Source organism: Bacteroides sp. CACC 737 (assembly GCF_013874375.1).
Taxonomy (GTDB): domain Bacteria; phylum Bacteroidota; class Bacteroidia; order Bacteroidales; family Bacteroidaceae; genus Bacteroides; species Bacteroides uniformis.
Map to the genome: position 1 here is coordinate 3,746,032 of NZ_CP059408.1, position 115,343 is coordinate 3,861,374.

The 115,343-nt window shown below is 48.0% G+C and carries 69 protein-coding genes and 1 pseudogene (2 of these 70 only partly in view); 31 read left to right on the forward strand and 39 right to left on the reverse strand.

From position 1 onward, the window contains the following. Positions 1 to 729, forward strand: partial view of a DNA/RNA non-specific endonuclease gene (locus H1A11_RS15725; RefSeq protein ID WP_008662282.1) — the 3' portion only. Its footprint begins 111 nt before the window's first position; the window shows 729 of its 840 coding nt (coding positions 112-840); its start codon lies off the left edge, out of view; its stop codon occupies positions 727 to 729. A gap of 5 nt (positions 730 to 734) precedes the next feature. On the opposite strand, the gene H1A11_RS15730 is transcribed toward H1A11_RS15725, so the two are convergent. Together H1A11_RS15730 and H1A11_RS15735 are read right to left on the reverse strand one after the other, a co-directional pair. Beyond that, positions 735 to 1,244, reverse strand: coding sequence for a flavin reductase family protein (locus tag H1A11_RS15730; protein WP_009037517.1), 510 nt, complete (start codon positions 1,242 to 1,244; stop codon positions 735 to 737). A 10-nt stretch (positions 1,245 to 1,254) separates the two neighbouring features. Then, positions 1,255 to 2,028, reverse strand: a complete 774-nt coding sequence (locus tag H1A11_RS15735; RefSeq protein ID WP_117599931.1) for a radical SAM protein — start codon at positions 2,026 to 2,028, stop codon at positions 1,255 to 1,257. Positions 2,029 to 2,278: 250 nt separating this feature from the next. On the opposite strand from H1A11_RS15735, the gene H1A11_RS15740 reads away from it, so the two are divergent. Further along, positions 2,279 to 2,722: a hypothetical protein gene (locus H1A11_RS15740; protein ID WP_117588639.1), complete on the forward strand. Its 444-nt coding sequence runs from the start codon at positions 2,279 to 2,281 to the stop codon at positions 2,720 to 2,722. Then, on the forward strand, positions 2,715 to 2,918 hold the full coding sequence (locus tag H1A11_RS15745; RefSeq protein ID WP_008662275.1) for a helix-turn-helix transcriptional regulator: 204 nt from the start codon (positions 2,715 to 2,717) through the stop codon (positions 2,916 to 2,918). The genes H1A11_RS15740 and H1A11_RS15745 overlap by 8 nt, the downstream gene beginning before the upstream one ends. Before the next feature lie 80 nt (positions 2,919 to 2,998). Here H1A11_RS15745 and H1A11_RS15750 read toward each other — a convergent pair whose 3' ends face one another. Then, complete coding sequence (locus tag H1A11_RS15750; RefSeq protein WP_181757431.1) at positions 2,999 to 5,044, reverse strand: helix-hairpin-helix domain-containing protein; 2,046 nt, start codon at positions 5,042 to 5,044, stop codon at positions 2,999 to 3,001. 97 nt (positions 5,045 to 5,141) lie between these two features. On the opposite strand from H1A11_RS15750, the gene H1A11_RS15755 reads away from it, so the two are divergent. After that, positions 5,142 to 5,774, forward strand: coding sequence for a DUF4294 domain-containing protein (locus H1A11_RS15755; protein ID WP_005833968.1), 633 nt, complete (start codon positions 5,142 to 5,144; stop codon positions 5,772 to 5,774). On the opposite strand, the gene H1A11_RS15760 is transcribed toward H1A11_RS15755, so the two are convergent. The 3 genes from H1A11_RS15760 to H1A11_RS15770 all read right to left on the reverse strand — a co-directional run bounded on the left by H1A11_RS15760 (position 5,769) and on the right by H1A11_RS15770 (position 8,386). Further along, a complete protein-coding gene (locus H1A11_RS15760; RefSeq protein ID WP_009037514.1) occupies positions 5,769 to 6,509 on the reverse strand; it encodes a DUF5131 family protein in 741 nt (246 codons plus the stop codon). The genes H1A11_RS15755 and H1A11_RS15760 overlap by 6 nt on opposite strands. 129 nt (positions 6,510 to 6,638) lie before the next feature. Beyond that, positions 6,639 to 7,601 carry a YitT family protein gene (locus H1A11_RS15765; RefSeq protein WP_005825206.1) on the reverse strand — a complete coding sequence of 321 codons (963 nt, stop codon included), beginning with the start codon at positions 7,599 to 7,601 and terminating at the stop codon, positions 6,639 to 6,641. 257 nt (positions 7,602 to 7,858) lie between these two features. Beyond that, a complete protein-coding gene (locus H1A11_RS15770; protein WP_117688942.1) occupies positions 7,859 to 8,386 on the reverse strand; it encodes an RNA methyltransferase in 528 nt (175 codons plus the stop codon). A gap of 464 nt (positions 8,387 to 8,850) precedes the next feature. Between H1A11_RS15770 and nadA the strand changes: the two genes are divergently transcribed. Next, entirely contained in the window at positions 8,851 to 9,789 is a 939-nt protein-coding gene (nadA, locus tag H1A11_RS15775; RefSeq protein ID WP_005825202.1) for a quinolinate synthase NadA, read from the forward strand. Between the two features lie 85 nt (positions 9,790 to 9,874). Here nadA and H1A11_RS15780 read toward each other — a convergent pair whose 3' ends face one another. The 3 genes from H1A11_RS15780 to leuS are packed head-to-tail and all read right to left on the reverse strand — an operon-like array spanning position 9,875 to position 14,236. Then, entirely contained in the window at positions 9,875 to 10,453 is a 579-nt protein-coding gene (locus H1A11_RS15780) for a non-canonical purine NTP diphosphatase (RefSeq protein WP_181757432.1), read from the reverse strand. A gap of 37 nt (positions 10,454 to 10,490) precedes the next feature. Next, a complete protein-coding gene (locus H1A11_RS15785) occupies positions 10,491 to 11,393 on the reverse strand; it encodes a YitT family protein (protein ID WP_117599927.1) in 903 nt (300 codons plus the stop codon). 5 nt (positions 11,394 to 11,398) lie between these two features. After that, positions 11,399 to 14,236, reverse strand: coding sequence for a leucine--tRNA ligase (gene leuS / locus H1A11_RS15790; RefSeq protein WP_181757433.1), 2,838 nt, complete (start codon positions 14,234 to 14,236; stop codon positions 11,399 to 11,401). A gap of 351 nt (positions 14,237 to 14,587) precedes the next feature. Here leuS and H1A11_RS15795 point away from each other — a divergent pair, with 351 nt between their 5' ends. The 5 genes and pseudogenes from H1A11_RS15795 (at position 14,588) to H1A11_RS19255 (ending at position 17,977) form a co-directional block, all read left to right on the forward strand. Further along, a complete protein-coding gene (locus H1A11_RS15795; RefSeq protein WP_138346291.1) occupies positions 14,588 to 15,466 on the forward strand; it encodes a DMT family transporter in 879 nt (292 codons plus the stop codon). A 57-nt stretch (positions 15,467 to 15,523) separates the two neighbouring features. Further along, positions 15,524 to 15,598: pseudogene (locus H1A11_RS19770) on the forward strand (DNA-binding response regulator); the annotation flags it as partial. Positions 15,599 to 15,706: 108 nt separating this feature from the next. Then, positions 15,707 to 16,573 (forward strand): hypothetical protein, encoded by an 867-nt coding sequence (locus tag H1A11_RS15800; RefSeq protein WP_138346293.1) that lies wholly within the window; start codon positions 15,707 to 15,709, stop codon positions 16,571 to 16,573. A gap of 153 nt (positions 16,574 to 16,726) precedes the next feature. Then, on the forward strand, positions 16,727 to 17,782 hold the full coding sequence (locus tag H1A11_RS15805) for an alkaline phosphatase family protein (RefSeq protein ID WP_255461465.1): 1,056 nt from the start codon (positions 16,727 to 16,729) through the stop codon (positions 17,780 to 17,782). Next, positions 17,783 to 17,977, forward strand: coding sequence for a hypothetical protein (locus H1A11_RS19255; protein WP_226791283.1), 195 nt, complete (start codon positions 17,783 to 17,785; stop codon positions 17,975 to 17,977). A gap of 116 nt (positions 17,978 to 18,093) precedes the next feature. Here the strand turns inward: H1A11_RS19255 and H1A11_RS15810 are convergent, their stop codons facing one another. The 11 genes from H1A11_RS15810 to H1A11_RS15860 form a co-directional block, all read right to left on the reverse strand. Further along, entirely contained in the window at positions 18,094 to 18,426 is a 333-nt protein-coding gene (locus tag H1A11_RS15810; protein WP_138346295.1) for a hypothetical protein, read from the reverse strand. 213 nt (positions 18,427 to 18,639) lie between these two features. Beyond that, positions 18,640 to 19,209, reverse strand: a complete 570-nt coding sequence (locus tag H1A11_RS15815; RefSeq protein WP_181757434.1) for a 6-bladed beta-propeller — start codon at positions 19,207 to 19,209, stop codon at positions 18,640 to 18,642. A 49-nt stretch (positions 19,210 to 19,258) separates the two neighbouring features. Then, positions 19,259 to 21,607, reverse strand: coding sequence for a GH92 family glycosyl hydrolase (locus H1A11_RS15820; RefSeq protein WP_138346299.1), 2,349 nt, complete (start codon positions 21,605 to 21,607; stop codon positions 19,259 to 19,261). A 23-nt stretch (positions 21,608 to 21,630) separates the two neighbouring features. Further along, a complete protein-coding gene (locus H1A11_RS15825) occupies positions 21,631 to 22,422 on the reverse strand; it encodes a basic secretory protein-like protein (protein WP_138346302.1) in 792 nt (263 codons plus the stop codon). A 69-nt stretch (positions 22,423 to 22,491) separates the two neighbouring features. After that, a complete protein-coding gene (locus tag H1A11_RS15830) occupies positions 22,492 to 24,831 on the reverse strand; it encodes a GH92 family glycosyl hydrolase (protein WP_138346305.1) in 2,340 nt (779 codons plus the stop codon). A 39-nt stretch (positions 24,832 to 24,870) separates the two neighbouring features. Next, on the reverse strand, positions 24,871 to 27,150 hold the full coding sequence (locus H1A11_RS15835) for a GH92 family glycosyl hydrolase (RefSeq protein ID WP_138346308.1): 2,280 nt from the start codon (positions 27,148 to 27,150) through the stop codon (positions 24,871 to 24,873). 107 nt (positions 27,151 to 27,257) lie between these two features. Beyond that, the gene (locus H1A11_RS15840) at positions 27,258 to 28,478 is read right to left on the reverse strand and encodes a hypothetical protein (protein ID WP_138346311.1); all 1,221 of its coding nucleotides are present in this window, start codon (positions 28,476 to 28,478) and stop codon (positions 27,258 to 27,260) included. A gap of 38 nt (positions 28,479 to 28,516) precedes the next feature. Continuing rightward, complete coding sequence (locus H1A11_RS15845; protein ID WP_138346314.1) at positions 28,517 to 30,100, reverse strand: C2 family cysteine protease; 1,584 nt, start codon at positions 30,098 to 30,100, stop codon at positions 28,517 to 28,519. Positions 30,101 to 30,132: 32 nt separating this feature from the next. Then, positions 30,133 to 32,127, reverse strand: coding sequence for a RagB/SusD family nutrient uptake outer membrane protein (locus H1A11_RS15850; RefSeq protein ID WP_181757435.1), 1,995 nt, complete (start codon positions 32,125 to 32,127; stop codon positions 30,133 to 30,135). Between the two features lie 29 nt (positions 32,128 to 32,156). Then, positions 32,157 to 35,333 carry a TonB-dependent receptor gene (locus H1A11_RS15855; RefSeq protein ID WP_138346320.1) on the reverse strand — a complete coding sequence of 1,059 codons (3,177 nt, stop codon included), beginning with the start codon at positions 35,331 to 35,333 and terminating at the stop codon, positions 32,157 to 32,159. 656 nt (positions 35,334 to 35,989) lie between these two features. Next, entirely contained in the window at positions 35,990 to 39,949 is a 3,960-nt protein-coding gene (locus H1A11_RS15860; RefSeq protein WP_252195231.1) for a helix-turn-helix domain-containing protein, read from the reverse strand. 307 nt (positions 39,950 to 40,256) lie between these two features. Between H1A11_RS15860 and H1A11_RS15865 the strand changes: the two genes are divergently transcribed. From H1A11_RS15865 to mutS, 3 genes are all read left to right on the forward strand, one after another. Continuing rightward, the gene (locus tag H1A11_RS15865; protein ID WP_138346326.1) at positions 40,257 to 40,613 is read left to right on the forward strand and encodes a cupin domain-containing protein; all 357 of its coding nucleotides are present in this window, start codon (positions 40,257 to 40,259) and stop codon (positions 40,611 to 40,613) included. A gap of 657 nt (positions 40,614 to 41,270) precedes the next feature. Beyond that, on the forward strand, positions 41,271 to 42,083 hold the full coding sequence (locus tag H1A11_RS15875) for an SPFH domain-containing protein (RefSeq protein ID WP_005824816.1): 813 nt from the start codon (positions 41,271 to 41,273) through the stop codon (positions 42,081 to 42,083). A gap of 708 nt (positions 42,084 to 42,791) precedes the next feature. Next, positions 42,792 to 45,407, forward strand: a complete 2,616-nt coding sequence (mutS, locus tag H1A11_RS15880) for a DNA mismatch repair protein MutS (RefSeq protein WP_005833942.1) — start codon at positions 42,792 to 42,794, stop codon at positions 45,405 to 45,407. 94 nt (positions 45,408 to 45,501) lie between these two features. Here mutS and H1A11_RS15885 read toward each other — a convergent pair whose 3' ends face one another. From H1A11_RS15885 to H1A11_RS15895, 3 genes are all read right to left on the reverse strand, one after another. Then, entirely contained in the window at positions 45,502 to 49,758 is a 4,257-nt protein-coding gene (locus tag H1A11_RS15885) for a glycoside hydrolase family 2 TIM barrel-domain containing protein (RefSeq protein ID WP_181757436.1), read from the reverse strand. A gap of 22 nt (positions 49,759 to 49,780) precedes the next feature. After that, positions 49,781 to 53,848: a hybrid sensor histidine kinase/response regulator transcription factor gene (locus H1A11_RS15890; protein ID WP_181757437.1), complete on the reverse strand. Its 4,068-nt coding sequence runs from the start codon at positions 53,846 to 53,848 to the stop codon at positions 49,781 to 49,783. Between the two features lie 160 nt (positions 53,849 to 54,008). Next, positions 54,009 to 55,958: a glycoside hydrolase family 97 protein gene (locus H1A11_RS15895; RefSeq protein ID WP_098031903.1), complete on the reverse strand. Its 1,950-nt coding sequence runs from the start codon at positions 55,956 to 55,958 to the stop codon at positions 54,009 to 54,011. Positions 55,959 to 56,289: 331 nt separating this feature from the next. Here H1A11_RS15895 and H1A11_RS15900 point away from each other — a divergent pair, with 331 nt between their 5' ends. From H1A11_RS15900 to H1A11_RS15945, 10 genes are all read left to right on the forward strand, one after another. Further along, a complete protein-coding gene (locus H1A11_RS15900; protein ID WP_181757438.1) occupies positions 56,290 to 59,919 on the forward strand; it encodes a glycoside hydrolase family 38 C-terminal domain-containing protein in 3,630 nt (1,209 codons plus the stop codon). A 147-nt stretch (positions 59,920 to 60,066) separates the two neighbouring features. Continuing rightward, entirely contained in the window at positions 60,067 to 62,133 is a 2,067-nt protein-coding gene (locus H1A11_RS15905; RefSeq protein ID WP_005824835.1) for a beta-L-arabinofuranosidase domain-containing protein, read from the forward strand. A gap of 225 nt (positions 62,134 to 62,358) precedes the next feature. Then, a complete protein-coding gene (locus H1A11_RS15910) occupies positions 62,359 to 63,588 on the forward strand; it encodes a glycoside hydrolase family 76 protein (protein WP_119962009.1) in 1,230 nt (409 codons plus the stop codon). 19 nt (positions 63,589 to 63,607) lie between these two features. Next, complete coding sequence (locus tag H1A11_RS15915) at positions 63,608 to 65,071, forward strand: glycoside hydrolase family 125 protein (protein ID WP_005824841.1); 1,464 nt, start codon at positions 63,608 to 63,610, stop codon at positions 65,069 to 65,071. A 142-nt stretch (positions 65,072 to 65,213) separates the two neighbouring features. Next, positions 65,214 to 68,390 carry a TonB-dependent receptor gene (locus H1A11_RS15920; RefSeq protein WP_117964347.1) on the forward strand — a complete coding sequence of 1,059 codons (3,177 nt, stop codon included), beginning with the start codon at positions 65,214 to 65,216 and terminating at the stop codon, positions 68,388 to 68,390. 15 nt (positions 68,391 to 68,405) lie between these two features. Beyond that, positions 68,406 to 70,016 carry a RagB/SusD family nutrient uptake outer membrane protein gene (locus tag H1A11_RS15925; protein ID WP_117964346.1) on the forward strand — a complete coding sequence of 537 codons (1,611 nt, stop codon included), beginning with the start codon at positions 68,406 to 68,408 and terminating at the stop codon, positions 70,014 to 70,016. 33 nt (positions 70,017 to 70,049) lie between these two features. After that, the gene (locus H1A11_RS15930; RefSeq protein ID WP_005833935.1) at positions 70,050 to 71,198 is read left to right on the forward strand and encodes a SusE domain-containing protein; all 1,149 of its coding nucleotides are present in this window, start codon (positions 70,050 to 70,052) and stop codon (positions 71,196 to 71,198) included. A gap of 14 nt (positions 71,199 to 71,212) precedes the next feature. Then, positions 71,213 to 72,346 (forward strand): glycoside hydrolase family 76 protein, encoded by a 1,134-nt coding sequence (locus H1A11_RS15935; RefSeq protein ID WP_005824849.1) that lies wholly within the window; start codon positions 71,213 to 71,215, stop codon positions 72,344 to 72,346. Positions 72,347 to 72,487: 141 nt separating this feature from the next. Further along, positions 72,488 to 74,638 carry a GH92 family glycosyl hydrolase gene (locus tag H1A11_RS15940; RefSeq protein ID WP_117964345.1) on the forward strand — a complete coding sequence of 717 codons (2,151 nt, stop codon included), beginning with the start codon at positions 72,488 to 72,490 and terminating at the stop codon, positions 74,636 to 74,638. Between the two features lie 15 nt (positions 74,639 to 74,653). Continuing rightward, a complete protein-coding gene (locus H1A11_RS15945; protein ID WP_131225663.1) occupies positions 74,654 to 77,281 on the forward strand; it encodes a glycoside hydrolase family 78 protein in 2,628 nt (875 codons plus the stop codon). 111 nt (positions 77,282 to 77,392) lie between these two features. Here H1A11_RS15945 and H1A11_RS15950 read toward each other — a convergent pair whose 3' ends face one another. The 6 genes from H1A11_RS15950 to ychF all read right to left on the reverse strand — a co-directional run bounded on the left by H1A11_RS15950 (position 77,393) and on the right by ychF (position 86,049). Beyond that, positions 77,393 to 79,570, reverse strand: a complete 2,178-nt coding sequence (locus H1A11_RS15950; protein ID WP_181757439.1) for a glycoside hydrolase family 3 C-terminal domain-containing protein — start codon at positions 79,568 to 79,570, stop codon at positions 77,393 to 77,395. Between the two features lie 123 nt (positions 79,571 to 79,693). Next, positions 79,694 to 82,030: an alpha-xylosidase gene (locus H1A11_RS15955; protein WP_181757440.1), complete on the reverse strand. Its 2,337-nt coding sequence runs from the start codon at positions 82,028 to 82,030 to the stop codon at positions 79,694 to 79,696. A 101-nt stretch (positions 82,031 to 82,131) separates the two neighbouring features. Further along, entirely contained in the window at positions 82,132 to 83,034 is a 903-nt protein-coding gene (lgt, locus tag H1A11_RS15960) for a prolipoprotein diacylglyceryl transferase (protein ID WP_005833929.1), read from the reverse strand. An 86-nt stretch (positions 83,035 to 83,120) separates the two neighbouring features. Continuing rightward, positions 83,121 to 84,041, reverse strand: coding sequence for a ketopantoate reductase family protein (locus H1A11_RS15965; RefSeq protein ID WP_005833928.1), 921 nt, complete (start codon positions 84,039 to 84,041; stop codon positions 83,121 to 83,123). Positions 84,042 to 84,055: 14 nt separating this feature from the next. After that, complete coding sequence (locus H1A11_RS15970; RefSeq protein WP_181757441.1) at positions 84,056 to 84,868, reverse strand: carboxypeptidase-like regulatory domain-containing protein; 813 nt, start codon at positions 84,866 to 84,868, stop codon at positions 84,056 to 84,058. A gap of 77 nt (positions 84,869 to 84,945) precedes the next feature. Then, positions 84,946 to 86,049, reverse strand: a complete 1,104-nt coding sequence (ychF, locus tag H1A11_RS15975) for a redox-regulated ATPase YchF (protein WP_057097379.1) — start codon at positions 86,047 to 86,049, stop codon at positions 84,946 to 84,948. 252 nt (positions 86,050 to 86,301) lie between these two features. Between ychF and H1A11_RS15980 the strand changes: the two genes are divergently transcribed. Further along, entirely contained in the window at positions 86,302 to 87,918 is a 1,617-nt protein-coding gene (locus H1A11_RS15980; RefSeq protein ID WP_181757442.1) for a family 43 glycosylhydrolase, read from the forward strand. Positions 87,919 to 88,188: 270 nt separating this feature from the next. On the opposite strand, the gene H1A11_RS15985 is transcribed toward H1A11_RS15980, so the two are convergent. Together H1A11_RS15985 and H1A11_RS15990 are read right to left on the reverse strand one after the other, a co-directional pair. Further along, positions 88,189 to 88,812, reverse strand: a complete 624-nt coding sequence (locus H1A11_RS15985) for an HD domain-containing protein (protein WP_005833925.1) — start codon at positions 88,810 to 88,812, stop codon at positions 88,189 to 88,191. A gap of 106 nt (positions 88,813 to 88,918) precedes the next feature. After that, positions 88,919 to 90,334: a calcineurin-like phosphoesterase family protein gene (locus tag H1A11_RS15990; protein WP_005833924.1), complete on the reverse strand. Its 1,416-nt coding sequence runs from the start codon at positions 90,332 to 90,334 to the stop codon at positions 88,919 to 88,921. Between the two features lie 215 nt (positions 90,335 to 90,549). Between H1A11_RS15990 and H1A11_RS15995 the strand changes: the two genes are divergently transcribed. Then, complete coding sequence (locus H1A11_RS15995) at positions 90,550 to 93,600, forward strand: TonB-dependent receptor (RefSeq protein WP_005833923.1); 3,051 nt, start codon at positions 90,550 to 90,552, stop codon at positions 93,598 to 93,600. A 56-nt stretch (positions 93,601 to 93,656) separates the two neighbouring features. Next, on the forward strand, positions 93,657 to 95,444 hold the full coding sequence (locus tag H1A11_RS16000; protein ID WP_061412249.1) for a RagB/SusD family nutrient uptake outer membrane protein: 1,788 nt from the start codon (positions 93,657 to 93,659) through the stop codon (positions 95,442 to 95,444). Positions 95,445 to 95,597: 153 nt separating this feature from the next. Here the strand turns inward: H1A11_RS16000 and H1A11_RS16005 are convergent, their stop codons facing one another. Beyond that, positions 95,598 to 95,990, reverse strand: coding sequence for a DUF3836 domain-containing protein (locus H1A11_RS16005; RefSeq protein ID WP_005826180.1), 393 nt, complete (start codon positions 95,988 to 95,990; stop codon positions 95,598 to 95,600). A gap of 278 nt (positions 95,991 to 96,268) precedes the next feature. After that, positions 96,269 to 99,124, reverse strand: coding sequence for a DNA polymerase I (gene polA, locus H1A11_RS16010; RefSeq protein WP_181757443.1), 2,856 nt, complete (start codon positions 99,122 to 99,124; stop codon positions 96,269 to 96,271). Positions 99,125 to 99,211: 87 nt separating this feature from the next. Between polA and H1A11_RS16015 the strand changes: the two genes are divergently transcribed. Then, complete coding sequence (locus H1A11_RS16015; RefSeq protein WP_117599890.1) at positions 99,212 to 100,186, forward strand: polyprenyl synthetase family protein; 975 nt, start codon at positions 99,212 to 99,214, stop codon at positions 100,184 to 100,186. 85 nt (positions 100,187 to 100,271) lie between these two features. Here H1A11_RS16015 and deoC read toward each other — a convergent pair whose 3' ends face one another. The 6 genes from deoC to mnmG form a co-directional block, all read right to left on the reverse strand. Continuing rightward, on the reverse strand, positions 100,272 to 101,174 hold the full coding sequence (gene deoC / locus H1A11_RS16020; protein WP_117599889.1) for a deoxyribose-phosphate aldolase: 903 nt from the start codon (positions 101,172 to 101,174) through the stop codon (positions 100,272 to 100,274). Then, on the reverse strand, positions 101,161 to 101,499 hold the full coding sequence (locus tag H1A11_RS16025; RefSeq protein WP_044468049.1) for a nucleotide pyrophosphohydrolase: 339 nt from the start codon (positions 101,497 to 101,499) through the stop codon (positions 101,161 to 101,163). The genes deoC and H1A11_RS16025 overlap by 14 nt, the downstream gene beginning before the upstream one ends. Next, complete coding sequence (gene dtd, locus H1A11_RS16030) at positions 101,499 to 101,951, reverse strand: D-aminoacyl-tRNA deacylase (RefSeq protein ID WP_117599888.1); 453 nt, start codon at positions 101,949 to 101,951, stop codon at positions 101,499 to 101,501. Before dtd ends, H1A11_RS16025 begins: the two co-directional genes overlap by 1 nt. 80 nt (positions 101,952 to 102,031) lie before the next feature. Then, complete coding sequence (gene uvrC, locus H1A11_RS16035; RefSeq protein ID WP_119962002.1) at positions 102,032 to 103,852, reverse strand: excinuclease ABC subunit UvrC; 1,821 nt, start codon at positions 103,850 to 103,852, stop codon at positions 102,032 to 102,034. 104 nt (positions 103,853 to 103,956) lie between these two features. After that, positions 103,957 to 104,481, reverse strand: coding sequence for an adenine phosphoribosyltransferase (locus H1A11_RS16040; RefSeq protein WP_165491370.1), 525 nt, complete (start codon positions 104,479 to 104,481; stop codon positions 103,957 to 103,959). Positions 104,482 to 104,537: 56 nt separating this feature from the next. Further along, the gene (gene mnmG / locus H1A11_RS16045; protein WP_119962001.1) at positions 104,538 to 106,412 is read right to left on the reverse strand and encodes a tRNA uridine-5-carboxymethylaminomethyl(34) synthesis enzyme MnmG; all 1,875 of its coding nucleotides are present in this window, start codon (positions 106,410 to 106,412) and stop codon (positions 104,538 to 104,540) included. Positions 106,413 to 106,706: 294 nt separating this feature from the next. Between mnmG and H1A11_RS16050 the strand changes: the two genes are divergently transcribed. The 4 genes from H1A11_RS16050 to H1A11_RS16065 all read left to right on the forward strand — a co-directional run. Continuing rightward, on the forward strand, positions 106,707 to 106,865 hold the full coding sequence (locus tag H1A11_RS16050) for a hypothetical protein (RefSeq protein WP_158562799.1): 159 nt from the start codon (positions 106,707 to 106,709) through the stop codon (positions 106,863 to 106,865). A 125-nt stretch (positions 106,866 to 106,990) separates the two neighbouring features. Continuing rightward, positions 106,991 to 108,808: a glycoside hydrolase family 2 protein gene (locus H1A11_RS16055; RefSeq protein WP_119962000.1), complete on the forward strand. Its 1,818-nt coding sequence runs from the start codon at positions 106,991 to 106,993 to the stop codon at positions 108,806 to 108,808. 104 nt (positions 108,809 to 108,912) lie between these two features. Continuing rightward, a complete protein-coding gene (locus tag H1A11_RS16060) occupies positions 108,913 to 112,866 on the forward strand; it encodes a hybrid sensor histidine kinase/response regulator transcription factor (RefSeq protein WP_181757444.1) in 3,954 nt (1,317 codons plus the stop codon). A 480-nt stretch (positions 112,867 to 113,346) separates the two neighbouring features. Next, on the forward strand, positions 113,347 to 115,343 hold the 5' portion of the coding sequence (locus tag H1A11_RS16065; protein ID WP_119961998.1) for a TonB-dependent receptor. The gene runs 1,081 nt beyond the window's last position; the window shows 1,997 of its 3,078 coding nt (coding positions 1-1,997); it begins with the start codon at positions 113,347 to 113,349; the stop codon falls past the right edge of the window.

The window sequence follows — 115,343 nt, forward strand, 5'->3', positions numbered from 1 at the left end:
CAAAAGAGTTCTACGCCTGCCAAGATAGAACTCACGGCAGGCACACGCCTTGAAATACCGGCAAAGCTGAAGAACGTCTCCGAACAGATTCTCCAGCGGAAAGGCTACACAGTATCCTACAACAAGGATTTAAAGATACCCAATTGGGTAGCCTGGGAACTCACTCCCGAAAAACTGGTGGAGCGTGAAAGCCGTACAGACAAGTTCTTGCCCGACCCCGACCTGCCTGAGCACGAGGCAGTAACCACCGATGACTACAAAGGAGCCGGCATGGACCGCGGACATATGTGTCCGGCCGGTGACAACCGCTGGCACTGGAAAGCCATGCAAGAGAGCTTCTACATGACAAACATTTGCCCGCAGAACCACAATCTAAACCGTGGCGACTGGAAAGAACTGGAAGAGTCATGCCGCCGTTGGGCACAAGAAGAAGGCAAGATATACATTGTATGCGGTCCTATTCTCTATGACCAACGTCACCGTACCATTGGTAAGAAGCACAAAATTACAGTGCCCGAAGCATTCTTCAAGGTCGTTCTGTGTGCAGACAGCAATCCCCCCAAAGCCATCGGCTTCATTTATAAGAATGCATCAGGCAATCATCCATTGGACAGCTACGTCAATACAGTGGACGAAGTGGAACGTATTACAGGTATCGACTTCTTCCCCGCCCTTCCGGATGAAATAGAAGAGAAGGTGGAAGCCGAATATGACTTGAAACTGTGGTAAAGGAGCTATTCCTTTACCCAGGCATCTACAATCTCGGCTACATAAACCCGGTGCAATCCACCGTGGTCACCGCCATACCAACGCTCGTAGACGGAATGGTCGAGAAAGAGTTCTTCTTTCATATCGGTAATGAAAAGCTTGCGGCACTCCAATCCCAGGCGGTCCTGCTCAAAGAGAATGTTTCCCCGCTCGGTAACGATAGGATTCAGACCAGTTTCCTTTACCTTATCCACTTCCCTACCCGATTTACTGCCACAAAGGTTGTAAATGCTCCGGTTTTCCTTTCCTAAAAAAGAAAGGGTGAAATATTCGTTCTCCTCCATAAACTCATACGTATAGCGCTCGGAACGAATAAAGACAAACACCACCGGCTTGTTCCAAAGCCAGCCAATACCTCCCCAACTGGCAGTCATGGTGTTGAAATGTTCTTTACTGCCTGCCGTAACCAGCATCCACTCTTTGCCTATCACTTCGAAGAAGTTCTCGCTTAAATCTTTAATTGCTATTGATTTCATAAGTATATTATTAATAAGAAACACTTACCGGTATACCCGTTTCACGTATCCGTTCCGCAATGCGATCCAGTTCCTCGCGGGTGGCCTTCTGCAAATCATGGTCGGGCGTTTCACGGTCGATGGTATAAATCATCACTTGGCGGGGAGCAATCTCCTTGACAGCTTCCAGCCAGGGAAGAACAAATTTATCGGATGTATTATCCATATCTTGTCCTTTATAACTTCCTTTGAGAAACATGGTCTGGATAATGCAGTTCCCTTTGAACGCTTTCATCCCTTCTATAATCTCCCGGATGGAGTAATGTCCGGTAGGACGGTCAAGTACACGGACATACTCTTCATCCACCGTATCCAGTTTAAGGATGTTGTTGTCAATCTTGTTCAAAGCCTCGAATACGGCAGGACGATGAATAAAGGTAGAATTGCTCAGTACGCTCACCTTTGCATTCGGAAAATACTTGTCGCGCAAGGCAAGTGTATCTTCTATGATTTCGGGGAAACGGGGATGTGCCGTCGGTTCTCCATTACCGGCAAAAGTCAGTACATCCGGTGTAGGTCCGTTTTGCTGCATGTCCCGCAGACGGGCTTCAAGGGCCGAACGGACTTCTTCGCGCGTAGGCAACGGCTGTTTGGGACGATGGTCGGCATTGAAGCCACATTCACAGTAAATACAGTCGAAAGTGCATACTTTGCCGTCTGCCGGCAATAAATTTATTCCCAAAGATACTCCCAGACGGCGAGAATGAACGGGACCGAATATGGGAGATGGATAAATGACAGTCATACTATTTACGATTTGACGATTTACGGTTTGATTAATGCTTAAACAATCTTACCGCTCCAAAGTTAAGTGAAAACTATGGTATCTAGCAATGTTCGGCTTGCAAAAGTTTACCCATAAAAGAAAATATTCCCTTTATAAAGCATACATCTCATGTTAAAAAAGTAAATTATACATTACATTTTATCTATTTTACTTGTTTATATGTAAAGTATACATTACATTTGCAGATAACATCTAAATGCATAGTATTATGAGAAAGAACTATTTATTTCCAACCACTTTCAGAAAGATAGGTTGGTGTTTATTTGTCCCATTCGCCATCACGTCCTTCATCTGCCTTTTCGACGGCAGCAATGAAGATTGGTTGAAGGTAAACGCGTTGTCAGTAATTCCCTGGGGTATTATCAAGAACTCTTTATTCGACGAGTTGAGTATGATAGGGCTTACGGTTTCACTCTTGTTCATAGCTTTCTCAAAAGAAAAGGACGAAGATGAATGCATTGCCAATATTCGTTCAAACTCTCTTATCTGGGCTACCATAACAGCGTATTCCCTACTGATAGTATGCACTATGCTGATTTATGACATGCAATATCTTAATTTTGTATTTATAGACTTGTTCATGATATTATTTCTGTTCATCATAAAGTACAACATTGAACTTTATAAATTTAGGAGGAGCAACAATGACTAATACATTAAGGGTAGAAAGAGCCATCAAGCATATGACCCAACAGCAATTGGCTGAAGCCATAGGAGTGAGTCGGCAAACCATCAATGCCATAGAATCGGGAAAGTATGTCCCTTCCACCTTGCTGTCATTGAAAATATCAGAGATATTCGGAAAGACTGTAAATGAAATTTTCATGTTGGAAGAAAGTGACAGATAAAGAGAAGACTCTAAAAAACTGTTTTAATTTTATTTTTCAGGTTGCCTCAGAAGAAAACTGAAATAAAATTAAAACAGTTTCTAAAACTTGATACGCAGTTGCATCTGCAAGTCCGCTTTCCTATTTCCCGGTATCTCATCATTGCCCGAACTAATCGTTTCCCTATCCTGATAAACCGTCTGTCCGAATTTGGCAAGAAACATGAAGTTCTTACTCAAATCATATCGCAGATGAGCGGAGTAACGGAACCCTTTGCCATAGAAGGAAGGGGTATAGAAAGTATATAACAATCCACGCTCGGAGGCGTAAACACGCGAATCGTAATCGTCCGTATGAAACCAGGTTCCCTGCACGGAAACTGACAGAGGGAAGGGGAAAGTGTACGAGCAAAATTGAGTACACTGATAACCTTGCCGTCTATCAAAGCGATACCCTTCCCCATCCTGCTGACGGAAGTGGTTATAATCTATTGTAGTACGAAAGATATATCTTCCCGGCATATAGGTCAGCCGATAACGGAGTTTATGGTGATAGATAGGTTCGATAACTGCACCGCTTGTACCCGTCACGTCTCTTTCTTTCTGTTTGTACCGATAATTAAAATACATCGAAAGGCTCTTTCGAGGAGTATAAGTAACCTGAAACATGGCATCCACTCCCTTTGAGGGCTTACTTATACGGTATTTCCACCAAGGAAAAGAAAACACATCCAGTGAAGTGAAAAACTTCCACCGGGCGAAAGGTGTGGCCTCTGCTGCCAGATACCATCCGTTCTCATTCTGCGGCATACTGCTTTCGCCAAAGGAACGCCCAAACAAAGTCCAATAATCATATGAATAATACCGGTGAACAAGTAGCAGATGATAATCGGAAGAAAGATTATACTTCAGCCGGTTCAGCAACGCATAGCCTTTACTGCCGGTTGCCGCTTCCCCCACCCAGACAAAACGGCCCAGACGATACCTATAATCCATGCCCACATTATAGAAATCACTTCCATGAAGATTGTACTTTGCATACTTGTTCAACCGAGGCTTGTAAGGATGGTTGAAAAAATAGTAAATCCCCGTCACTCCCACCTTCAGAGAGTTCTTTTCATAGGTCATGTTTCCACCTATCACCTGCAAGGCAAAGGCATTCATTTTATCTGCCTCCTTCTGCGTGCGATGCAATCCCGTCTTGTAAATGGAAGTTATCTCGCCATCCTCCACCACACCGTCCATGGAGCGATGCGAATAGAAAGCCGAAATATCCAAGTAAGGCAATACTCCCACCGTTGCCGCCACTCCCCGGAAATAATTGTACTCATCGGTAGAACTATGCTTACGGATGCCTCCGGTACGATATTCTGTTGTAGACATAGAGAATGTTTTTCCTAAACGAAAATCCGTACTAAGTACCAGTCCCTGCCCGAAGCTCAGACGGTAATTGCCCAATGCCAAAGCCTTCAGCCGCCCCAGATTCTTTATCAGAAAATAGAAAGAATAGTAATCATAGCCTTTTCTGTTGTGCAGGGCAAAGAAGGGTTCTCCGGCATCCTTCTCTCCCGTCACGCCTATTTGGAGATAATCTCCATAATGAAAATTATAGCGCAAAGAATGGTAAAGGGAAGGTCCCAGGTAATTCTTCTCATATCCTTTACGGATATAGAACGGTACATCCAAACGTGCCAATGTTTCGTGTTTCCCGTATTTCAGTATAGATTTTAAAGCAGGATACCCCCTACCCACTTTCACTGCCCGCACACAGACAAAGGGCAGCAGTAGGTCGATGGTACGTTTATCCATCTCCTCCACCAGTTGCAATTCATAAATGGTCTGCATCTGTCCGTGTATATAGACATAAGCCAGAAGATTCTCTATCTGTATATCCGTAAGAAAAGGAAACTGCTCCAATTGCCGTTTAGTGGCGGCATTGAGGTTGACAGGCTCTTGCAGACGTCGGGACAACTCCTCCAATTCATCTTCCCAACCGTATTCTTCCTCATTCCCGATGGAAAGTTGTTCCAAATTTTCTTCCAAAAGAAGTAAAGGCTGTTCTTTCTGAAGGCCGGATATATTTTGAGCTTCAAGCATAGGAGTCATTGACAGCATACTTACAAAAACTCCTATCTTGAGTAATTCCATTAATAGTAGGTCACTTTCATGTTTTGGGAAGCGAAGTTACCTTAAATAAGTTAATTGAGCAAGGAAAAATCAACATGATGCAACAACATTACACAGAATGGTGTACTTTTGCAACATGAACGCAAGGCTTAACATAGTAATACTCATCATGTTTCTTTCTCTCGGAAGCCTGAAATGCTTTGCACAGCAGCAACCACAGTCTGCTGCGCAAAAGAGTGTCTATCTTACTCCCATGTGCGTTTACGAAGGAGATACCATCCCTTATGTCAAGCTCCCCACTGTCTACATCTTCAAGCCGCTTAAATTCAAGAACAAGCGCGACATGAACAAGTACTACAAACTCATTCGTGACGTAAAGAAGGTACTTCCCATCTCCAAGGAGATTAACCGTGCCATCATTGAAACCTACGAATACATGATGACCCTGCCCACCGAGAAAGCCCGCCAGAAACACATGAAAGCAGTAGAGAAAAGCTTGAAGGAGCAATACACTCCCCGCATGAAGAAACTTACCTTTGCCCAAGGCAAACTGTTAATAAAACTGGTAGACCGACAGACCAACTCCACCGGATATGAACTGGTAAAAGCTTTTATGGGCCCTTTCAAAGCCGGTTTCTACCAGACTTTTGCCGCACTCTTCGGCGCCAGTCTAAAGAAGCAATACGACCCTATGGGAGACGATGCATTGACCGAACGGGTGATATTGATGGTAGAAAGCGGACAATTATAAACTGATGTTTATTCCCGCCTTGCGTGCCTGCGAATGTTGAAATTGGCGTTTCACATTATATGTCTTTCCGTCTTTGACGAACTTAGAACCGGTCTGCTTGAACCAGAAGTCCACTTTATTTTCCACACAAATTCTGCGAAGGTCCATCACCCATTCAAAATCACAAGGGCGGGCTTCGTAACCGGATTCTCCCCCTGCAACTATCTGTTCAATCCATTCGCCAACAGCATAAGTACTTAAATCTATCCTTTCCAGCAGCGGTTCACAGATTATTATCTTATGCTTTATAGGAGCCCTCTTATAAATGGGCAAGCGATAATCGGCGCAAGCCTGGTTTTCAACCGTACAGCAGATGGTTACATTATCATATCCGTCTCCCCAATCATCGGGCAGACAGTCAGAAAAACGGTCTATACGCTTGGTAATCATCATAAAATGCAGGTCACTGCGACAACGAATCATCTCCCATGCTTCGGCCCGCCATTTGTCAGCATCTTCCACAAAGAAATCGGAAGTAAAGCAGGTGTAGACAAATGTTCCAGGTGGTATCTTGAATTCTCCGTTACGCTTTTTACGCAAAGGCAGGTCAAAGTTTTTTGTCCGCACCACCACCGAACTGTCCACCTCTCGCCGGGCATCACCACGATAAACATAACAATGCTTACAACCTGCACTCAATTTATGGCAACCATGCCATAAGTTCCACATCATCGACTTCGCAACAATACCGTTCATTCAAACAAAAAACTTATCGTTAACACCATGTTGAAAACTATGTTAGCAACACAAATAATTAGTTATTAAACAATTGATATTAAGCTATATATTCAGTTAATAATAGAATGAACAATTGTTTATTACTACCTATTCGGGTTGTACCTCTCCTGCCATCGGAAGCTCTTTCCAACCTTCACCAAATGCATCATAAGCATCGGTAACCACTACAAAAGCCTTTGGGTCTACTTCCCTTATCTTCTGCTTGATACCTACCACTTCCTTGTAACTCACCACAAGAAACAGCATTTCCTTGTCTACATTGGTATAAAGACCACTACTCTTGATGCAAGTGGCTGTACGGTCCAAATCTTTAAGAATATAGTCGTGCAAAGCGGTAAGGCGCATATCACTGATGACAAACAGTATCTTGTCATTCTTCTCCCCATTTATCACATAGGCCAATACCCTCGAAGTGACAAAAATAGCTATCAGTGAATAGAAAGACAAATGCCACGAAGGTTGTGTAGCATCATCCGGATTTCCGATACCGAAACCGATAACCAATAGGCCGAATCCCACCACGATGCCATCTACCAGCAGTATCGCCTTTGAAAAACGTATATGGCAATATTTCTGCAATATCATCGCCACAATATCCGTACCTCCTGTAGTAGCCCGGCTACGCACTACAATACCACAGCCTATACCGATAACCACCGCACCAATCACAGAAGTCAGCATCAAATGGTCGGACATATTCAGACTGCCACCCAGCAACTGTGTAGGGTCCAACTGATGGAGCGCTTCTTCAGAAGGATAGGAGAGGAGAGACAGCACATTCATGGCAAGCGGAGTGAATAGTGCCGCCACGATAGTACGTGCTCCCAATTTTGCTCCCAGTACCAGCACGGAAATGATAAGCAAAGGAATATCAAACATATAACCGAAAGTACCTACTTGAATAGAAGGGAACAGATTATGAAGCACAATACTGGCTCCATACACCCCGCCAGGAACAAGATTATAAGGATTGATAAAGTAAACAAAACCTGCTGCCAGAATAGTACAACCTACAAAAATGCCTATCCATGAAGATATTATCTTTTTCATATCGATATGATTTATATATATTCAGCAAATATACAAAAAATAAGAAAAGACACCAACTGTACAGCAAGTTTTCCACATACAACCGATATGTGTTGAATACATGGTTAACAAAAAGGATAGATTAGGAGATAAAGCATTAATTTACAATGAATAAAGTGGTTGATTTTTATAATCAACCACTGTTCATAAAATCTCTCATCATACCTATATAGCTCCAACAAACCCGATATATTGACAGCTTATTAACAGCCCTGTTATTATCTCAGTTTCTTGAATAAATCCCAAATAACAATACCCGCCGTAACCGATACATTCAACGAATGCTTTGTGCCGTATTGAGGAATTTCAATGCAACCGTGCGAATGGTCAATCACTTCTTGTTGAACACCCTTCACTTCATTTCCCATTACCACAGCATACTTTTTAGTCTTGTCCAGCACCAGTTCGTCCAGCATCACACTACCTTCCGCCTGCTCTACAGAATAAACAATGTATCCCTCGGCTTTTAGGTTATCAACAGCTTCAACAGAGTTATCAACATATTTCCAATCTACGGTAAATTCCGCTCCCAAAGCTGTTTTGTGCATCTCCGGATGGGGTGGGATAGCTGTAATGCCACAAAGATAAATGCACTCGATGCGGAAAGCATCCGAAGTACGGAAAACGGAACCTATATTATGGAGACTGCGGATATTATCCAATACCACTACCAAAGGCAGTTTTTCGGCTTCCTTAAATTCCTCTACACTAATACGATTCAGTTCAGTTATCTTCAGTTTACGCATGACAATATACTTTTAAATCTCCCCGCAAAGATACTTTTTTCCGTTTATATCCCGGTTAATAACCGTTGAAAAGGTGTCAATACAATAGGGAAACAATTTTAAAAATAATCCTTGCATTATTCAAAGGTCTGCATATTACAGCAGTGAAACGAACAAACCAAAAAAGTTAAGGAGAATTTTCCAGGCTTCATTCAACATATTTTTCAGCCTAGTTTCATCGGTTTATAACTCTAAAGTTATTAACTTTGCATATTATTAACAACATGTTAATGCTGTTTAGCAGAAGTCTTATTATCAACGGATAAACTTAAAAACCCCGGTTTATAAGCATAAGAGTAAAATTCAGCTTGATACTAATAACTTCATAGGCAAGAAAAATCGTATTTATTTGTCCACACTGTTAACAGCCTATCATCACTATCAAAGGATTTTTAAAGAAGAAAGAGAAATTAAAAAATATAATTATGGATAATCTTATAGAAGCTATCAAGCAGCTGAAGAAGGAGAAGAACGCAATCATTCTGGGACACTACTACCAGAAAGGTGAAATACAAGATATAGCCGATTACGTGGGCGACAGTCTGGCTTTGGCACAATGGGCGGCCCGGACGGAGGCGGACATCATCGTGATGTGCGGTGTGCATTTCATGGGAGAAACGGCAAAGGTGCTTTGTCCCGACAAGAAGGTGCTGGTGCCCGATATGGCGGCAGGCTGTTCGTTGGCAGACAGTTGTCCGGCAGACAAATTCAGTCAGTTTGTCAAAGAGCATCCCGGATATACGGTGATATCCTATGTGAACACAACGGCTGCCGTAAAGGCGGTGACCGATGTGGTGGTAACTTCTACCAATGCAAAGCAGATTGTGGAAAGCTTCCCCAAAGATGAGAAAATAATCTTTGGCCCAGACCGGAACTTGGGTAATTATATCAACTCCATTACCGGAAGAAATATGTTATTATGGGATGGCGCATGCCATGTACACGAGGAATTCTCGGTTGAAAAGATTGTTGAAATAAAACGGCAGCATCCCGATGCGGTGGTACTGGCACATCCCGAATGCAAGAGTACAGTCTTGAAACTGGCCGATGTGGTAGGCTCTACGGCAGCTTTGCTGAAGTATGCAGTGGCACATCCCGAAAAGAGCTACATTGTAGCTACCGAAAGCGGTATCCTGCACGAGATGCAGAAACAATGCCCGCAGACAACATTTATTCCGGCTCCTCCCAACGACAGCACTTGTGCCTGCAATGAATGCAGTTACATGCGGTTGAATACACTGGAAAAGCTTTATGATTGTTTGAAAAACGAATCACCAGAAATAAAGGTGGATGCTGAGATTGCAGAAAAAGCAGTGAAACCGATTAAGAGGATGTTGGAAATATCGGCTCAACTGGGATTATAATGTGCTGATATACTAATGTGCTAATTGGCTGTGCTGTCACGTCGAAAGGTCATTAGCACATTGGCATATCATTACATCAAAAACATTATCTCGTTAAGAACTTACACAACTTGTTAGTGGCCAATGCTCGGTGACTGATTTTATTTTTCAGTTCATTCCCCATTTCGGCAAAAGTCTGTGTATATCCTTCGGGAATGAATATGGGATCATAACCGAATCCAGAAGTACCTTTTCTGTTTTTTGTGATTTCTCCTTTCACGATGCCCTCAAACAGATGTTCCTTTCCGTCGATGATAAGTACAAATACGGTACGGAATTGTGCTTTCCGGTTCTCGATGCCCTCCATATCTTTCAGTAACTTCTTCATATTTGCTTCCGAATTGTGTGCATCGCCGGCATAACGGGCAGAATGTACACCCGGTGCCCCACCAAGGGCCTCCACTTCCAAACCGGTATCATCGGCAAAACAGTCCAGATGATAGTTATCGAAGATATATCTTGCTTTCAGTAAAGCATTTCCTTCAAGTGTGTCTGCAGTTTCCGGAATGTCAGTATCGCATTTGATATCCTTCATGCTGAGAAGTTCGACCTTCTCTCCCAAAATGGCAGTCACTTCTTCCAGTTTGTGTGAATTGTTGGTGGCAAATACAAATTTCTTTCTCATATTATGTTCTCCTTATACTTGTGGCTTATACAAGTCCCTATTTCACTTTTAACCGGTCGAAACCTTCTCCGTATACACCGATGACGGAACTTTGGGAAATGAAAGCGTTCGGATCTATATCTTTCACCATTCGGAATATTTCTACCGATTGACGTTTGTAGGCAAGCACGACCAGCACCTTCACGTTGTGTTTACTGTACCAGCCGATACCGTCGAGTACCGTTACACCGCGATGGGTTTCTTTGGTGATGCGATCGGCAATCCTTTCATATTCTTTGGAGAAAATAAAGAATTGAACAGATTGCCGGGTGCTGTTGACAATGTAATCCAGTACAAACCCGATGACAAACAAAGTTACAAAACCAAATATCACACGTCTCCAGTCATGAAATACCACGTAGCAGGAACTGATGATGATGAAGTCACAGGCCATTATCATGCGTCCCAGTGTGACATCCTTGTATTTGTGGATGATGGCTGCAATAATATCCGTACCTCCCGTGCTACCGTTACAGTTGAATACGATGCCCAGGCCGGCACCGCACATTGCAGCACCTATCAGACAAGCCATGAAGTCTTGTCCTTCGCCCAGCAGTTGGGGAGGGACACCATCGGGACCATTCACCAACAGCTGGAAAAACCATAGAAAAAAGGTCAGTCCGAAGATGGCAAACGTGGTCTTGATACTGAACTTCGGTCCGAGTATCTTGATGGCAAAAGTCATCAGTACGGCATTGATGATGAAGTATGACCACTGGATGGGAAATCCAGTGGCATAATAGATGATGGCACCAATACCGGTAGTACCTCCGGTCGTAATCTGGTAAGGGATGAGGAAAGCTGCCCATCCCAATGCATAGCTGATGAGCCCCAAAGTGATGAAGATATAATCCTTCAGTTCCCTCGTCACTTCCGCTTTGGTTGGTTTTGTAATTTGCATATCTGTTATTTAACAACGATGTTCACAATCTTCTTTGGTACTACGATTACTTTGGCAATGGTCTTGCCTTCTATCCATTTTTCAGAGCGTTCGTCGGCCAATACAGCAGTCTGGATGGCATCCGATGCCGCATCTGCGGGGAATTCCATGTTGAACCGTGCCTTTCCATTGAAGGAAATGGTGTAGTTGACCGTATCTTCCACCAGGTATTCTTCGTTGCATACTGGCCACTTGGCATCGCATACAGAACCTGCATTGTTCAGAGTCTCCCACAATTCTTCGCATACATGCGGAGCAAAGGGAGCCAGAACGATGATGAACTGGTTCAGAATTTCCTTCTTGCTGCATTTCATCCCGAACAACTCGTTTACACAAATCATGAAAGCACTGATACTTGTGTTGTAAGAGAATTGCTCAATGTCTCCCGTCACTTTCTTAATCAGTTTGTGGAGGGATTTCAGTTCTTCCTTGGTGGCAGGTTCATCTGTTACCAGATAATTGTCGTTGCGGTCGTAGAACAGTGACCAGAACTTCTTGATGAAGCGGTGTACACCGTCTATTCCGTTTGTATCCCATGGCTTTGATTGTTCTACCGGGCCGAGGAACATTTCGTACATGCGGAGAGTGTCGGCACCGTATTTGTCGACAATCATATCGGGATTGACAACGTTGAACATGGACTTACTCATCTTTTCCACAGCCCATCCACAGATGTACTTGCCGTCTTCCAGAATAAACTCGGCAGTTGCGTATTCGGGACGCCATGCTTTGAAAGCTTCAAGGTCCAGAACATCATTGGATACGATATTCACATCGACGTGGAGTGGGGTAGTATCGTACTGGTCTTTCAGATTTAGGGACACGAATGTATTGGTATCTTTGATGCGATAGACAAAATTGCTTCGTCCTTGAATCATGCCCTGATTCACCAACTTTTGGAACGGTTCTTCGGCTACGGAGATGCCGAGGTCGTATAGGAATTTGTTCCAGAAACGGGAGTATATCAAGTGACCAGTTGCATGTTCGGTACCGCCTACGTAAAGGTCTACATTGTGCCAGTATTCATCTACTTTCTTATCCACAAGTGCCTGGTTGTTGTGTGGGTCCATGTAGCGCAGATAATAGGCGCTTGAACCGGCAAATCCGGGCATAGTATTGAGTTCCAGTGGGAAGACGGTGGTGTTGTCTATCTTTTCGTTTTCCACAACACATTTGTTCACAATATCCCAAGCCCATTTTGTGGCATGTCCCAATGGAGGTTCACCGGTTTCGGTAGGCAGGAATTTGGCAACTTCGGGTAATTCCAGGGGTAGGGCACTTTCATCAATCATATAAGGCATGTTATCCTTGTAGTAAACCGGGAACGGCTCGCCCCAATAGCGCTGACGTGAGAAAATGGCATCACGCAGACGGAAGTTCACCTTTACACGTCCCAGATTGTGCTCTTTCACATATTTCTTGGTAGCAGCAATCGCTTCTTTGATGGTCAGTCCGTTCAATGAAAGGTCACAATAGGGAGTAACACCTTCTCGTGGAGAGTTGCATACAATACCTTCCTTGGCATCGAAGCTTTCTTCGCTTACATCGCAACCTTCTACCAGCGGGCGGATTTCGAGGCCGAAGTGCTTGGCAAAAGCATAGTCACGGCTGTCGTGTGCAGGCACAGCCATGATGGCACCCGTACCATATCCGGCAAGCACATAGTCGCTTATCCAGATGGGCACTGCCTCACCGGTAAAGGGGTTGAGGGCATAGCTTCCGGAGAATACACCGGTAACGCTACGGTCGGTAATACGTTCGCGTTCAGTACGTTTTTTGGTGCGTTCCAGATAAGCGTTTACTTCATCTTTTTGTATGTCGGTGGTAAGTTGTGGTACCAGTTCGCTTTCGGGAGCCAATACCATGAAGGTGACACCGAACATGGTATCTGCACGGGTAGTGAAAATAGTGAATTCCAAATCACTGTCTTTCACTTTGAATTGTATCTCCGCACCTTCACTGCGTCCTATCCAGTTTTTTTGGGTTTCTTTCAAGGATTCGGTCCAATCAATGGTATCGAGTCCATCCAATAAGCGTTGTGCATAGGCAGATACACGGAGACACCATTGGCGCATTTTCTTCTGGATGACAGGGAAACCGCCGCGTTCACTGACACCGTCTATTACTTCGTCATTGGCAAGTACGGTACCAAGTTGCGGACACCAGTTAACCATTGTTTCGCCTAGATAGGCAATACGGTAGTTCATCAGGATTTCCTGCTGTTCTTTTTCACTCTTGGCATTCCATTCTGTGGCGGTAAAACTCAATTCCTCGCCACAAGCCACATTCATTCCTTCAGTACCGGTTTGGCTGAATGCTTCAATCAGTTCCTGGATAGGACGTGCCTGCTTTTTATCGTTGCAGTAGTAACTGTTGAACATTTTGAGGAACGCCCATTGGGTCCAATGGTAATATTCCGGTTCGCAGGTACGAATTTCGCGGTTCCAATCGAAAGAGAAACCTATCTTATCTAACTGTTCACGGTATCGGTTGATATTGTTGACGGTCGTAATTGCAGGGTGCTGTCCCGTTTGTATGGCATATTGCTCTGCTGGAAGACCGTAAGCGTCATATCCCATGGGATTCAGTACATTGAAACCTTGCAGTCGTTTGTAGCGGGCGTAAATATCCGAAGCGATATATCCCAGCGGATGACCTACGTGCAATCCCGCACCGGAGGGGTAGGGGAACATGTTCAGCACATAGAATTTCTTTTTCGTTTCGTCTTCCGTTACTTGGTAGGTTTTGTTTTCCACCCACCTTTTCTGCCATTTCTTTTCAATCTCCCTGAAATTGTATTCCATAGTGGTATTTATTAATATTTTGTTGAAAACATTGTTTATTCCATGGTTAAAACCGGTTAGTATCCGGTTAATATCGGTGCAAAGTTACGGGTTTATTTTCAGATTTGTAGCTAAGTAACATAAAAAACAATGGCAAAGGCTTGATAATTCACTTTTTATTACTTACATTTGTGATGTGCTTTTAAAACTAATTTTTTGTTTGTAATACAAATAATAGCTAAATTAATTCAATAGGATATTTACTAAAAGATTTTTAGGATATAGCGAAGGATGAAGTCTGGGAAGATTTCATCCTTCGCGTTATTGTGTTGAAGAAGAAAGTCGTATCTTTGCGCAACTTATCGGAAGTGTATGAACGCAATGAAAAATTATACTTATCATATTGTCGCCGTCCTTACGGTAGGTATTTGGGGTCTGACTTTTATTTCAACGAAAGTATTGATTGGGCATAGCCTTTCCCCGCAGGAAATATTCTTGCTTCGTTTCCTGATAGCTTATCTGGGCATCTGGTTTATTTCTCCCCGAAAACTGTTTGCTGATAATTGGAAAGATGAATCTTGGCTGTTTTTAGGAGGTATAGCAGGCGGTTCATTTTACTTTTTTACGGAAAATACAGCTTTGGAGATTACATTGGCGACGAATGTGGCATTTATTGTCTGTACGGCACCATTGCTCACGACCATTCTTTCTTTGTGGATTTATAAAAAGGAAAAGGCTACCCGTGGATTGATGGCTGGTTCTTTGCTGGCGTTGGTTGGTGTGGCATTGGTGGTTTATAATGGTAGTTTTGTATTAAAGATTTCTCCTTTAGGTGATTTCCTTACTTTACTTGCAGCTTTTTCCTGGGCATTCTATAGTTTAATAATGAGAAAAATGTCCAACTGTTACAGTATAATTTTTATTACCCGTAAGATATTTTTTTATGGGGTATTGACTATTCTTCCTGCATTTCTGATTCATCCCTGGAACTTCGACATTGTCCGTCTTCTCGAGCCGGCTATTTTGTTCAATTTACTTTTCCTGGGTGTATTGGCTTCTTTGATTTGTTTTGTAGTCTGGAACGTAGTCTTAAAACAGCTGGGAACGATAAGAGCTTCCAACTATATTTATCTGAATCCTCTCTTCACTCTGGTAGGTTCTGCTTTTCTGCTTGGCGAACAGCTTACTATAGTTGCTTTGATGGGGGCGGTGCTGATATTGGGAGGAGTATATTGGGCGGAAAAAAAGTAAAATTCTCCTTTTCTATGATAAAATTCTATCTTTGTCTTCAAAATAATAGGCAAGACGAAACTTCTTTCGGAAGACGAGTCGGTAACCATTAAAACAGTGAAAGGAGTAGGGTTGATATTGATAGAAAATTAATAATGTATTCTTCTATATTGTAATAATTTAGCAGTATATGTACTGCTCTTCTGATTTATTTTCGTTATTTTTGTATAGCAGTATTATGAATATAAATAAGGAGGGTATATGTGTATAAAACGGAAAGTCAATATTTCTTGTCTTGATGTCCGTTTGGGAATCTGCCTGCTGTTGGCTTTTGTGCCGCAGTTGCTTTTTGCGCAGGAAGACAGTGTACGTTTCATTCGTGACAGTATACAGATACAGCCAGAATTCAATGAATCTCTATTCTCTCCTTTTGAGCTTCCCTCTGGAAACTTTGCCCCTTCTTCTATGTTTCATCCGGAACACTCCTATTCTCTGCCCGATTTTTCACTGAAAGAGTCTCTTCGTCTGCCTTATCAGACCAATCCTTCTCTGCTATTTCGGGGAGATTACAGCGCAAGTGGTGTATTAAGACAGTTCCCTCACGGTATGTTATTCGGTTCTGGTGGGCAGACCAGCGTACCGGGTATCGGACGTTTCAACAATGCTTCCCTGGGATATCAGCACGCCTTTAACCAAAGGCTGACGCTTCAGCTTGGCGTAGATGCCATGAAGATAAATATGATTCATTCCACCGGGCAGGCTTTCAGTACTTCGGGAGTTTTGCGGTATCAGGCTTCGGACCGTGTAACTTTTAAAGTTTTCGGTTCGTATGCCATAGGAAATCCTTATGGGATGGATACCCACCATTATGGTGCCACCATATCGCTAGATATGTCCGAACGTTTTGGGATGGAAGTCGGGGTACAACGTTATTACGATGCTTATCGCGGTCGTTGGGAGACGGTGCCCGTGGTGATTCCTTATTATAAATTAGACAAGTTTAAATTAAGTCTGGACATGGGCGGAATTTTGTATGAGATTCTGCGTAATGTCGTTTTTCCTGATAAAATGAACTCCGGTGGGCCGACACTTGCCCCACCACGTTTTCAGATGCCACCGTTACGATAAAGCAAGTATCAATCCACTTATTTCTCCAGCACCGGGGAACCCTGCCTTCCCCGGTGCCGGAGAAATGGGCAGAGTTTTTTGAATGAAAGAACCGTGGTATTACGAAGACTTTTCCTCCTTTTTATTAGCCTTTTCCAGAGATTCTCATTAAATTTGTGCTCAAACTCAAATAATTCGACGACGAAACGTTACACCATCACTACCTTACTTGTGGCACTGTGGTGTATCAGCTTGTGTGCCCGTACCCAAAAAGCAGTCTATATCGTCATAGACGGAGTTCCTGCCGACCAGATAGAGCGCTTGCACACACCCGCTGTCTTCGACATCGCTTCAAGAGGCGCATATGCCCGGGCATATACCGGTGGAGAAATAGGCACTTACTCGCAAACGCCCATTATATCGGCCATCGGTTACACCAATCTGCTGACAGCCACCTGGCTGAACAAGCATAATGTGGGAGGCAATGACAACCTACAGCCCAATTACAACTATTGGACCATTTTCCGCATCGCCAAGGAGCAGTCGCGTCCGGTGAAGACCGGACTCTACTCGAGCTGGATCGACAACCGTACTGTGCTCATAGGAGAGAGCAAGGAGGAGACAGGCCGCTTGAAGATAGACTACGTCAGTGACGGTTACGATCTCGATAAAGTCCGCTTTCCGCACAAGGAGAAGGATTTGCATGTATTCGACTACGACGAACAAGTATCCAAGGATGCTGCCGAGAGCATCCGCCGGGATGCACCCGACCTCAGTTGGTTTTATCTGTGGTACACCGATGATGCAGGCCATATAGAGGGCAACGGCGAATTCTTCGATGCGTATGTGCGCAAAGCCGACGAGCAGGTGGCACGCGTATGGGAAATTGTGAAGTATCGCGAAGAGCATTTCGATGAAGAGTGGATGGTAGTGGTCACCACCGACCACGGTCGCACTGAAAACGGCTACGGACATGGGAACCAGTCCGAGCGCGAGCACACCACCTGGATTTCGACCAACGTGCCGGTCAATGCGCATTTCGCAGACCGTAATCTGGCCATAACCGACATAGCTCCGTCTCTCAGCCGCTACCTTGGTTTCGAGGTGCCTTCGGATGTCCTTTGGGAGCAGGATGGCATTCCTTTCATCGGTCGGACAGACATCTGCGACTTGAAGACCATGCCTTATGACGACACCGTGACCTTGTCATGGCGCACTTACGCGGAGTAAGTGCCGGTCACCGTCTACGCTGCTACGACTAATCATTTCAAGACCGGAAGCAAGGACAATTACATCGAGCTTGCCAAGTTGCCCGCCGGCACCACTTCCTATACGGTAAATCTGAAAGAACTTCCCCACTCGAAATTCTATAAATTCGTAGTAGTTGCTCCTCATAATCATTTGAATCGTTGGTTCATGAAATAGAGAAATACCCCTGCTACAAATAGCTGTAGCAGGAGTAAATTCCATAAAGAGAGAGTTCTGATACATACTCGAACTTTTCTAGTTGGAGGTATTATGACATCCTTAATGTATATCTTTTATCCATGGACCTCTGTCCGTGCCAGTTCCACAAATCTTTTTCTGAGTTCTTCCGTATAGAACCGTGTATCTCCCGATTCCAAGTGCCCGTTCGTGTTCCAAAGCTGGAAGAAGTAGGCATCATGGCATTGGACGATGTGATCGTGCTGGATGGTGAAGTGCTCTCCCTCCTGCTGCAAGGGTAGTCTGCCCAATAGGGAGTTGTATAGTGACTTTGTTGTCCGCATATCGTCCGTTTCTTTGTCATATAGGGTGAAATACTCGTTTTCCGCATCTTCGAATTGCATCAACAGATACCTTTTCGACTGCTGGATACGGTCTATCCCTGTCACATAATTATCCTGGAAGACGGTTTGTAGGGCAGTGGTTCCGTCACCATCGATATACTGCTGGGGCAGTCACCGGTTTCCGAAATCTACCTTGTACCGTAGGGAGATGCTGTCGTCTTTCAGCTTGTACACTTCGTCGTAAGGATAGAACCACAACAGCGCTTCTTCATCAGTAGGTATCCAGGCTCCATTCCCGTTGCCGTCGTCCGCCTCCTCTTAGAAGGGAAGATGCTTTTCCAGCTTGTCACCCTCCTTCAGGTCCAGTGCGAACAGATGATAACAGCCTTCGTGTGTCCGGCTGCTGTTGGGCAGATAGAGCTTGTCGCCTATGCAGAACAAATCTTCCGTCCATATACCGTCGGCTGGTTTTTCGCGCAGGAACCGCCCTTCTGCATCGAAGAAGAAAAACTTGCCCAGGAAATGGTCGAATATCACCATTTCCGTCCCATGTACGGCGAAGCAGGAGATATGGGTGTACTCGCCCGGTCCGTTGCCCACCCGGTGGATGTCGGCTTGCAGCTTGCTGGTGGTGTCGAACACGAACACGCGCTTGCCAAGATTGTCCGCTATATAAATCAGGTCGTTCTGATAGATTAGTTTCGTGACTTCGCCAATCAGGCACTCATTCGTTGCTTCGAGCTGAAACATCAGGATGCTGTCTTCCACCATCGGCGCATAATCCAGCTTGTCGCTGATGTGTTTCCAGTCTATTTGCAGCACCTGGATGCCTGTATTTGCGGGCTTTATCCCGCCGCTGTGCGTGCACCCGGCGAGGACAAGAGCCAACAGATAGAAAATGTATTTTTTTATGTAGCAAAATAATGGTTGATTATACTTATTCCTCGGATACGGATTCGCCGGAACCATACTTCATTGTCTTCCCCTCTTTCGACAAGGAAGGCGGCACTGCTCCTTTCGATACTCCCCGGCGATAATTGGGTTTGCTGCTCATCACGAACCGCAGCTTCACTCCGTTGCGGATATCCTCATACGTCAGGTAGGATTTGTCATGCTTCTTGCCGTTTACGTACAGCTCTTTCACATATACATTCCGTGGAGACCAGTTGTCGGCCTGCATCTCTATCAGCTTGCCGTTGCTCATCTTCACGCTGGCGGCCTCCAGGCAAGGCGAGCCGATGTTGTAGACATTGCTTGAGGGCGCTACCGGATAGAATCCCAGACAGTTGAACAAATACCATGCCGACATTTGTCCGCAGTCGTCATTCCCGCTCAGCGCATCGGGTGTGTTGCCATAGAAGCGGTCTACGATGGCACGCACCCACTGCTGGCATTTCCAAGGCTCTCTTAAGTAATTGTAGAGATAAGCCACATGGTGACAAGGCTCGTTGCCGTGCCAGTAAGCTCCGATACGGCCTTGAATGTCGTGTGCTCCGGGAATATCCTCAGGCAACTCCACGGTGAACAGCTCGTCGAGGCGCTTCTTGAACAACTCCTTTCCTGCCAGATTGATGTACCCTTGCACGTCTTGGGGTACATACCAAGTGTATTGCACTGTGAATCCTTCCGTGATATCGCCCCAGCCGTGCACCGAGCCGGGACCTTGATAGGCTACGGGAGTGAACGGTGTGCGCCACTGGCCCCGGCTGTCGCGTCCGCGCATGTATTTGGTCTCGGGGTCAATCAGTGTCTGGTAGGAGAGGGCACGGTTCAGGAAGTAGCGATAATCCTCTTCCTTGCCCAGCTTGCGGGCTGCCTGTGCGATGCAATAGTCGTCGTAGGCATACTCCAAGGTCTTCGATACCGATTCTGCCTCCTTGTCGAAGGGTACATAGCCCAGTTCGCGATACTCCGGTAGACAGTCGTAGTGGGGATTCATCGCCGTAGTCTTCATGGCTTCGTAGGCGCGCTCGTAGTTGAAGCCCGGCACTTCCTTCACAATCATGTCCGCCAGCACCGATACGGCGTGATAGCCTATCATGCACCACGTCTCGTTGCCGTAGAACGACCAGACGGGCAGCATCCGCTCCACGCTTTTGTCATAGTGTGCCAGCATGGAGTTGGCAATGTCGGCGTTCACGTCCTGATGCACCAGGTTGAACCAGGGATGCAGGGCGCGGTACGTATCCCACAGCGAGAAGACGGTATAGTTCGTAAATCCTTCGGCCTTCTCGATGTTCTTGTCCAGCCCGCGAAAGCTGCCGTCGGCATCCTGGAAGATGAACGGGTGCAGGGCGGCGTGGTAGGCCGAGGTATAGAACGTTTCCTTGGTCTTGCGGTCGGCAGTGAGGGTATATTTGCTCAGTTCCTCTTCCCACAACTCTTCGCCCCGGGTTTTCAGGGCATTGAAGGTCAGGCCGTCCAGTTCGCGGAGGTTGCGTGCGGCTCCGTCGGTGCTGACGGCAGAGATGGCGGTCTTCACGGTCACTTCCTCTCCCTCTCGGGTGGCGAAGGAGATGCAGGCCACCAGGTTCTTGCCCCATGCCTCGCGGTCGCTGCGGAAGCGCGAGGTGTTGTAGATTACCGGTTTTCCATCCTGCATGATGCGCAGTCCGTCCAGTTTCTTCGAGAAGGTGGCGGTGAAGTAGACATGGCGTTCGGGGCCCCAGCCTTTCACCAGCTTGTAGCCGGTCAGTGTGGAGTCGTTCACCATGCGCAGATTGGCCCATTCGCACGACTGCCACAGCGTATGGTTCAAGTCGATGAGGATAAACGCTTTCTCCGCTTTGGGATAGGTGAAGCGGAACATGCCGCTACGCAGGCCCGAGGTCATTTCGGCCTTCACCCCGTAGTCGTCCAAGTGTACGGTGTAGTAATTGGGCGTGGCCTGTTCGCGTTCGTGCGAGTAGCGCGAGCGGTAGCCTTCGTCGGGATTCTCGGGTGTGCCGGGAGTGAGCTTCGCCTCGCCCGTGCCGGGCATGAAGAGAAAGTCGCCCAGGTCGGGGATGCCCGTACCGCTCAGGTGGGTCAGACTGAAGCCCATCAGCGAGGTGTGGTTATACTTATAGCCCGAGGCCGCATCGTAGAAGCGGTGGTTCGTGTCCGGGCTTATCTGGATACCTCCGAAGGGAATCTGGGCACCGGGATAGACGTTGCCGTAGCCGTCGGTACCCACGAAAGGATTCACGTAATCGATGAGCTTCTCAGATTGGGCGATGCCCGGCGCGGAGAGCGCCAGGCATGCCAGTGTGAATCCTAAAAACTGTTTTTTACCTTTCTTGTCCATTGTTCATAGTCTGTTTGTATGTGTTATGCTTCGATGTCTCCTATGGCCACCTGGTACTCATGCCACAGGTCGTCAATATTGTATTTTTCGCCCAAGACGTGCTTGATGGCACCGTCGAACGACCAGGGCACCACCTCGAGCGTGCTGCGGTTGAACTTGCGCAGGAACTCGGGGTCCTTGTTGTCGCGCAGCCATACGAAGAAGTAGCCCGCTTTCCGGTAACCGTCCATGTAGTTGCCGCCTTTGGGGCGTCCATCAGGACCAAAGCCGCCGTTGGCCACGCGCACAGCATCGGCCATGCCCTCGATGAATGCCCAGACCACGCGGTTGGTACCATACGAGCCGATGCCTTGCGGTTCCAGCTGGTAGGCGTGGGTCAGTTCGTGCAGCAGCACGCCGCGGGTCTCGAAGAAGAGTTTTGCGGTATCGGCTTCGGCAAATGATTTTTCGATGTGGCGCGTGCTGTAGAAGATGGTCACGTCACCGTTACTGCCTCCCTTGGCGGAGATGCCGTCGATGTCTTCCAGCGTATAGTGGATGTTGTGCACCGGTGCGATGCTGTCTTCGGGCGAGGCATAGAGCGTGGCCAGCACGGTGCGTGCCTGTTCCTTGATGTACGATTCGGCATCGGGAATGATGCGGTGATAGATGTCCGAACCGGCCGATTCGGGTGCTTTGTCTTCGAAGAGGATAGTGCCGACGTTGTAATCGTTCCAGTCGGTCGGTTTGGCTGCAGTTTGTGTATGTTGCTGGCACGCGTAGGTGCCGAAGGCGGCTGCCAGGCAGGCAGTGTAGAGCAGATTTCTTGTTTTCATATCTTTTGAGTTTTTAAGTTGTCGGTTGAAGTTTCGCAAGTTCTTATACTGTTGATAAGCAGTGGCTTCTCAATTCTCCTCCTTTCCGTCCGTCAGTGAGTAAGGCTTCGCGTTGGTGGCGGTGCCTCGGCGCTTGTTGGGCGAAGCGGCCATCTTGAATTCCCATACGCCACCCTCCAATAGGTCGCTGTGGCTGATGTACATGTTGCCGTATTCCTTGCCGTTGATGCGCAGCGACTGCACGTAGCGCTTCTTGTCACTTACACCGGGTGCTTTGATTTCCAGTGTCTTGCCGTTGGGAAGTTCTAGTTTCAGGTAGGGCAGGTAGGGAGCGCCCAGCACATATTGATTCGTACCCGGGCATACGGGATAGAATCCCATCACCGAGAAGAGATACCAGGCCGACATCTGCCCGCAGTCATCGTTGCCGCCCAAGCCGTTGATGTCGTTCCGATACATCTTGTTTAGGATTTCGCGCAGCCAGTACTGCGTCTTCCAGGGTTGCGAGGTCCAGGCGTAGAGGTAGGGCACGTGGTGGCTCGGCTCGTTGCCGTGGACGTAGCCGCCTACAAGGCATTCGGCAGTGATGTCTTCATTGTGCTCATAGTACTTCTCGGGCAGGTGCATGGCGAAGAGTTTGTCCAGCTTCTCCATGAACTGCTTTTCACCTCCCATCACTTGCATCAGTCCCAGCACGTCGTGGGGCACGTGGAAGGAGAAGTTCCAGGAGTTTCCTTCGATGAAGCCTTCGCCGTAGGTTTGCAATACGTCGAACTCCTGCTTGAAGGAGCCGTCTGCCAGGCGCGGGCGGGCGAAGCCGATGGAAGGATCGTACAGGTTGCGGTAGTTGAGGGCGCGCTTGCGATACACGTCCGCCAGTTCGCGGTGGCCTGCTTTCAGGGCTGCCCGGTAGATGGTGAAGTCATCGTAGGCATACTCCAGCGTACTGGAGGCAGCCGTACCGCTCTTTTCCAAGGGGATGTAGCCCAGTTTTATGTAGTCGGCCACCCCTTCATAGTAGGGCACGGTAGAGGTACTGACCATCGCCTTGAGGGCTTCGTCGGTTTCGCCTTTCAAGACGTCCTTTACCAAGGCGTCCGATACGGCCGACACTCCGTGATAGCCGCTCATGCACCAGTTCTCGTTGCCCATCAGGCTCCACACGGGCAACATGCCGTGTACACTCTGCCGGGCGTGGGCAATCATCGACTTCACCATGTCCGCATTGCGGTCGGGCTTCACCAGGTTGAGGAAGGGATGCAGGGCGCGGTACGTGTCCCAAAGGGAGAAGATGGTATAGTTGGTGAATCTGTCGGCACGGTGGATGTTGTGGTCGAGTCCGCGGTACTGGCCGTCCACGTCCATGTAGACCGAAGGATTAATCATGGTGTGGTAGAGCGAGGTATAGAACATCGCTTTCTGATCTGCTGTGCCTTCCACGGTGAAGTGGCGCAGTTCGCGGTTCCAGCTTTCGCGGGCTTCGTCGGCCAGCTGTTCGAAGCTCTTGCCGGCGGCTTCGGCGCGCAGGTTCTTCAGGGCGCCTTCGGTGCTGACAGCAGAGAGGGCCACTTTGACTACGAGCTCGCTGTTCTGCCGGGTGTCGAAATGGAAGTAGGAGACGATTTTCCTGCCGGTGATTTCGGGGAAGTTCTTCTCCAGCTTGAAGCGGCGCCAGAAGCCGTTGTACTTCACGGGTTCCAAGTCACGGTAGCCGTAGTCTCGTATGGGCTGCGAGAGGGAGATGGCGAAGTAGGTGTAATTGGTGCGCGCCCATCCGTTGGTAATGCGGTAGCCAGTCAGCAGGGTGTCGTTCTCCACGCGCAGGTTGGCCCAGAGCACTTTGCCGTTGTAGTTGTAGATGCCGTGCGTTAGGTCCAGTACGAGGTGCCCGGCTTCGCCCCAAGGGAAGGTGTATTTGTGTATGCCTACCCGTTGCGTGGCGGTGAGCTGGACACGTATGCCATGGTCGGCCAAGGTCACTTCGTAGTATCCGGGCGTAGACTTCTCGGTGGCGTGGTCGTAGCGCGAGCGGTAGCCCTCGTTGGGAGTGGCGGCACGTCCGGGAGTGAGTTTCGGGCTGCCGGTGGCGGGCATCAGCAGGATGTCGCCCAGGTCGGAGTGGCCCGTGCCGCTCAGGTGCGTGTGGCTGAAGCCGACGATGGTGGAGTCGCTGTACTGATAGCCGGCACAATACTCGTAGGCCTTGCCCTGATACCGTCCGTCCACGTTGTGCGGGATGGTATCGGTGTCCGGGCTGAGCTGTATCAGCCCGAAGGGAGTGCAGGCCCCGGGGAAGGTGTGTCCCATGCCATTGGTGCCGATGATGGGGTTGACATAGTCGGCAGGCTGCTGGGCCGCTACTTGCAGGGTCGCGGCTGTCAGCAGGATGATGAATGTTTTAATCTTCATGATGATGTGGTTAAGAATGTTTTTGTCATTTATGACTTGTTACTCATTGCTGAGTGAATACGGAAAATCGCTCTCCTTCACGCCGCGCGTCTTGTTCGGACGGCTGTCCATGTTGAAGGTCAGCTTGCCACCGCGCAGCAACTCGAAGTGGTCGAGGTAGTTTTTGGTATAGTTCTTCCCGTTGTAGTTGAGGGAACGGATATAGCGGTTTTCATCACTGTTTTTCGGGGCGGAGATTTCAAGTTTTTTGCCGTTTTCCAGTTGCAGCGTCACCTTCTTGAAGTAGGGGGCACCGAGCACGTACTGGTCGCTTCCGGGGCAGACGGGGTAGAATCCCAGTGCGGTGAACACATACCAGGCCGAGGTCTGTCCGTTGTCCTCGTCGCCGCAGTAGCCGTCCGGTGTGGGCAGGTAGAGGCGGTTCATGGTTTCGCGCAGCCAGTATTGGGCTTTCCAGGGCTGTCCGGCGTAGTTGTAAAGGTAAATCATGTGCTGTATGGGCTGGTTGCCGTGGGCATAGTTTCCCATGCCGGCTATCTCCATCTCGCGTATTTCGTGGATGACACCGCCGTAGTAGCTGTCGTCGAAGACGGGGGGCAGGCTGAACACGGAGTCGAGCATGGCGGTGAACGTCTGCTTGCCGCCCATCAGGTCGATGAGTCCCTGTACGTCGTGGAAGACGGACCAGGTGTAGTGCCAAGAGTTGCCTTCGGTGAAGGCGTCGCCCCACTTGAAGGGGTTGAACGGTGCCTGGAAGGTGCCATCGGCGTTGCGTCCGCGCATCAGGCGGGTTTCGGGGTCGAACACGTTGCGGTAGTTGCGGCTGCGTTGCTTGTAGAGTTCCAGCTCCTGGGCGGGTCGGCCCAGGAGCTGTCCCATGCGGTAGATGCACCAGTCGTCGTAGGCATACTCCAGCGTACGTGCCACGTTTTCGTTTATCTTCACATCGTAGGGCACATAGCCCAGCTTGTTGTAGTGTTCGTAGCCGTATCGGCCCGTGCTGGCAATGCGGGGGTGTACGCTGTTGGCTCCGTGCAGCAGTCCTTCGTACATCTTTTGTGCATCGGCCTTGGTGATGTTCTTTATGAAGGCGTCGGCCACCACGGAGGCAGAGTTGTTGCCCACCATGCAGCCTCGGTGCCCGGGGCTGGCCCATTCGGGGAAGAATCCGCTTTCAAGATAGGTGTTCAGCAGTCCTTCCTGCATCTTCTCGCCCATGGAGGGGAAGACGAGGTTGACGAAGGGGAAGAGGCAGCGGAACGTGTCCCAGAAGCCGGTGTCGGTAAAGAGGTGTCCCGGCAGCACCTGTCCGTTGTAGGGGCTGTAGTGCACGGTTTCGCCTTGGGCGTTTACTTCGTGAAACATGCGTGGGAAGAGCACCGAGCGATACATGCAAGAGTAGAACGTGCGCAGGCGGTCGGTGTTGTCATCCTCCACGCGGATGCGCCCAAGGATGTCGTTCCATGCGCGGCGGCCTTCTTCCTTGGTCTGGTCGAAGCTCTTGACGCCTATCTCCTTCAGGTTCAGTTCCGCTTGTTCGGGGCTGATGAACGAGGAGGCCACGCGGGCATGTACCTGTTCGCCTTTCTTGGTGGAGAAGCCGATGGCGGCACCTACGTGGTTGGATTGCAGTTCGAGGTGTTTCTCCACGGTATGATAGTCAGCCCACACTTTGTTGAAGGTGAAAGGCTTGTCGAAGACGATGACGAAGTAGTTGCGGAAATTCTGGGGCACGCCTCCGCTGTTGCGTGTGGTGTAGCCTACGATTTTCTGCTCTTCGGGGATGACCTTGATGTACGAGCCTCGGTCGAAGGCGTCCACCACCACGTATGCCTTGTCTGCCTGGGGAAAGGTGAAGCGGAAGTAGGCGCAACGCTCCGTAGGGGTGATTTCGGTAGTGAGGTTGTATTCGGACAGATAGACGCTGTAGTAGTGGGGCATCGCTTTTTCCGCCTTGTGCGAGAACCACGAGGCGCGCTGCTCCTGGTCTATCTTCAGCCGGCCGGTCATGGGCATGATGGAGAATTGTCCGTAGTCATTGATCCACGGACTGGGTTGATGGGTCTGCTTGAAGCCGCGGATTTTGTCCGAGGTGTAGGTATAAGCCCATCCGTCGCCCATCTTTCCGGTCTGGGGCATCCAGAAGTTCATGCCCCAGGGGCGGGCGATGGCGGGGTAGGTGTTTCCGTTGGAGAGTGATATCTTGGAGTCGGTGCCCATCAGCGGGTTGACGTAGTCCACCGGCTCTTTCTGCTGTGCATGCCCTGCAAGGATGGAAGTCGCTACGGTAAGTGCAAGGATTATTTTCTTGTAGTTCATAGGAATGAGGTTGATAATGTGAATACTTTGGGGAGAGATGTTTGAGTACTGATTAAGTGGATTTTGTTTCATTTATCCGCTTAATCAGCATTTACATATTTGCTTTTTTATTGGAACTTAAACCATCCGTTTCCTGCCGGCTGGATGAAGTACGTATTTCCGTCCTTCTCCCATACCCAGAGCCCACTTTCGCAGAAGAGCAGGTCGATGAGGGGCTTGAATTGTTCTTTTGCGAGATTCACGTCGTTGCCATAGCCGCCGAAGGGAGTAGTGATGGCGGTGTTTCTGAAAAGCACGCACGAGTTTCCGTTATTGGCGGCTGCGTTCAGCTCGAAGAAGACATAGTGCCACTTGCCTGCATCTTCATCGCTGATGCTGCCCGGGCAGATGACGAGGTTGCGCGGCGAGCGGTTGTCCATCTCGAGTTGCGACTCGGGCATCAGCGAGAGGTCGAGGCTGCTTGCCTTGGCATCGATGATGTGGGTGTTCCAGTTGCCCATGTAGGCATCTGTCCAGGAGGCGCCTGCGTTGAAATCGAAGACGAGGCTGGCGTTGCCGATGACGGGCTGTGTGGCACCGTCGTAGTCGTAAGTGATGCTTTTCAGAGCGTGTCCCTTGATGTCCAGACCCGGGGCGGTGACTACGCCGAGGCGGTCATCCTCCACGTTGAGCACGAGGGCATGGTTGGTGTGCACCACCTTGCCGTCCGCGATGTCGGTGAGTTGCATGGACCAGTTGTTGTCGTTGTCCGAGCTCAGTGTATAATAGGCCAGTATATCGCCTCCCTTCTCACGGATGGCTCCGCAGCTGATGTTCTCGAGGGCCTCCACGCGGTGGAGGATGGCAGCCTTGGTCTCACGGTTCGCGGCAAGGTCGGCCGTGGTGACGGGCGAGAGGTTCATGGTGAGTCCGTGGGCCTGTCCTGTGGCTGCAATGAGGTCGGAGGCATAGCTGCTGATAAGGAATGTGGATTCCTGGTTGTTCTTGAGGTATTGCAGCGAGGTGTTTCCTGCCAAGGTCAGCAGCACGGTCTGTTCGCCCTTGAAGTCGAGGTGGTATTGTGCCTCCAGTTCGGGGCGGAGTATCTTTTCGTTTGTGTTGGTGATGACGTTTCCGTTTTCGTCGAACTGCAGGTAGAAGTCCACGCCTTCGTAGGAGAGTTTCCAGCCGTCGGCGGCGCAGAGTAGTTTCTTCACTTCCGAGGGGCGGAGGCGGGTTTCTTCGTTCATGGTTCCCTGGTCTTCCCAGTCTTTCCATACGTCGGTGGTGCCGCAGCCGCAAAGGGCGAAGAGGCACGAGGCGAGTAGTGTGTATCTTATCTTTTTCATTGTTTTTCGTTTTAGAATGTTGTTTTTCGGTAGTTTATTCAGAAAGCCCGCGGTGCAAGCACGGCGCGCGGGATGCGCATGGGTACCGGTGCATACGAGGGTGGCGTATAAGGCATCATCGTGCCTTGTGAGGCGTATCCTTTGGCGGCTCCGGGCGAGCAGATGCGCAGGTCGATGATGGGCGGTATCACACCATCGTCCTCAATCTGCAGCAGTCCGTCTTCTTTGCCGTCGCTGTAGCCGCCCGAGATGAGCGGGAGTAGTCCCCAGGGGTTGCGCATCACGAAGAGGTACTTGTTCGAGGGCGGCAGCAGGAAGTTGTAGGCGTGGAAGTTCACCGACTTGTATTTTCCGTCGATGGGCTTGTCTCCGTCCTTAAATCCGCCTATCACCAGCTGGCGCTGCATCACGAGTGACACTACGGCGCGTTTCATATCCTTGCCTGACAGTACGCCGGGGGCAAACGAATAGGTGTTACCGCTTCCGGTGAGGATGGCAGCTACGTATTCCGTGGCGATGCCGTTGATGCTCGACGAGCCTTTATAGACTTGCAGCCACTTGATGAGTGCTTTCTCTATGATGGTGGCCCAGGTCACGTTGTTCGTCTTGCCCGAGCAGGCGCCCAGTTTGTTGCCGTCGGCCACGAAGTAGTTGTCTACGCACACTTCCACCGGTTTCCCCATGGGGTCGAAGAGGCTGACGGCATACGTGTTGCCTTCCTTTTCCTTCAGCATGCTCCGGATGTATTTGGGATAGGTGTATGCCAGGTCGGCCATAACAGCCAATGCGCAACAGTCTCCTATGCTATGCTGGTTGATGTCGGCAGGCAGTGGGTCGCCGAAGGGGTAGATGGAGCCTGCCACGTCAAACGTTTTCCATGCCAGTCCGTCGAATGTCTCCGGCTGTGCGGTAGCGTTTTTCAGCCATTCCAAATCTTGGGCGGATGCCTTGCGGTCGCTCTCGTGGATGGTGCCCATGGGAGTGATTTGCGAGGCGGTCTTCCCGCCTGCCAAGCGGAGCAGGTCGTCTATGTTCTCGCCCGTGCTTGCGGCGGCAGACAGAGTCCATTCGGCTATCTGGGTGCTTTCGCTTCCGGCATTTTGCTTCACGTTGAGACGGTAGTAACGGTAGGTCACGTTGTTTTCCACTTCATACTCCTTCTTCTCCTTGCGCGAGCCGAAGGTCTGGTCGCTGCGCGAGTCTATCGTCTTCCACGTCTTGCTGTCGGTGGAGCCTTCCAGCGTCCATGCCTTGGGGTCCATTTCCGGAGCGTCGTCGGCAGAGGTGAGCGAGTAGGAGAGTACGGCCACGTTGCTGTTGCCGTTCCAGGTGATGCTGAAGCTGTTGTGGCGCGTGCAGTATTTCGTGCCCGCATCTCCGTCCACTAGCTTGGCTATGGAGCAGGCCTCGGGTGCGTCCGAGTATTGTGCCACTACAGTTCCGCCGCAGGGCATGTTGCGGTTTTCCGCGGGCAGCGAGTGGTAAGGCGACGAGTTGTCGCCCTTGTTTTCTCCGCCCGGTCCATCTCCGCTGTCCGAGGAGCACGCCGGCATGCCCGTAAGCAATGCCGCCGCGCTCAGGATAGAGAAAGTGAACAATCGTATGGATTTCAGTCTTATCATCTGTTATGATTTTAGTTGTTCGTTTCTCGTTCTTATTCCTGGCTCTCTCCCGTCTCTGCGTTCCAGCCCAGGTTCTGTACCATCTTCGGGTTACGACGGATCTCCTGGTCGGGGATGGGGAAGAGGTAGTGGCGTTTGTTGAAGACACGTGTCTCGGTCACTACTTTCTCGAAGAAGGCGGGGAAGTCTGCCTTGGAATTCATGCCGTGGATGTCTCCGCCTTCACCGCCACGGTGGTAAGAGGGATAAATCCAGTCGTCACCCACGGCCATGTCGGCCACCTTCCAGCGGCGCACGTCGTAGTAGTAGTTCCATTCGTAGGCCAGCTCGATGAGGCGCTCGCGACGGATGCGCTTGTCCACGTTGTCGCGGTCGGCAGGATAGGTGAGGAAGTCGTAACCGTTGGCATCCTTGCCGCCCTTGTTGCCGTAGCCCGGCACACCGGCGCGTGCACGTACCAGATTCACTTGCTGCATGGCTCCTTCATAGTCGCCGCAGGCACTCAATGCCTCGGCATAGCCCAGATACATGTCGGCCAGGCGCAACAGGTTGGCGCAGTGCTTGCCGCTCCATACGCCGTTGATGGGAGCCATCTTGCGTACGCCATATCCCTCTACCGGGGCGTCGTGTCCGGCTTTGTTGAAGCCTGAGTTGCCGTTCAGGCTGAACACGGAGGTAATCTTGCCCTGGTTGGTGTCGTCTTTCACCCAGGTGGAGCCGTTGAAGGTGATGTTGGCATAGAAGCGCGCCTCGCGGTTTTTCCATTGTTTCAGTACGTAGTTGGGTTCGTTTTCTTTCTCGTTGCGTGCCAGGAAGTAGTTGCGTGCGGGATTCATCGGGTTATTGTAGTCCTCGGTCACGGTGTACATGTCGGCCGAGGGGATGCCGTCGTATTCCTTGTAGTCGGGGTCGTCCACAATGCGCACACCCTTGTCCGTAAAGAAGAGGTCTACCATCTCTTGCGTGGTGCCGAATCCCAGACCGCCGCGGATGGAGCTTTCGCTCGATAGGTGTGCGTGGTAGGGGGTCACTTCGTAAGTATGGTCGCTGTGGTCTGCCAGACGGATGAAAATCTGCTCTTTGTTGTCATCGCCGTAGTGTATGCCGTCTGTAACTTGGCGGTACGATTCATAGAAGTCTACTGGGCCATTGCTGCCTGATACGGTGTAGAGCTTGTACTGGCTGCCGAATTGGTTGAAGAAGTCGGCGTATGCCTGCCGTGCGGCTTCCCACTTGGCTTGTGAGTATTCTTGCGGGAAGAGCTGCTTGCCGTCTTTGTTGCGTATTTCGGCATAATCGCTGTTGCCGTTGAAGAGCGGGCTGGCGGCGTAAAGAAGTACTTTCGCTTTGAAAGCCTTGCAGGCGCCTTTGTCGATGCGTCCCAGGTTGGAGCCGTTGTAGCGGTCGGGCAGGTCTTGAGCTGCGAGGTCGAGCTCGGCAGTGATGTAGTCGATGCATTCGTCTACGGAGTTACGCTCTTTCAGCAGTTCTTCGAGCGGGGTGTCCAGTGCCAGGGCATCTTCGCCTAAGAGCACTACCGGCCCGTACATGCGGAAGAGGTAGAAGTAGTAGAGGGCGCGCAGGGCACGGGCCTGTGCTTTCCACACCAGGCGGTCGTTGGCGCTGGCTTCGGCACAGCGGTCCACGTTGGCAATGAAGGAGCTTGCCTTGGAGATGCCTTTGTAGTAATTGATGAACCAGAAGTTGATCCAGCTGGACGAAGCGTAGGTCATACCCATGGTCCACTCGTTGCTGGAATGCCAGCTCCAGGTGATGTTGGCTTCGAGCGAGGCACCGGTAACAATGGTACCCGGCTGGTCGGAGTAGTTGGTGCTGTAGCGTTCTCTGGTTTCGTCGGGCACGTAGCTGTATACGTTGTTCAGAAACTGTTCGGTTTTCTGACGGTTGGTGAAGGTGTCTTCCATGTCATACTGTTCGCCGGGTATGGCATCGAAGAAGTCGTTGCATGAGCTCAATCCTACGGACATCAGCAGTCCCAGAGCTCCTATCTTGAATATATTTTTCATGAGTTTTCTTGTTTGTTTTGACGGGTGGATTAGAAATTCACGTTCACTCCTATGGAATAGGTGCGCGAGTTGGGGTACGACGTACCGTTGTTGGTGTTCAACTCTGGATCCCACAGCTTGAACTTCGAGAAGGTGAGCAGGTTGGTACCCATCACGTAGATTCGTGCGTTCTTGATGAACGTCTTGTTAAGCCATGCCTTGGGCAAGTTGTAGGCAACGGTCATCTGCTTGAGGCGCAGGAAGCTGACGTCCTTCTGCCACCAGGTACTGGTCTTGGTGTTGTTCTCATTGGCCGTGGCACCGTATTGCAGGCGCGGATAGAACACATCCTGGTTGGTGGGGTCGTCGGCCGACCAGCGGTCACCGATGTTGTCGTAGAGGTTAGAGTAGCCCGATGTATCGGCAAAGGGGTGGATGGCGTTGCCCGAGAGGCAGCGGTCGGCCTTTGCGGTACCCGAGAAGAGGGCGCCGATGGAGAAGTTACCCATCTGCAGGTCGGCACCGAAGCCGTAGTAGATTTTGGGCACGTCGCCTTGGCCGATGAGGCAGCGGTCGTAGTCGTCGATGACGCCGTCACCGTTCAGGTCTTTGTATTTCACGTCGCCCGGACGGGATACTTGTCCCGGATATTCTTCACCGAACTGCTTGGCATGGTCCATGATTTCTTCTTCGCTGGTGAAAAGGCCTTCGGCAATCCATCCCCAGCGGCCGTTCACGTTGGTGCCGCGGCGTTCCAGCCAAGGATATACGGCTGCGGGGTCGTCATTCTCGATGATTTCGTCTTCATTCCAGGAGATGTTTCCGCGTACGGTCAGGAAGGTACTCTTGCCCAGTTGCTGCATGTATTCCAGCGTGGCTTCGATACCTTTGTTATCCACGATACCCAGGTTGCCGTAAGGCATTTCAATGAATCCTGCATAGTCGGGGATGGTGGCACGCTGCAGGAAGATGTCCTTGCGGTGCTCCTTGAAGAGGTCTACCGACACGGAGAGGTTGTCGTTCAGGAATTTCAGGTCGATACCTAGGTCTTGCTTGCGTGAGGTAGACCATCCTACGTTGGCTCCGTACTTGGAGAAGCCCCATCCGCCTACACCGTCGTTGTTCACACCGAAGCGGTAGCCGCCTGTGCTTCCCATCTGGTCGAGGTACATGAAGCGGCGGTTGGTAACGGCGTCCGTACCTACAAGACCGTCGGTATAGCGTACTTTGAAGTAAGAGACGTATTTCTGCAACGGTTGCCAGAAATCTTCGTTGGAGATGGCCCAGCCCACACCGAATGCAGGGAACAGACCGAAACGTTTCTGCGGGCTGAAGTTCTCAGAACCGTTGTAACCCATGTTCACTTCAAAGAAGTAGCGGTCGTTCCAGGAGTAGGTTCCGCGAAGGGCGATGCCTTGTTGCTTGTAGGGTAGTGAACCTACCAGGGTACCATTGTCGTCTTTGGAGAGGTTCTGGCTGGTACGGTAGTTCTTCTGGCTATAAAGGAAAAGCCCGCCTACGCGATGCAGGCCGAAGGAGCGGTCGTAGTTGAGCGAAGCCTCGAAATAAGTGCTGCGGTTATCCGAAGAAGACTGCTCGAAACTCAGTTCGTGGTTTCCTTGATAGGTACGGTTCAAGCGGTATTCGCCGTTGGCGTCGAATACATCTTCGTTCCACAAGCCGGTTTCGCTGTCTTTGGAGCCGGCAAAGTAGTAGGTGTCTTCGCGTTTCTTATAGTAGAGATTGCGTGAGTTGTTCACGTCGAAAGCTATCATGGCTGTGGCGCTCAGTCCCTTGCTCCACTTCCAGAAGCCGAGGTCTTGTGTCACGCGGATGTTGGAGTTGAGCTGATTGCGTGCTTCGTTGGTATATCCGCGGCGTGTCAGGTCGGCGTATGGATTACGGAAGTCACCGTTGGACGATATGCCGGGGACAGAACCGTCGGGCATCAACTTGGGGAAATAGACCGGGTTGATGTCCATAGCTGCCGAGAAAAGGCTGGAGGTGGACTGCTGCGGGTAGTTTCCTTGTGCGAGGTAGCCGCTGAAGCCCAGGTCGATGGTGGTGGTCTCGGTGGGTTTCAGGTTGAGGTTGGCGGTGTAATTGTAGCGGTCGTAGCGCATGTTGGCATCATAGTTCTCCATTTGTGCGGTACGTGTCAGGCCTCGTTCGTTGTAGTAGCTCAGTGAGACGTAGTAAGTGGCATTGGGCACACCGCCGCGCACGCTCATGTTCACACGACGGTTGTGGCCCAGGTCGTTGAAGAGCTCGTCCATCCAGTTGACGGCCGGATAGAGGTATTGGTTGAACATCGTGGGGTTGTCGTTCGGCAGCAGACCGTTGGCCTTCTTCGTGGCCTCGATGTACTGCGAGGTATAGAGCAGACGTCCGTTGGTGTTCATGTTCGCTTCGTTGGCGGCATCCATATAGGTATAGGCATCGGCCAGTTGGGGACGCTTGGTCAGGGTGACGAATCCTTCGTAGTAGTCGAGGTTGAACTGCGGTTTGCCCACCTTTCCCGGCTTGGTCTTGATGATAACTACACCGTTGGCGCCACGCACACCGTAAACGGCCGTGGCAGAGGCGTCTTTCAGTACGGTGAACGATTCGATGTCTTCGGGGTCGATGTTGCTGAAGCTACGTTCCACACCGTCTACCAGTACCAGCGGTTTGGTGTTCTGGTTGGTGAAGGTGGAGATACCGCGAATCCAGATGTCGGAATCGTCGTGTCCCGGCTCACCCGTGCGTTGCACGGCTACCACACCTGCCAGACGGCCTGCGATGGAGGAGGAGAGGTTGGCGGTGGGCATCTTGATGTCATCCATCTTCATGGACGACTGTGCACCTACCACGGACACTTTACGTTGGTGTCCATAGGCCACTACCACTACTTCGTCCAGTGCCGATACGTCTTCGGCAAGAATCACGTCAATCAGGGTTTTCTTGTTCACGGCGATTTCCTGCGGTTTGTATCCTACGTAGGAAATGACAAGGGTAGGATTGGCAGTAGTCAGCTTCAGGGTGTACTGGCCGTTGATGTCGGTAATGGTACCGTTGCCCGTATCTTTTTCCTGTACGCTTACTCCGATGAGGAGTTCTCCTTTTTCATCGGAAACGCGTCCTGTCACTGTTCCGCTTTGCGCGTGAACCTCCAGACAGAACGTTGCCAAAAGCGCCCATATCCATAGCGCTTTCAAGTGATGTTTTTTCATCCCAAATAAGTTCATGTTACTTTGGTTTAAAAGTGAATATTAAGGTTACAAAAAATACTCGCGTTTTTTTGCTTCGGCGGCAAAATAAGGAGTTTGCCGATAAGGAACAGTCCGTGTGGGTGACAGATTTTTGGCAAAAGCGGGTGGTCGCTGTTGAGTACAAGGATGTTCTGTAGAGTACAGTTTAAAGTAATTGTAAATAAGAGTTTTATATGTGTGTGTGTCTATATAGAGCACAAGGAGAGAACAAGGTTGTGCCTCTTTTTAAAGTCGTGTTAAGCCTGAATCGGATGTGATTTTGCTTATAATGGTATACTTATGAGTCAAATTGATTAAGTGGTACTATCTTCATTTGATTCATATCTGATGGAAAATGAACAAAAGTTTTATATTACGTTATTGGAGATTCCGGGCGGATGGATGGCAATACTTGTTTTGACAGAGTCCGGTGCTTGACGCGACAGACACTGGTGTTTGTTATAACAGACACTGGTGTTCAAGACGACGGGCACTTATGTTTGTCAGCGTAAAGGTTGGCGGTCGTAAACCTCAACTTGGCGTATTCAGGCCTTCACTTCACGATGCTCATCGTGAAAAGAAGTTTCACCGGAATCCCCGATGGACAGGGTGATGCGGAAAAAGGTGAAAGATGTGCAGGCGTGAACAGGGAACTAAAGTGTCGCTTCTTCCTTTGGCCTGTTCTTCTCCCGATACTCTTTCGGTGTCATGCCGAACATGCGTGTGAACTCTTTGTAGAAATAAGAACGGCTGGAGATGCCTACTTCGGTTATCACGTCCTGAATGGAGAGCTCCTCCTCTTGCAGCAGGCGGCTGGCCTTCTCCATGCGGTAGTTGCGGATGAGGTCGCTGAGCGACAGCGTGGAGACATCCTTCAGACGGCGATAGAAGTTGCGCGGGCTCATGTTCATGCGTTCGGCAATGAAAGCCGAGCCCAGTTCTTCCTGCTTCAGGTTGTGGGCGATGACTTGCAGCAGCCGGCGTATGAATTCCGTCTGCTCGTGGGTAGTGCAGCAGATGTGGTGTGCCAGTTCGCCCAGCTCGTCCATGTAGATTTGCTTGGCCTCGTGCTTGCCATAGATGGCCACGTACACCAGCTCGCGCAGGAAAAGGATGTCGTAGGGCAGTGTCAGATAGGAATCAGCCCACAGCACCAGTTCGCGTTGCACCGACGAGCTGACCTGCCACGTCAGCAGCGGGATGAAGGGGATGTGCGACAGCAGCGTACGGTTGCGCCGAATATGTTCCATGAAGCGCTCTTCGGCTCCTGCGTATACCGAAAGGTCGGCTATGAATACCGAAGGAAGCGAGCGGCGCATCTCTTCGAAGGCTTCTTCGATGGTGCGCACGGGCATGACGTGATAATCGTCGGCCAGCAGGTTGCTGACAAGCCACGTCATTTCGGCACGTTCTTCGAGCAGAAGGACACTTTTCTTCTCTCCTTCGGCAGATGCTTCGTGAGTGACGGGGGCAAGGCTCAGGGTGAGGCTCTGCCACGGCTCTTCGCAGTGCAGTTCGGTGTGGGTCACTTCGAGGGTAGATTGTACGAAATGTGCCAGTAGCTGTATGCCGAAGGTGGAGTCGGCACTTTTCTGCTTGGGTGGTTGGGTTTGATTGGTGAGGGCGTCATGCAAATATTTCATGCTTTTGCCCTCGCCGGTGAAGGTCAGGTACAGCCGATCTCCGTGGAGCGAGGCTTCCACTTGGGTAGGTTGGGCTCCGGTTTCTTTGGTTATCCGCAGGAAACAGTAGTAGAGGATGCTGTAGAGCGCATTCTCGTAGACCGGAAAGGTGAGACTGGAAGGGGTGGAGAGGCGGATGCCGGTGGTTGCGATCACTTGCTTGTCTAGGGTGTGCAGCACACGTTCCAGAGTTTCCTTCACGTTGACCTCGGCCGTCACGATGAAGCGGTTGGGGAAGAAGAGGTGGAATTCTTCACCCCGCAGCGTATCGGGATGCAGGAGGGCGGTCATGAGGGTTTCGCGCATGGTTTCTACGGTTTCACGCTGCTCGGCAGGCGTGAGGTTGTCGGCACGGAGGCGGTCGCAAGCCTGGTAGAGCAGTGTAAGGCGGTCCAGCATGCTGCGGCTGTAGTCCGCCATGTTGGTGGCATCCGGTTCATCGGGGCGCTGGAAGCGTGTGGTAAGGCGGCGGTACGACCGTTTGCGGTGGAATGCGTAGCCGGATATCCCTGCCACGAGCAGGAACAGCAATACATATACTGCACAAGCTGTCTTGCTCAGGTACCAGGGCGGCAGGATGCGGATGGGCAGCGAATAGTATTTGAATTCATTGTCGAAGACGTCCTTCTTATATTTTATATGGAGGATATAGTTACCTGTGGGTATGTGTGTGTAGAACGTTTCGTTGGCATTGCTGAAGGGCGACCATTCCCGGTCGTATCCTTCCAGCCGGTAGGAGTATTCGATGTCGTTGGCCGAGAGGAAGTCGGGTACGGCAAAGGTCAGCGAGAAGGAGTTTTCGCCGGCCGGCAGTTGCAGGGCCTTTCCGTTGTCGGTATAATAGTCGGACAACGCCACTTGGCGGCGTCCCAGGCTGAGCTTGCGCAGCAGTAGGTCGGGGTAGCGGTCGGGCGTGCTTTTGTCTTTCTCCTTCTTCAGATAGAGCAGTCCGTCGATGCCACCGAAGAAGAGCCGTCCGGAGTAGGGGCAACGGTAGTAGGCATCGTCGCTGAACTCGCCTACCTGCATGCCCGAGTTGTAATAGTAGGTGTGAAACGATTGGTTTTCCGGATTGTACTTCACCAGTCCCCGGTTGGTGGAGAGCCAAAGGAAGCCGTGGTTGTTCTCCAGTATGCCGTGAATCATGTCGTTCAGCATGCCTTGGCTGCGGTCTATGCAGCGTGGGGTGGCGTGCGTGGTGGGGGCGGGCAGGATGATGAATCCCGAGGTGCTGCCCACGTAGAGGTTGCCCAGGCTGTCGGCGTGTAGGCTCAGTATATCGTCTGTCGGTTTGTGGAGCAGGGACTTCAGGGAGATGACGGTATACTCGTCCGTTGTCTTGTTGAACTTTACGATGCCCTGGCCCCGGCTTCCTAGCCATAGGAGCGAGTCGCCTCCGGCTGTCATGGGGAAGAACATGGTAATTTCTTTCTGTTCGTGGAAGAATTCGTAGGGCACGACCCGTTTGGTGCGGAACAGCTTCCCGTCTCCTTCGAACGTGATTTTGCGGAAACCGCTGCCCGAGGTGGATATGTAGAGCGTGCTGTCGTTCTCCTCGTGCAGGTCGTGCACCTCGACGGTAGTATCGGAGAGATGGCCTTCCACTTGCTGCAGGGTGTGGTCGTCGTAAGAGTAGAAGTAGAGCCCCGGCGTGCCCGTGCCCAGCCAGAAACCGTTGTAATAGCGACTCTGTTTCAGTATGTAGACGTGGAATTCCCGTTCCCACTTCCGGTAGTCGGTGGCCTTCTGCCGGCCTTCGGGGGCAATCACTTCCGTTTTCTCGGGCTTGATGCCCTCGTCGTAGCGCGATATGTGCAGTAGTCCGTCGCCCTTGGTGCCGAACCAGAGGTCGCCCTGCGTGTCGGTCATGATGGAGCGCACCTGTCGGTTGAGGTTGGGTGAAAGGCTGCCGAGCAGCAAGTTGGTGGCAATGTCCTGCTTGCGCGAGTACATCAGTGCCCCTTGTCCATCGGTGCCCACCCAGAGGATGCCTTGCTGCGGGTCGTGGAAGATGTCGTAGATGCGCACGTTGCGCTCTATCATCTCTATCTCAAACTTGTGGGAGGTGCAGAGGCGTATCAGCCCATGTGTGCGGAAGGCGATGATGATGTCCTCGTGGAAGGGTACGATGCCCTCTATGTCGTCTCCATACGCCAGCAGTGAGGCGAGGTTGCGGATGTAGATTTTCGTCTTGCGCGAGAGGTCATAGAGGTAGAGGTCATGGTCCGAGTCGATAAAGCAGAAACAGTTGTTCTGGTAGAAGATGTGTCGGATGGCTTTGGGATGGAAGGCGCTCGTCACAGCGGTTGGTTTCACGGAGAGCGAGTCCTTCTCGAAGTTGTCGATGGACACTTGTATCAGCGTGCCCGTATCTTGTGGGAAGAGCCAGAAGATACCGTTGGGGGTGACGAACGAGCGGCGGTCCATGTCCTCGGTCGATACGGTAGGTGCTTGCAGTTTGACGAACCGTTCAAGGCGCGGGTTGTAGAAGTAGAGTGTATCTTGTGCAATGATCCATGTGTCTCCGTGCTGGTTGGAGTGCAAATAGTAGTCCTTGAACTCGTAGCTGCCCACTACCTTGCGGGCTGTCGGCGACAGACGGTTCACGCCCAGGTGTGTGCTGATCCAGAGGCATCCGTTGTCTGCCTGGTTGATGGCGTGGATGATGTTGTTGTTCAGTGTCTTTTCGGGCGAGAACTCAGAGCGGAAGATTTCCATGTTTCGTCCGTCATAGCAGTTCACCCCATCGTAGGTACCCAGCCACATCAGTCCTGCTGAGTCTTGGTAGAAACAGAATACGGCGCTGTGTGACAATCCTTGCTGATGGTCTATCCTGCTGAGGAAATAAGTATTGTCCGGAACAGTGTTGCCGGCTGGAGACGGCACTGCCTGAAGGAGCAGGACAATTATTAGTAGGAAGTATTTTTTCATATATATTAGTAGTATTCTTTTGGCGTTTAAAATACAAATGTAGAAAATTCTTCTTTTGGAGTCAAATAATCTTCCTGTTTGTTTGCTTTTTGTTCATGAGGCGGTTTCTGCGGGCGTGGCTGTTTCGGTGGGGGAGGGAGGGCAACCCGAAAGAGGTTAATTCACGTTAAAGTGAAAACTTCAATCCTTTGGCTTTCAATAACGGTTACATGGAGGTAACAGACTGAGTTCTAAGTGCCTTATTGTGTGACATGTGGCAGTCGCCTAACTTTGCGGCTGTAAATCAAAACATATAGGAGAAATCATTATGAAGAACTATCAGAAGGTAAATGTGCCCGCAGGCGAGGCACGTGTCGAGCTGCACGATTCATTGAATCTGACCGGTGCGGAAGTATCCATCAGTAATCTGCCGGCAGGCGGAGGAGTGCCCTTTGTGCATTCGCACAAGCAGAATGAAGAAATTTATGCCGTCCTTTCCGGACGTGGCACCATGGTGATTGACGGAGAAACCGTAGAGTTGCAGGCTGGTGACTGGCTTCGTGTGGCTCCGGCAGGAGAACGTCAGTTGTCTGCCGCTGCGGACAGTGCCATCAGTGTGATTTGTATTCAGGTGAAAGCCGGTTCGCTAGAGGGATTTACGATGGCGGACGGTGTGGTGAAGTAAGGGAGGCTCTCTCTGTCTTTGCATAGGATATTTACAGTGTTATACAGGCAATGCGGGTTTCTTGTTTCTTCGGCACCGGGGAAGGTAGAGCTTCCCGGTGTCGGAGAAATTGCCTTGAGTACATTGCTTAAGATTTCGTAAGATGGTATGAAGAAAGAACCGCTTCCGTGCAAACAGCGATATCCGTATCATTGCATCCGGTGCCACGCGTTCGGATGGTCTTGTGCTGAAGGATGTAGACCGTATTAACGGGAGTGATGGCAGTGACGGTTCCGATGGTGGCGGCGACCAGGGTGAGAACCCTTTGGGATAGTAGTCTGTAGGGCTGAAAAAGTTCCGATGATATAGAGACTGTAGGTCTCCTTTCCGTACTATGTGCGGGGGGGAGACCACGGCTCTTTCATTTAAGGGAGTTAGAGGAGTTAAAGCCAATACTTCTGTGACTACATAGACAAGAGTATCGGCTTTAACTCCTTTACTTCTAACGGAGCGGAGCGAAGTGATAACCCCTATAACTCCCTTAAATGAGAAAGCCGTGGAGGGAGGCCTTGTCTTTAGGTAATGTTCTCTCCAAAAATAACCGGATTGCCTTTCTTGAACAAACAATTATAAATATCTTTGGAGCATTATTCACTCATTAAACTAACAGAAAACACCATGAAAGTCACAAACAAATCAACAGTGAGAGTAGGCGCGGCAGGAGTCGCAGTCATTGGAATTATAGTATTGTTCTTGGTCATGTTTGCCGTGGAGCGTATTGATTCGGGACAGACGGGCATCATCGTCAATCTGGCCGGTAGTGAGCGTGGAGTAGATGATGCCAAGGTGGAAACCGGATGGGTGGTTTACAACCGTTTTGCCAAGCAGCTATTCGAATATCCTGCATTTGCGCAGATTGTAGACTACGAACCTTTCGACATTCAGGACAAGAAGGGAACCATCTTCAAGACAGACCCTACTATAGAATACTTCATTGAGCGGGAGGATGCCAAAGTAGTTTTTCTACGCTATCGCAAGACTACCGAAGAATTGGAACAGAGTGTTATCCTGACGGAAGTGAAGAACGCTTATAAGGACGTGGCAGGACTCTATGAGACGGATTCGCTCATCAACAACCGTCCGGCTTTCGAGAAGGAGGTGGAGGCATTACTGAAGGAGCGTCTCAGTACCCGTGGCTTTACGTTTACCAACATACAGTCGTCCGTGAAACCCAACGATGTGCTGCAAGCTGCCATTGACGAAAAGAATACTGCTGTGCAGAATGCCTTGAAGGTGGAGAATGAAAAGAAAGCCGCTATAGCCGAGGCGGAAAAGGTAGTAGCTGCCGCCAAGGGTAAGGCAGATGCCAACCGTATCCTTCAACAAAGCATCACGCCGGAATTGATTCAACTAAAGGCTGTGGAGAAATGGGACGGGAAATTGCCGTTGTCTACCGGTGGAAATACGTTGCCATTCCTGAAGTTGCAATGACAATCTCTATGAGACCCCATTGGCAACTTGATTCTTTTGGGGAGGTACTGATTGTGTGCGCGGATAATCACAAATAAATCAAGCGGTAAGCCATCTATCTCTCTATTTGCTAAGATTTATTCGTCCGATACTTGTTGAATTATCGTCCGACAGCCGTTGAATTATCGTCCGACAATTGTCGGACGATAATTCAACGGCTGTCGGACGAATAAGTTTTAGTAAGCAAGAATTTAAAATGCAGTATTGCAGGAATTGTTGCTTAAATAGGGAATGTAGTAAATGGGAGACAACTGTTGCTCATCCTTGTTGGGATCGCATGAACAAGGTTTTCAAGAAGATAAAGGGCGTTTCGCCGAGTGAATATGTACTTTTGTAAGGGAAAAGGGGAAAGATACGAAAGGTATGGGCATAAAAAAAGGAGTACCGCTGTACTCCAACCTTTGTTAACCTTAAATCTAATACTATGAAAAACACATTGCAAAGGTACGAACTTTTTGCTTATCTCCAAATAAAGCAAATAAAAAAGACTGTTTTATAACATGTTTTAGGGAAATGCGTCTCTTTGTTAAGGCTTGCTAAGGTTTTGAAGCCTCTCCGTGGCTGTTTTCTAAAAAAGAATTATCTTTGTCACATTAAGTTTTGGGTCTTACTTGACGATTTCCTGCTCTCTTGGCTCAAAGCTTTGGAAATTAAAAATTAAAGACTTGTATGCACGAAGATATTGTCCTTACCCCGATGATGAAGCAGTTCCTCGACTTGAAGGCAAAGCATCCCGATGCTGTCATGCTGTTTCGTTGTGGTGACTTCTATGAAACCTATTCCACCGATGCCGTCGTCGCGTCCGAAATCCTCGGTATTACCTTGACCAAACGTGCCAATGGCAAGGGGAAAACCATCGAAATGGCGGGTTTCCCGCATCATGCGCTCGACACCTATCTGCCCAAGCTGATACGTGCCGGCAAGCGTGTGGCCATCTGCGACCAGTTGGAGGACCCGAAGCTGACGAAGAAACTGGTGAAGCGCGGCATCACGGAGCTGGTGACGCCGGGAGTTTCCATCAACGACAATGTGCTGAACTACCGGGAGAACAACTTCCTGGCTGCCGTGCATTTCGGTAAGGGTGCCTGCGGTGTGGCTTTCCTGGACATATCTACGGGCGAATTTCTGACGGCGGAAGGACCTTTCGACTATGTGGACAAGCTGCTGAACAACTTTGCCCCCAAAGAGGTGCTTTTCGAGCGTGGCAAGCGGCTGATGTTCGAAGGAAACTTCGGCAGCAAGTTCTTCACCTTCGAGTTGGACGACTGGGTGTTTACCGAGACATCTGCCCGCGAAAAGCTGCTGAAGCATTTCGAGGTGAAGAACTTGAAAGGCTTCGGTGTGGAGCATCTCAAGAACGGTATCATCGCTTCGGGAGCCATCCTGCAATACCTCATCATGACGCAGCATACGCAGATAGGGCATGTCACTTCGCTGGCACGCATCGAGGAGGATAAGTATGTCCGCCTGGATAAGTTCACGGTGCGCAGCCTGGAGTTGATGGGGTCGATGAACGACGGTGGCAGTAGTCTGCTGAATGTGATAGACAAGACCATCAGCCCGATGGGTGCCCGCCTGCTGAAACGCTGGCTGGTATTCCCGTTGAAGGACGTGCAGCCGATTAACGAGCGGCTGAATGTGGTGGAATACTTTTTCCGCCAGCCTGATTTCAAAGAGTTGATAGAAGAGCAGTTGCATTTGATTGGCGACTTGGAACGCATCATCTCCAAAGTGGCGGTAGGGCGTGTCTCTCCGCGTGAGGTGGTGGCGCTGAAGGTGGCTTTGCAGGCGATAGAACCCATCAAGGCGGCTTGCATGGATGCCGATAATGCCAGCTTGAACCATATAGGCGAGCAGTTGAATATCTGCCAGTTTATCCGCGACCGCATTGACCGGGAGATAGACAATGACCCGCCGTTATTGATTAATAAGGGAGGTGTCATCAAATCCGGTGTCAGTGCCGAGCTGGACGAGTTGCGCCGGATTGCCTACTCCGGCAAGGATTATCTGTTGCAGATACAGCAGCGCGAGAGCGAACTGACAGAGATTCCCAGCTTGAAGATAGGCTACAACAATGTCTTCGGCTACTACATTGAGGTGCGCAACACGCATAAGGACAAGGTGCCGGCAGAGTGGATACGCAAACAGACCCTTGCCAATGCCGAGCGCTATATTACCCAGGAATTGAAGGAGTACGAGGAGAAGATTCTCGGCGCGGAGGACAAGATACTGGTACTGGAAACACAACTCTATGCAGAGCTGGTACAATCTTTGAGCGAGTTCATTCCTGCCATTCAAATCAATGCGAACCAGATAGCACGGTTGGACTGCCTGCTCTCCTTTGCCACAGCGGCGCGCGAGAACAACTATATACGCCCCGTCATTGCCGACGACGACGTGCTGGAAATCCATCAGGGACGGCATCCGGTCATTGAGAAGCAGCTCCCCATCGGCGAGAAGTATATTGCCAACGATGTGATGCTGGACAGCCAGACGCAGCAGATTATCATCATTACGGGTCCCAACATGGCGGGTAAGTCCGCTTTGCTGAGGCAGACGGCGCTGATTACGCTGCTGGCTCAAATCGGCAGTTTCGTGCCTGCGGAGAGTGCCCATATCGGTTTGGTGGATAAGATATTCACCCGTGTGGGTGCCAGCGATAATATTTCCGTGGGCGAGTCTACCTTTATGGTGGAGATGAACGAGGCGGCGGATATATTGAACAACCTTTCTCCCCGCAGCCTGGTGCTGTTCGACGAGCTGGGACGCGGTACTTCTACGTACGACGGTATTTCCATCGCCTGGGCGATTGTGGAGCATATCCATGAGCATCCAAAGGCGAAGGCACGCACCTTGTTTGCCACGCACTACCATGAGTTGAACGAGATGGAGAAAAGCTTCAAGCGTATTAAGAACTACAACGTTTCGGTGAAGGAGATAGATAACAAAGTCATCTTCCTGCGCAAATTGGAGCGCGGTGGCAGCGAACACTCCTTCGGTATTCATGTAGCCAAAATGGCGGGTATGCCCAAAAGCATCGTGAAGCGTGCCAATGACATTCTGAAACAACTGGAAACAGACAACCGCCAGCAGGGGATTTCCAGCAAACCGATGGTGGAAGTGGGAGAGACACGCGGTGGTATGCAGCTCAGCTTCTTTCAGCTCGACGACCCGGTGCTGTGCCAGATACGCGATGAGATACTGAATCTGGATGTGAATAACTTGACGCCGCTGGAGGCGCTGAACAAGCTGAATGATATTAAGCGGATAGTGAAGGGAAAGTGATTTTTACTTATAGGAGAAAACGTGGAATTTCAGGACTTGTACAAGTTTTTGCACAAGCCCTGAAACTCCATGGTTAATAGTTTTTCCTCTAAAATTATTCTTCCAAGATTATCTCTAATTCTGCTATGGCAGCTTTCTTTCCTTTGTCATGGGCCGATAATCCCAATAGTTTCACATAACGTGCCCGGTAAGGAGTAAATTCTATAGTTTGCGTTGCTGTACCTATATGGAAGGTGCCATAGATAATGGGCTGCCCCCAATTTTTTCCATCTTTGCTTGCATATACTTCATAGGAAGCTATCCGTCCTTCTTCGCTATCTTGTCGCGGAGTGTAGCGGATACCCTTTATAGTGGCCTCTTTGGATAGGGAAAGATGTATCTCATGAGGGTAGGGAGCTATGTAGAATTGGTTGTGTACCGTGTGCCAATAGGTGTTTATGTTACCGTCTGCCGCCAGCTTCATGCTGTTGTCTGCATCGCTGTCTACGGAGACCACTATTTGTCTCTGGGATGCTCCGCTGATGTTTTTCAGGATGCTCACATTCAGTTCGGCTGCCGAAGCCCATTTCCTGCCGTGCATTTCGGACAAGGGAACGAATTTGAAGTGACGGGCAGTGACGGGTGTTTCCAATGTTATGGTTTGGGCAGACGTCAGATTGGAGAATGTACCTTTGACGGTGCTTTCCCAATTTTTTCCGTCTTTGCTGAAGCTTAGCTCGTAGTCTTTGACGTGTCCGTTATCATTGGAATGTCGTGCTGTGTAGATGAATTTGTCCACTACCAGTAGGGAAGCCATGTCTACCACAATGCTGTGTGGAAACTCTGGAATGGGTTCGTGCCAACGGGTGTGCCAATACGTGGAAGGGTCTCCATCGATGGCGTTTTGCGCCTCTTCTCCTTGGCTGTCGCTGCTGGAGGAGACCACCTTCCATGCCGAGTGGTCTACGAATATGGGTAGTTCCATAGTAGTGACCAGGCTCTTGCCTAATTTTCCAGAAACAGCGTATGTTTGTATCTTTCCACCGTCAATGAACTCGAATGGAGCTGTGTATTCCCGGTATTCGTTACCGTTAAGGCTGTAGAAGATGGTCGCGTCCGGAGTTCCGGTACTCATTTGCAGGTAACCGTTGTTATCGCGTTCTACCATTACGGGCATGCATGCAGGCATCTGTACGCGTGCTTTCTTGGTAAGCTCACTTTGCGTGTAGCTTCTTTCCAAAGGCATCATGATGAAGCTGAATGCTACGGGAGTTGCTTGCAGTTCGTATTTTTTCATCGGGCCTGGACCGCAGCTTGCGTTGCCCAGAGGACGATTGTGGGCATCAAGACAAAGAACTGTCTCCTTGCGCATCGGGATGTCGTATTTGTGAATCAGTTTTTGCAGATGGTCGGGGTCTGCCATGTCTTGTGCTCTGACATGCAGGGCAGAAGCCGCCATTTGGTCGCCTGCCACGAAAACGAAGCCCATACCGTCGGCGTTGGTGATGGAAATCCAGCGTACCTCTTCATGGTTACCCATCTCCTGAGGCTTTACATAGTTCACCCATTGGTCGGATACTGTACTTTCGTATACGCCTATTGGGGTGGCATCCTTGCGGTCTACGTAGTTTTCCCATGGGCCACGTCCATACCAACGCATACGCTCGAAGCCTTCGGGCAGTTCCATTCGATAGCCCACACGCGGAATGATTTCGCTGTCGGATACCGGGATGATGACACTGTTCACCATGATGGAACCATCGGCATTTACGGTGTATTCTATTTCTGTGCGATACTCAAAACCGAGTTTACCTTTGTGGCAGTTCCGGATGTGCAGGGTTATTCTGTCCTCTTCTTGGTGGGTTTCCCATTTGCCGGTTTCCGCTTGCAGCTGGTAAAGGCCTTTGCGTTGCCAATCGCCACTTACCTGTTTATCGTTGTCGGTGGGAGCACGGAAGAGGTTCAGTTCGAGTCCTTTACTTATCAGGGGGATATTATTCAATGTATATGCCGATAAAGTTCCTTCTTCCTTGGAGAAGACAGCTTCAAAACGTTCACCTTTCACCACCAATGCGTCGGCAGTTTCGTTTAGATTGATGTTTCCTTTTTCGGGTACGAATATAGGTTTCTCGCTGCTTGATAGCTTGAATTGTTCGGTGGCTACCTCGTAGTCGGCTTTTGCCCATTCGGTATCTCTTTTTTGGCAGAAACTGAAATTGATAAAGTATTCTGCTCCGGGTACCTTCGTTGCGGGTATGTCTGGCAGGGTGATGACTTTGCTTGCCTGTGCTTCCAGCTTCAAATCTTCCAGATTGCCTGAGCAGACGGTCCTTCCATCTTCCGTTATTTCGTATCTCCCGTAGAGGTCTTCCATATTGGCATGGAATCGCTTGTTGCTGATTCTATATTTGCCATTCCCTAATGCTTCTATGCGGATGGGTTGATGTATCTTCTTCATTTCATAGGATTTGGCAGATAATGTACGGTCGGAGAAGATGACGCCGTTGGTACAGAAGTTACCGTCGTTGGGCTTGTCACCAAAGTCACCGCCTACGGCCATGTAGAAGCCTTTGCCGTCGGGAGTGGGCATACGCAGGCTTTGGTCCACCCAATCCCAAATGAAACCTCCGATGAGTGCCGGATAGCGTTCGTAGGTTTCCCAGTATTCCTTGAAGTTTCCTATGGAATTTCCCATGGCATGGGCATACTCGCATACTACGTGAGGTTTCACGATCTCGCCCTTTTGTATTTTCTCCAATCGTTCACGGCCTACGTTTTCCAGCCAGTCCACACTTGGGTACATGCAACTGGTCACGTCGCAGAAGGAACTGTTTCCCTCGTAGTGGGTGGGGCGGGTAGTATCCAAACGTTTGATGGCCTTTTCAGCAGTGGAGAAGTTGTTTCCGTTTCCCGATTCGTTGCCCATGGACCACATTACGATGGAAGCGTGGTTACGGAAACGTTTCACTTGGTTCTCGTTGCGCTCGGTGAATGATTTTTCCCACTGTGGCTCGTGTGAGAGACGCATTTCGCCGTGGCACTCTACATTGGCTTCTGCCAATACATAGATGCCATAGCGGTCGCATAGGTCGTAAAAGTAAGGGTTGTTGGGGTAATGGGAGGTACGGACAGCATTTACGTTCAGCGCTTTCATTAGTTGTACGTCCTTTTCCATCTCTTCTTTGGAGACGGTACGGCCATTCAATGGGCTGTGATCGTGGCGGTTGACACCTTTGAAAAGAGTGGGTTTGCCGTTAATCAGCAGTTGTCCGTTTTTGGCAAACTCTATTTCGCGGAAGCCTACCTTTACACTACGTAGGTCTGTCACTTTTCCTTTCTGTTTTAGGGTCAGGGTCAGGTTGTAGAGGCTGGGTGTTTCGGCTGTCCATTTCAGTGGGTTCTTCACATCGAATTCCAGATGGGTACTACCTATTTTTGTGGCGTGGATAGTGCGTGATAGCACTTCCTTTCCTTCTGTGTCGGAGAGCTTCACTATGAGTTCGGCAGAACTTTTCTTACCGGTGATTTCCACGTCCAAAAAAACTGTAGCATTACGATAATCTCCGTCCAAGTCGGTTCGGAAGAAGAAGTCCCTAATTTGCGTGCGTGGTGCTGACCATAGGAATACATCGCGGAAGATACCGCTGAACCGCCAGAAATCTTGACATTCAAGAAAACTTCCATCGGTGAAACGGTACACTTCAACTGCCAATGTGTTTTTTCCTTCTTGTAAATAGGGAGTCAGATTGAACTCGGCAGGTAAGTAGCTGTCTTCTGAATAGCCCACTTTTTTACCGTTCAACCAAAGATAGAAACCTGCTTCCACTCCATTGAAGCGAATAAATACATCTCTGCCCTTCCAAGATGTGGGCAAAGTGAATTCACGTCGGTAACTGCCTACGGGATTGGGCATGTTGGCAAAAGTATAGTCTGCCGGGCGAGGTTGGATGACGTTGGGCCATTGTACTCCTTTACTGTAATCACAGAAAGGGTAAATGGTATTACAATACAAAGGCTTGTCCCAGGGCTTATTATGGCGTACAGCCTCTATCTGCCATGTGGCGGGCACTTTGATGTTATCCCAGCCACTTACGTCGTAGTCGGGCTTGAAGAAATCCTTCGGCCGTTTTTCGGGGTCGGCCACCCAATGGAATTTCCATGTACCGTTCAGAGTTTGATAATAGGGGGATTCCTCGATGCTCAGGCGTAGGGCTTGTCCTTCGTCGGCAAAGGGAATAGCGGTTTGGCATGCCGTTTCTTTGTTCACTCCCGAAATGTTCAGGTCATTCCATTCGGGTTGTTCGTGAGTTTGTGCTGTTGCGGTAGCAAGCAGCCCGGTGAATGCGATACTCAAAAAAGAGCTTCTTTTCATAAATACAGATGGTATAAGATGATTAAGTATTAGTGATTTCCTGTCCTTCCTTCACGTTCTTCTTTTGCTGTTCGCAGTATTGACGGGGTGGCATTCCGTAACGTTGTGAAAAAGCTTTATAGAAAGTGCTTCGGTTGGTGAATCCCGTGCGGTCCATCAGCTCTTCGATGGTGAAGTTGCTGGAGACTAACAAGCGTTCCGCCGTGGAGAGGCGGTATTCTTTGATGATGTCGGCAGGCGATTTGTCAGTAAGTGGTTTCAGTTTGCGGTAGAACTGCCGGCTGCTGTAGCCCATTTCCTTACTCAAAAGTTCTACTTGCAGGTCTGGATTGGCTAAGTTCTTTTCAATGACTTCTGTCATTTTCTCTAAGAATTCTTGTTCTTCTTTGTGCAAGCAGCTTCCTTCTTTCCAGGTAAAGGTGCTGAGTGCCGAACTATAATATTCCTTCAGGTTTTCTTCGCGGCGGATGAGATGATAGACCATCTTTTCCAAATATTTCACATTGAAAGGCTTGGTGACATAGGCATCCGCCCCCGATTCCAGTCCTTTTACTTGGTCGTCTTCGTGATGCAGTGCTGAGAGCAGGATTAGGGGAATATGGCTCCACAGCTTGTGTTGCTTGATGGTGGAGGTGAAGGATAACCCATCTATATCGGGCATCATCACGTCTGAGATGATGAGATCTGGCTGTCGTTGCTCCAGGCTGTCTAATGCCTTTTGGGCATTATTGAAAGAGAGTACGTTGTATTTCTCTGTGAATATTTCGGATACGAACCACAGCATGGAAGGGTCATCATCTATCACCATGACCGTCTGCTTGTTTGCGTCGAATTCTTGGGTGTATTTTTCGGGCAATTCTTGCACTTCTTCGGTGGGAATGCTTGGAGAAGCCGCTTCGTATGCAGTTTGCGGTACTTCTTGTCCGTTGGGGGGGAGCGAGGGAAGGCTTACAGTGAAGATGGTCAGTTCGCCCGGTGTGCTTTCGATGTTTATGTCTCCTTCCAACAGGGTCACCATGTTTTTGCAGATGGCCAACCCCAGTCCGTTTCTTGAGTTTTTGCCGTTCATCTCCACGGAGTCGAGAATCTTATAGCGGTCGAATATCTTTCCGAGATTTTCCGGTGTGATGCCTTTGCCGGTATTGGCTATCTTCAAAATAAGACGTTCGTTTTTCGTGTACAATGTTACGCTGATGTTCCCCTTGTCGGGTGTGTACTTGAAAGCGTTGGATATGAGGTTTCCGGCTATTTTGTTGAAGCAGCTCAGGTCGGTGTTCCATGTCAGTTCGGGGGCTATGTCAAGGCAGTAGTTCATTTCTCTGTTTTCCGCCATGTCACCGAAGGATTCGGCGATGTCCCTTAACTTTTCGGAAACAGGTTGCGGCTGTATGGAGAGCATTTTGTTTTCCGTTTCCAGTCTTCTGAACTCCAGCAATTCCACAATGAGACCATTCAGCTTTTCCACATTTTGCTGAATCATCTTGGCGTAGCGGTGCGTGTAGATATCTGTCTCCTTGTGGGTGAGTATCTTCTCGCACGGTCCCTGAATCAGGGTGAGGGGGGTGCAAAACTCGTGGGTGATGTTGGTGAAGAAGCGTAGTTTTGATTCATAGACTTCCTCTTTTTTCTGTCGTTCCATTTTCTTCATCATGTGCTGCCGCTTCAGGCGGTAGGTATAGAATGCATAGGCGACTATGCCTGTACATAATAGTAACCCTAACAAAAAGTAGCCCACATAGGCCCAGGTACTGAGATACCAGGGAGGAGCGATGTAAATGGTGAAGGCTTGCGGATGGCTTTCTTTACCGTTGATGTTGTTGCGGTATTTCACAAACAGAGTGTATTCTCCGGGGGAAAGGTTGGAGAAGATGGCATTGGGTGAAACTCCGTTTTCTATCCATTGGTCGCTTGCTTCCTTTAGTTTATAGGAGTAGAAATAGTCGTTTCCGTTAATGTAGTCTGTTATCCGGAAGTTGAGCTGGAAGAAGTTGTGTTTGTAGTCCAGTTGTAGCACGGGCTTCCCGTCTTTGTAATGTAAAAAGTCATGCAGGTTGTATTCCTTACCGAAGATGGAAAGTCCTTTCAGGCTGATTTCGGGCATATAGTCCGTGGTGATGTAAGAATCGGGCTTCACGGTGACGAAGCCGTTTACACCTCCAAAGAAAAGGATTCCCGTAGCATTGTCTTTGTAGAAGGCTCCATCACTAAATTCGGTCACGGCCAGTCCGTTTCCGTTGTTGTAGGTCTGCTTGGTCTGTTCTTGGGGATTGAGTCTCATTAATCCTTGATTGGTACTCACCCAGAGATTGCCTCGGTTGTCCTCCAAGATACCATGTACGGTGCTGTTGGTGTAGAGCTTTGCACTGATGCTGTCTGGGTTTCCGTCTTCGTTTGAGTAGAAGCGGAGAAGCCCTGATCCAGTGCCCAGCCAGTAGCCTTGCTCGTTTTTGTGTATGGCGAACACATCGTTGGCGGTTTGGCTGTTTACCAAGTTGTTGAAGCGGAACTGTGCCATTTCTCCAGTACGTACATCAATGCGGTAGGCTCCGAGCCCTCTGTTCCCGAACCACAGCGTAGAGCTGCTTTCACGGTAGGAGGTGAAAAAATAGTTTGATGCCATATGTCCGTTACTCACCAAAGTCCGTGTAGCATGCTTCACAATAGGATCTTTTCTCTGATTTTCTAATGTCACCTTTACGATTCCTTCGCCCACGGTGGAAATCCAAAGTGTACTGTCATTGGTTTGATCAATGGAGTGCACATATTTCACTTTGGTTCCATTGGCTTGTACCGCCAGTTCTTTCAATTGGTGGGTAGAGTAGGAATAATAATTGATTCCGTTTTCCGTACCTATCCAAAGTCGGTCTTTTCCACCGGGTGCAAAACAGTAGACGGAGTTGTCGGTCAATGTGCTGTTACCGGTGATGAGACGATCATGTTTTTCGGGTGTATTGTTGACAAGATAATTCGGTATACGCAATATGCCACTGCCTTTGGTTCCTATCCATAAGGTTTGCTGTGGGTCGAGGTAAAGGCTGCGTACCGGGTTGTTCACCTGATATGCGGGAGTGTTGAGCAGGGTGTTGGTCATGGTGAATGTGTCATTGTAAAGCATGTATAACCCTTCTCCGTCGGTAGCTACCCATACGATATCTTGAAATTTGTCTTTCATCAGACAGAAGATGCCCGACTGTATTTCAGTGTATTCTATACGGTATTTAATCTTTTGGTTTGCTTCATATTTCAGTACTATCAAGCCGCTGCTTTTGAAACCGATACAGAAGTCATTTTCTCGTTTGATGATGGAAGATACTTCACCTCGTTTTTCTATTTCGTCTTTCAGGTCGGCAATGTAGTAACACTGTCGGTTGCTGAAACTATATTCGTAGAGGGCATAGGTTTCATCAATGAAGTAGGCTGAATCTTCTCCGATGAAGGCATGCTTCAAGCCGTGATGTCCAAATGGCTTTTCCGGAATCAGTGTCACGCTTTTTCCCGTGTGGTTCAGACGATAGCAACGAGTGTTGTTTCCAGTTGCGAATATCCAAAGCAGGTTGTTGGAATCAATGGTCATGGACAGTACTTTATTAAAATCCATGGAAGAGATGTTTAACTGGAGAAATTTCTGGTTCTCTTGTTGGTAGTGATACAGATTTCCGTCATCTTTCAGCACTAACATGCACTTGTTGTTGCTTCGTGCCAAGAAGATGTTGTCCTTGAATTCGGTAAAGGTCCGGCAGGTCTGTCGGTATGTATCCAATCTGTCTAACCCGTAGTTGGTTTGTAACCACAGTATGCCTGGCTCTGATTCTACGATCTGGCTGATAATGTTGCCTGACAATAGGTTGCGTGACACATCAACGGGCGTATATAGGTGGATATTGTTGCCGTCAAACACGTTCAGTCCGTCGCATGTTCCTATCCATAGTACACCTTGGCTATCTTGGTAAAGGGATTGGATGGCACTATTGGAAAGACCGTTTTTATTGGAGAATTGCCGTAGGCTGTAAGCGTACACAAAATCCGGAAAACAGCATAAGAGGCTGATAAGCAATAAAATCGTATGGCCTTTCCAGTATATGTCTTTCATGTGGCTTGTTGTATTGATTTTAAGTTGCAAAGATATATTTTAAGGTGGAAACAGTCAATATTTGCAATATATTTCTTTAGTTGTAGGCTTACAGTTTGCTTTGTATCTGCTCCGTATCCTTAGAAATGTATTTGTACGGAGCAGATAGGTATGGATATGATTAGCGAATGACCGCAGCGAATCCACCGTTGCGTGCCAAACGGACTGTGATATGGTCGCCTTTCTTCAAGGATTGTTCTTGCTTGCGATAGTCCATGGCTTGGTGGTCAGCGTTGATGCCGTCTTCAAAAGAGGTCATGAGATAATTTTTTCCTTCTTGCAGGAAATCAAGGGAGATGTTAAAGACCCGTTCACGTTCGCGGTTGTTGGTCATGCCTCCTATATACCATTGTTCTCCTTTGCGTTTGGCCACGATGGCATATTCTCCTGCTTTGGCTTCGAGAGCGATGGTTTCGTCCCATGTTTGGGGTACTTGGGTGATGAAACGTGTACACTCGTCGTTGCGATAATAGAGGGTAGGATTGTCTGCCATCATCTGCAGGCCGGTTTCAAAAAGAACAAAGAGTGCCATCTGATAGGCACGTGTGCCGATGCTGGCGGAATTGGGACGTTCGGAATGGTAGACTTCAGGCTGCATGCTAAGCATGGCGCCGGGAGTATAGTCCATGGCTCCTACTGCGTTGCGTATGAAGGGGAAATAGACACTGTTGTCGGGACGGCATCCGCCCATTTGCTCCATACCTCTTACGCCTTCGTAGGAGAGTACGTTTGGGTATTTGTATTCTAATCCGGCAGGTTTGAAAGCACCGTGAAAGTCAACGAAGAGATGGTGTTTGGCGGCTTCATGTGCTACGCGTTCATAGAAGTTTACCATCCATTGGTCGCTACGATCCATGAAATCTATCTTTACGCCTTTCACACCCCACTTTTCGAAAGTTTCGAATAGGTCAAAGTGGTTTTCTACCGTAAGCCAAGTGAGCCATAACACAATGCCTACGTTTTTTTCTTTGCCGTAGCGGATGAGTTCGTGTATGTCTACCGAGGGATTGGGTTTATAGGGGTTGCGGGTGTTCATGGCCCAGCCTTCGTCCATTACTATATATTCTACGCCGTAGTGGGATGCGAAGTCGATGAAGTATTTGTAGGTGTCAAGGTTGCAACCTGCTTTGAAGTCCACGTCGGGGCCGTAGGGTGTGGCTCCGTTCCACCATTCCCAGCTGGCTAGTCCTGGTTTAATCCAAGAGGTGTTTTCTATGACATTCTTTTCAGCGAGGCGATAGGATAGAGTGTTTTCTATAAGTTTGCGGTCATCGTCGGTAATGACGAAGTAACGCCATGGATAACTGCGCTTGCCTGCGGTACGGGCTATGCAGTTGGCTTCTTTCAGAATCTTGAGACTGCGGTCACCGTCTTCTCCGAATTCAAGAGGCAGACGGGGGAAGACGGCGGTAATGCCGCCTTGTCCATCGTTTTTCAGAAACATGGCGGGATAGTCTGTCAGATTGGTTTCACTCATGAGGATTTTGTCACCTTTGGGTGTGCTGGCTAAAAGGGGAAGCAGAGCCATGCGATTGGAGTTTTTCCACTCGCTGCTTGTTTGGTGGCGATATTCTTCTTCATAGGAAGTCTTAAAGCCGTCAGGTTGCTGAAGATGTAGCAGGCAATCATCCACAAAGTTCAGGCGGAGGATTTCATTCATTATTTCTTGCTCGCCTTTCAGGTCAGTAAGGAAGCGGTAGGCGAATCCGTCATCAAAGGCACGGAACTCTACTGAATAGCCTCCTTTAAACTTCAGTAGCAATTGGTTGTAGCGGTTGGTTATAGTAGAGAATTTCAGGGGTACGATGGGAGTCAGTTCCTCGTTTACATTTTGGCGTACTACTTTGTTTAGTTTAGGATGGATGCCCAGCTGGTGGTTGGCAGTTTCCAGACCAATGACACAGTTGTCCATCAGTGTTTGATTTCCTTGGGTTACATCATATTGGATTTGATCGGTCAGCTCCACCGAGATGCGGATGTTTCCGCTGGGTGAGGCCAGTTGATGTACTTTCTGTCCGAAAGCGGTCAGTGAGAGGCAGAGAACTGCCGAGAGTAGGAATTGTTTTTTCATGTTCTTAGCTTTTGGATTTTTACAATATACAAAAGTAGTTTGTATTCTGTAGGAAATGTATGCTATTTATGACATAAATATATAAAATCATGCCACAGACGACTTTTTACATATCTATGTCGCGAATCTGTACAGTATGAGAGTGAAGGATGGGCTATTTTTGTTACCAACATTCCACATGTCAGAAAACTATTGTTGCCGGATGGAGGCTAAAGAGAGAAGGTGAAAGAGCGGTTTGCGGCTAGAGGAGGCAGCACATTTATAACAAAGAATGCGGTGGTTTATATCGAATTGACATTATCTTTTACGAAAAAACAATAATAACAAAACCATGAAAAAGAGACGAATACTGATGGGGAAGACCCATCTGATAGCGGGAGCCGTGATGTTGGCCGTTGCAGGAGGACAATTATCGGCTCAGACCGTTGCACCGAAGAAAGCAAAAGCGTACATGGTGGCAGATGCCCACTTGGACACGCAGTGGAACTGGGACATTCAGACTACTATTAAGGATTATGTTTGGAATACCTTGAATCAGAACCTTTTCCTTTTGAACCAGTACCCCGACTATATCTTTAATTTTGAAGGTGGAGTGAAATATGCTTGGATGAAGGAATATTATCCTCGTGAATACGAACTGATGAAGGCTTTTGTAAAGGCAGGTCGATGGCATGTGAGTGGGGCCAGTTGGGATGCTACCGACACTTTGGTGCCGTCTGTTGAATCGTTTATTCGCAACATTATGCTGGGGCAGGAGTTCTATCGTAAGGAGCTGGGGGTAGAAAGTACCGACATCTTCCTTCCCGATTGCTTCGGATTCGGTTGGACATTGCCTACTGTTGCTGCCCATTGTGGACTGATAGGTTTCTCTTCACAGAAGCTGGATTGGCGTAACAATCCTTTCTACGGTAAGAGCAAGCATCCCTTTACCATCGGACTGTGGAAAGGAGTGGATGGAGCGTCCGTCATGCTGGCTCACGGATATGATTACGGTCGTCGTTGGGATAATGAAGACCTTTCAGAAAATAAATATTTGATGGAACTCTCCAAATGCACTCCCCTGAATACCGTTTACCGCTACTATGGAACAGGTGATGTGGGCGGTTCACCTACCATCGCTTCTGTGGCTTCCGTGGAGAAAGGTATCAAGGGAGACGGTCCGTTGAAGATTATCAGTGCAGCCAGTGACCAGTTGTTCAAGGATTACCAGCCTTATGGCAGCCATCCCGAGCTCCCCGTATTTGACGGTGAATTGCTGATGGACGTTCATGGAACCGGCTGCTACACTTCACAGGCTGCTATGAAACTCTATAATCGTCAAAATGAACTTTTGGGTGATGCCGCTGAACGTGCTTCTGTGGCTGCTGCCCTTTTGGGGGTTGCCGAATATCCTGGTAAGAGCCTGACGGAGTCTTGGCAGCGCTTCATATTCCACCAATTCCACGATGATTTGACTGGTACCAGCATTTCCCGTGCCTATGAATTTTCTTGGAACGATGAACTTCTCTCTCTGAAACAGTTCTCCGGTATCCTGACTCATTCTGTGGGAAGTGTGGCAGGCAAGCTTGATACTCGTGTCAAGGGGATTCCCGTAGTGCTCTATAACGCTTCGGGCTTCAAGGCTGCAGATGTGGTGACCATCGAAGTGGAGGCTTCCCGTTTTCCCAAAAGTGTGGCTGTATATAACGAACAAGGCAAGTTGGTGGTTTCTCAGTTGGTTTCATATACTGATGGAAAGGTCCGCTTGTTAGTAGAAGCCACTGTACCCGCCAATGGATACGCAGTTTACGATGTCCGCCTCTCCGGCGAAGGAAAAGAGATGTCTGCTGTTGAAGCTGCAAGTGTTGAAAATTCGTTCTACAAACTGACATTGAATGAGAACGGTGACATTACTTCACTGTTCGACAAGAGAAACAACAAGGAATTGGTAAAGGCTGGTAAGGCTATTCGTTTAGCCCTCTTCACTGAAAACAAGTCATTCGAATGGCCGGCATGGGAGATATTGAAAGAGACTGTGGACGCTACTCCTATTTCCATCACCGAGGATGTGAAAGTGACTCTTTGCGAAAACGGTGCATTACGTAAGACTCTCTGCGTGGAGAAACGTCACGATGATTCTTTTTTCCGCCAGTACATCCATTTGTATGAAGGTGTATTGGCCCACCGCATTGACTTTACTAACGAAGTGGACTGGCAGTCTACCAACGCTCTGTTGAAGGCTGAGTTTCCCCTCAATTTGAATAATGAGGTGGCCACTTACGACTTGGGCGTAGGCAGCGTGCAGAGAGGAAACAACATCTTGACCGCTTACGAAGTATACGCTCAATATTGGGCAGATTTGACGGACGCTAACGGCTCTTATGGCGTTTCCATCATGAACGACAGCAAATATGGCTGGGACAAGCCTGATAACAATACCTTGCGTCTCACTTTGCTGCACACTCCGAAGACAAAAAAGAACTATGCTTATCAAGATCGTCAGGACTTCGGTCACCATACCTTTACTTACAGCTTGGTAGGTCATGTGGGCGCTTTGGACGTAGTTCAAACCCGCGAGAATGCTGAGTTGCTGAACCAGCGCATCAAGGCGTTCGTTGTTGGAAAGCATCGCGGCGAATTAGGTAAGAGCTATTCATTGGCTTTTTCCGATAACCGGAATGTACTTATTAAAGCCTTAAAGAAAGCCGAAAGTTCAGATGAATATGTGGTACGCGTGTATGAAGCCGCAGGCAAGCAGGCGCAGAAAGCCTCGATTGTCTTTGCCGACAACCTTGTGGCTGCTGTAGAAGCAGATGGTACGGAAAAGACCATCGGTAAGGCTACATTCAGTGGAAATCGCTTGGAAGTGTCAGTCAATCCAAACAGCATTAAGACCTACAAGGTACGTTTTGCTTCCAATAAAAAGGTGCAGACGGTGGCCGAACCATTGCCCCTTGTTTATGATAAGAAGTGCTTCAGTTGGAACGAGTTCAAGGCTGCTGCCAACTTTGAGTCTGGTTATTCTTATGCTGCTGAATTGATACCTGCCGAGATGAATGTGCATGGAGTGCCTTTCAAATTGGAGACACGTGAAGAGCTGAATGGTATGGCTTGCAAGGGCAATGTACTGAAACTGCCCGCCGACTGTACTTATAACAGACTCTATATCCTTGCTGCTGCCGCTTCTGATAAAGATGTGAAGGGGATATTCCGCGTAGGCAAGTATGTGCAGGAAGTCATTGTTCCTTCTTATACTGGCTTCATCGGTCAGTGGGGGCACACCGGACATACGGAAGGTTATCTGAAAGATGCTGAAGTTGCCTATGTGGGTACGCACCGCCATTCCGGTGAAGGCGATCAGCCGTATGAGTTCACTTACATGTTTAAGTTCGCAATAGACCTGCCAGAAAAGGCTACTGAGGTGGTATTGCCCGATAATAAGGATATTGTTATTTTTGCCGCCACTTTGACTGATGTTGCTGCTACTTCTGTTTGTCCCGCTTCCGAACTGTTCCGTACGGCAAACAAGTGCAATCGCTATCAGACGGAAAGCTCCACAGAGAGAGTGAACATTCTGAAGCAGGACATGGTAATGGGCTATTCAAGCTATGTGAACGAGAAAGAGAAGCCGGCTTTCATGGTAGATGGCGACGAAAACACAAAGTGGTGTGCTATTGCTGAAATGCCCCACTACGTAGACTTTGATTTGGGCGGTGAAAGAAGCATTAATGGCTGGAAGTTACTGAACGCTGCCGGCGAAAACCATTCCTACGTCACTTCCTCCTGCTTTCTGCAAGGTAAGAGCGACAAGAATGGTGAATGGCGCACACTGGACTATGTTTCTGGTAATGGTAAGAATGTACTGAATCGCACGCTAAATAAGTCTGAAAGTGTTCGCTACCTGCGTCTTTTAGTGACACAGCCCATGCAATCGGCTTCTGGTAAAGATGTGCGCATTTATGAAATGGAAGTATACGAATAAACAGTTATTATATTCCCATTTTTCAGATCCTTGTGTCTGTCACCACAGACACAAGGATCTGATGATTCTCAGGTGTAAGTGCTTAATGTGAGTAAGTTAACAACTCTATTGAAGTAAATTTATTGGAAATAACAAATACCTTGAAAAATGAAAATTAAAATATTTGCTGTTGTATGTTTATTAGCTGCTAATCTCTTTACAATATCTGCTCAAAAGTGGTTTACGCCTGAGGCGGAGAAACAAGTGGATGCTCTTTTGAGCCAGGTAGTAGAAGGAAACTACAAGAATAATCGCTATCCTCTACTCCGTAAGCCCTTAATGGAACTTCCTTTAGGCAGTATCAAACCTAAAGGCTGGTTGCACGAAATGCTGGTTCGTCAGAAAAATGGCGCCAGTGGTCAGATGGATGTTCTTTACCCTTCGGTTATGGGCAAACGCAATGGTTGGTTAGGTGGTGATGGAGACCAGTGGGAACGCGGTCCATACTGGATAGACGGTCTACTTCCTTTGGCGTATATACTGGATGATGATGTCTTGAAAGCCAAAGTGCAACCTTGGATAGAATGGGCTTTGCAGAGCCAGCGTGAGGACGGATTCTTCGGTCCTGAAAAAGATTATCCGGGAGAGCCTGGACTGCAACGTGATAACTCGCAAGACTGGTGGCCGCGTATGGTCGTGCTGAAAATCCTACAGCAGTATTATTCGGCAACGAACGATAAGAGAGTCGTCGCTTTTATGACAAAATATTTCCGTTATCAACTGAATACCTTGCCGCAAAAACCTTTAGGACACTGGAGCAGTTGGGCAGAATTCCGTGCTTGTGACAATTTGCAAGCTGTATATTGGCTTTATAATCTTACGGGGGAGGATTTTTTGCTTGAATTGGGGCATTTGCTGCACCGGCAGAGTTTCAGTTTCATAGATATGGTAGATAGGGGAGACTTGCGCAGACCCTGCACTATACACTGTGTTAATTTGGCACAAGGCATCAAAGAACCGATTATTTATTATCAGCAAGATACCGACCGGAAATATATTGATGCTGTCAAGGAAGGCTTTCGAGATATTCGCCGGTTCCACGGACAGCCGCAAGGCATGTATGGAGGCGATGAGGCTTTGCATGGAAACAATCCTACACAAGGCTCGGAGTTGTGTTCGGCCGTAGAGTTGATGTACTCGCTGGAAAAAATGGTGGAGATTACAGGAGACATAGACTTTGCCGACCATTTGGAACGCATTGCTTTTAATGCTTTACCAGCCCAAATATCCGATGACTTTATGACTAAGCAATATTTCCAGCAACCGAATCAGGTGATGGTAACACGCCATCGTCGCAACTTCGACCAGGATCATGAAGGAACAGACCTTGCTTTTGGCACTCTGACTGGATACCCATGTTGTTTTTCGAATATGCACCAAGGTTGGCCAAAATTTACACAGCACCTATGGTATGCCACACCTGATAACGGCATTGCAGCCATTGTCTATTCTCCGTCGGAAGTAACAGCCAATGTGGGTGATAATGTACCGGTGGTTATCAGTGAAGATACTTACTATCCGATGGATCATCAGATAACTTTTACCATTAAAGAGGTGAGAAATAAGGTGAAACAAGTGAAATTTCCATTTCACCTGCGTGTTCCGAAGTGGTGCAAGCAAGCTGAAATACGGGTAAATGGAAAGATGGAGCAAACTGTCAAAGGTGGGAAAATAGCTATCGTAGACCGTATATGGAAGCGGAATGATAAGATTGAACTGTATCTGCCCATGGAGGTCTTTACTAGCACTTGGTATGAAAACGCAGTATCTATTGAAAGAGGTCCGTTGGTATATGCCCTGAAAATGGAAGAAAATTGGGAAAAGAAAGAGTTTAAGGATAGTTGGTATGGTTCTTATTATTATCAGGTGACTTCTTCGGATCCATGGAACTACGGATTGGTGGATTTTGACCGTAACAGAATGAACGAGGTGGCCCAAGTAAGTATCAATAGCCAAAAACAGCAATTGGACTTTCCTTGGAATCAGGAAAATGCACCGGTTGAAATAAAGATGAAGGCTCGTCTTATCCCTACTTGGACAGTATATAATGAAATGGCAGGGCCCCAGCCTTTCTCTTTCTGTGGCAGTGCCGAAGGAGGAGAGCAAGAAATCACGCTGATACCCTACGGTTGTACAACCCTGCGTATTTCAGAATTTCCAGTTGTTGGGAAATGATGTTTCCGAAGTATGGGGGAAACGGTGTGTCTGTTTTGTGACAAACTTGTTTTAGAATTCTGCCATGTCCGGAATGTGGACGGTTATGTCACGGATTTATAGTTGGCTTTTAACCTTACTGTCTATTTTTGCAATCGTTTTTAATAGGGTTTATATATTATATAAAAGAAGACTCCTGCAACGGAGTGAAAAACAAGTCGAACAATTTAATGCCGTAGAAAAAAGATGAAAAATTCCAAGAAAGCACTCCTCTGCCTATTGGCATGCGCCTTGGCAGTAACCGGATGCAAGACACAGAAAGAACCGGCTGTGGCAGATAACGCAATGCTGGTCAGATCTACACAAACACTTGATTCCTTATATGCTCACTATTCCGCACCGGGCACTTGTCTGTTGCGTGAGAATTATCCTTCGGACGTGGAAGGCTATACCGCTACTTATCTGGCTTCCGAGGAACAAAAGAACCGTCCCAATCTCTACTCTTATTTGTGGCCTTATTCCGGTACCTTCTCCGCAGTGAATGCGTTGATGGAGGCCACTAAAGATAACAAGAAAGATTTCGGGAACTATCAGAAGTTGCTTGATGAGAAAGTGCTTCCGGGACTTGCTGAATATTTCGATACTCGTCGTATGCCCGAAGCGTATGCTTCTTACATCAAGGACGCTCCGTTGTCCGACCGCTTTTACGATGACAACGTGTGGCTCGGCATTGACTTCACAGACGTCTATCTGATGACTAGCCAAGAGAACTATCTGCAGAGCGCCAAGCTTATCTGGAAGTTTATAGAAAGCGGTATGGACGATTGTTTGGGAGGAGGTATCTATTGGTGCGAACAGAAGAAGGAATCAAAGAACACTTGTTCCAACGCCCCTGGTTCCGTCTTTGCCCTGAAACTTTTCAAGGCTACGCAAGACAGCTCCTATTTTGAGAAAGGGAAGAGTTTGTACGAGTGGACTAAAGCAACATTGCAGGACACAACAGACTGCCTTTACTTCGACAACATGCGTTTGGACGGTGAGATAGGACGTGCCAAATTTGCCTATAACAGCGGTCAGATGATGCAGTCGGCTGCTTTGCTCTATCAGCTTACCGGTAATGGGCAGTATCTGAAGGATGCGCAAGCGATTGCTGCTGCTTGTCATAATTATTTCTTCATGGAATTCACCCCCGGACAGGGAGAACCGTTCCATATGCTGAAGAAGGGTGATGTGTGGTTCACCGCCGTTATGTTGCGTGGTTTTATGGAACTCTATCAGGTGGACGGTAACAAGGTTTATCTTGATTCCTTTGCCCGCAGTCTGGACTATGCTTGGACGCATGCCCGTGAAGATAACGGCCTTTTCAATACTGATTTCACCGGCAAGAGCCGCGACAATCGTAAATGGCTGCTGACACAAGCCGCCATGGTAGAGATGTACGCGCGTTTGGCCGTGTTCGCTAATCAGTCTTTATAATTAAAACGAATCAGACCAAATGAAAAAGAGAAACATTACCTTGTGCGCTGTTGCCATGCTCTGTATGCAAGGCTATGCTAAGGCAGACACTTTTATCCTGAAAGGTGACAACACTTGTGTGGAGAACTATGCTCAGATGACTGCTGCTTACAAGAGCAATCGTCCAAAAATGAAGAAACGCCTTTTCACCTCAAAAGCGGTGGAAGCTGAGATTGTTCGCGTGAAGAAACTGCTTACCAATCCTAAGTTGGCGTGGATGTTTGAGAATTGCTTTCCTAATACGCTTGACACTACTGTACACTTTCGCATGCTGGACGGTAAACCCGATACTTTTGTTTATACCGGTGACATCCATGCTATGTGGCTGCGTGACTCCGGTGCGCAGGTGTGGCCATATGTGCAGTTAGCCAACAATGATGCGCAATTGAAAGAGATGCTCGAAGGTGTCATTCGCCGTCAGTTCCTTTGCATCAACATTGATCCGTACGCCAATGCTTTCAACGACGGACCTACGGGTGGCAACTGGATGACTGACTTGACAGATATGAAGCCCGAACTGCACGAGCGCAAATGGGAGATAGACTCTCTTTGTTACCCGCTTCGTCTGGCTTACCAGTATTGGAAAGTAACTGGTGACAGCAGTATCTTCGACGGTGAATGGATGAAGGCAATTACTGCTATCCTGAAGACTTTCAAGGAACAGCAGCGTAAGGACGGTGTAGGCCCTTACCGTTTCCAACGTAAGACGGAACGTGCTCTGGATACGCTGAATAACGACGGCTTGGGTGCTCCGGTCAAACCGGTGGGACTGATTGTTTCCGCTTTCCGCCCATCGGACGATGCCACTACGCTTCAGTACCTGGTCCCTTCCAACTTTTTCGCTGTCTCTTCTCTGAGAAAGGCTGCTGAAATTCTGACGGAAGTAAACAAGGAAACATCCTTGGCCAAAGAATGCACCGATTTGGCAGCCGAAGTGGAGGCAGCCCTGAAGAAATATGCCACTTACAATCATCCTGAGTTTGGGACAATCTATGCATTTGAAGTAGATGGATTCGGCAATCATCTGTTAATGGACGATGCCAATGTACCCAGCCTTCTTGCTATGCCTTATTTGGGTGATGTGGACGTAAACGATCCTATCTATCAGAATACACGCCGCTTTGTGTGGAGTGGCAGCAACCCTTACTTTTTTAAAGGTAAAGCCGGTGAAGGTATCGGAGGTCCGCACATTGGTTATGATATGGTATGGCCTATGAGTATCATGATGAAGGCATTCACCAGCCAGAATGATGAGGAGATAAAGATTTGTATCAAAATGCTGATGGATACGGATGCCGGTACGGGATTCATGCACGAGTCTTTCCACAAGGATGACCCCACTAACTTTACCCGTGCATGGTTTGCTTGGCAGAATACGCTGTTTGGAGAATTGATTTTGAAATTAGTGAACGAGGGTAAAGTGGATTTGCTGAACAGCTTGTAAAAACAGGAATTATTTAAAATCAATAAAGTGCGCTGGAAGGAGGATTAGGATACAAATTGCATGAATTGGTTGTTCGTTGGTATTATTTGTGTTCTTTTCCTTTTTTTATCGTGATTTATTATAATGTTTAATCTTAAAGAATATGAAAAAGAATCGAGTGTACACAGTAAATTCATTGCTGGCTCGGATAGGTGGGAACTATAAGTTCTGGCTTATTGCCTTGCCTGCTGTGACTATGCTGGCGCAGGCTCCTGCGGTTTATGCACATGCGGAGACTATTACTGTGGTGCAGCAAAACAATGCCACGGTGAGAGGTTCCGTTAAGGATGCCACAGGTGAAAGCCTGATTGGAGTGAGTGTTACTGTTAAGGGTAAAGAAGGTGTGGGTACCATTACAGATGTGGACGGAAACTATTCCATTGTTTGTAGTGCCCAAGATGTTCTCGTCTTTTCCTATGTGGGATATGCCACTCAGGAAATTGCTGTGAAAAATCAAAAACAATTGAATGTTGTCTTAAAGGAGGATACCAAGGTGCTGGATGAAGTTATTGTCATCGGTTATGGTACTACTACCCGCAAGAGTGCCGTAGGTGCTGTAGACCAGGTAAAGGCTTCCATGATCGAAGACCGTCCCGTGGCTAACATGACAGATGCTTTGCAAGGGGCTGCGCCCAACGTGGTTATCCAGCAGCGCAGTAGCAATCCTAATGATCGTAAGACTAACTTTAATATTCGTGGTATCAGCACTGTGAATGACAATAGTCCGCTTTTTGTCATAGACGGATTGGTAGCTGATGGCGGTAGTTTCGATAAATTGAATCCCAATGATATTGAGAACATTTCCATCTTGAAAGATGCCGGTACAGCTGCTATTTATGGTTCACGTTCTTCCAATGGTGTAGTTTTGGTTACTACTAAGAAAGGTAAGAAGAACCAGCGTGCGACAGTTCGGTTAAGTGGTATGATGGGATGGCAGAATCCGGATATCTTGTTTTCTCCGGTGAAAGGCTATCAGAACGCTACTTTGCGCAATTTAGCTGCCACCAATGCTGGAGAGGCTCCTTTGTATACACCCGATCAAATCCGTGACCTGGCTGCCCATCAAAATGAAGAAAGCTGGTTTTTTGATCAGATAGTCCGCACAGCCTTACAGCAGAATTACAATCTAAGCGTATCTGGAGGTAGTGATAAAACTACTTACATGGTGTCCATGGGTTATTATGACCAGGAAAGTAATTATGTGGGCAACAGTGATTTTGGCGTGCAGCGTTATAATTTTCGTACCAATGTTAGCACGGAAGTGGGACGTTTGAAACTGAATGCTATTTTGGCTTATACACGTAATAATAGTGTAAGTACCACCGGTGGGAGTTTGGAAGTGGATGCCGCCCGTGTACCTACTTATTATTATTACAAAATGAAATCGGAAGATGGAAGATATTTGTTAAATGATGTATTGACTGAATTTAACCCATTGGGAGCATTGGAAGCTGGTGGCCGTAACAAGTATCGTAACAATTATCTGAACGCTAATGTCAATGCTGAATTCCGGCTTATTGACGGATTGAAGTTGCGTGGAGTGTTGGGTGCGGATGTGATAAACGACATGCGTTCTACCCGCAATTTGGGCGTATCCTATTACTTGAATGAAGAGGCTACCGAACCACGTCCAGTGAAAGATACTGACTATCGGACCAGTAACTGGAATCATACGGCTTACCTTATTAATAGCCAACTTTTGTTGGATTACAACAAGACATTCGGTAAACACAATGTCAGCGGGCTTTTTGGAGTAACCAATGAATCGTTTACTTCGTCTAGCAATGAGATTGAGAAGAAGGGGGTAGATCCCGACTTGGGTATTGGTACAGACATTACCAATAGTACTGTGGGAAACATCACAGGAAAAACATTTGTAGATGAATCCAACCGTACCAGTCTGACTTCTCTGTTGGGACGTGTGGGGTATTCTTACGCTGACAGATATTATACAGAATTCAGCTTCCGTTATGACGCTTCTTCCAAGTTTCATAAAGACTACCGATGGGGTTTCTTCCCTTCTGTTTCATTAGGCTGGCGTTTGAGCGAGGAGAACTTTATGCAGGCTTACAAGGAACGTGTGGGTGACTTGAAACTGCGTACTTCTTTTGGTATCTTGGGTAACCAGTCTATTGGTACTTATGACCGTTTTACTGTTTACGAACTGTACAACAACTCTTACGCATACAACAACCAGACAGTATCGGGCGCAGGTTTTAAGTTAGGTAAGGATAATTTGACTTGGGAAAAGACCAAAACCTTCAACGTGGGTGTAGACGCTTCGTTCTTCAATAACGCTTTGAATGTGACGTTCGACTATTTCTACAAGCGTACGAGCGACATTTTAATGAAGCCCCTTGTGCCTTCGGTATTCGGTACGGATATGGCGATGGACAACATTGGTGAGATGCAGAATCAAGGTTGGGACCTCTCTATCAACTATCGTTTGAAAACGGGAGCCGCAAATCATAACTTCAACTTCAATCTTGGTGACTCTTGGAATGAAGTGCTGAAGTACCCTGGTCACGAAAGAATCTCACAAATAGAGGAGTTGAGCCGTATCACCCGTGAAGGATGTCCGTTGGAGTCTTACTACGGTTACAAGATGGACGGCTTTTTCCAAAGCTACGAGGAGATTGAGGCATCGGCTATTCCTGTAGGTGGAAAGGTACAGCCGGGTGATGTGAAGTTTGTAGACCGTAACGAAGATGGTGTCATCGACTCGAAGGATAAGTTTATCTTGGGTAATGCCTTCCCTCGTCTTACTTTCGGTTTCAACTACAATGTAGAATGGAAAGGATTCGATTTCGGTATGTTCTGGCAGGGTGTGGGCAAGCGTGACATGATGCTTCGTGGTGAATTGATTGAACCGTTCCACGCCAATTACTCTTATAATATCTATAAGCATCAACTGGATTTCTGGACTCCTACCAACACCGATGCACGTTGGCCGAGACTTACTGCCCCGGGTTCTACTTCCAACAGAAACAACTACGGAAGCGGACAAGGTTCCGACCTATTCTTGATGGATGGAAAATACCTGCGTCTGAAGAACTTGCAGATTGGTTACACATTCCCCAAAACATGGAGCCGCAAGGTGGGCATGGAAAAGGCACGTATCTATGTCAACGGACAAAACTTGCTGACTTTCAGTAATAACTCGTTTATTGACCCTGAATCTTCTGAGTTCGACTCTAAGATGGGTAATAGTGGCGCCAATTCTGGTAGAAACTATCCGACGCTCCGTTACTATGGTTTCGGTATAGACATTGAATTCTAAAAACAACAGATAACTATGAAACTAAAAAAATATATAGCTTTTGCCGGAATGGCTGTTCTGATGCTTTGCAGTTGCAACGAGATGGAGAACGCACCGACAAACAAATTTACGGATAACTCTTATTGGACTTCCACCACCAAAGCCCAGTATGTGGTGAACATGGCTTACAGCCAGATGTACAATGCAGGCCGTATGTGGAGCGATGAAAGTTTGAGTGACAATGCTTACGACGGTCGCAGTGTGGACGACCAACGTGCCATTCGCAAAGGTATGGCCACTCCCTCGCTCGACATCTTCAAGAATGAATGGAAAGACCTTTACGGAGGTATAAAGACCTGCCACGTGTTCCTTGAAAAGGTGGATCTGGTACCCAACATGGACGCATCTGTTAAAGCACGTATGATTGCCGAGATACGCTATATCCGTGCAAGCCTCTACTTCCGTCTGACTAACCTTTATGGTGCAGTACCTTTCTTTACGGAGGACATCACGCTGGAAGAATCGCGGAGTGTAAGTCGTACAGACCGCGAAACCATTATCAGCTTCATTCACCAAGAATTGGAAGACATCAAGGATGCGCTTCCCACTCGCGACCAATTGCCCGAAGAAGACAAGGGCAAAATTACTAAAGGTGCCGTTTGTGCTTTGCAGGCTCGTGTCTACTTGATGGATAGCGACTGGAACAATGTGATGCTTTATTGCGACAATCTGATGAACAAACAAGGCGAATATGGTACTTATGCTTTATTTCCTGATTATGCCGGGCTTTTTGATGAAGCCAATGAGTATAATGAAGAGATTATCATGGATCGTTCTTATGTACCCAATTTGATTACTTGGGGTGAGATGGTAGACATGATTCCTTTGTCAAGAGGCGGACGTGCCGTGAACCGTGTGCCGCAGCAATCGTTGGTAGACACTTATCTGATGCTTAGTGGAAAGACTATCAGTGAAGCCGGGACAGATTATAACCCTGCTTATCCTTACGATAACCGTGACCCACGTCTCACCGCTACTATCATTTATGATGGCTATGATTGGAGTGGCAATGTGGACGATGGCAGTAAAGACGTAGTCATCAACATTCGTCCGGGTTCGGGAACCGATGCCTACGATGGTGGTGGAAACGGCACTTCTACCGGTTATTTCACTCGTAAGTATTATAATCCGCAGGCTTCCGGTGATCAGAATTCCGGTATGAATATCATCACTATGCGTTATGCTGACATCTTGCTGATGTATGCTGAGGCTGTTCACGAAACAAGCGGTATGACTGAAGCGGTATGGAACAAGACTATCCGTCCCATCCGCGAACGTGCCGGATTCACTGCCGATGCAGCCTTGAACTTTCCTGCCGGAAAGAGTAAGGAAGAGATGAGGCAGATTATTCGCGACGAACGTCGTGTAGAAATGGCGATGGAAGGTTTGCGCTGGTATGATATTAAGCGTTGGAAGGCTGGCAACGAATACTTGTCGGGCAAGGTGCGCGGTGCAAGCTTCGTGGACGAGAATAAGCTTGACACTCGCAAGTTCGAAGAGGCAAGAGATTACCTTTGGGCAGTTCCTATCAGTGAAATCAATTTGAATCCCAATCTGGCGCCTAACAATCCGGGATATGGAAATTAACGTGTATCTAAACTCATTAAAAACAATAGAACAATGAAAACAATATTCTCAACAATAGCTCTTTTTTCGGCAGTCCTCTTTGCTACGTCTTGTACGGAAGACATGGAATACAAGGATTCCAAAGTTTCCTCAGTAAATCAGTTGTATGAACCCACTGACGGCAAGGAAGTAGTCTTGCAATCGTCGGCCAGCGCCAGCCTGTTCTTTGAATGGGAGTCGGCCAAGGCTGAAGATAGCGGTGCCCCTCTTTATGAAGTGGTATTCGATAAAGAAGGTGGAGATTTTTCTAAGCCTATTTACAAAGTGCTTTCTGACAATGGCGGTTCTTTGAGCTATGCTACCATCAGCCACAAGACATTGAACAAGGTTGGTGCGGCTGCCGGATTGAACAGTGGTGAGACGGGTACACTTGTTTGGACAGTAATGGCTTCCAGAGGTTTGAATTCTGTAATGGCAAAGGAAAGCAAGAAGCTCACCATCACTCGCTTGGTGGGATTTGAAGAGATTCCGGCACAGCTTTACTTGACCGGAAGTGCTACTGAAGGTGGTATGGATGCTTCTAAGGCCGTGGCGTGTGCTTCACCCGAAAAGGATAAGTTCGAAGTCTTTACGAAGTTGGAAGGCGGAAAGACTTACAAACTGGTAGATAGAGCAGCCGAAGGTGCCAAGGTGTTTTATATCAATGGCAATAAGATTATGGAAGGCGAAGGCGAGACAACCGTAGAAAAGACGGGAGTTTATCGCATTGAGATGGATTTCTCCATTGCATCTGTAACCGTCAGGGAAGTAAGTAAGATGGAATTCTACTTCTGCCCGAGTGGTGCCGCAACTTTTGAATTGCCTTATGTTGGAAACGGTGTGTTCTGCGGTCAGGATAAAATTGAGTTCAAGCAAGAAGGATGGGGGCGCGACCAACGCTATAAGTTCTTGATGACTTATGCTGATGGTAGTATACAGTATTGGGGAACCAAGAATACTACAGACTCTAATCCTGGTGCGGCTACTCCCGAAGATCCTTATTTCTACATTATGGAGACTCCTGATAACCAATGGGATCAGAAGTGGAAACTGAACAATGAATTCGATGGTGCGGCCGATGGCCACAATCCGGGTGCCATCACCAAGATTAGTGTGATATTCAATGTGGAGAACTATACTCATAAAGTGGAATTGGCCAACTAATTTAAGGAGAGATTATGAAAAAAATATTATTTTGTCTGCCCCTGCTTCTTTTGGCACTTCAATCGTGCGAGATAGAAGATGAGTATATGTATGATAAGGGGCTTTACACCATAGATTGGGATGCGGCTGCCGACAGCAGTTCTGTGACCCTGATAGATCGTTTCTGGAATACGGAAGAGAATTATTTCAACTACGGGAATGACGGTTCAATCAAGGATTTCCATTATTGGCCGCAGGCTCATGCTATGGATGTGATGATAGATGCTTACAATCGTACCGGAGATAGCAAGTACAGCGACTTGTTTGACAAATGGTATGTCGGTATCAAGGCAAAGAACGGTGGCAGTTATTGGAACAACTTTTATGATGATATGGAGTGGATTGCTCTCACCATGATTCGCTTGTACGAAGTTACTGATGAAAACAAGTATCTGGAAACTTCTCAAGAGATGTGGAATGAAATCAAGACCGGTTGGAACGATTACGCAGGTGGTGGCATTGCTTGGACTCACGACCAGCTATGGAGCAAAAATGCTTGTTCCAACGGCCCTGCTGCTTTGATTGCTGCTCGTCTTTACCGTATTAACGGGAATCAGGAGGATTTGGATTGGGCTGTCAATATTTATAAATGGGAGCGTGAAAATTTATTTAACCCTGCTACCGGCGCCATCTATGATAATGTGAACGGTGAGACGGGTGAGTTGAGTACACTTTCTCTTTCTTATAACCAAGGTACATTCTTGGGTGCTGCTTACGAACTGTATAAGATCACAGGAGAAGAGTCCTATTTGAAAGATGCTCGTAAGGCTGCCAATTTCGCTATCAGTAATAGTAGCATGATAGATACTGGAAACAATTTACTTCGTGATGAAGGCGATGGTGACGGAGGTTTGTTTAAGGGTATTTTCATGCGTTATTATGTGCAGCTGATTATGGAACCGAATTTGGACCCCATATATAAGAAGAAATTCATCACTTTCTTTAACAATAATGCTGAAATTTTGTGGCGAAAGGGAATCAATAAACTTGATTTGCTGTATAATACTAACTGGGCAATGAACAATAGCGGCAACAACCATCTGACTACGCAGACAAGTGGTTGTACTTTGATTGAAGCCAAAGCTCTCTTTGAAAAGAGCTTGAAATAAGTTAGCAATTAAAAGTGTGTCGAAACTCAATCTGGTTATTGGGTTTCGGCACATTTTTTTTAGAGCCATTTTTAATTGACAGTTATTTTGGAAATAATGTTTTTAGAGACAACAGTTTTTGATATAAAATAAACACAAAAGATGAAACAGAATCAATATTTATTTCTACTGTTCGCCCTGATTGTTCTGACGGGCTGTGGCGGTACGCAGAAGAAATTAACCGAATATGTCAATCCTTTCTTGGGTACGGCTACTTTGTGGGAGCCTGAGGACTTAGGGTATACGCGCAAAATAAAGTCACGTACATGGGGTGCGGAAACTTATCCGGGTGCTACCTTGCCCAACGCAATGGTGCAGCTCAGCCCCGTTACACAGTTTCGTAGCGGTGCGGGCTATCAATATGAGGACACTGTGATTTATGGTTTTTCACATACTGCTAAAGGGCATTGGAACTTGTTGCATGTCCCCATGTTGCCAGTGGTGGGAACTATCGCTCCGGGTAATTATTGCTCCGGGTTTAGTCACGAGAAGGAATCTGCGCATCCGGGGTATTACCAAGTTTATCTGGAACGCTATAAAGTGAACGCCGAGTTGACCAGTACCTTGCGTTGTGCCTACCATAAATATACTTTCGCCAAGGGCGACGATAAGTCGTTATTGGTAGACATCCGTCGTTCTAATAATGATGTCCGTGATTGGAAGATTGAGAAGGTTGACGATAATACGTTCACGGGTTATCAGGATGGCGACGGTAAAATCTACTTTTACGCTAAGACCAACTATAAAATAGGCCAAGTGGAAATGGTAAAAGACGACAAACATGAGGTGGCTGTGCTGCGTTTTATCGACAGCAAAGGTGTTGAACCTTTGGAAGTGAAGGCTGGTTTCTCGTTTGTGAGTATAGAGAATGCTCAAATGAATTTGAAGGCCGAAATGTTGAACAAAAGTTTTGCACAAGTGGCAGAAGAAGCTGATGCGGCTTGGGAAGCACTCCTCTCCAAGATTCAAGTTGCAGGTGGCACGGAACGTGAAAAGAGATTGTTTTATTCTACTTTCTTCCATGCTTTTAAATGGCCGGCTTTGCGTAGCGATGTGAATCATGAATATACTGATGTCCGTGGCGAAGTAGTGAATAACGGCTTCCACTATTACACTGACCCTTCTTTTTGGGACGATTATCGCAACAAACTGGTACTCATAGGTATGATTTCTCCCGATGTGACTACTGACATCATTAGGTCTATTATTGACAAAGGTGAGAAGCGTGACGGCTACATGCCCACCTTCTTCCATGGTGATCACGCTTCCACTTTTATTTCTGGTTCTTGGTTGCGTGGTTTGCATGATTTCGATCTGGAGCGTGCTTATAAGTTGATTCTGAAAAATGCTACGGTGCCCGGTAAAGGAGGACGTCGCTATTTGGATGAGTATATGGAGCGAGGTTGGATTGCTGAAAAAGACACAGTGAATGTACCCACATGGGACGAATACAAAGGGGCTGTGACCAAGACCCAGGAATATGCTTACGATGACTATGCCGTAGCCTTGGTAGCCAAGGAGCTGGGAGATGAAGCCAACTACAAACTGATGATGGAACGCTCCAACAACTACAAGACGCTATTCGACCCCTCTACCGGCTTTTGGAGAGGTAAGATTGACGATGGTAGCTGGATTCAGGATTTCGATCCGTATTATCCCTATTACCAGTACATGTACCGTGAGGCCAATGCATGGAACGCCCTCTTCTTCGCCCCCCACGACCCCGAAGGCATGATTAAGCTCTATCCCAGTAAAGAGGCGGTGGAGGCTAAACTGGATTCCTTATTCAGCGAACCGTGGAGAGGTTACGAGGCCCATAACCTGACCGGATTCATCGGAAACTATTGCCACGGAAACCAGCCGGGACACAGCATTCCTTACACCTATTATTTCATAGACAAACAAGAGAAAGCCCAATGCATTCTTGACAGTCTGATGAACCACTACTATGACATGGGTGCCGACAAGCTGGCTTATGCAGGGATGGATGATGCCGGCGAGATGTCTTCGTGGTATGTGCTCAATGCTATTGGACTTTACACTTATTCGCCTGCCGATCCTGAATATATTGTTACTGTTCCCTTGTTCGATAAAGTGACGTTCAATCTGAATGGTCGTCCCTTTACGATTGTGAAGAAAGGAAGCGGCAAGAAGATTATTGACATTACTTATGACGGTAAAAAGATTGACGGTTACTTTATCACCCATGACCAACTGAGGGAGGGCAAGGAACTGGTGATTACTACGGAATAGATAAACAATGGAGTTATGAAAAGAAATATACTGCTTCTATTCACATTCTTTGCTTGCATTACTGTACAAGGGCAGACTCCGGTTCGTTTGGTTGATCTGAGGAGCGAACATCTTGACAGACCTATAGGTTTGGATAATCCCGTTCCACGCCTTTCTTGGCGGATGGAAGATGGTAGGCAGGGAGCTGTGCAGACTTCCTGGCGGATTGTGGTAGACGAAGACTCGTTGAATGTGGTCAATGGCTGTGGCAGGATGTGGGATAGTGGAAAGAACGATTCCCGTAATCAGCTTGTGGCCTATGCGGGCAAAAAACTGCAGCCTTTCACTAGATATTATTGGAAAGTAATCTGCAGCGACATGGAATATAAGGAGACAGCTTCTCCTGTCTCTTACTTTGAAACGGGCATGATGGGGATGCAACATTGGCAAGGTGCTTGGATTGGCGATGGCAAGGATATTCATTATGGGCCTGCCCCTTACTTCCGAAAAGAGTTCAAGACCGGCAAAAAGGTAAAGTCAGCGCGTGCTTATATTGCCGCTGCTGGACTATATGAGCTTTACATCAATGGCGAGAAGGTAGGAGACCACTGCCTTGCCCCTCTCTATACCCGCTTTGATCGCCGCAACTTGTATGTGGCTTATGATGTGACTTCACAATTACAGAATGGTGACAACGCTATTGGCGTACTTTTGGGTAACGGCTGGTATAACCATCAATCCAAAGCAGTGTGGGACTTCGACCGTGCCCCTTGGCGCAACCGTCCCGCTTTCTGTCTGGACTTGCGCATTACTTACACCGATGGAAGCGTGGAGACTATTCCCACCGATCTCAGTTGGCGGACAGCGTCGGGTGCAATCACTTTTAATAGTATCTATACTGGCGAGCACTACGATGCACGTCTGGAGCAGAAAGGATGGAGCACTCCGGAATTCGATGATTCCAAGTGGCGCGGAGTAGCCTATCGGAGTGTACCTTCTTCCAATGTCACTGCCCAGCAAGTACATCCCATCCGTAATGTAAAGATTTTCCCCGCCGTCTCTTTCCGCAAAGTGGACGAGAAAACATACATCTATGATTTCGGGCAAAATATGTCCGGTGTGACTTGTATTCATGTTTCGGGTGAACGGGGAACGGAGGTCAGAATCAAACATGGCGAACGCTTACATCCAAATGGCCGCCTCGATCTCTCGAACATTGATGTCTACTTTCGAGGCGATAAGGAGAAAGACCCTTTTCAGACGGACATTCTCATTCTGAGTGGAGAAGAGGATGAGTTCATGCCCCGATTTAATTACAAGGGATTTCGTTATGTGGAGGTAGTGGCAGATAAGCCTATTGAGCTTGACCAAAACAGCTTGATTGCTTACTTCATGCACAGTGATGTGCCGGCAGTAGGTAGCTTGGAATCTTCGAGTCCACTGATAGGCAAGCTGCTCCATGCTGCCAATCACTCTTACCTTTCCAATCTGATGGGCTACCCCACCGATTGCCCTCAGCGCGAGAAGAACGGTTGGACTGGTGACGGTCATTTTGCCATTGAGGCAGCATTTTATAACTTTGATGGAATTACCGTTTACGAAAAATGGTTGGCCGACCATCGTGACGAACAGCAGCCCAACGGAGTGCTGCCCGATATTATTCCAACTGGTGGATGGGGATATGGTACAGACAACGGGCTGGACTGGACTAGTACTATTGCCATCATCCCTTGGAATATCTACCTCTTCTACGGTGATAGCAAGCCCTTGAGCGATTGTTACGAGAGCATCAAACGTTATGTGGATTATGTGGAGCGTATCTCTAACAATCATCTCACTACGTGGGGGCGCGGAGACTGGGTGCCGGTGAAGTCAAAATCCAATAAAGAGCTGACTTCCTCGGTCTACTTTTATGTAGATACCAAGATTTTGGCCGCTGCTGCCAAACTCTTCGGCAAACAGGCCGATTACGAATATTATAATGCCTTGTCGGAGGAGATAAAGCAAGCTGTCAATGATAAGTTCCTGAATCGAGAAACAGGCATCTATGCCGAAGGTTCACAAACCGAATTGAGTGTTCCCTTGCAATGGAAGATTGTGCCCGAAAAGTTGATAGGAAAAGTGGCAGCTAACTTGGCACATAAGGTAGAGGAGGACGGTTTTCACTTGGATGTGGGTGTATTAGGAGCTAAAGCTATTCTGAATGCACTCAGCGAAAATGGTTATGCTGAAACAGCTTATAAGGTGGCTGTACAGGACACTTATCCTTCATGGGGTTGGTGGATGGTGAACGGTGCCACTACGCTGCTCGAGAACTGGGATTTGCAGGCTACTCGTGACATCTCGGACAATCATATGATGTTCGGTGAAATAGGTGCTTGGTTCTACAAGGGGCTGGGAGGTATTTTCCCTGATCCCGCGCAACCTGGTTTTCAAAACATTCTGCTCCGTCCCCATTTCATAAAGGGATTGAAACGGTTTGAAGCTCGTCATCGGTCGCCTTACGGTAAAATTGTTTCTCGCTGGGAATGGAAAGGGAAATGTGTGCATTATGAAGTTACAGTGCCCGCTAACAGTACAGCTACACTCACTTTACCTGACAAGGCCGAGAATGTACGGGTGGTGGAACTGGCGGCAGGAAGATATGAGTTTATTATAAAGTGACCTTGTACTTCATTTATGCTTGCAAATATGTAATTAGCGGGTTTGCCACGTTGTTGTGGCATAACTCGCTAATTTTTATAGTCGGTATGTTAAGGGATGGCTTTTTCATTCTTATAGCCTGATCTTTCCCTCCAACCGTATATCTTCCGACGAAGCCCCTATCAGCAGCTTCACCGTTCCGGGTTCTACAACGAACATCTGCTTTCCTTCGTTCCAATAGCCGAGCTCCTCTTTGGGAACGGTAAGCGTCACTTCCCGGGTTTCGCCGGCCTTGATGGGGATACGCTTGAAGGCGCGCAACTGCTTGGAAGGACGTTCCACTTTGGAGTCCGGATAGCTGGCATAGAGCTGTACGACTTCTTCTCCGTCGCGTCCGCTGGTATTCTTCACTGATACCGTCACGCGGATGTTCTTCTTGTCTTGCTTGACGGATTCAATCTTCTCGTACGTAAAGTCGGAATAGCTCAGACCATAGCCGAAAGGATAGAGCACAGGGCCTTGGTGGTACATATACGTACGTCCGTTGCGGATGTCGTAGTCCATCATGTCGGGCAGGTCGATGATGTCTTTCACCCACGTCTGTACGGTACGTCCGGCTGGATTTACCTTGCCGAAGAGTACGTCGGCCAGTCCGTTGCCCTGCTCCTGGCTGCAGTGGGTGATGTGAACGATGGCAGGCACGTGCTCCTGGCTCCAGTTGATGGTGTAGGGGAAACTGCTGACGAGCACCAGTATGGTATTGGGATTGGCTTTGAGCACCAGCTTCACCAAGTCTTCATCGGGCAGCATCAGCGATTTGCGGTCCACGGCTTCGCGGCCGTCACTGGGGACGGGAGAGAACTTCCAGTCCGCACGTGTGCCGTAAGGATGGTTTCCTACACATACAATGGCGATGTCGGCGGCTGCGGCAGCCTTTTCCGCCTGGCCCATGCGGTTGTCTTCGGCGTGGATGATTTCGGTTCCTTCTTTCACAGCATTGCGTATGCCACTCAGAATCGTTGTTTCGTAAGGCGGGGTACCACTATACCAGTCTTGTACGATTTTGTCCGAATACGGGCCTATAACGGCTATTTTACGCAGCTTTCCGGCATCGAGTGGCAGGAGATTCTTGTTTTTCAATAATACCACGGACTTGGCGGTGACTTCCCGTGCCAGCCTGCGGGCTTCTGCTGTCATGAAAGGCGGTGCCTGCGTACTGTCCTTTCCGATGGAGAGATAAGGGTTACGGGAGTGGTCCCCGTCCAGCAAGCCAAGCTTGAGGGCGACGAAGATGTTCCCGCGGATGGCTTTGTCAATGTCGGCTTCGGTCAGCAATCCCTTTTCCAGCGCTTCCTTGACGTAAGGAACGTATACGTCGAGAAATTGTCCTGTGGTGGCTTTTACTACGGCAGCGGCACCCTCCGCAAAGCTCGGAAAACTCTTGTGCGCTTCAATCAGCAGTTTCAGGGCACCACCGTCCGTACAGATGATACCGTTGTTGCCCCACTGCTTGCGGGTAATCTCTTCGAGGCAGGGATGGATGGACATGGGGATGCTGTTCCAACTGTTGTAGGCTGCCATGAAGGCACGGCTGCCTCCCTCGGTGATGCCTTTATAGAAAGGATAAGCGTAGTATTCATGGAACAGCCGCGTGTCGAAGTCGGAGGAAGTGCTGTCCCGTCCGTCCTCGTTACTATTAGCAAGGAAGTGTTTCATCAGAGAGGCAGTTTTCCAGTAGCGGGGATGATTGCCTTGCAGGCCGCGTACGCTGGCAATGGTGAGTTGGGCGGTGAGGAAAGCATCTTCTCCGAAACTCTCCTCGGTACGTCCCCAGCGCGGGTCGCGGGCAAGGTCGGCATTCGGAGCGCGCATCACGAGGGCATGACGCTTGTTGCCGGTGGTCTGCATGTAGTAGCGGGCTTCTTCAGCAGCTTGTTCCGCTACTTTCTGCACCAAATCGGTGTCCCATGTGGAGCCCAGACCGTAGGATTGGGGGAATATGGTGGTGGGGCAGTCTGTGGGGACTACTTTCCCGTCTTCCGTTCTTTGGCGTCCGCCCCACATGGCAGGCCCGCCGAGGGTCAGCCCGTGCAGTCCTTCGTAGTGTCCGCAACGGGGAATGTTGAGGCGGGGGACACCGAGGTCGGTGGAAAGAAGGTTTATCTTTTCATCCAATGTCAGGATGGAAAGAAGATGGTCCACGCGCTGTTCGTCGGTGAGCGTGGTATCTTGGAAGGCTTGTGTTTGTTGTGCGCTTGTCTGCAGGCAAAGCAGCAGAGAGAAAATGAGGAGTAGTGACTTGTTTCTCATGGTTCATTAGGGTTTAATGGATTCAATGTAGTGGGTTGTCATAACAAACATTCTTGGTTGTTATCTCAATCTATACCTTTTGTCTGCACGAGATATGCATCTCATACATGAAAGGATAGGGGATTATGGGATGGACATTCGTTGCAACCGTCCGTCCTGCGGCAGGCAGAGCAACCCTTCGGCTTTCTTTTCGTCTGCCAGATACTTCTTCCACGTAATCTTGTCCCATTTCATCTGGTCTGTGCATTGTGCCACGGGGATATGGGGGATGGCCGAACCGTCCTTTACAAGAATGACGATGGGCAGGGTGCCGCACTCGATATGGTTCCATCCCGGAGCATACACCTTTCCGGTCTGGTAGTCTATCCATTTCTGCCGTCCGGGGAGGTAGACATCCCGTCCGCTGCCCTCTTCGAGCATGGGTGCCACGAGGAGATTGGAACCGAACATGTACTCGTCCTCTACCAGCCATGCACCCGGGTCGTCGGGATACTCCAGCAGCAGGGCGCGGAGCATCGGCCAGCCGTTTTCGGTGCACTCTTTGGATTGTGCATATACGTAGGGCATCAGTTTGTACTTCAGTTCGGCACAACGGCGGAAATAGTCTGTGAACTCTTTCCCGTAGTACCACGGCTCGGTGGGAGGTGCTCCGTGCACGCGGCTGTGGCTGGTGAGGAAGCCGAAGGGCAGCCAGCGGCGGTAGAGGCTTTCGGGGCTTTGGGTCACGAAGCCACCTATGTCATTGCTCCAGAAACAGAATCCGCTCAGTCCGATGGAGAGGCCGCTGCGGATGGTTCCCTCGAAACCGGTTTCGGTAGTGGCGGCGTCACCGCCCCAGTGCAGCGGGTAGCGTTGTGAGCCTGCCCATGCGGAACGTGCCCAGATAATGTTTTCGCCGTGTATCTTCTTGATTACCTCGGCCACGGTCTTGTTGTAGCGCAGGGGATAGAGGTTGTGTTCGTATAGTCCGCTACGGCCGTTGGCATAGATGGCATCCAGTGGGGCACCTTCGCCGAAGTCTACTTTGATGGCGCCTACACCCATTTCAATCAGGTTGCCGAGCTTCTTTTGATACCACTGCACGGTTTCGGGGTTGGTGAAGTCCAGCACCACGTCCTCGTAGGGGAGCTGTCCCTTGCCGTTGCGCACGTACAGACCGCGTTCTACCAACTCAGGGAAGAACTTGTTTTTCGGAGTGAAGTAGGGAAGTTGCCAGAGGCAGGTGCGGAAACCTTGTGACCTCAGGTCGGTGAGCATCTGCCGGGGATTGTCGAAGCGGTCGGCGGCAAAGGCGTAGTCGCATTGCCAGTCCACGCTGAACCAGCCGGTATCGAAGTGGATGACATCGCTCGGTATCTTGTTCTCACGCAGTTTCCGGGCTACGTCGCGGCCCTCTGCTTCGCTGAAGTAGGTGATGCGGCTCATCCAGGTGCCGAAGCTCCACAAGGGGGGCATTTCGGGCCGTCCTACCAGTGCGGTGTATTCGCTCAGCATCTCCTTCGGCGAACCTAGGAAGATGAAGATGTCCATCGCTTCGTCTGCCATGAAGAGTTTGGTGGCTCCGATGTAGGAACAGCCGAAGTCGCAGGTCACGGGGGCGGAAGTGTGCATAAACATGCCATAGCCGCGGTTACTGAAAAAGAAGGGGATAGGCTTGTACATGTCCGGGGTTTCGGGGCCCTGCGGGTCGGTGACAAAGAGGTTGACCTTCTGCCCGGCCTTGTTCAGTGCGGTGGCGGACTCGCCGCAACCGTAGATTTTCTCGTTCGGCGCGAGGCTGAATACGGGATTGATGCTGCGTGAGTTGTCCGAGCCGCGCTTGATGAAGCTGAATGGAGGTACCTTGACCTGCGTAGAGTCGTTGTCGCTCCAGCAACGGGTCTGTGTCAGCAGGCGTCCGTCGGCGTCTTTCAGTACCAGACGCCAGGGATAGTTCTGGATGAGCAGGCTGCCGTATCGGGAGGTGTACAGCGTACCTTTGTCCGTCTTCTCGGCTTTCCAGAAGGAGCGTCCGTCGGCGGGCTTTCCTATGAGCATGGGGTCGTCAGCATCTTCTTTCGGCACGATGGGCGAGGTGAGCATACGGATGCGAAGGGTACGTTCGCTGACCGGCTCGACGGTGAACGTCAGTTGCGGGTTATTGTCGTAGGCGGTCTCCGGGAAGTCCAGCGACTGGAGGGGCTGGTGCAGGTAAGTGTTTGCATTGAATGCCTGGCGGGGCATCAGTTGCTGGCGTTTCCACTGGACGGTTCCTTTACCGGTGGAGGTGTCGAACGATACCAGACTGTCGGCGAAGAAATAGGTGTTGCTGAGGTCCAGAAAATCCTGGCTCATGTCTTTCGACTGGGAAAGCAGGTATTGCACGCCGGCATTTGTTTTCAGTTGGGCATGCGCAGGCAGGGTGGCAGTTGCTGCCAGCAGCATAAAAGCTGCCCCTTTCATCAGTTGTCTCTCTTTCATGATAAATATATGATTTACGGTTACTGTTTCGATGCCGTAAAAGTAGAGAAATCCACACAGATGAAAGGGGTGGGTATGTTGCTTATGTAGGGCTGAAATGTTTATTTGGAAGCTTTCTTCCCGTAGAAACACATGAAATATACCCCGATAATCACAAACGGGATACTGAGCCACTGGCCCATGTTCAGCGTCATGCTGTCCTCAAAGTTCACCTGGTTTTCTTTCAGGAACTCGATGAAGAAACGGAAGGTGAAAATCTCCGTCAGGCAGAGTCCGAAGAAGAAACCGCGGTGATAGGGCAGGGAGGCTTCGGCCTGCACGGTGGTTGATTTCCGCTTGGTGGTGCTGAAATCTGTTTCGAGCTTGGTCTCTTGTTTCTTCTGTCCGCGTTTGTATAGCCAGACCATCCCCAGGAAGAAGATGAAGTAGGCGATGGCTTCGTAGAGCTGTGCCGGATGGCGAGGCAGCATGTCTTCGCGCTCGAAGATGAATGCCCAGGGCACGTCGGTCGGTTTACCGATGATTTCGGAGTTCATCAGGTTGGCAAGGCGGATGCAGCAGGCGGTGATGGGAGTGGCAACGGCTATCATGTCGAGCACGTCCATGTAGTGCATCTTCGTCTTGCGGCAGTACATCCAGAGGGCGATAATCAGGCCCAGCGTGCCGCCGTGGCTGGCAAGGCCGGTGTAACCCGTCATTTTCCATCCTGCGGCGGTCTGCTTGATGGGGAGAATCATTTCAACGAAGTGGTCCTGGTAGTAGGCCCAGTCGTAAAATATGCAGTGGCCCAGTCGTGCGCCTATCAGTATGCCGAAGAAGCAATAGAAGAAAAGAGGTTCGAATTTCTTTTCGTCTATTTTGCGGTCGTGGTACTGGTGTTGCACGATAAGGTAGGCAAAGGCGAGGCCGATAATCCATAATAAACCGTAGTAGCGGATGGATATGCCGAAGAAGTTGAATAGTTCGGGGTCGGGGTTCCAGTTGATGGTGAGTAGTGATAGCATATTTATGAAGAATTAAATTACTGAATTACGGGGTTGTTCGGGACAAAGGTATGAAATTATCTCGTTTGGCAGTTCATCGTGGCAGTTTATTTGAATTTCTCCGCCACCATCCTATACGTCGGCACCTCAATCCCTTGTTCCTCTGCAGCCGTAATCATGTCGAACAACAAGCCTTGTACTTCGCTCTGATGTCCTTTGGCCATATCTTTCTGCATGGAGGCGGTACTTTCGGGGGCGAGTTTGTCTATTACTTTGAGGTTATACTGCACGATGTCTTCCTTGAATTCTATACCCAACTTCCTGCCCAAAGCTGCACTCTCTTGTGACAGTCCGATAAAGGTGTCGCGCACTTTGCCCGGTTTCTGGACTTCGCCCATAGGTACGTCGTAATAGGCTCCGGTGACGGCCATAGCAGAAATGAAAGACCACTTGACGAATGTGTCCCGGTTGATGTCGTCGGAGATTTCGGCTTTGATGCCGCTTTCCTGCAAATCGCGTTGCACGGCTTCCAATGTTTCACGGGAAACAATCGTGCTGCGGTGTGCTCCGTAGACGAGCCGGAAAATCTTTCCCATCTGCGTGATTTCTCCCCGTCCGGATACGAATCCTACGATGTAGATGCAGCCGTCGAGCACCGTGACGCCGGGGACCAACCGCTGGATACGGGGACCGGTTCCGTAAACATTCAGGATGGGGATTACCACTGTACGCTCGTGTGAGGCACGTTTGATGAGTTCCGTAATGGAGTCTACGGAATAACCTTTGACGCAGACGAAGATAACATCCGCTTTGCCTTGGAATTCTTCTGCGGTAAATGCCGCCACTTTCAGACAATGTTCACCTTTCAAATCGGAGTGCAGTTGCAGACCGTTCCCGCGTATGGCGGCAAGGTGTTCGCCACGTGCAATGCAAGTGACGTCTTTGCCGGATAATGAAAGAAAGGCGGCGATGCTTCCGCCTACGCCGCCGGTACCTGCTATGAGGTATTTCAGATTACTGTTTGCCATTTGTTGTGTATGGTTTATTGAACGTAGTTTTCCTTTTCCATATAGTAAAGCCCTTCGCCCCGGTCACCGTTTTCCATGTCTTCCAGCTCTACTTTGAAGATACGGTAGGGAAGGTCTTTTTTGGGATGCTTGGGCATGTCTACTGTCAATAGATAGGCGTTGCCATATTCGTTGCTGTCGAAATATTCTTTTATTTCCTGCTTCATCAGCACGGGGACTTTCTCGCCGTCTATCCAGACGGTGACTTTCAGTTGCCCGGGGCGGGGAGCCATCTGGCATTCTTTGGCTTCTTCGTTTTGTTCTTGTTGCTCAATGTCACTCAGGTTTTCACCGTGTACCAATGACTCGGGCTTTGTTTCTTTCATCCATTGGTAGGTACGTGTCAAGCTCATGGGACGGACGTATATCTGATAAGTAGGCATGGCTCCGGGGATGCGGAAAGCACGCAGGCCATAAGCTTCCATACGATGATAACGTATGTCGAGTGTAGTGTCGCGGTCGGCGATGAAATCCCAGGCCCAGAACTCCAGGCGGTGTTCAGTTTCGGGCAGCCCGCTTTTCATGGCAATGTGCGCATAGGAGGGCAGATAAATAGAGGCTGCACTTTGATATTTCCCTTTGGGTATACGGGCCGTGTAATGCCCGTCTTTGTCGGTTATGGCTTCTATGATGTCATTGAACTGCGGGTTTTGCCACCAGATGCTGGCACTGTCTATCGGTTGTCCGTTGTAATCAGTCACCCGTCCGTGAATGGTTACCGAGTCTTGCTGTTGTGCATAAACGGCAGTATAGGACAATAAGAATAAAAGGAAGATAATCTGTTTCACAGTATTGTTATTGTATGGAGTTTATTAGAAAATGGCAATGTACAAAGAAAGTACATTGCCATCTGGAATGAATATCATTACACATTGAACCTGAAGTGCATGATGTCCCCATCCTGCACCACATACTCCTTGCCTTCCACACCCAACTTTCCGGCTTCGCGCACGGCTGCTTCGCTGCCATACTTGATATAATCCTCATACTTGATGACCTCTGCCCGGATAAACCCTTTCTCGAAATCCGTATGGATAACGCCGGCGCATTGCGGTGCTTTCCATCCCTTGCGATAGGTCCATGCCTTTACTTCCATCTCTCCGGCAGTGATGAAGGTTTCGAGGTTCAGCAGGCTGTAGATAGCTTTAATCAAACGGTTGCAACCGCTCTCTTTCAGTCCCAGGTCTTCGAGGAACATCTGTTTTTCCTCGTATGTCTCCAGTTCGGCAATGTCGGCCTCGGTCTGGGCGGAGATGATGATAAGTTCGGCATCCTCGCCCTTGATGGCTTCGCGCACCTGCTCTACGTACTGGTTGCCGCCGGCGGCGCTGACATCATCCACGTTGCAGACATAGAGCACGGGCTTGGTAGTAAGCAGGAACATCTGCTTGGCGCATTGTTCCTCGTCGTCGTTCTGCGGGATGACGGTGCGGGCGCTTTGTCCTTGTTCCAGGGCATCCTTGTAGCGGAGCAGGAGTTCGTACTCTATCTTTGCAGCCTTGTCGCCACCCACCTTGGCTATTTTCTCTACGCGCTTGATGCGGTTTTCCACGGTTTCGAGGTCTTTCAGTTGCAGCTCTGTGTCGATGATTTCCTTGTCGCGTACGGGGTTCACCGAGCCGTCCACGTGGACGATGTTGCCATTGTCGAAGCAGCGCAGCACGTGGATGATGGCGTCGCACTCGCGGATGTTGCCCAGGAACTGGTTGCCGAGTCCTTCACCTTTGCTGGCGCCTTTCACCAGTCCGGCAATGTCGACAATGTCGCACACGGCGGGTACGATACGCCCCGGGTGAACCAGCTCGGCGAGCTTCGTCAGTCGTTCGTCGGGTACGGACACTTGCCCCATTTGGGCGTCGATTGTACAGAACGGGAAGTTTGCCGCTTGTGCCTTTGCGCTGCTCAAGCAGTTGAAAAGAGTGGATTTTCCTACGTTGGGAAGGCCCACGATACCAGCTTTTAATGCCATAGTGTTATCTTGTTTTTTAGTTATTGTTCAGTTAATTGGATGCAAAGATAGTGCAAACCGAAGGCAGAATGAAATGAACGCGTTCATTTTTTATGCTGAGGTGCAGCCTATCTTCACTTTTTTAAGCAAAGATAGTACTTACCGGGGAAAGTGGGTATGTTAATTTGCATTAAAAGCACGAGAGTAAAATGATAAATTGATAGTTTTGTCGCAATTATAAATTTAAGTATCATTCTATAAATCAATGCGATTATGAAAAACAAAGTAAGAAAAATTCTGATGATTTTCTCATGTCTCATCGGTCTGTCTTTTACATTATCTGCACAGAATCCTTATCTGCCGCTTTGGGAATTTATTCCTGATGGTGAGCCCTATGTGTTTGAGGATCCTGACTGTCCCGGCAAGTACCGTCTTTATATTTATGGTTCGCACGATAATCTCAAGTGGATGTATTGCGGACGTGACCAGGTGGTGTGGTCGGCACCCGTAGAGGACCTGACCCGTTGGAGATATGACGGCGTGATATTTAAAGTCAATGAGTCGCCCGAACTGTATAAACTGAATGCTGATGGAACCGACGACGTGCTTTTTGCCCCTGACGTGACAGTAACTACCGATGCCGATGGTAAGAAAACTTACTACCTCTTTCCGAATAATCAAGGTGGTGGACGCAATTCCATGATTGCCAAAAGCGACCGTCCCGATGGCCCGTTTACGGTATGCAACTGGCATAAGGAGCGTCCTCGCGAGACTTTCGGTTGTTTGGGATTCGACCCCGCAGTGTTTGTCGATGATGATGGACGTGTGTATGGTTATTGGGGATTTGGCATTTCGCATGGCGCGGAGTTGGACCCTGCTACCATGTGCACGGTAAAGCCGGGTACCGAAGTGGTGGAGAACATGATTTCAGGCTATCGGCAGGAAGGTATATTCCGCTTCTTTGAGGCATCCTCCATCCGCAAGATTGAGGATAAATATGTGTTTATCTATAGCCGTACTACCGCCGAGGGTGAAGATGGCCTGCCAAACGCCAGCAACTATACGTTGGCCTATGCCTACAGCGAGCATCCCTTGGGCCCGTGGACCTATGGTGGGACAATCATCGATGCGCGGGCGCGCGAATATGATGAAAAAGGCAATGTGATAGCTTCGGCCATGCCCGGTGGAAATACGCATGGCAGTATCTGCAAGATAGGAGGGCAATGGTACGTGTTCTATCATCGCCAGATAGGTACCGATTGCTATGCACGCCAGGCTATGGTGTCGGCCATTGATGTAAAGGTGGAAAAAGGAAAAGGTGGGAAAGTCGTGATTTCGCGCGGGGAATTCAACTCTGAGGGTTTCCTTCTTGAAGGGCTCAATCCTATGCAGCGCATCTCGGCCGGGTTGGCTTGTTGGCACACCAATCCCGGAGGTATCAAAGAGGTCTATCCCCATTATGTCTACACGGGGTCTTACATCCGGCCTGTGTACCGGGATAATAATCCCTATGCCGGCGATAACAACCACAAAATCCCGTTCGCTCCGGTGGTGAATAATACAAGTGGGTCGATTGTAGGATATAAATACTTGAATATGAATGCCGTTCCGCGAGATAAGTCTTTGCAGATGCAGTTAAGGTTGAAGGCTGAAGATACCGACGGATGCATCCGCATCATGCTGGGTAGCCCTTGGACAACAAAAGGCGGTGTAGAGATAGGACTTGTGGATGTGAAGGCTGGCAGCACTTGCAGGGAGTTCTATGCTCCGCTCTCTATTCCGGCAAAGCTGCATAAGGGAAAGCAGCCGCTCTTCTTTGTCTTCGAATCAGAAACCGAAGGCCAGTCCATCTGTGAGTTTTATGATTTCCTCATGTTGGCACGCCCATAAGTCTTTATACTTATGGAGGCGGATACTTATCTTGTGAGACCTTCTAAATAGAGCTATTGTATTAGTTCACAGTACTGAACACTTTGTTACACCCCGTCGGAACAGATTGTTTCTCTTGTATGAAACGACTTGTTTCGACGGGATAAAACGATTTGTTCCGTTATAGGAAACACTTTGTTTCCTTATAGAGAACACTCTGTTCCATTATAGGAAACAAACCGTTTCCATAGTCGGAAATGAAATGGGGCATATGCTTCATTGATACCGCTATTACTTTTCCTCCTCGAATATTCGGTTGAAAACTTGCCGCAGCTGTCCTTCGTCTGCGATAATGGCTTGGAGCTTCTTCAGCTGTTCCGCATTCTTGCCCTCGGGAAACCAGAGCTTCAGATAACCGCCGGGTGCATATTTTGCCATGAGATGCTGATGGAACCGCTGGTAGTGCCACTCCTTGTCGGCGGCAGGATTCTGTTTCAATCCGTACTGCACGGTGCGGCGCAGGGTGATGTCCGGGTCGATGATACGGTCCGCTTCGGCAACAATCTTGCCGTAGATGCTACGAGGTTCGTGGTCTGTAGAGGCGCGGTGGTCTTCTACGGCTTCTTTCATGAGGAGGATTTCCGTGTCGGAGAACCATTGCCGCAGGGTAGAGTCCGCCATCAGTATCTCGCCGGAGACAAGGTGGTGGGTGGCGCGGTCGCGGCACAGTCCCGTGTCATGGTAGGCGGCAATGACGTATGCCAGGCGTTCGTCCGCTTCGGGATATTGCCGGGCGAGGGCAAGGCTTTCTTCGATGACGGTGCGGACGTGTGAGAGGTTGTGTGCTTTGTCAAACTCCTTGTAACGGGGGATGATTGCTGTCTCGATGTAGGTAATGAGGGGCTTGGGTATCATGTGGCATTCCTTTTTCGGGTAAAGGTACGAATAATAACCGATAGCTGAATAACGAGGAGCAGGGAATGGCTCATAATCAGGTACCGATTACTATCTGTCTGTTTACTTAATGTTCCAAAGACTGCTCGTAGCTTTTCCCGTTGGCGTCAGTCACCACGATTTTTATTTTCTTTGCTTTATCGCTCGGTTTTGTAGAGAAAAAGAAATAAGCATTCTTGTTAGCTTGGCGACCACGTTCCTTCATATCCTTTCCCTCTGTGACAGCTTTGCGCTGCAGGAAGAAATCATAATCAGGATCCATGCCTTTATACTGCTTCATTTCGCCTTTCAACTTCCCGTCTTCGTAGTATTCCACTTTCCAGCGGTTATCCCAATTCCATACCTTGACGCAGAGTTCGTCTTCATGGCCGGGTACTGTACCCACGGGATAGTAACGGAACTGATAGTCACGGTCATGTCCTAATGACTTGAAATAATTTGCAATTCCGTTCTTGCCGGATTCGAATACTTGGTAGCCAATAGGGGTACCGTCTTTGCTATAGATGCCGTCCCATAACCACCACGCGCCTCCGATGGAGGCGATATTGTACTCACGAATGTTGTTTCTGATTTGTGTGTTGCATTGTACATGAGTGTGACCACTGAGAATATCTACCTTATAACCCTCGAAAAGGTCGAGTAACTCGGCTACGCGTCCCAACTTGTAGTTCTCGTTATAGAAGTATGCCGGAGCATGCATGCAAACAAACAGATGAGCCCCTTTGGGGACGTACTGCAGATAGCTCTTCACCCAATTGAGCTGCTGATCATTGAGCCCCACCTCATACTTCTTGTTTCCTTTATAAAGGATATTGTCCAAAACGATATAATAGTCTTTTCCAGCATTGAACGCATAGTAAGTGGGTCCAAAGAAATGCCGATAAAGATGTGCACTGGCATCATCGTCGCTCACCTCCTTGTCGTGGTCGTGGTTGCCGATAACCGGATAGATGGGAATTTGGATCTTTGCTATCTCTTGCTTGATGTGGGGAAACATTTCCAGGTTATCCCATAAGATGTCGCCCAAGAAGATGGCGAAAGCAGGAATATTCTGGCTCATATATTCAAAGCCCACTTGCTTGAGGTCGGGGAAAGCTTCCGTTTCAAGCCGATGGAATGCGTTCTCTCCGCGCGGTTGTGTATCGGCTGCTGCCATCATGGCGTATTTGCCTCCTACTGTTCCCCAGCGATGGAGCTGGAAATCGTGGCTGTTCTCGTTCAGAGTCTTATAGAAGACGGGAGTACCCCCGTTGCAAGGAGCCATATAGCCTGAAGGTGTCACTACATAGATAAAGTGGGCCTTCTCATCAGCATCAATCATATAGCTTCCGTCTTCACTGGTAAGAGCGAATGCGGTGCCATCGGTTACTACAACTTTGGCCAGCCCCTTGCCGTCGGCCATGACTTTGCCTTTAATCTCTTTAGCTTCTGCCCCTATTGCCATAAGCAGCAATGCGGCGTAAAAAATGTTCTTTTTGTTCATTGCTTTTCTCTTTCAATTATTTGTTGTTTGAATTGAGAGCAAAAATAGGTGAGTGAAATTACTTCGTCGTTTCTATGGGGTTACGTTCAAGTTACATATGTCGGGCTCTCATCCGGTGTCATATCAAAATCACAGAAGTGACACAAGTCTGTAATACAGCATCCATTCTTTTGCAGCCGAAATTAAAATCATCATAGAAACTAATGAAAACAAGAATGATTAAATCCTTTGTGTGTGTCTGTGGGCTGCTTGTTTCGTTGAATGTAGTCGCAGCTTCACTGAAACCCGTCAAAGGTAAAGTGGTGGACCGGTTCAATAATCCACTTCCCGGTGCTACAATTCAAGTGACCCATTCTCCCGAGAAAACCATTACCGATGTGGACGGCAACTTCAATTTTGAAACCATCGAAGACGCGGAACTCATCGTATCCTACATCGGCTTCCGTACCCTCAAGCTGAAGACTGCAGGGGAGAACTTCATTCATGTGGTACTGGATGAAGACTCACAATTGCTTAACGACGTGGTAGTGGTAGGTTATAGCACTAACAAGAAGGTTAATCTGTCAGGCTCGGTTTCTTCGCTTAACAGCGAGAAGCTTGCAAGCCGTCGAGTATCAAACGTATCTTCGGCTCTGCAAGGCATGGCTGCAGGTGTAACTGTCACTACACAGAGCGGTGAGCCAGGCGGCAATGGCGGTCATATACGTATACGTGGTATCGGAACCTTCGGTGGTGATAGTGCCGCCCCGTTGGTGTTGGTCGATGGCGTAGAAGGAACCATAGATGAAGTGGATCCTAACATCATCGAGTCAGTGTCCGTCTTGAAAGATGCTGCATCTGCATCCATCTATGGTTCACGTGCTGCCAATGGTGTCATTCTGGTGACTACCAAACGGGGTGGCAGTCAAGACAAGTTCAGCATATCCTATAAAGGATATTTTGGATTCCAAGGCGCAACGATGCTTCCTCAAAAAGTGGATGCATTGGAATATATGCAATTAGAAAATGTGGCAGCAGGTAACGACGGATCCGACCTGCCCTATAGTGATGAATATATAAGGGAATATGTGGCTGGCATGGCTACTGACCCGGACATCTATCCTAATACAGACTGGCAGGACTTGATTCTTACAGAAAACGGATTCAACCATGGGCATACGCTTACTCTGACTTCTTCATCAGAACGTATCAAGACACTTACTTCTATAGGGTATCTGGACCAGACGGGTATAGTGGTCAATTCCTCTTACCGTAAAATCTCTGTACGCAACAATATGGACATCAAGCTTAGCGACCGTCTGGACATGAAGTTTGACATACAAGTAAGCAATGCCAATAAAAATAGTTCTCCCTACGAAGGACATGCCTTCAATTATATGAACACCCGAACCCCGAACATTGTCAATCAATTTACTACTGGTCTTTATAATGGGGCAAATGGTCTGATGGGCAATAACCCCGTGCTGTTGTTGCGTGAAGGCGGTATTGTGAAAAACAATGTTATCCGTGCTACCATGGCGATGGCTCTGACCTATAAGATTCTCGATGGATGGAATGTGTCAGTTCAAGCCACTCCACGTTATATCACCAAGAATAACCATAACTATAAGAATTCTGTCACCACGTATGGTGACCCGGAAGGTACTACCAGCTTCAAGAGCGGCGAAACCTACAACTCGCTTACAGAATCGGCCTACCGTTACTTCTACTGGAACACACAGGCACTGACCAACTATGAGAAACAGCTGGATGACCACTACTTCAAAGTAATGGCAGGTATGGAGTGTCAGACCTATACAGAAAAGACTCTTTCTGCCTATCGTCAAGTATTCAACTTCCCTCAATATGACCAAATTGATGCCGGTAACATTGAGAACATGAACAATGGAGGAGGGGAGTACCAATGGGCCATCAACTCCTTCTTTGGCCGCTTGAATTACAACTACAAGGAACGCTACCTTGTGGAGGCCAATATCCGTACCGACGGTTCTTCCAGATTTGCAGAGGGTAACCGATATGGCGTGTTCCCTTCATTCTCTGCAGCATGGCGCATCAGCGAGGAACCCTTTATGGAATCTATACGCGATAGAGTGGATAATCTGAAATTACGTGCCTCTTGGGGCAAACTGGGCAACCAGAATATCGGAAGTTCCTATTATCCCACTACTCAGCAACTCTCTACGGGCTCTATATCTATGGGAGGTAATCTTTACACGACCTCTGCTGTTACCTCGCTCTCCAATAGGGACCTTACATGGGAGACTTCTACCATGACTGACTTAGGCATAGATCTTTCACTGTTCGGCTGTATCAACATCACTGCCGACTGGTATAGGAAGATAACGGATGGTATCCTGATGAAGCTGGACATCCCCAACCACATTGGTATGGGTGCTCCCTTCCAGAATGCCGGCAAGGTAAGAAACCAGGGATGGGAGCTAAGCGTAGGCTACAGCAAGAAGCTGACGAGGGACTTTTCGCTGGATGCCGCCCTTACGCTGAGCGACGTGAAAAACACCATCACCGACATGCGGGGCACAAGCAGCACAAGCGGTGATATTCGTAACCAAGAGGGGTCTTCCATTAACTCCATTTACGGATTGATATGCGACGGTTTCATCAATTCACAAGAAGAAGCGGACGAAATCAATGCCAACTGTCCCCAATTCGGTACAACCGTATATCCCGGTGACCTGAAATACCGGAATGTCAGCGGAGACAACAAAATTACTACAGATGACAAGACGATTATCGGAAGTACAGTTCCACGCTATAGTTATAGCTTTAATTTAGGAGTGGGATACAAAGGAATTCGTCTTTCGGCTTTCTTGCAAGGAGTTGGCAAGGCCGACGGTTATCTCAATTCCTACTACGTGATGCCTTGCTATCAGGGAGGAACCTACCGCAAGGAACACCTTGACTATTGGACGGAGCAGAATCATGATGCATCCACGCCTCGCCTCTCTTATAAGAGCAGTAACAACACCTATACATCATCCTTCTGGATGAAGAGTGCCGCTTACCTGCGTCTGAAGAACCTGCAGCTGGGTTACGACCTGCCCTCCAAATGGATGAAAGCCATCGGACTGAAGTCTGCCTACATTTATGCCAATGCTGAGAATCTCTTGACTTTTACTGACTTTTGGGATGGCTATGACCCCGAAGTCAACTATAACGCATCAGCAACAGATGGGGTATCTCTGGGTGCGGCAAACAATTATCCCCAGACGAAAGCCTTCACTTTTGGCGTTGACATCAAATTCTGATTAGCCGGAATAGGGAAACCGTCTGTATTCAAGAAGACATAAAAAGAAAAAATGATATGAAACGAAACAATATTTATACAGCACTCCTTTCGCTGTCTCTATTAAGTCTCGGTGCTTGTTCACTCGACCTTGAACCACTCACTTCACCGTCTTCTGCCTCTTATCCTTCGAGTATGGAAGAGGCGAATTTCGGTTTGAACGCTGTTTACTCATCTCTGACAGCTTATAGTGCCAGCACCACCACCTGGTGGAAGGTGACAGACAATATTACCGATATTGGTGCTACACGTGTCAACACGGCTATGTATACGGAATTAATCACCTCCGGAGCTTCTGCTGAAAACGCGGTGGCAAACAAGCTTTATAATTGCGTGTATAAGACCGTGGCACGTATCAACCAGCTTCTCGATGCGCTGGATAATCTGCGTGGCACAGCCTCTGATACGGATATAGAGAGTATACGGGCAGAGCTGCTGTGCATACGGGCATTCTGTTATGATCAAGCTTGCCAGCACTATGGAGACTTGCCGTATGTGGTCCACACAGCGGGTATAAATGACAGCCAGACCCCACGTACACCGAGAGAGACCATTGTAGAGAATCTGCTTTCGGATCTTAGCGACGAGTGTTTGGCTAACCTTCCACTCCGCCATAAAGCAGAAAGCTATGGCAGTGCACGCATCGGACGGGTAGCAGCGTATGCGTTACGTGCCCGTATTGCCTTGAATTGGAAAAAGTATGACTTGGCTGCCAGTTCGGCCAAACAAGCCTTGAATTTGGCTAAGGAGGCAGGCTTTGAATTGGAATCCATCAATACACAGTATTGTGGAGAAAGTCATGAGGCAGGAGAGCCAACCGGTCAGACGGCTCTGTTTGGTTATGACGGTGAGGCAAGCAATGAGTGGCTCTGGTCCGTGCAGTATGATGCGGTAATATCCAGTAATAAAACCAAGGAGGCATATTACATGGCTCCACGTACACTGGGAGGATGCGCCTATTTTGGTCCTACACAAACATTTGTTGATATGTTTCAATGCAAGGATGGCAAATCGATTACGGAATCTTCTCTGTATGACTGGCAGAACCCTTGGCAAAACCGGGACCCTCGTCTGGATCTTTTCTGTTTGCGACCTGGTTCACGCATATTCAATCTAGAATTCCAGACTTCCACTACCAGTAAAAAGATTCACGACTATAGCACGGGCAAGGACGTGACAAACATGGAGTCGCAGGGAACCAAGGGCGTATACGGTGCCAATGGCACTAAAGGTCCTGCTGGATATCTCTGGAGGAAATATTTGGATATAGCCGAGTTGGAAAGAGCTGCAATCTCCAACCATGAAACCAGTGATCTTAATTGCGGCTTGATGCGTTTAGCAGAGGTTTATCTAATAGAGGCAGAAGCCAATATTGAAATGGCTGATGGCAATCTGGAGTTAGCACGAACGGACATCAATATAATTCGTAATCGTGTAGGAATGCCCGATGTGGTAGTTACTTCGCAGAGCGGACTCCGAAAGGCATTACGTTACGAACGTACTGTTGAACTTTGTAATGAAGGTTTTCGTTGGTTTGATCTCCGTCGTTGGGGTATGGCTTCTACAGTGATGACAGGTAAGATTTATGCTCCCAATCAAAAAGGGCTTATGTCCAATGCCAAGCCTTCATTTGATGACAACTGGCATCCGGCATATTCAGAAGGTAGTTCTTGGGATGGGAAAGCACTGAATCTCCGTGTGTATAACACGATGAAGTATATCAAAGGAAAGGATGAACTTTGGCCGCTTCCCCAAAGTGAGATTGATACAAACAGTGCCATTATAGAAAACAATCCAGGATACTAATCGTGTAAGGTTATTGGTATCTGACGGAAAGGATTTGTTTTTCAAGATATAATAAAAGAGCCGGAATGTGCGAATCATTCCGGCTCTTTTATGAAAGGTTTCGGTTATTGTTGTTAGGAATAAGATTTCTTACTTTAAGAGAGAGTTTGTCAATTACATGTTAGGGTTGTCCATGATTACTGTCATCTCGGGAACCAGTATGTATTCGCCTTTCTTGTTGTTCCATTTGTAGTATGTGGTAGTCATCGTCTTGCCTTGGTATGCATAGCGGATGCACATGTCCTTGCCCCATGTATTCTTGGTGCTGTTCCATTTCAGGGCTTCGCTTTCCGTCATGCGGTTCTGGTCGTCGTACTTATAATTGTACTTCATATAGTTGGCAAGCGTGTTTCCGTCCATCTTGTATACGGTCTCTGCCACCTTCATGCCATTTACTTCTTCCGAATTGTAAATGAGGTTGCTCTTATTGTCGGCTGAGGCATTTAATCCGCAAACTAAGAGAAGTGCTGAAACAATCACTGTTTTTAAAGATACTTTTGCTTTCATGGTTTTATGTCTTTTTTAGTTTAACTTTCTATTTTCTATCAATATGTTATTGATTTCGCTGCAAAGGTACGTATTAAATTGACATAAATATAAATATCGGATTAAATTTTATCAATATGTCAGTAGTGAGGGTTTCGGTATGCTTTCCTTTTGGCAAGATTGGTGAATAAAAAATATCCGGCAGCGAGGTTGCCGGATATTCTGATGAGCAAACTGTATTTGGAAAGGATTGCTTCTGTTGCTTTCTGATTGTAAGTTAAATAAAGTTATTGGGCTGTTTAGTGTGCCTGCAACCAGTTGTTTCCCCACCCACAATCGGCTTTCAGGGGTACGTGCATGCGATATGCCTGCTCCATCTCTTCGATTACGATTTTCTGTACAAGCTCTTTTTCTGCCTCTGGAACGCTGAAATTTAGTTCGTCATGGACCTGTAAAATCATCTTTGCTTTCAGATTGTAAGCTTGGAAGCGCTGATAGATGTGTGCCATGGCTACTTTTATGATGTCGGCGGCACTTCCCTGGATGGGAGCGTTGATGGCATTCCGTTCGGCATAGCCCCGTACCACCCCGTTTCTTGAGTTGATGTCTGGCAGGAAGCGCTTGCGGTGGAAGATGGTTTCCACATAGCCGTTCTCGCGTGCCACTTGGATGCTTTTGTCCATATACTCCTTCACTTGTGGGTAGGTTTCAAAGTAGCCGTCTATCAGCTCTTTGGCTTCCTGGCGGGAAACGCCCATGCGTTCGGCAAGCCCGAAGACGGAGATGCCGTAGATGATGCCGAAGTTTGCCGTTTTTGCCTTGCGGCGCATGTCGGCGGTTACGTCGTTTATATCTATCTTATATATCTTGGCAGCGGTGGCGGCGTGGATGTCGTGTCCGCTGAGGAAGGCGTCTATCATGTTCTTATCTTCGCTGAGGTGTGCCATGATGCGCAGCTCTATCTGCGAGTAGTCGGCAGAGAAGAACTCGCAGCCGGTGTCGGGGATGAACGCCTTGCGGATTTCCTTTCCGTCTTCGTCGCGGATGGGGATGTTCTGCAGGTTGGGATTGCTGGAGCTGAGGCGTCCGGTAGCGGTTACCGCCTGGTTGAAGGAGGTGTGTATGCGGTCCGTACGTGGGTTGATGAGCTGGGGCAGGGCATCTATATAGGTGCTCAGCAGTTTCTTCAGTCCGCGGTATTCCAGTATCTTCCCGATGATGTCGTGCTTGCTGCGGTAGCTTTGCAGCACCTCTTCGGAGGTGACGTATTGTCCGGTCTTGGTCTTTTTCGCTTTCTCCACGATTTTCAGCTTGTCGAACAGCACTTCGCCTACCTGCTTGGCGGAGCTGATATTGAATGTCTCGCCAGCCATCTTGTAGATTTCCTTTTCAATCTCCTGCAGGCGGACAGTGAAGTGTTGGGACGACTGCTTCAATGCTTCCGTATCGAGCAGCACTCCGTTGCTCTCTATATTGACAAGTACGGGGACGAGCGGCATCTCTATTTCGTAGAACAGATGTTCGGCACCTTGCTCCTTCAGTTCCTTTTCCAGCACGTTTTTCAGTTTGAGGGTGACGTCCGCATCCTCGCAGGCATAACGGTAGACATCTTCGGGTGGAAGGTCGCGCATGTTCTTTTGGTTTTTGCCTCGCGCTCCAATCAGCTCATCGATGTGGATGGTTTGGTAGTGCAGGTAGATTTCCGCCAGATAGTCCATGTTGTGTCGCAGTTCGGGTTGAAGCACGTAATGGGCGAGCATGGTGTCGAAAAGCTTGCCTTTCACCCGGACTCCGTAATTCTGGAGGATAATCATATCGTACTTGATATTTTGTCCCACCTTCATGGATTTCTCGTTTTCGAAGAGGGGGCGGAACTCGTTTACAATTTTTAAGGCTTCCTCTCGTTCAGCAGGTACGGGTACGTAGTATGCCCGATTTTCGGCGTCACTGAAGCTCATTCCCACGAGTTCGGCATCCATTGGCTCGGTTCCGGTAGTCTCTGTATCTATTGAGAGAATTTCGCTTGTAAGTAACTTTTGAATAATTTCCTTTCTTTTCTCTTCTGTATCAATGAGTTGATAGTCTACATCGAGCATTTCTAACCGCTTCAGATTTGAATTTTCAGAAGCTCCCGTCCCCTCGCCCGCAAAATTTGCAAACAAATCGCCTTGAACGGGGGCGCTGTTTTCGGGATTGGAGGTTTGCGGCTGGGCAAACAGAGTGCCGGCAAAGAGGTCGGGTGTCGGAGAGGTTGGGGTGGGGGAGGAAGAGTTGCCGTTTCCTTTTTTGAGTATCCGGTCGATGAGTGTGCGGAATTCCAACTCTTCGAAAATCTTGCGGAGTTCTTCTTCGTTCGGTTCTTCCCGGACGAGCGAATTCATATCGAGCCGGATGGGGACATCTGTTTTGATGGTAGCAAGGAATTTGGAGAAGGTAATCATTTCCCGGTTTGTCTCCACCTTCGTTTTCAGTGCGCCTTTCAGTTGGTCGGTGTGTTCCAGCAGGTTCTCGATGCTGCCGAATTCGGCAATCAGCTTCTGTGCGGTTTTCTCGCCCACACCCGGACAGCCGGGGATGTTGTCGGAAGCATCGCCCATCAGTCCCAGCATATCGATGACTTGCTCGGTGGTTTGTATGTTGAATTTGGCTTTTACTTCTTCGGTACCCATCACTTCGAATCCGCCGGTGTGCTTGGGGCGGTACATAAAGATGCGGTCCGATACCAGCTGGCCGTAGTCCTTGTCGGGTGTCATCATATAGGTGGTGATGCCCTGCCGCCCTGCTTCGGTGGCAAGCGTGCCTATCACGTCGTCCGCTTCATAGCCGGCCACCTCAAGGATGGGGATGCGGTAGGCGCGGATGATATCCTTTATAATAGGTACGGAAAGGCGGATGGTCTCGGGTGTCTCCTCGCGCTGTGCCTTGTATTGCTCGTAGGCCTCGTGGCGGAAGGTAGGGCCTGACGGGTCGAAGGCTACTCCTATGTGTGTGGGATTCTCTTTTTTAAGCACTTCTTCCAGGGTGTTTACAAAGCCCAGAATGGCCGAGGTGTTGAATCCTTTTGAGTTGGTTCTCGGGTTCTTGATGAACGCGTAATAGGCCCGATATATCAGTGCGTAGGCATCGAGCAAAAACAGTTTATCGATTGAATTCATACATTTAATCCTTTTTTTCATGGTAAAAGTACAAAAAAATACCGTATTAACCGTTTTATTACTATTTTTGTAGGCAAATAGCGATGCATGGACAACTCATCATTGATAAAATCTCCGATTTCTGAGGAACTGGAGGACTTCAAGAAACTTTTTGAAAGTACCCTTTCCAGTTCCAACCTTTTGCTGAACAGCGTGATTGCGCATATCCGGCAGAAGAACGGGAAGATGATGCGCCCCATTCTGGTGCTTCTGGCTGCGAAGCTTTTCGGTAAAGTATGTCCTGCAACCCTGCATGCTGCGGTTGCACTGGAACTTCTCCATAATGCAAGCCTTGTACACGATGATGTAGTGGATGAAAGTACTGAACGCCGTGGACAACTCTCCGTTAATGCCATTTTCAATAATAAGGTAGCCGTGCTGGCAGGCGATTATCTGCTTGCGACAGCGTTGGTGCAAGTGGGCATGACCCGTAATCATGACATCATTGACATTGTCTCCTGCCTGGGGCAGGATTTGGCAGATGGTGAACTTCTGCAGCTTTCCAACGTCAGTAATCTTCATTTTTCTGAGGAAGTGTATTTCGACGTCATCCGCAAGAAGACGGCCGTGCTCTTTGCTGCTTGTACGAAGGCGGGCGCGCTCTCGGTGGGAGCCAGCGATGAAATGGCGGAATCTGCGCGTCTGTTCGGTGAATATATCGGGCTTTGTTTTCAGATAAAGGATGATATTTTCGATTACTCCGAGAGCAAGGAGATAGGCAAACCTACCGGAAATGATATGGTGGAAGGGAAGTTGACCCTGCCCGTGCTCCATGTACTCAATACCGTGAAGGATAAAACAGCGGAAGAGATTGCCGTGAAGATAAAGAACGGAGAGGCAACGCCTAGTGAAATAGCCCATTTAATCGAGTTTACCAAGCAGCATGGTGGCATAGAGTATGCTTCGCAAGTGATGCATGATTATAAGAGAAAGGCCCTTTCTTTGCTGGCTTCTTTGCCCGATACGGAGGTAAAAGCAGCGCTTACCGGGTATCTGGACTATGTGGTGGAACGGGAAAAATAACGGAACTATTTCCGGTTGATAATATGAAAAAGCCTGATGGAATCCATTCCATCAGGCTTTATTTATAGGTAAATGCAACTTCCTCTTAAAAGAATTTCATTTCCTCGCCCTTGATTTCCGAAAGCAGCAGGTTAGCAAGACGGCTGGTTCCCAAGCGGAACAGTTCGTTGTTCAGCCATTCTTCGCCGAGCACTTCCTTGACGATGGTGTAGTAAATCAGTGCGTCGTTCACGCAGTTGATTCCTCCTGCGGGCTTAAAGCCTACCTTGATACCCGTCAGCTCGTGATATTCCTTGATGGCCTGGCACATAACCAGAGCGGCCTCCGGTGTGGCGGCAGGCTGTTGCTTGCCGGTGGAAGTCTTGATGAAATCGGCACCCGAATACATGGAAAGGATGGATGCTTTTTTGATGTTCGAAGCCGTCTTCAAAGCTCCGGTTTCGAGGATTACCTTCATGTGGTGCTCTTTACAGGTTGCTTTGAGTTCTTGTATCTCCTCGCACATGCTTTCATAGTCTCCAGCCAGGAACTTGCCCACCGAAATAACGATGTCTATTTCATCGGCGCCTTCCATCAGTGCCATGGCAGTTTCTGCCACTTTCACTTCAATGAAAGTCTGGGAGGAGGGGAAACCTGCTGATACACAAGCTATTTTTACATCCTCCACTTCCAGCGTATCTTTTACGACTTCTGCAAAATTGGGGTATACACAGATGGCTGCCACATTCTTCAGGTCGGGGAACTCTTCGTCGAATTTATTCACTTTCTGGGTGAATTTCATGACGCTTTCATCGCTGTCTTCACTCTTCAGGGTGGTAAGGTCAATGCAGTTGAACAGGAATTTCTTTACCTCCGGTGTATTGTTTGCCGGTACTTTCTCTGCAATGATTCTGGCAACTTGTGCAGCTATTTCTGCATCATCCAGTTGGGTGTTGTACTTTGCCAGGGCGGCGTCATACTTACTCTGGGTAGGCTCATTCTTCTCCATGGTCTTTCAATTTAGGATTATTGATATGTCTTGTCTGGTCACGTCTGGTTTTCTTCTCGAAGTTACGGCGGAAAGCCTCTGTCAGGTTCACTCCGGTCTGGTTTGCAATACAGAGAAGTACCCAGAGAATATCTGCCATTTCATCGTCGAGGTTGTCTTTTTCTCCTTCTTTGAAGGACTGGTCTCCGTACTTGCGGGCCATGACGCGGGCCATTTCGCCCACTTCTTCGGTCAGTATGGCCATGTTGGTGAGTTCGCTGAAATAGCGTACTCCGTATTCCTTTATCCAGGAATCCACTTGTTTCTGTGCTTCTTCTAACGTCATTATTCCTTGTTTTTTGTATCCATACAGATGGTTACGGGACCATCGTTCATCAGTTCTACTTTCATATCGGCGCCAAATTCGCCGGTACCTATTTCTTTACCTAATGCTAAACTCATTTCCCGGCAGAATTGTTCGTACAGCGGGACGGATATTTCCGGTCGTGCTGCCCGTATGTAGGAAGGGCGGTTGCCTTTCTTGGTGGAGGCATGTAGGGTGAACTGGCTGATAACCAGTATTTCGCCGCCTGCCTCAAGAATGGATTTGTTCATCACGCCGTTTTCGTCGTCGAAAATGCGCAGGTTGACTATCTTCTTGCAAAGCCAGTCAATATCTTCTTTTCCATCGGATTCTTCGATGCCTACGAGTATCATGAGGCCTTTTCCAATGGAGGCTTTGCAGGTTCCGTTGATGGTGACGGAAGCGTATCCGGCACGTTGTATCACTACTCTCATGTTATTCTTGTCTTTTTGAGGGAACAAAGTTACGAATTAATTCGTTGTGTGCATGGCTTTGCAGGCTGATTTATCAGTCATTATTTCTCTGAGAAATAGGTCTGGATGATTTTGGCTTTCGCTTCTCCCACCACGGTGGCAAGCTCCTCGGCAGATGCTTCGCGGATACGCTTCACGCTTTTGAACTCCTTGAGCAACGCACTTTTCGTCTTTTCACCGATGCCTTTTATCTCGTCCAGTGCGGAGGCAATCTGCCGTTTGCTGCGCTTGTCGCGGTGGAAGGTAATGGCGAAGCGGTGCACTTCATCTTGAATCTGCGTCAGCAATCGGAAGAGGGGGGTGTTCTGTTTCAATCCGATGGTCTGGGGAGGGAAACCGTACAGCAGTTCGGAAGTGCGGTGTTTGCCATCCTTGGCAAGCCCGGCGATGGGGATGTTCAGGCCAAGTTCGTCTATCACCTCTTTTACGGCGCTCATTTGCCCTTTCCCACCGTCGGTGATAAGAAGATCGGGCAAGGGCGTTTTCTCTTCCATGGCGCGCTGATAGCGCCGTTTTACGACTTCTTTCATGGAGGCATAGTCATCCGGTCCCTCTACGGTCTTGATATTGTACTTGCGGTAATCCTTCTTGGAAGGTTTCCCCTTGACGAAGACTACGCACCCGGCCACGGGGTCGGAACCTTGGATGTTGGAGTTATCGAAACATTCTATCTGCATGGGCAGGCGATCCAGGTGCAGCTCTTGTTGTATCTCTTTCAGCAGGCGCACAGTCCGTTGCTCCGGATTCAGCTTTTCGGCTTGTTTCAGGCGGTCGGCTTTGTACTGCTTCACGTTGAGGATGGAGAGTTCCAGCAGCTTCTTTTTGTCTCCCCGTTGCGGGATGGTGAAAACGATATCTTTCAGCTTCATATCTAGCTCAAAAGGTACGATGATTTCACGTGAAAGGCTTTTGTATCTTTCCCGCATTTCGATGATGCCGAGGGAGAGCAGCTCTTCCTTGGTTTCGTTCAGCCGCTTTTTGTACTCGAAGGTGAAAGCCTGGTTGATGGCGCCGTTCGTAATGTGTAGGTAGTTGACGAAAGCGGACTTTTCATCGCTGTCTTCTTCAATGGAGAATACGTCGATGTTGTGCAGCACGTTGCTTACCACTTCCGATTTTGCCCGGTAGTTTTCCAGCAGCAGGTATTTTTCCTTTATCTTCTGTGCTTCTTCAAACTTCATTTCGGCTGCCAACTCCTGCATTTGTTGGAAGAGCATCCTTTCTATCTCTTGGGTATTCCCTTTGAGGATTTCCTTGATTTCAGCGATGTTTTTTAGGTAATCTTCCTGACTTTGCTTGCCGATGCAAGGCCCTGCACAGTTCTTGATGTGATATTCCAGGCAAACATTGAACTTTCCGGCACGTATGTTCTCTGGAGAGAGGTTCAGGTGGCATGTACGTAAGGGGTACAGATGCTTGATGAGGTCGAGTAATGCGTACATGGAAGGTATATGGCTGTAAGGGCCATAATAGGAGGAACCGTTACGGATTATCTTCCGGGTTCTGAATACGCGTGGAAAGTATTCGTTCTGCACGCAGATGCTAGGATATGTTTTGTCGTCTTTCAACAGTACGTTGTAGCGTGGCTTGTATTTCTTGATAAGATTGTTTTCCAACAATAGCGCGTCTTCTTCCGTATTCACCACGATATATCGGATATCTGCAATCTTGCTGACCAGCACTTTCGTCTTTCTCGGTTCGTGCTCCCGGTTGAAGTAGGAAGACACTCTTCGCTTCAGATTCTTTGCCTTTCCTACATATATAATGGTCCCTTCGGTATTCAGATATTGGTAAATACCAGGACTTTCGGGAAGGTTGGATACAATCCCTTTGAGGTAGTCGTTAGTTCTGAGTTCTTCCATAATGGTATGATGAAAAGGTGGAGGATAAGAGGAGTAAAATGATGGATAACATCAACTCTCAGGTAAGAGTACTCTGTGCCTCTGTGTCGTTTCGTTTGACAAATTTATAGCGATAGCACCGATTCCACTTCTACATCATCCCCAAACACATCCTTGCCATGAAGCTCTTTCAGCTCGATGATGAAGTTTACATACACTTTCTTGGGGCTCATCTGCTTCACCAATTTGCAGGCAGCTTCCATTGTTCCACCGGTTGCCAGTAAGTCGTCGTGCAGCAAAACTACATCGTCTTCATTAATGGCATCCTTGTGCATCTGTACGGTATCTTTGCCATATTCTTTATCATAGCTTTCTTCAATGGTTTCTGCAGGAAGTTTTCCCGGCTTGCGGATAGGGACGAAGCCTGCTCCCAGTCTGGTGGCGAGAATGGGGCCCATAATGAAACCTCTTGATTCTATACCCACTACTTTGGTTATTCCTTTGTCCTTATACATCTCGTACAGTGTGTCCGAGAGCTCCTGCAAGGCGGCAGGTTCCTTGAACAAGGTAGTTACATCGTAGAATAGAATTCCCGGAATGGGGAAGTTGGGAATTTCCCGAATGCTTTTAGCAAGCGTTTCTTTGCTCATAATCAGTTTATTTAATAGGTTTGTTGAATTCTTTGTTTCACGTGGAACTTTGCGCTCTATCGTCCGCAAAGTACCAGTAGTACGTTGATGTCGCTCGGAGATACTCCCGGAATCCGACTCGCTTGGGCTATTGTTTCCGGATCTATCTTTACCAGCTTCTGTCTGGCTTCGGTGGAAAGGGATTGGATGGAATTATAGTCAAACTTTCCTTTTATCTTGATGCTTTCCAATCTTGCCAACTTATCCGCAATAATCCGTTCGCGTCCGATGTATCCTTCGTATTTGATGAGTATTTCTGCAGCTTCTACAATTTCTTCTTTTCTATCGGATATTTTATCCAGTTCTCGTTTAAAGGCGCTGACATGTTCGGCAATGTTCTCAATTGTTACTTGCGGTCGGTTTATCAAATCTATCAATTTGCATCCTTGGCGCAGTGGAGTAGTGCCGAGCTGCTCCAATACCGGATTGATTAATGCCGGTTTCATCGAGTAATTCCGCGTGAAGTCTATAATCCGGTTCACGGCTTCACGTTTTTCTGTCAGCAGCTTGTACCGCTCTTCCTTGGCGAGTCCTAGCTTCCAGGCTTTTTCCGTGAGTCGCATGTCCGCATCATCCATACGGAGCAGGATGCGATATTCGGCACGGGAAGTAAACATACGGTAAGGCTCGTCCACACCTTTTGTTACCAAGTCATCGATTAAAACGCCGATATATGCTTCATCTCTTGCAAGGGTGAATGGTTCTCCGCCGTGGCAATTGATGTGGGCGTTGATGCCTGCCATGATTCCTTGTCCGGCAGCTTCCTCGTAACCGGTTGTTCCGTTTACTTGTCCGGCAAAGAACAGATTCTTTATATTCTTCGTTTCCAGCGTATGTTTCAGTTGGGTGGGGTCAAAGAAGTCGTATTCGATGGCATAGCCCGGGCGGTAGATGACCAAATCTCTGAATGCCGGTATCTTTTTCAATGCTGTAATCTGGATGTTCATGGGCAATGAAGAAGAGAATCCATTCAAGTAGAGCTCCTGGGTTGTTTCCCCTTCGGGCTCCAGGAAAAGCTGGTGCTGCGGCTTGTCGGGGAAAGTTACAATCTTGGTCTCTATACTGGGGCAATAACGTGGGCCAATACTTTGGATTTGTCCGTTGAAAAGGGGAGAATCTGGCAGACCTTCCTGCAGAATCCGGTGTACCTCTTCATTGGTGAAACAAGTCCAGCAAGGGAGCTGTTTCAAATGGCGTACATGAGTATCCATGAACGAGAACTTGTGGAAGTCACATTCTCCGTCTTGAATTTCCATATCCTCATAATGCACGCTGCGTCCGTCTATGCGTACGGGGGTTCCCGTCTTCATGCGTCCGAATGTGATGCCATGTTTGGCGATGGACTCGGTTAATTGGTAGGATGCAGGTTCTGCCATACGTCCACCCGGAAGCATGGTACGTCCCACGTGCATCAGTCCGTTGAGGAAAGTTCCTGCGGTGAGTACTACACATTTGGCATGGAACGTTACTCCCCATAGTGTTACTACTCCTGTAATCTCACCGTTTTCAACGAGGATTTCCTGCACGGTATCTTGCCAGATATGCAGGTTGGGGATATTTTCCAGGATTTCTCTCCATGCCCAGATGAATTTGTTGCGATCGCACTGTGCGCGTGGGCTCCACATAGCGGGACCTTTGGAACGGTTCAGTATACGGAACTGTATGGCTGTCTGGTCTGTCACCAATCCCATATATCCTCCCAAGGCGTCTATTTCGCGTACTATCTGTCCTTTGGCGATGCCTCCCACTGCCGGGTTACAACTCATCTGTCCGATTTTGTTCATATCCATTGTGATAAGACAAGTCTTCGAGCCCAGGTTTGCGGCAGCGGCAGCGGCCTCGCATCCTGCGTGTCCGGCACCTATTACAATAATGTCATACTTAAACTCCATTCGTTCAGTGTATTTTAAAACTGTGCAAAGTTACGAAAAAAGTTGTATGCCGGGACGTGTCATATCTTAAAATCCGGATATATCTTCTTTGGCATTGCTTATATTTCCGCATCCGGTATCATACTTATTTTCTGGATTTCTTTAACTGGAGACATATTGCTTGTATTTGGTCTGTAATGTAATCAAAATAAAACTTTTTAGTGTGATTACTTTTCTTTTTGAAAAAGAGACATATCTTTGCAGTGATTGAATATTAAAAAGCGTTTTGATTGATTAATTTTAAGGAAGAGAAGCATGAGAAAGAAATTCTTCTTGTTAATCATTGTCTGTCTGGTTATGGGGGCAGTGACCGATATCGAAGGTAACTTTACAATCTTGAATGTACTGAGTACGGTATTTCTGTCAGCAGGTTGGCAAAACTGTCAGAAAGATGCCTTTGATGGATTCCTTTGATAAAATGAGACGATAATACCTTGATATTTCACAAAAATACTATTTATTGGCTCGAAATTTCTATTCTTTTTTTCTGAATCGGCTTATCTTTGCTTTCGTAGAAATCAATAAAAAGTTATAATACTATGAGAAGACTTTTCCTCATATCGTCATTCTTGACGTTGTTTGCAATCGGAAGCTCGGCGCAATGGAAGCCGGCAGGTGATAAAATCAAAACGGACTGGGCATCCCAGATTAATCCCGCGAATGTGTTGCCCGAATATCCTCGTCCCATCATGGAACGGAGTGACTGGAAGAACTTGAACGGACTGTGGAATTATGCCGTTATAAATAAAGGTGAGCATCTTCCGGCAGAGTTCGAAGGGCAGATACTTGTTCCCTTTGCTATTGAATCCTCCTTGTCCGGAGTTGGAAAAAGAATCAATGAAAACCAGGAACTGGTCTACCAGCGCAGTTTTGAAATTCCTTCTGCCTGGAAGGGAAAACAAGTGCTGTTGCACTTTGGTGCTGTCGACTGGAAAACGGATGTATGGGTGAATGATGTGAAAGTAGGCAGCCATACGGGGGGATTTACTCCGTTCTCCTTCGATATTACTGCCGCCCTTTCTGGCAAAGGCAACAATCAGTTGGTCGTAAAGGTTTGGGACCCAACGGATAAAGGACCTCAACCCCGTGGAAAGCAGGTCAGCAATCCGGAAGGTATCTGGTACACTCCCGTAAGCGGTATCTGGCAGACGGTATGGATGGAGCCGGTTGCCGGAAAACATATCGAGAATCTCCGTATCACTCCCGATATTGACCGTAATCTGTTGACAGTGAGGGCTGAATTGAATAGTGCATGCCCTTCTGACTTTGTGGAAGTGAATGTGTATGACGGCAATCAACTGGTAGCTACCGGCAAAAGTATCAATGCAGAGCCGGTGGAGGTGTCCATGCCCCGGAATGCCAAGTTGTGGAGTCCGGATTCCCCCTTCCTTTATACGCTGAAAGTGACGCTGAAAAGCGGAGGAAAGGTAGTGGATAAGGTGGACAGCTATGCTGCCATGCGTAAGTACTCCACCCGTCGTGACGCGGATGGTATCGTACGTCTGGAACTGAATAACGAAGCTTTGTTCCAGTTTGGACCGCTGGACCAGGGCTGGTGGCCCGACGGACTGTATACAGCTCCCACAGACGAGGCTTTGCTGTACGATGTACAGAAGACGAAAGATTTCGGTTTCAATATGATTCGCAAGCATATCAAGGTGGAACCGGCACGTTGGTACACACATTGTGACCGTTTGGGTATCATCGTATGGCAGGATATGCCGAGCGGTGACCGTAATCCGGAATGGCAGAACCGTCGCTATTTCGACGGGACAGAAATGAAACGTTCTGCCGAATCCGAAGCTTATTATCGAAAGGAATGGAAAGAAATAATGGATTGCCTCTACTCTTATCCGTGTATCGGTACATGGGTACCGTTCAACGAAGCTTGGGGGCAGTTCAAGACGGTAGAGATAGCCGAATGGACGAAACAGTATGACCCGACCCGCCTGGTGAATCCGGCAAGCGGCGGTAACCATTATACTTGCGGTGACATGCTCGACCTTCACAACTATCCCCAACCGGAAATGTATCTGTATGATGCACAGCGCGCTACGGTTTTGGGTGAGTATGGCGGCATTGGCCTTGTCTTGAAAGACCATCTTTGGGAACCGAATCGCAACTGGGGATATGTTCAGTTTAACTCTTCCAAAGAAGTGACTGATGAGTACGTGAAATATGCCGATATGCTGTATCGGATGATAAAAAGAGGTTTCTCGGCGGCCGTCTATACACAGACCACGGATGTGGAGGTGGAAGTGAACGGTCTGATGACTTACGACCGCAAGGTGATAAAGCTGGATGAGAAACGCGTGAAGGAGATAAATACGCGTATCTGCAATTCACTTAAGAAATAAGGGCATTTATAATTTACCATTTACAAAGTACAATTTGGCTGCGCTGTTATCTGCATAGTTAAATTGTACTTTGTAAATGGTAAATTGTACATAAAAATGTTGTTATGAAACGATTGATTATAAAGCTTTTCCTTAGTCTGTGCCTATGGGCGGTATTGCCGGTCTGTGCACAGAATGCTGTTCATTACTATTTCAGAACGATGGATATCCGGAACGGTCTTTCGCAGAACACCGTGTATCAGATTTTGCAGGATAGGAAAGGCTTTATGTGGTTCGGAACCAAGGACGGTCTGAACCGTTATGACGGATTGTCTTTCCGTGTCTACAAGAAGGAGAATTCCAGTTTAGGCAGGAATTTCATAACCGCACTCTATGAAGACCGCCGGGGTAATATCTGGATTGGAACCGATGGAGGAGTCTTTATTTACGACCCCGTGTTGGATTCCTTTACCGCTTTCGATGAGGCCAGTGATAACGGCAGTATCATCAGGGATTTCGTCACTATGATTGGAAGTGACGAGGACGATAATATCTGGATATCGGTAGAAAACCAGGGGTTGTTCTGTTATAAACCGGATGAAGGGAGCCTGCTGAACTATCTGCACGATTCGGGACTGCCCAATGTCACCCGCTTTTGGCTGAATGGGAATACGTGTTGGCTGGCTTTGTATGCGGATAATCTTTACTATGCGAAAGCTGACTTTGAAACTCCTCTGCAGCCTTTCAAGGATGCGGAAGGAAATGAAATTTTCAAAAATGATATTATTAACTGGCAGGTCAACGGACCCCATAACTGCGTATATATCGCTTCGCTGAACGGTTTGACAGAGATAAATCAGACTACAGGCAAGACGCGGAAGCTGCTGAACACCTATGTGAGGGCCTTGCAGTTCAAATCTGACAACGAGCTGTGGGTGGGTGCAGAGTCTGGTTTGTATATTTACAATCTGACGAATGACAAGATTACCCATCTGACCGTTCCCGACCAGGATGATTCGTATGCATTGTCGGACAAAGCCATTTATTCGCTCTGCTGTGACAAGGAGAACGGCATGTGGATAGGTTCCTATTTCGGTGGAGTGAACTATTATCCTTATCAGTGGACTTATTTCGAGAAGTTCTATCCGAGAGACAATCTCAGGCATTTTGGCCGTCGTGTACGGGAAATCTGTGAAAGTAATGACGGCACTTTGTGGATAGGTACCGAAGACAAAGGCTTGTTCAATTACAATCCGGAAAACGGAAAGATAGTGCCCTTTGAACATCCGGCCATTTATCAGAATGTTCATGGCCTTTGTCTGGATGGGGATGATTTGTGGGTAGGTACGTTTTCCGGTGGTCTGAACCGGGTGAATCTTCGGACCAGGCGGGTGAAACATTATGCCAAGGGTGAGAGTGAGAATTCCATGGTCGCCAATGACGCCTTTACCATTTGCAGGACCACTACGGGAGACGTGTGGATAGGCACCACGTCCGGTCTGTTGAAGTATAATCGTCCCACGGATGACTTTACCCGGATTCCTCAGCTGAAGAATATGTTTACTTATGACATTCTGGAGGACTTCAACGGAAATTTGTGGTTTGCCACTTTCTCCAATGGAGTGTTCTGCTACAATGTAAGAAGCCGGCAGTGGAGGAATTATCTGCCTAATGAGAACGATTCGACCTCTCTTCCCTACAATAAAGTAATCAGTATTTACGAGGACAGCAAGAAGCGTCTGTGGTTCATGACGCTGGGTGAGGGCTTCTGCCGCTACAATCCGGAAACGGATAATTTTACCCGTTATGACATGTCGAAAGGATTTCCGAGCAATACCATTTACAAGATGGTCGAGGATAAGCGGGGAAACTTATGGATTACTTCTAATTATGGTCTGGTCTGCTTCAATCCCGATACGGAGAGCAAGCATGTTTATACCACGGCTAATGGGTTGCTGAGCAACCAGTTTAATTTCCAGTCCGGTTACATTGACAAGAAAGGACGCATCTATTTAGGAAGTATCAACGGATTCATTGCCTTTGATCCGGAAACTTTTGTGGAGAATACTTTCCTCCCTCCCGTGGTGATTACAGACTTCTTTCTGTTCAATAAACGGCTTTCGGTGGATAGTCCGGATTCTCCTTTAGAGAAGAGCATTACCTATGCGGATGAAATAGAACTGGATGCCGACCAAAACTCCTTCTCTTTCCAGGTTGCGGCTTTAAGTTATCAAGCACCCGAAATGAATGGACTTGAATATAAGTTGGAAGGTTTTGACCGCGACTGGTATACGGTAGGGCGGAATTCCATCATCAACTATTCAAACCTTCCTTATGGAAGCTATACATTGCGTATAAAAGGTTCCAACAGCGATGGCAAGTGGAATGCTACGGAACGTGTGCTCGACATCCATATTCATCCTCCTTTCTATCTCTCCACCTGGGCATATGCCGGTTATACGATATTGGCGTTATGCTCACTGGCTGCTGTAATCATCTATTTCAGAAAACGGACCCGGCAGAAGCATCAGCAGGCTATGGACAAGTTTGAGCGGGAAAAGGAACGTGAGTTGTATACTGCAAAGATAGACTTCTTTACAAATGTGGCGCATGAGATACGTACACCACTTACACTGATAAAGAGCCCGCTTGAGAATGTACTGGCTTCCCAATCTGTTTCGGATGACATCAGGGATGATTTGGAGACCATGGAACTGAACACCAACCGACTGCTCGATTTGGTAAACCAGTTGCTGGACTTCCGGAAGACAGAGACACAAGGCTTCCGATTGAATTTTGTGGAATGTGACGTATCTGAGCTCTTACAGAAGACGTATAAGCGTTTCAAGCCTTTAGCACGTGAAAGGGGGCTGGCATTGAGTATAGAGACTCCCGAAAGCTTGTATGCTTCGGTTGATAGGGAAGGGCTTACCAAGATTATCAGCAATCTGCTGACCAATGCGATAAAGTATTCGGAGACCTATATACGCATCAGGTTATATTCGGAAGGTGAAAGACTGCTGCTTTCTGTATGCAATGACGGCCTTGTCATTCCGGTAGAGATGCGCGAGGAGATTTTCAAGCCGTTCATCCAGTATAAAACCGGTACGTTGCGCTCTGTGCCCGGCACCGGTATCGGGCTTGCGCTTGCCCGTTCATTGGCCGAACTCCATGAGGGTACGTTGTGCATGGAAGATTCGATGGAGAACAACTGTTTCCTGCTGTCACTTCCACTAAGGCACGAGCAGACGGTGGTCGTAGAGCATAAAGAACCGGTAATGGTCGGGGAATCCTCCGAGGAAAGTGGTGCAGGTACTGCCTTGGAACAGCACCGGTATACCCTTTTGGTGGTGGAAGACAGTCCGGAAATGCAGGCATTTATTGTGAAACAGCTCTCTTCGGAATATCGTGTGCTGACTACCGTGAACGGAGTGGAGGCTTTGAAAGTGCTGAAAGAGCATACTGTAAATCTTGTCATTTCAGACATAATGATGCCCGAGATGGATGGATTAGAATTGTGCGAACACCTGAAGTCCAAGCTTGACTATAGCCATATACCGATTATTCTGCTTACAGCGAAGACGACCCTTCAAGCCAAAATAGAGGGAATGAAATTGGGGGCTGACGTATATATAGAGAAACCTTTCTCTGTGGAATATCTGAAAGTGTGTGTAGCCAATCTGCTGAACAATCGTGAGAAGCTACGGGCTTCTTTAGTCAATTCTCCTTTTGTGCAGACGGGCAGTATGGCAATGACAAAGGCAGATGAATCTTTCCTTAAAACATTGAAGGAAGTGGTGGTTGCCAATATGCAGAATCCGGATTTCTGTCTGGATGATATGGCAAGCCTGCTGAACATGAGCCGTTCGAGCCTGAATCGGAAGATAAAGGGCATATTGGATATGACTCCCAATGACTACATCCGCTTGGAACGACTGAAGAAAGCGGCGCAGCTTTTGAAGGAAGGGGAGTGTAAAATCAATGAGGTTTGCTACATGACCGGCTTCAATACTCCTTCCTATTTTACCAAGTGCTTTCAGAAGCAATTCGGTATTTTGCCCAAAGACTTCGTGAAATGATTGAATTTATGTTAGTATAATGACCAATTACGAAAGTGCATACAGAAAGAGGGTAGATGGTTGGGGGGATACATTCTTAATGCGGAGTTATTGATTGGAAGTATGCTCCATTTATCTAATCTATAGCTATTTGTAAACTTGTTCGAAAATTTTTGTTTATGTATAAAAGGTATTCTTTCTCTTTTCCCCATTTGTATCTGTACTTATTTGGTGAATGATTACCCATGGTTAAAATAGAAAAATGGACTTAAATGCTCTTTGAAATGTATTCAGAGGTGTTTTTTGAATTTATCATTATATAGATTGAAGCGATATTTGTATTAAATTTACTTTTGTACTAATATATTTGCATCCAGAAACCAATTAATTGTTAATACTATGAAATGAATATTTTTATCTATTTGACAAATGCTTTACACATTTGTGGGATGTCAATTTTTGTGTTTTATTCGAAAATCTAATTCTATTAAAAATTATTTTATGTGCTGTATTAATCAAAAAAACAAGTTGAAAGTAAATAGACGAGTGATTTTTCTATTTATGTTGGTATTTATTTGCTTTTCATTATTTGCACAAAGTGAGAAGATGGTGGTGCAAGGGTATGTGACAGATGCCGCAAGGGATCCATTGCCTGGTGTTACAATTACTGTAAAAGGTACTTCTGATGGGGTGATTACTAATGTTGACGGAGAATATTCTATTACTGTATCAAAGAATGCTATTCTCATTTTTAGCTATGTGGGATTTGTCGATCAGGAAATCCCTATTGCTGGTAGTAAGATTCTTAATGTAACTATGGAAGAAGAAATTGGTAAACTGGACGAAGTCGTAATTGTTGGATATGGTACACAAAAAAAAGTAAGTGTAACTGGTTCTGTATCTAATATATCAACGAAAGAATTGGCCAAAATTTCGACACCTTCACTTAGTAACACTTTAGGAGGACAGATTCCTGGTATCGTGACACGTCAAGCAATAGGTGAGCCCGGGTATGATCAGGCCCAAATTTATATTCGTGGTTTTGGTACTTGGACAAATAGAAATCCTTTGGTTTTGGTTGATGGAATTGAGCGAGATATGAATACGATTAATACTGAAGAAGTAGAAAGCATTTCGGTTTTAAAAGATGCATCGGCAACAGCTGTTTATGGAGTTCGTGGAGCTAATGGTGTAATTTTGATTACAACTAAAAAAGGTAATATAGGAAAACCTAAAATAACATTTAGAACTGAATATGCAGTGTTAACTGGACTTAGGTATCCTGATTACATCAATGCTGCAGAATATGCAGAATTGGTTAATGAAGGGCGTAGGAATGTAGGTATTACAAGTATGGCCTACACAGATGAGCAAATTGAATTATATCGTAACGGGAGTGACCCTTATTTGCATCCTAACGTAGATTGGGTAGATGAAATATTGCGTAAAAATACGACCCAAAGTATTACGAATTTGAATATTACAGGTGGTAGTGAAGTTGTGAGATATTTTGTGAATGTTGGGTATACATCTCAAAGTGGTTTATATAAAGAAGATAACTTAAATAATTACAATACAAATAGTAAAATTAATCGCTACAATTTTCGTTCTCGCGTAGATGTAAACCTTTCAAAAGATTTGTCTGTTGAGTTAGGAGTCGGAGGTATCATTCAAAGCCGTAATTTCCCGGGTAAAAGCCAAGGTGATATCTTTACAGCATTGAGAAGAACACCTCCTTTGGCTTTTCCAAAACAGAATCCGGATGGTTCTCCTGGAGGTATTTCTGCATTTTTGGGTAGTAATCCGTGGGGTATGGTGACACAAAGTGGATATGAATCTCAAAATTGGAATACATTGCAAGGAACTTTTTCAGCACATTGGGATTTATCTTCTCTGATAACGAAGGGATTATCACTGAATGGGCGTTTTGCATATGACCATTATTATATTAATAATAAACAATACTATAAGGACTTTGAAGTGAAACATTATGACGGGAAAGATGCGGAAGGGAATGATTTGTATACGGTTTTGCGAGAAGAAAATATCAAAAATGTGGGATTGCATGAAAGTGCGAATAGAGCTATATATTATGAAGTCGCTTTGAATTATGATCGCACTTTTGATAAACATAATGTTGCAGGAATGTTTCTATTTAATAGACGTGATTATGTTGATTTAAGAAATACAGACCCTACTGGCTCTCTACCATATAGACGTCAGGGCATAGCAGGGCGTGTTAGTTATAATTGGAATCAGAGATATTTTGCAGAATTTAATTTTGGTTATAATGGTTCGGAGCAATTCCCCAAAGGAAAAAGATATGGTTTTTTCCCTTCTATTTCATTGGGCTATGTAATTACGAATGAAGATTTCTGGAATCCGGAATGGGCTGTCAGTAACTTGAAGATAAGAGGTAGCTATGGTGAGGTAGGTAATGATATATCGAATAGTGCTCGTTTTTTGTATCTGACAACTATGAATATGCATAGTGCAAC

Coding starts and splice junctions, on each gene's coding strand:
- H1A11_RS16000 (WP_061412249.1), top strand. CDS start 93,657: ATGAAACGAAACAATATTTATACAGCACTCCTTTCGCTGTCTCTATTA.
- H1A11_RS15875 (WP_005824816.1), top strand. CDS start 41,271: ATGAAAGTCACAAACAAATCAACAGTGAGAGTAGGCGCGGCAGGAGTC.
- H1A11_RS15950 (WP_181757439.1), bottom strand. CDS start 79,570: ATGAGAAACAAGTCACTACTCCTCATTTTCTCTCTGCTGCTTTGCCTG.
- H1A11_RS16040 (WP_165491370.1), bottom strand. CDS start 104,481: ATGAGCAAAGAAACGCTTGCTAAAAGCATTCGGGAAATTCCCAACTTC.
- H1A11_RS15915 (WP_005824841.1), top strand. CDS start 63,608: ATGAAAAAGAGAAACATTACCTTGTGCGCTGTTGCCATGCTCTGTATG.
- H1A11_RS15770 (WP_117688942.1), bottom strand. CDS start 8,386: ATGCGTAAACTGAAGATAACTGAACTGAATCGTATTAGTGTAGAGGAA.
- lgt (WP_005833929.1), bottom strand. CDS start 83,034: ATGCTATCACTACTCACCATCAACTGGAACCCCGACCCCGAACTATTC.
- H1A11_RS15935 (WP_005824849.1), top strand. CDS start 71,213: ATGAAAAAAATATTATTTTGTCTGCCCCTGCTTCTTTTGGCACTTCAA.
- H1A11_RS16055 (WP_119962000.1), top strand. CDS start 106,991: ATGAGAAGACTTTTCCTCATATCGTCATTCTTGACGTTGTTTGCAATC.
- H1A11_RS15835 (WP_138346308.1), bottom strand. CDS start 27,150: ATGAACTACAAGAAAATAATCCTTGCACTTACCGTAGCGACTTCCATC.
- polA (WP_181757443.1), bottom strand. CDS start 99,124: ATGAATTCAATCGATAAACTGTTTTTGCTCGATGCCTACGCACTGATA.
- ychF (WP_057097379.1), bottom strand. CDS start 86,049: ATGGCATTAAAAGCTGGTATCGTGGGCCTTCCCAACGTAGGAAAATCC.
- H1A11_RS15765 (WP_005825206.1), bottom strand. CDS start 7,601: ATGAAAAAGATAATATCTTCATGGATAGGCATTTTTGTAGGTTGTACT.
- H1A11_RS16050 (WP_158562799.1), top strand. CDS start 106,707: ATGAGAAAGAAATTCTTCTTGTTAATCATTGTCTGTCTGGTTATGGGG.
- H1A11_RS15905 (WP_005824835.1), top strand. CDS start 60,067: ATGAAAATTAAAATATTTGCTGTTGTATGTTTATTAGCTGCTAATCTC.
- H1A11_RS15920 (WP_117964347.1), top strand. CDS start 65,214: ATGAAAAAGAATCGAGTGTACACAGTAAATTCATTGCTGGCTCGGATA.
- H1A11_RS15995 (WP_005833923.1), top strand. CDS start 90,550: ATGATTAAATCCTTTGTGTGTGTCTGTGGGCTGCTTGTTTCGTTGAAT.
- H1A11_RS15925 (WP_117964346.1), top strand. CDS start 68,406: ATGAAACTAAAAAAATATATAGCTTTTGCCGGAATGGCTGTTCTGATG.
- uvrC (WP_119962002.1), bottom strand. CDS start 103,852: ATGGAAGAACTCAGAACTAACGACTACCTCAAAGGGATTGTATCCAAC.
- H1A11_RS16015 (WP_117599890.1), top strand. CDS start 99,212: ATGGACAACTCATCATTGATAAAATCTCCGATTTCTGAGGAACTGGAG.
- H1A11_RS15750 (WP_181757431.1), bottom strand. CDS start 5,044: ATGGAATTACTCAAGATAGGAGTTTTTGTAAGTATGCTGTCAATGACT.
- H1A11_RS15855 (WP_138346320.1), bottom strand. CDS start 35,333: ATGAACTTATTTGGGATGAAAAAACATCACTTGAAAGCGCTATGGATA.
- H1A11_RS15890 (WP_181757437.1), bottom strand. CDS start 53,848: ATGAAAGACATATACTGGAAAGGCCATACGATTTTATTGCTTATCAGC.
- H1A11_RS15965 (WP_005833928.1), bottom strand. CDS start 84,041: ATGGCAAACAGTAATCTGAAATACCTCATAGCAGGTACCGGCGGCGTA.
- H1A11_RS15945 (WP_131225663.1), top strand. CDS start 74,654: ATGAAAAGAAATATACTGCTTCTATTCACATTCTTTGCTTGCATTACT.
- H1A11_RS15900 (WP_181757438.1), top strand. CDS start 56,290: ATGAAAAAGAGACGAATACTGATGGGGAAGACCCATCTGATAGCGGGA.
- H1A11_RS15845 (WP_138346314.1), bottom strand. CDS start 30,100: ATGATAAGACTGAAATCCATACGATTGTTCACTTTCTCTATCCTGAGC.
- H1A11_RS15820 (WP_138346299.1), bottom strand. CDS start 21,607: ATGGACAAGAAAGGTAAAAAACAGTTTTTAGGATTCACACTGGCATGC.
- mnmG (WP_119962001.1), bottom strand. CDS start 106,412: ATGGAGTTTAAGTATGACATTATTGTAATAGGTGCCGGACACGCAGGA.
- H1A11_RS15755 (WP_005833968.1), top strand. CDS start 5,142: ATGGTGTACTTTTGCAACATGAACGCAAGGCTTAACATAGTAATACTC.
- nadA (WP_005825202.1), top strand. CDS start 8,851: ATGGATAATCTTATAGAAGCTATCAAGCAGCTGAAGAAGGAGAAGAAC.
- H1A11_RS15795 (WP_138346291.1), top strand. CDS start 14,588: ATGAACGCAATGAAAAATTATACTTATCATATTGTCGCCGTCCTTACG.
- H1A11_RS16005 (WP_005826180.1), bottom strand. CDS start 95,990: ATGAAAGCAAAAGTATCTTTAAAAACAGTGATTGTTTCAGCACTTCTC.
- H1A11_RS15830 (WP_138346305.1), bottom strand. CDS start 24,831: ATGAAGATTAAAACATTCATCATCCTGCTGACAGCCGCGACCCTGCAA.
- H1A11_RS15955 (WP_181757440.1), bottom strand. CDS start 82,030: ATGAAAGAGAGACAACTGATGAAAGGGGCAGCTTTTATGCTGCTGGCA.
- H1A11_RS15780 (WP_181757432.1), bottom strand. CDS start 10,453: ATGAGAAAGAAATTTGTATTTGCCACCAACAATTCACACAAACTGGAA.
- H1A11_RS15825 (WP_138346302.1), bottom strand. CDS start 22,422: ATGAAAACAAGAAATCTGCTCTACACTGCCTGCCTGGCAGCCGCCTTC.
- dtd (WP_117599888.1), bottom strand. CDS start 101,951: ATGAGAGTAGTGATACAACGTGCCGGATACGCTTCCGTCACCATCAAC.
- H1A11_RS15895 (WP_098031903.1), bottom strand. CDS start 55,958: ATGAAAAAACAATTCCTACTCTCGGCAGTTCTCTGCCTCTCACTGACC.
- H1A11_RS15740 (WP_117588639.1), top strand. CDS start 2,279: ATGAGAAAGAACTATTTATTTCCAACCACTTTCAGAAAGATAGGTTGG.
- H1A11_RS16060 (WP_181757444.1), top strand. CDS start 108,913: ATGAAACGATTGATTATAAAGCTTTTCCTTAGTCTGTGCCTATGGGCG.
- H1A11_RS15860 (WP_252195231.1), bottom strand. CDS start 39,949: ATGAAAAAATACTTCCTACTAATAATTGTCCTGCTCCTTCAGGCAGTG.
- H1A11_RS15885 (WP_181757436.1), bottom strand. CDS start 49,758: ATGAAAAGAAGCTCTTTTTTGAGTATCGCATTCACCGGGCTGCTTGCT.
- H1A11_RS15730 (WP_009037517.1), bottom strand. CDS start 1,244: ATGAAATCAATAGCAATTAAAGATTTAAGCGAGAACTTCTTCGAAGTG.
- H1A11_RS16025 (WP_044468049.1), bottom strand. CDS start 101,499: ATGACGTTAGAAGAAGCACAGAAACAAGTGGATTCCTGGATAAAGGAA.
- leuS (WP_181757433.1), bottom strand. CDS start 14,236: ATGGAATACAATTTCAGGGAGATTGAAAAGAAATGGCAGAAAAGGTGG.
- H1A11_RS15910 (WP_119962009.1), top strand. CDS start 62,359: ATGAAAAATTCCAAGAAAGCACTCCTCTGCCTATTGGCATGCGCCTTG.
- H1A11_RS15735 (WP_117599931.1), bottom strand. CDS start 2,028: ATGACTGTCATTTATCCATCTCCCATATTCGGTCCCGTTCATTCTCGC.
- H1A11_RS15990 (WP_005833924.1), bottom strand. CDS start 90,334: ATGAACAAAAAGAACATTTTTTACGCCGCATTGCTGCTTATGGCAATA.
- H1A11_RS15940 (WP_117964345.1), top strand. CDS start 72,488: ATGAAACAGAATCAATATTTATTTCTACTGTTCGCCCTGATTGTTCTG.
- H1A11_RS15760 (WP_009037514.1), bottom strand. CDS start 6,509: ATGAACGGTATTGTTGCGAAGTCGATGATGTGGAACTTATGGCATGGT.
- H1A11_RS15850 (WP_181757435.1), bottom strand. CDS start 32,127: ATGAAAAATATATTCAAGATAGGAGCTCTGGGACTGCTGATGTCCGTA.
- deoC (WP_117599889.1), bottom strand. CDS start 101,174: ATGGAGAAGAATGAGCCTACCCAGAGTAAGTATGACGCCGCCCTGGCA.
- mutS (WP_005833942.1), top strand. CDS start 42,792: ATGCACGAAGATATTGTCCTTACCCCGATGATGAAGCAGTTCCTCGAC.
- H1A11_RS15800 (WP_138346293.1), top strand. CDS start 15,707: ATGTGTATAAAACGGAAAGTCAATATTTCTTGTCTTGATGTCCGTTTG.
- H1A11_RS15785 (WP_117599927.1), bottom strand. CDS start 11,393: ATGCAAATTACAAAACCAACCAAAGCGGAAGTGACGAGGGAACTGAAG.
- H1A11_RS15985 (WP_005833925.1), bottom strand. CDS start 88,812: ATGATACCCAAGCCCCTCATTACCTACATCGAGACAGCAATCATCCCC.
- H1A11_RS15840 (WP_138346311.1), bottom strand. CDS start 28,478: ATGAAAAAGATAAGATACACACTACTCGCCTCGTGCCTCTTCGCCCTT.
- H1A11_RS15930 (WP_005833935.1), top strand. CDS start 70,050: ATGAAAACAATATTCTCAACAATAGCTCTTTTTTCGGCAGTCCTCTTT.
- H1A11_RS15980 (WP_181757442.1), top strand. CDS start 86,302: ATGAAAAACAAAGTAAGAAAAATTCTGATGATTTTCTCATGTCTCATC.
- H1A11_RS15865 (WP_138346326.1), top strand. CDS start 40,257: ATGAAGAACTATCAGAAGGTAAATGTGCCCGCAGGCGAGGCACGTGTC.
- H1A11_RS15745 (WP_008662275.1), top strand. CDS start 2,715: ATGACTAATACATTAAGGGTAGAAAGAGCCATCAAGCATATGACCCAA.